Origin of the sequence: Litchfieldella anticariensis FP35 = DSM 16096, from assembly GCF_000409775.1 — a bacterium.
In the GTDB taxonomy this organism is placed as follows: domain Bacteria; phylum Pseudomonadota; class Gammaproteobacteria; order Pseudomonadales; family Halomonadaceae; genus Litchfieldella; species Litchfieldella anticariensis.
Map to the genome: position 1 here is coordinate 387,988 of NZ_KE332392.1, position 115,343 is coordinate 503,330.

Sequence of the window (115,343 nt, forward strand, 5' to 3'; positions counted from 1 at the left end):
CGTTCCAGATCCTCGACCGGACGGCTATCGCTCATGGCCCGCAGCGCGGAACGTGGCCAGTCGTGAGTCTCCAGGCTATGAGTCAGGCCCTTACAGGCCCATTCAACCTTTGGCCAAGGGGTATCGAGGTCGCCGTTGGAGATGCCATGGGTGCCTGGGGTGACCGGAACCAGATGGATCGATTCTCGACCGCGGTGCAAGTGCCACAGGCCATGTTCATCGCCGGCCAACAAGTTGAATCCGGCGTAACGAGTTGCCTGGCGCTCGGCCAGGTCGTGGAGCCAGGCATACAGGTCGTCGCATTCCAATGCTTCGCGCACCAGATGCCCCCGGCTGGGGGCATCCGGTGGCACGCTCAGCCCCGGGTCACGGACGTTGGTGACCGCAGCGACACGGCCACGACGATGTATCGCCAGCCAGGTGCCGCCAGCCTGCAGGTCGCGGCCGCCCACGATGTCCGGGGCATCCTTCCAGACTCCCAGCACGGCGCTCGGACGCGCATGGAATTCATCCCGGTTGGCTATCAGGCGCAAGCGCACCATGTGGTCAGGGTGATAGTCGAAAGCGATCAGGCACATGAGCGCTACTTTATCCCGCTATCAGCGTTCCGGGGAAGAGGGCGTCGATCAGTCAGTAGACTGGTTCGTGTCATGTGTAGCGTTTGAGACTCGCGGGACGATCGCCATGACAGACGCTTTCGTGCAACGTACACTCGTTGCCATCATCGACCGATAACAGGGACGATAATGCGAGTCGAGACCCGCGCAGAAAACCTGTGGCGAACGCTCATCTGGCCCATTCTCTGGCCACTGCTGCTGGTGCAGGCAGGGCTGGTGGTGCTCTGTGTACTGGCTTGGCTGGTGATGTGGCAGTCCGCGATGCCGGTGCAACAGGCCTGGCGTGCCCTGACGTGGCTGATGCTGGCGCTACTGTTGGGAACCAGTCTGATCGCTGCGACCTTCCTGCTGCTGTTGCGCCATCGCCTGCAGCGTTGGGAAATTTCGCTCGGAGTTCCTTACGAGCGCCTCGAGAGAGCGATGCGCCAGTTGCACAAGGAACTGCCGCCATGGCTCAAGTCGCGACGGCTGATGGCAGACAGAGCCGCCGATTCAGGCCCGGTCGAACACCTGGAGGTTTTGCTCGATGGCTTGGAGACCCTGCTGACTCGGTTCGCTGAACGTCCTCATGTGGTACAGATGATGGAACGCCTGCCGCGTCCGGCGTTCATCGCTCATCATGGTTGCCTGGCGGATGCCAATAGTGCCTTCGAGCAAGTGATTGGCCGTTCATTGAGCGAAATAAGAGGGCTCGACCTGCAGTACCTGATGCGCCGCGATGACAACGATCAAGGTGATGCCTATGTTAGGCTCCATGACAGTCAGGGCGCCTGGTGGACTTTCCGTCTGGCATGTCTGGAGGATAATCACGAGCACACCTTGGGCATCCTGGAAGACGTCAATGACCAGCGACAGCGCTTGGCGCAGTTGACCCTGTCACGGGATCAGGCGCGTGAGGAATCACGCCTCAAATCGAGTTATCTGGCCCTGCTGCAGCGAGAGTTGGAAGACGTCCTCCAGGACCTGAAGCAGCACATCGAGATCTGCCGTTTGCCGGAACAGCACGAAGACCTGCGCGAACGACTCGCCGACTTTGCCACCCTGGTGGCCAATCTTTCCGGTCCCGAATCGCCCGATCTTGGCGACCTTTCCCTGGCTGGCGATGACACGGGCGCTGCTGTCTCCAGTGTGTCCGGCCATGCCAGAATCCTGATCGTCGACGATGGCCCGGTGAATACCATGCTGGCTCGACGGGTTCTCGAGGCCAGGGGGTTAGGAGTGGATACCGCCGAGAGTGGCGAACAAGCCCTGGAGCTGGCCGAACGAGAGCATTACGACCTGGTATTCATGGATATTTTCATGCCTGATCTCGACGGTGTCGAAGCCAGCCGCCGCTGGCGACGGCGTGAGACCGAGCAGGCCGTAGCCTCGCCCAGCGTGTTGGTAGCATTGACGGCCAACGCCAGCGATGCGGATCGCGAGCGCTTCTTTGCAGCGGGAATGGATGACTTCCTATCCAAGCCCTACCGTCCTCAGGCGCTGATCGATATGGTGGAGCGCTGGTTGCCGGATGCCTTGAGGGAAACGCCGCGGTGACCGAGGCGATGGTCCCGATCATGATAGGTTATCTGGCGCTGGGGGTTCTCGCGGGGACTTTGGCGGGAGTGTTCGGTGTCGGCGGCGGGCTGATCATCGTTCCCGCCTTGGTCTTTGCCTTTGGCATGCAGGGGGTGGATTCATCGGTCGCCATGCATCTCGCCATCGGCACTTCGCTGGCGACCATCGTGGTTACCGGTGCCTCCTCGACCTGGGGGCACATGAAGAAAGGCAGCGTGAAGTATGGCTGGTTTCTGGCCCTGTTGCCGGGGTTGATGCTGGGAGCGATCGTCGGTGTCTTCGTTGCCGGCAATTTGACCAGCGGCTTGTTGGGTACGCTGTTCGGCCTATTCGTGACCTTGGTGGCGGGCAAGATGGCATTGGGACGAGGACCCAAGCCGGGGACCGTCGCTCCCGGTCGTTTGGCCATGGGAGTGGCCGGAGGGGTCATCGGTGCCGTCTCGGCCCTGTTCGGCATAGGCGGCGGTACTCTGACGATTCCCTGGTTGTCGCGTGCTGGTGCACGCATGACCGAAGCGGTGGGCACATCGGCTGCCTGTGGATTACCCATCGCCATCTTCGGCGCCCTCACCTTCATGGCCGTGGGCTGGGGGAACCCTGCGCTTCCGTCCTGGTCCACCGGTTTCGTATCATGGCCGGCATTAGTGGGGATCGTACTGACCAGTGTGCCTTTCGCTCGGCTGGGAGTACGGCTGGCACATGTATTGCCAGCTCATATACTGCGCCTGGCCTTCGCCACCCTGTTGGCGGGGGTGGGGTTGAGATTTTTGTTGTGACCTCTTCGGGGAGCTGTAAGTTTGAAGCTGTAAGCTGTAAGAAAACCCCCTTTTGGTCACTGATGATGTGGCTATCATGACGGCTTACGGCTTACGGCTTACGGCTTACGGCTTACGGCTTACGGCTTACGGCTTACGGCTTGGTGTTTGAATTCATCGAGGATCCTGCATGCTGACCTATCCCAATATTGATCCCGTGGCCATCCAGCTTGGTCCGCTTGCCGTGCACTGGTATGGCCTGATGTATGTGGTCGGCTTTGTGGGAGCCTGGTGGTTGGGGCGCGTTCGCGCTGCACGTATCGGTCTGACCAAGGAAGACGTCGGCGATCTGTTGTTCTACGGGGCGCTCGGAGTCGTGGTCGGTGGGCGTCTGGGCTACGTGTTGTTCTACGGTTTGGATAGGCTGTTGGCCAACCCGCTATGGCTGTTCCAGGTGTGGGATGGTGGCATGAGCTTCCACGGTGGGCTCATCGGGGTGCTACTCGCTGCCTGGCTCTTCGCACGCAAGCATAAGCTGGCCTTTTTCCAGCTTACCGATTTCGTTGCGCCGTTGGTGCCGATTGGTCTGGGAGCGGGGCGCATCGGCAATTTCATCAACCATGAGTTGCCTGGCCGGGTTTCCGACCTGCCTTGGGCGATGCCGTTTCCCGGTATGGGCCCCGAGCCGCGTCATCCATCGTCGCTTTACGAGGCGCTGCTCGAAGGAGCGCTACTGTTCATGATTCTGTGGGTCGTATCGGCGACGCCGCGTGCACGTGGTATGATTTCCGGACTCTTCCTGGTGCTATACGGCGTGTTCCGCTTCGGTGTTGAATTCGTGCGGCTGCCGGATGCCCATATCGGCTTCATCGCGTTCGGTTGGGTTACCATGGGGATGCTGCTCACCTTGCCGATGATCGCTGGCGGTGTGGCACTGATCCTCTGGTCGCGCCGCCAGTCGGTGGATTTTCCACCTGCCACGAAAGCCGCCAAGTGACTGGCTTTCAAGTCCCGAATCGTCAAGGCCCGAACTTTCAAGACATGGATATGCAACCGGCTCAACAATCACTCACACCTGAATCAGCGCCACTCGAGCAACCCTATCTGGATCTGATGCGGCATGTGCTCGAGCATGGCGTGGTCAAGCATGATCGTACCGGTGTCGGCACACGTAGTGTCTTTGGCCACCAGATGCGTTTCGACCTGGCGCGTGGTTTTCCGCTGCTGACCACCAAGAAACTTCACCTGCGCTCGATCGTCCACGAACTGCTGTGGTTCCTGGCTGGCGATACCAATATCGCCTATCTCAAGGAACATGGAGTGAGTATCTGGGACGAGTGGGCCGATGAGAACGGCGAGTTGGGCCCGGTCTATGGCTACCAGTGGCGTAGCTGGCCGAAGCCCGGCGGCGGTCACGTCGACCAGATTGCCAACGTCGTCGAGCAGATCAAGCGCAACCCGGATTCTCGCCGACTGATCGTCTCGGCCTGGAACCCGGCGTTGGTCGACGAAATGGCGCTGCCGCCATGCCACGCGCTGTTCCAGTTCTACGTCGCCGAGGGGCGGCTCTCTTGCCAGCTCTATCAGCGTAGTGCCGATATCTTCCTGGGGGTGCCGTTCAATATTGCCAGCTATGCGTTGCTCACCCAAATGGTGGCACAGGTCTGCGGCCTGGCGCCGGGCGAATTCGTGCATACCCTGGGTGATGCGCATCTCTACTCGAACCACCTCGAGCAGGCGGCATTGCAGCTTTCGCGTACCCCTCGGCCTGCGCCACGCCTGGTACTCACCCCTGAGGTTCGTGACCTGTTCGGCTTCCGCTTCGAGGACATTCGCATCGAGGGCTATGACCCGCATCCGCATATCAAGGCTGAGGTGGCGGTATGAGCGATATCCAGCAACTCCCCCAGGAGGGTGACGGTGTCGAGACGGTGGTGCCGGTAGCGATGATTGCCGCTGTGGCACGCAACCGGGTGATTGGCGTCGACAACAAGTTGCCCTGGTATCTGCCCGAGGATCTCAAGTTCTTCAAGGCCATGACTCAGGGCAAGCCCCTGGTGATGGGGCGCAAGACTTTCGACTCCATCGGTCGTGCGCTGCCGGGGCGGCTCAATATCGTCATCACCCGAGATCCTACTTTTGAACGCCCGGGAGTACGGGTCTGTCGCAGTCTGACCGAGGCGCTTGATCTGGCCGACCAGCAGGCGCTGATCGATGGGGTAGATGAGATCATGGTCATGGGTGGCGCCCAGATCTATGCCCTGGCCTTGCGTTGGGCCTCGCGGCTATATCTCACCGAGGTCGATGTCGAGGTCGAGGGCGATGTCCGCTTCCCTGAGCTGGACACGACCCAATGGCGGGAGGTGCAACGCGTACATGGCCAGCCTCAGGAAGGGCAGCCTGCTTATGCTTTCGTCGAATACATGCGCCGCTGAGGAAGCCTTCTACTTGGGGGCACTTGGCTTTGAATGTTTGTCAGGGAACGAAAGCTGACACAGACTTGTGAATCAAGTAGGGCTCGACATGGTGTCAGCCCTTTCGAACCGCATGCTTCAGGGAGGGCACGTCCTTGATCCCTCAACTCATCGATGCGCTGGAACGCCAAGCCGACAAGGGGCTATTGGAGCTTCTCGATGCTCGGGCGAAGATCAAGGTGCTGGAAGCACAGAATCGCGATCTTCAGGCGAGGAATCAAGAGCTTAGTGAACAGCTCGATGCCCACAAGGCTGAGGCCCGTCACGCGCACGTGACCGCTGGCCGTAGCCAAGGGTTGGCGGCGCTGATGGCACGCCGACCGCGGCACCATGTATTGCCGAACGAGCCGACCGACGACGCATCCCTCGATGGTGCTGAAAACGACCCGGCCTCGACACCTCATGGGTCGGCCCCCAAGTCTCAATCCTGGTCGCGAGACCAATGTCAGTCTCAAGGCCAAGCTCAGTCCCAAGACAAGGCCGCACCGCTTCCAGCGAACGAACCTGCCCCTCGCAGCGACCCACCTGCAAGGTCCGAGCCCCAGGCGCAACTCGATGGCCAGGCGGACGTGAGGCAAGGCCCTCAGAGCCGCCTGCCGATCGATGAGGCACCATCTCCCCAGGCGCTGCTCGATGAGTGGTATCAGCGCTATACCGAGACCTTCTTCAAGGGCCATACCCGGCCGCTCAAGGTTGGCATTCACGAGGACTTGGTGGCTCGTGAGCCGTGGCCTGAGAAGTTGGTGCGCCGGGCGCTAGCCTGTTACGTGCACCTACCGCGTTATCTCAAGGCGGTGCGTGCCGGTGCCGAACGGGTGGGGCTCGATGGTGAAAGCGCCGGAGTGGTCAGTGAGGGTGAAGCCAAGTACGCGCGCAAGCAGCTCGACGAACTACAGGCCCAGAACCGTACTCGCCAGGCCAAGCGCCGCGAACGCCAGCGCCAGCAGGAGAAGGAAGAGCGGTTGGAGCGCAAGATCAGCGAGCTCCTTGCCAAGCACGAGCACTAAGGCGCTGCGCGACGTGAAGAGGGAAGACCGGTGCTCCGCACCTTGAAGTGGGAAGGTTGAAGAAGGAAGAGCGGCGCTGCGCGCCTGTAGCGGGCTTCGAGCCACGAGCATTGGGCGATTTCTTGCCGATGGCGGAGCATTCAGCCCGCCGCCCGCCGTTCGTAATCTTACCTACCATGGTCGAGATCTCGACCATGGCTCGAGCGCTATCCCCTTGTCTGTAAAAACCGTCATATCCTTATTGAGCGGATTCGCAAAGCGTTGATTAGATTCCCTCTTGCAAGCTGGCGCGGGTGTCGCCAAGATAGGCGGGGCTTGCTGCCGTCATCTTGTTGTCATACAAGGTAGGCAGTCTGGGGGCGCGTTGCAGGGTGGTGGCGCGACTCCGGAGCAGGGGAAAAGTTCCATGGTTTTGGTGCATCAAGATTAAAAACAGTGTTTTTTCTTCTTGCGCTATGGAAAAACCCGGTATAAGGTTTCCCTGCGAGCATTGGATTATAACAAGGCTTCGCTCAGGTAGCGGTTTCGGATTCCAGCGTCTTATAGGTCGCAAACTTCCGAAGCGCGCCGGGAAAGCCGACTGCATATGCAGTAACGATCGAAACAGTAAGCTAGTAAAGGAACATATCGCGATGAAAAAGACACTGTTAGCGACTGCTATCGCCGGTGCCCTGGGCGCCTCCGCCGCTGCTCAGGCAGCTACCGTCTACAACCAGGACGGCACCAAGCTGGACCTGTATGGCAACATCCAGCTGGCTTATGCCAACACTAATGATGCCGATGGCGAGGACCGGGACGAACTGGCCGATAACGGTTCCACCTTCGGTCTCTCCGGTGAGCACGTCATCACCAATGACCTGATCGGTTACTTCAAGGCCGAGTGGGAGCACGACGCCGATGAAGAAAAAACGGCTGGCGGCCTCAACACTGGCGACCAGGCTTACCTGGGTCTGAAAGGCGGTTTCGGTGACGCTCGTCTGGGTTCCTGGGATCCGCTGATCGACGACTGGATTGCGGATCCGGTTTCCAACAACGAATACTTCGACGTTTCCGACTCCAGCCAGAATATCCTGGGTGTCGCCAACCGCGAAGGTAACAAGCTGCAGTATGCTTCTCCTTCTCTCGGTGGCTTCCAGTTCGCCGTCGGTACCCAGTTCGAGGGTGACGCGGAGAGCGAGAACTTCTCTGGTTCCAGCAACGCCTCTGCCTTCGCCGGTCTGAAGTACGCCATCGGTGGTTTCTCCATCGCCGCAGTTTACGACAACCTGGACAACAATGACGGCACTTATGGGCCGGGTGTTGTGACAGAAGATCATCTGGGTGGCGATTATGAGGCTGGTGATCAGTACGGTATCACCGGTCAATACACCTGGAATACCCTGCGCGTCGCCCTCAAGCTGGAGCGTTTCGAGTCCGACGACCAGAGCATTATCGAAGATGCCAACTACTACGGTCTGGGCGCACGCTACGGCTATGGCATGGGTGACATCTACGGTGCCTACCAGTACGTCGACATCGGTGGTGACGACTTCCTCGACACCGCTGACGACTGCTTCGGCAGCGGCGACTGCCCGAACGATGCTGGCGAGAGCTACAACGAATTCGTGCTCGGTGCCACTTACAACATCTCCGATGCCATGTACACCTTCATCGAAGGTGCCTGGTACGATCGTGAAGATGACGAAGGTGATGGCGTAGCCGTCGGTGCCGTCTACCTCTTCTAAGCCTTTCGAGTTCGGGGTTTGACCCTGTATTCGAAGCCTTATATAACGAAAGCCGATCCTCCGGGGTCGGCTTTTTTCATTCGCCGATGTGAGGTCTTATGAAATCGTCTATTGTGACTGGCTCTCTGCTGGTATTTGGCCTTGCGCTGGCCGATGTCGGCGTCGCTGACAGTGTGATGGAGGAGCGCTTTCGCGAGGAGGGACGCCAGCTCGATCTGACCGGCTTCCTGCAGCCGGAGAACGATGCCCGTAGTCGTAGTTTCCTCTATGGTGCCCCCCATGAGCATGATTTTACAGTGACAGAAGCAGGCACCTATCTATTCGAGAGTCGCGTGCCTGGTGGGAATTCCGAGGACTATCGGGTGGCGGCGGAACTACTGGATGACCAGGGGCAGGTGATCGCCCGTGGCGAAGCCCTGGGGCAAAATGGTGGCCTGGCGATGCGCCAGCAACTGCAGCCAGGTGACTATGTGCTGCGTGTAGAAGGGCGTCAGTTTGGTACCCGTAGCAAGCCTGGCACCAGCTTCTATATTACGGTGTCGGGGCTGGATGCTCAGGGACGTCGTTTGGAGGATAGCATCAGCGAAGGTCAAGGGCTGGTCTTTACCGGCAGTGACCGTGAAGGTCGCCGCAGCGTCTTCGTGCGTGATCGCGACACTGTGGCGACCATAGCGGCCCCAGCGGCCGAGGTGTCGAGCGACAATCAAGGCGACACAGCATCGGATGTTGCGCCGTCAACTGCCGATTCTCAGATGTCAGCCAGTGAAGCACCAACCGGGCAGGCCGCTGACAGGGCGGCACCCGAGAGTTTCGAGACCATCGTCACCGATGTGAAGATCCGCGCGCGTGGTGAAGTCCTGACCTTCGATGTGGTGGAAGCCGGTACCATCGCCATCACCACGGCCACCTATCCGACGGGGTATGAGGACACCTATCGGATCGAGCTAGAAGTGCTGGACGAGAGCGGAAGCGTGGTCGCCGAAGACGCCGGTGAAGGCTTCAATGGCAATGTCGATCTGCGTACCCAGCTTTCGCCCGGACGCTACCGTATCCGAGTCAATGGTCAGCAGTTCGGTTCGGCAATGAGCGGCGTCAATAACTATGAACTCAAGGTGGTTCAGACGGACCGTCAATGAGTGTCATGTCACTGGCTGCTTAGAAGTCGAGCCAGGTAAAGGAGGGGCCGCGTTAGCGGCCCCTCTTCTATTAGGCAGCCAAAAAATCAGCTGCATGTTTCGACGAACCAGAGACTCAGGTGCTCGCATCTTCTTCTTCGAGCATCATGTGAATCAACTCTTGCAGTTCTTGCACCTGCGTTTCGAGTGCTTCGACACGGGATTGGCTGGCAGCGGTTTCTTCCGCCTTCTGGTTGATTTGTTCCATATGCTTTTCGATCGCTTCGGAATCCATGGCAAAAGCTGAGCTTGCCATTAGAAGTGATGCAAGAACGGATGTGGTAAGTAGCGTGATCTTCATGGGACACCTCGACTCATCAGTCAATCAGTTATGCTTTCCATTACGACACCCGTTGTATCGTCTGCCGTCACTCAGAATGGTGGTGGCATGTTGATCGGAAGGTGTCGTTGTTTTGTAGAATCGGCATGGCATAACTTACAGTCTTGGCGCTAGGCGCCTGGAAGAAGGAAGAGTCGCTTCGCGACTGAAGATGGAAGAGCGGCGCTGCACGCCTGGAAGGTTGAAGAATGAAGAACGGCGCTGCGCGCCTGGAAGGCTGAAGATGGAAGAATGCTGCTTCGCAGCTTGAAGAAAGAAGATAAGAGGCTGTAAACCACATTGTGTAACTGCCCACGAATGAGTAGCCTTTTCAAAAGGATACCATCGTGGGTAAACAATTGGACCAAGAAAAACTCAACGCCCTGGCCGCGGAACTGGCCAAAGACATCAAGTCCGAAAAAGACCTCGGAGCCCTTACACAGCAACTGGTCAAGCTCACCGTCGAGACGGCCCTCAATGCCGAACTGGACGAGCACCTTGGCTACGAAAAGCATGCCCCGGAAGGCCGGGGGACGGGCAACAGCCGCAACGGCTATTCTTCCAAGCGCCTGAAAGGGCAGCACGGAGACGTGTCGATCCAGGCGCCTCGGGATCGGGACGGCTCTTTCGAGCCCCAGTTCGTGCGTAAGGGCCAGTCCCGGCTGACTCAGATGGACGATCAGATCCTGGCCCTGTACGCCAAGGGCTTGAGCACTCGGGACATTGTGGATGCTTTCAAGGAGATGTACGACGCCGACATCTCCGCCACGCTCGTGTCCAAGGTTACCGAACGCGTGATCGAGCAGGTCCACGAGTGGCAGAACCGCCCGCTGGATCCGATCTATCCCATTGTCTATCTGGACTGCATTGTCCTGAAAATCCGCGAGAACAAGCAGGTGATCAACAAGTCACTATATCTGGCATTGGGCATTAACATGGAGGGCCAGAAGGAACTGCTGGGGCTGTGGCTTGCCGAGACCGAAGGCGCGAAGTTCTGGCTGTCGGTACTGACCGAACTGAAGAACCGTGGCCTGGAGGATATCCTGATCGCCTGTGTGGATGGTCTCAAAGGCTTCCCAGACGCCATCCAGGCCGAATACCCCCAGACCAAGGTCCAGCTGTGCATCGTGCACATGGTCCGCAATTGCGTCGGGTATGTGTCCTGGAAGGACTACAAGGCGGTCACGAAGGATCTGAAGCAGATCTATCAGTCAGCCACCGAGCACGAGGCCGGACAGGCGCTGGAGGTCTTCGCCGAACGCTGGGATGGCCAGTACCCGCAGATTGCCAAATCCTGGTACAACCACTGGGATAATCTGATTACCTTGTTTGGCTACCCGCCAGCCATTCGAAAGGTGATCTACACCACCAATGCTATTGAGTCGCTCAACAGCGTCATCCGCAAAGCGACCAAGCGCCGGAAGCTGTTTCCTAATGATGAGTCGGCTCTGAAGGTGGCGTTCCTGGCCATCCAGCAGGCCTCGAAGAAATGGACCATGCCGATCCGAGATTGGAAGCCGGCGCTGAACCGCTTTATTATCGAATTCGGTGACCGCCTGGACGGTCACCTGTAATGGGGTGGGCAGTTACACAGATTTATTTACAGGCTCGAAGATAAAAGCCAGACACTGCCTTCCCACTTCCCACTTCCCACTTCCCACTTCCCACTTCCCGCCTTTATCGTTGAAACCTCATCTACCACTTTTCTGGCCGCCTGCTATTCTCAACACTAGGCAAGTTGAACGGTCATTCAATTGTCATCTCCCGGTCATTCCCAAGCGCTACTGTCGCGTCGGATGTCGATCAGGAAATGAATGGTCGGCACAACAACAATCCGATGACGCTGAATAAATCGATGTGCGGTTCAAGCGCTTGCTAAATGGGTAGTGAGCACCGCGTAACGCAGTGAAGTTATTGCGAAGGCATTTATTCAGCATTTCCTCACCTAGGCAGGGAGAGAACTCAAATGTCGATCACGCGTCGCCGTTTTCTTCAGGGCACACTGGCCGCTGGAGCGGCTGCTTCAGTGCCGTTCTATATCAACAAGGCACTGGCTCAGGAGCAGACCCTGCGCATTTATGCTTGGGCCGGGTACTTCTCCGACGAGATGCTTGCCGATTTCACCGACAAGACTGGCATTCGTGCCACCTTTACCCCCTACGGTACCAACGACGAGTTGATGAACTCCCTGCGTGCCACCGATGGCAGCGGTTTCGACGTCATCATGCCGACCGTCGACCGCGTGCCGGGCTATCTGGATTTCGACCTGGTGCAGCCGCTGGATGAGTCACGCATCAACTGGAACGGCGCGCTGGAAAGTTCCATTGCCGGCTCTGAAGTGGGTGGCGTGGTCGATGGCAAGCGCTACTTCGCGCCCAGCGACTGGGGTACCGAGGCGATTACCTACAACCGCCGCTTTACCAACCTTGACCGTTCGACGCTGAGCTATGCCGACTTGTGGAACCCGGATCATGGCCAAGGGGTGACGGTGCGTGGCCATTCGGCCTTGGTCGGTATCGGGCTGTGGCTCGAACGCGAAGGGCGCTTGCCACATCCACTGCTGGATTCCTACAAGAATGAAGAGGCCATGCGCGCCAACTTCGATGTGATCCTCGAAGAAGCGATCAAGCACAAGAACATGCTGGTGCAGTTCTGGGATACCGAGAACGAGGCCCAGGCCGCTTTCCGCACCAATGGCGCCATCATCGGCCAGACATGGGACAGCACCGCTTTCCGCCTGCAACAGGAAGGTGAGGACATCGCCTATGCGGCGCCGCGCGAAGGGGCGCTGGCGTGGATGGAAGGTTTCGTGATTCCCAAGAATGCCCAGAACCCGGATGCCGTCTACGAACTGATCAATTGGTACTACACACCGGAAGCCGGCGCCATGTTCGTCGCTGCCACCGGCTACAACTCCACCGCCAAGGGCGCCGAGGCGCTGTTGCCGGAAGCGTCTCGCAAGTTCTTCCAGGAATCCTACACCGAGGACGATCTGGCTAACCTGTGGTGGTGGCCGATCCAGGAGCCATGGTACGTGGCATTGCGCAACGAATATCAGGATCGGTATTTGTCGGCGTGAAAGCTGGAAGCTTGAAGAACGGCGCTGCGCGCCTGGAAGACGTCGCTCCGCGACTTGAAGAGGGAAGAAGAAAGACAACAGGCTGGGGTTGGCACGAACGAGGTGGGAGCGAAGCTTTGCTTCGCGATGACAGTGGCTTTGTTCCCCATGCCGGCCTGGCGGCCGGATCGCGCAGAAAATCTGCGCTCCCACAAGGTTGAACCAGGTGTTGGTGGGAGCGCAATTCATTGCGCGATTGAATAAGAGGTTTCGATGGACAGTAACGTCAAACTGGATGAGGTGGTGATGCGCTTCGGCGACTTCACCGCCATCGAGCGTACGTCGCTCGAGATTGCGTCGGGGGAGTTCTTCAGCTTCCTGGGTCCTTCGGGGTGTGGTAAGACCACGATCCTCAACATGATCAGCGGTTTCCTCAGGCCCAGTGAAGGACAGGTATGGATCGGCGGCGAGCCGATGGCGGGGGTGCCGGTAAATCGCCGGCCGACGGCGATGATCTTCCAGAACCTGGCACTGTTCCCGTTGATGACAGTGTTCGAGAATATCGAGTTCGGTCTCGAGGTGCGCGGGGTCGACAAGCGCAAGCGCCGGGAGGTGTCCGAGCGCTTGCTTGCCTTGGTGGCATTGGAAGGCAGCGGGTCGAAACTCGTTACCGAGCTTTCCGGCGGTCAGAAGCAGCGTATTGCCATTGCTCGGGCCTTGGCAGTGGAGCCTCGGGTGCTGCTGCTCGACGAACCGCTGTCGGCGCTGGACTTGAAATTGCGCCAGCATATGCGCGCTGAACTCAAGGCGATTCAGCGCAAGACCGGCATCACCTTCATCTACATCACCCATGATCAGGGCGAGGCGTTGACTATGTCCGATCGGGTGGCGGTGATGTCGGCGGGGCGCATCCAACAGGTGGCCGATCCGATGACACTGTATCGCTCGCCACGCACCGGTTTCGTGGCGTCGTTCGTTGGTGAGAACAATCGTCTCGAGGTCAAGGTGATCGACCGTGAGGGAGAGCGGGTGCGCTTGGATGGCGGCGCATTGGGTTCCTTGATGGGGCGGGCCGGTGATGATGTGGTACTCGCCAATGGCCAGGCGGCAGCGTTGTACATTCGCCCTGAGCATCTGCGGCCACTGGGTGACGGTGATAGTGGCCCGCGTCTGGAAACGACCATTGAAGCGGTACATTTCGAGGGCGCTTGGCTGATGCTGGAAACGCGCCTCGAGGCCAGTGGCGAGAAACTACGTGTTCAGCTTGGCAGTGAACTGGCCAAACGTGCAGCGCAGGCCTTGGAACCAGGCCGGCAGATCGACTTTGGTTTCGACCCGGAAGAGGCTGTCGTACTGCCCGACGACGGTAGTCCCATGGTCGATGAGGCGACCGGTGAGGTGCTCGAGGTTGCTCCTGGTGGTAATGCCAAGGTGGGAGGGGAGCATGTTCCGTCAGCTTAGCGAGCGCTTCGGGCGTCCGGTAGCGATGGCCATCCTGACGCTACTGGGGATGTGGCTGATGGTGATGGTCACACTACCGCAACTGCAGATGATCGATTATTCCTTCCGTCCCAACCTGTTGCCGGCCCAGTTGGGTGGGCCAGAAGATGTCTGGACGCTGTCGAACTACGTCACGCTGTTCAATAACGAGATTCACCGCGCGATCTTTTTCAAGACGCTATGGTCGAGTGTGTTGGTCACGCTGCTGACATTGGTGGTCAGTTATCCGCTGGCGTATTACCTGGCCAAGGTGGCCACGCCGCGCCAGGCAGCGCTGTGCATTCTGCTGTTGATCATCCCATTCTGGATCAACGAGATCCTGCGTACTTATTCGTGGTTCATCATCCTGGCTTTCCGCGGTCCCTTGAACGAGATCCTGCTGGCGCTGGGGCTCATCGATCGGCCGATCCGCTTCTTGAGCGGTGACGGCGGAGTAATGGTAGGCATGGTCTATGCCTATATCCTGTTCATGGTGTTTCCGTTGTACAACGCCATCGAAAGCCTCGATGACAATCAGATACGCGCAGCGCGCGACCTCGGTGCCGGCAATGTCCGCACCCACTGGCGTATCGTGATTCCGCATGCCAAACCGGGCATCGCCACAGGTTGCATCATGACCTTCATGCTGGCGGCGGGTAGCTATGCGGTGCCGGCGCTGCTGGGGTCGCCGGGCAGCCGCTGGTTCACCCAGATCATCTACAACTGGTTCTTCGAAGGTGGCAACTGGAACCAGGGCGCGGCCTATGCCTTCCTATTGCTGGTGCTGTGCATCGGTTTCATGTCGCTGGTGATGAAGTTCTTCAAGGTTGGACTTGGCGATATCGCTAAGTAACGGGGGCCTAATGAATTCGCAACGCTTGCTGGCCTTCGGCCTGCGCTTCTATATCGCAGTATTTTTCCTGTATCTGTTCCTGCCGCTGCTCGTGATGGCGGCGGCGACCTTCAACGATAGCCGATTCCCTACCATTACCCCGTGGGACGGCACCACGCTGCGCTGGTTTGGTGAGCTCGCGGCTGATAGCGGAATGTGGCAGGCGTTGTCCAACAGTCTGTTGGTGGCGGTTGGGGTGCTGTGCCTGGCAGTGCCTATCGGTATCGCCACTGCGCTGTTTCTGAATACCGTCTCGAGCCGTGCCAAGCCGTTCATCTATGCGTTGATCCTCTCGCCGTTGTTGACCCCGGGCGTGATCATCGGCATCTCGACGCTGATCTTCTGGCGTCAGTTTGGGGTCAGCGGTGGGATATTCTTGACCGTGCTGGGGCAGGCAACCTTCATCTCGGCCTACGTAATGCTGATGGTGATGGCACGGCTGCAGCGCTTCGATCGCACGATGGAGCGCGCTGCGCTAGACCTCGGAGCCAGTCAATGGCAGATGTTTCGACGCATTCTGCTGCCATACCTCAAACCGGCAATTCTCTCGGCAGCGGTAATCGCATTTCTGCAGTCCTTCGAGAACTACAACACCACCCTGTTCGTGGTCGGCTACGATACCACCCTGACGGTGTATATCGCCTCCAAGGTGCGTACCGGCCTGACGCCAGCCGTCAACGCGTTGGGTTTGATCCTGATTCTGGTTACAGTGGTGCTGGCCATTGCCTATGAAGTGAAACGCCGGCGCGAGCAGGCCGCTGTGGCGCAGTCAGGCCAGGCCATGGTGCTTGCAGAGTCGCAAGAAAAAGCTTAGATGGGCTGGGGTTGCTCTGCCAACCACGACGCTAGTTCATCACTGTCCATGGGGCCGGCAAGAAGGTTGCCTTGGGCACGGGTGATGCCCTCGATGAGCAAGGCGTCTTTCGTCGCTTGGTTCTCCACCCCGACCACGACACATTCCACTCCCAGGCTGGATAGCAGACGGTGGATACCGCCAAGCAGTATCCGGCTGCGTTCTTGCTTGGCGATGCTTGCCACTAGCGCGCCATTGAGTTTCGCCTGGCGGATGGGTAAACGCGAGAGATAGGCAAAATTGACGTGGCCATCGCCCAACTCGTCGATGGTCAGTTTAATGCCCATGCGTTGCAGGCGTCGCAGTAGATGTTGCGTCTCTTCGGGCTCGCTGGCGAAACTGTCGCTAGCAATTTCCAATGTCAGCCAGGAAACGTCTTCGATGTGTCGACGCAAGAAGCGATCCAACGGTTGATGGTCGAAGGCATCCTCGAGTAGGTGTTGATCGACGATATTGACCGCGATAGGCAATTTGGCAAGTGGTGAACCGTTTTCTTGCCACCATTGATGTTGGCGAATGACTCGGCCGATCACCCACCGGTCAAGGCGTACTGCCAGGCCCAGGCTTTTTGCCAAGGGCAGGAATTGGCGTGGCAATAGCGGCCCTGGTCCCGGTGTGTACCAACGCACCAGGGCTTCCAATCCCACTGTTTGCCCCGTCTCCAGGTCGATTTGCGGTTGATAGAGCAATTGGAAGTGCTGGTCGGGAGCCGCCAGGGCTTCACGTAGAGTCAGTTCCCTTTCCAGTTGAGCCTGCATGTCACGGCTCAACTCCTTGTCGACGAAGGCGTAGCGACCATGGCCAGCATGTTTGGCCGCATACATGGCGGTATCGGCAAGGCGCAGCAGGTCCTCGCTATCTTCACTGTCTTGAGGGTATAGGGCGATACCGATGCTAGCCGAGACAGGCAGGTGCTGCCCGGCGATCCAGAACGGTGGCTCCAGCGCTTCGAGCAGTCGGAGTGCCACGTTTTGTGCCGAGAGTTCGCTGACGTCGTGCTCGAGCAGAACGATGAATTCATCGCCGCCAAATCGGGCTAGGGTATCGTCATTGCGTAGCACCTGTGTCAGACGCCTGGCCGTCTGCTTGAGTAATAGGTCTCCGGCGGTATGGCCGAGTGAGTCGTTGATGCGTTTGAAGCAATCCAAGTCGATGAACAGCAGCGCCAGGCTGTGGTCGTGGCGTTCAGCATGATGTATGGCGTGGTCGAGACGATCGTTGAGCAGTAGCCGGTTGGCCAACCCCGTCAGGGGGTCGTAGTACGCCTTGAGGCGGAGCTGCGATTCGGTGGCCTTGATAACGGAGATGTCGATGAAGGCGCGAACGTAATGGCTTACTCCTCCCAAGTCGTCATAGACAGCATCGATAGCCAGCAACTCCGGGTAATATTCGCCATTCTTGCGGCGACACATGACTTCACCTTGCCAATGGTGCTCATGGGCGAGCTGTTGGAGTTGCTCATGGTAGTCGGCGTTCTGTTCCCGGCTATGGAAGACTTCGATGTCCCAGCCAATGACTTCCTCCCGGTCGTAGCCCGTGATCACGCTGAACGTTGGGTTGGCGATCAGAATGCGGTGCTGGGGATCGGTAATGATGAGGCCCACCGGGCCATGGTCGAAGGCTAGCTCGGCGAAATCACGCCGTGAGAAAGCTGCCGTGGCGAGCCGCAACTCGTGCCCCAGCAGATCGCGGGAAGCCGAACTCTCGCCAGCGCCGAGAGAGGAGCCGGGATCATCGTGCATAATCTGATTACCACGAGTTATTATAAGCAATTCCTCTAACTATCGATGGGGCAAGGGCCGCCGTCAAACTTTGCTTGGAGGGATGACAAAGAAGCGGCACCCACCGATTGGGTGTCGCAAAAGCAAGGGAAGCGCTGAATGATTGCCTGCGCGACTTCGGCGTCCCCAGTGGATCGCTGCGTTACATGTTCAAACGGTTGCCTTGATCAGTCGTGTCATTTTGGCGGGGTCCGGCTGGATACCGGTATTGTGGTACATCTCGTAGATGGCCAGAATCAGGTCGGCCTTCTTGGTGGGTGGCTCGATCTTCAGTCCGAGTCGTTCCTGAACTCCTTCCACCGCTTCAATGACCGAGCGCAATAGTTTTTCGTCCTGCTTTCCATTACTAGGCTGATAGAGTTCCTCGAGCAGTATCGGGCCTTCCCCTGTCAGTAACCAGTGCCCATTCACGTTCACCGTCTTGGCAATGGCGGCCAATGCCATCCATTTGGGTTCGGAACGGCCGCTGAGATAGTTCTCCAGTGTACGCCGGGGAATCCCCGTAGATTTGGCTAAGGAATTGCCACTACCTGCCAGATTAGTACATGTTCTAATCCGGTCTCGCAGTGTTTCATGACTCAGCATACGCTGAGTGGTAGGTGCCCCGGTATTTTCTTTCATATGTCGATTTTTTTAATATTTTGATTTGAGTATGCTTTTCACGTGCTATGACATCGTCGATGCCAGTATGGCAGAAGAAGATGCTCATAGTGGCTTGAAATACTTAACCAATTTGGGCTATGTTTGGCCTCGTTCGTTGTATTTTCATGTTTTCTTCGATAGCTGGTTGATGCGTAAGACGAGGTGTTTTTCGTTAGATGTCTTGTCATTCGCTGAGCATTCAAGGATAGCATTGCCTCGACGCAGGACAATGCGTGATCCCGTCTAGGGAAGAGAACAGTTAACGAACGGAAATAACAAGTAAAAAATTGCTTGGCCGAAGTGGCATCGATTCTCTCGTGTGACCTCGCCCGCCAATGCGAAACCAGGGAAAACTGACACGAACGCCATGGGCAGGACTCTTCGCAATATACGATTTCATATCCTGCATTTTCGCACCCTGCATTCCCGGCTATGGCTAGGTATCGGCATGGGGTGGCTAGTATTGGCTATTGTGATCCTGCTGTTTTCCTTGCAAATCGGTAGCCATTTGGCCAAGGACTCCAATACCACCCACCTGGAATACGAAGCCGCCCTCATTGCTGACCGGATCGAGGATGACCTGACGTCTGGAATCCGCACGCTGCAGCACCTCTCTCACGACATGTATGACGGACATAGTGCGGAGGAAGTGGCAGAAGGCTTACGTGGGGGAGGGCATCTCGATCATGTGTTCGGCATATTCGAATCGCTGCTGATCGTCTCTCCTGAAGGGCGGGTCGTGTTAGGTCTGCCGCAGACGAATGGCTGGGAGGGTCGGGACGTAGGGGATCACGCGTACTTTTCCTTCATCCGGCAAGCACATGGACCCCATGTCAGCGAGCCCTTCGTCGACTCGGCAACGGGCAAGCCGGTGGTGATCGCCGGCGTGCCATTGCATGATGAGTCCGGCCGTTTTGCCGGCATGGTGGCGGGAGTGCTCAGCGTGACCGACAGCGAGTTGTTCACCGGCCTGTCGCGTATCCGCATCGGCGAAGGTGGTTTCGTCTCACTGATGACGGCCTCGGGACGTATTCTTTCCCATCCGAATGCCAACCTGGTCATGCAATCGGTGCCGGAACGGAGTTCTCACCCCGTGTTGAGTCAGGCCTTGGCGGGGTGGGAGGGGGTTACCGAAGGATATCAGCTTGGTGGCGGTTGGGAGAAATATCTGGTCGATGGAGACTGGGCTCTGCAGGCGTATCGGCAGGTTGGTTCGAGCGGTTGGGTGGTGGGCGTCTATCTGCCCTTCGATCAGGTACAACAGCCGATCGTGTCCTTTCTTCATCAGCTCTTGTGGGTGGGGCTGACCACTGCGCTAGTGATATTGCCGCTTCTCTGGTGGTTGTTGCGAGAGTTGTTGAGGCCTTTACGGCTCTTGGAACGTCAGATCGCCCGTGTCGGGCGGGGTGAGGTGTCGCAAGTGCAATTGCACACCAATATGCGTGAACTGCAGCAGGTTGCCGAGGCCTTCAATGACCTCGAGGCTCGCCGTGGTAAGGCCATGGCATTCCTGCACGATCGTCAGGCGTTTCTCGATGCGGTCCTGGGTGCCTCGCCGGCGGCCATGTTCGTTAGCAATAGGGCAGGGCGGGTCACTTATATCAATCCTGCCGTAAGTGAGCTTACCGGCTATGACTTGCCGACATACCGGGATAGCGACTGGCGCTCGCATGTCCATGAGAAGGATCGCCAGGACGCCATCGACCTCTGGTTCGATGCCATGGCAACGGGGCGCGACTTTCAGCGTCAACTGCGCTATCACCGGGCGGATGGTGAATTGCTCTGGTTAGAGGTGCACACCAGCCAGGTGGTATCCAACGGCCAGCCGATCGGCTTTGTCGGAATCGTCAAGGACATTACCCAGCGCCGAGAACGTGAGGCCCTGCAGCGCTGGGAGGCAGAGCACGATCCCTTGACGGGGTTGCTCAATCGCCGTGGCTTCGAGCGGCGTCTGGAAGAGGCCATGGTCGAGTGGCAAAAGACGGGGGCGCCGTCGGCCTTGATCCTGTTCGATCTGGACCATTTCAAGCCGATCAATGACGAAGGTGGTCATGCGCTAGGCGACGAGATGTTGCGACGGATCGCACAGGTCGTGGCCTGGGAGGTGCGCCGTAGTGACCATGTGGCCCGTCAAGGCGGCGACGAGTTCGCCGTGTTGATGCCGAGCTGTACCCTGTCGCAGGCCAAGAGGATCGCCGACAAACTGCGCGAGGCGGTGCGGGAGATTTGCGTCACACATGCGGGCAAGGAATACCGGGTCACGCTGAGTCTCGGCATTGCCGGCTTCAATGACGGTGAGCGTGCCATAGAAGGCATCATGGAGCGTGCTGACGCGGCCTGCTATCGGGCCAAGACAAGGGGTCGGGATAGCGCTATCTTGGGGGCGGGAGGCGAGCCGATAGATTGATGTGTTGCATTTTATAACAAAGTGATGAGGTGTCAGACCAGAGCCGTGATAGCCTAATACCAACGCCTTATCGCTATGGTTCTACGCAGTATGGGATGGCTTCGTTCTCTGCACTCACGATTGTTGCTGGGTATTGGGTTGGGTTGGCTCGTACTGATTGCAGCCGTGCTGATCTATGCTTCCCAAGCAGGCAGTAATCTGGTCAGACAAGCCAATATCGCCCACCTTGAATATGAAGCGACTTTGATCGCACAAGATATCGAGCGAGCCATCAATGAGCGCATCGGTGCCCTGACACGTCTAGCTGCTCGGGTAGACCCCGATGCCGGGCAAGTCATTACCCAATTACGTGAAAATGAAAGCCTGTTGGAAGCCTTCGACTTGCTTGTGGTCGTCTCCGCCGAGGGTGAGGTGCTGGCAGATTGGCCTCGTTTGCAGGGGCGACGCGGGCTAGACGTGAGCGATCGCGAATACTTTCGCTTCCTGAAGCATGTGCGCCGCCCCTATGTCAGCGAGCCCTTCATCGGTGAAGCCAGTGATGTACCACTGGTAATGATTGGAGTGCCGATACTCGATGATGACGGTGCTTTCATCGGTATGGTTGGTGGAGTGATCAGTGTCAGAAATAGCGGTTTCTTTGCAAATTTGCGACGCATTCGAATTGGCGATAGTGGCTTTGCCGCATTGATGACCGCCTCGGGGCGTATCATCGCTCACCCGAAGGAAACCATGCTGATGCAACCGGTGCCTGGTGCCCAGCAGAACCCGGCGCTCGATCTTGCACTGTCTGGCTGGCAGGGGGCGACCGAAGGTTTGTTGCTTTCGGGTGAGCCGGCATTACAGGCCTACCAGCAGGTGTGGACGGCTGGTTGGATAGTCGGGGTATTCCTTCCCACCCGCCAAATACAAGGGCCGATCGATATCTTCGTGCGTGAGCTATGGTGGGTCGGGTTGCTCACGGTGGCATTGATGTTGCCGTTGTTGTGGTCGCTGTTGAAGGCATTGATGCGCCCGCTGCACCGCCTCGAGCGCCAGATTGGACGTATTGGGCGGGGCGAGGCTTCCAGGGTACATCTCTATACACGGATGCGCGAACTGCAGAAGGTAGCCGGCGCCTTCAATGACCTGGAGGTCAAGCGGGAGAAAGCGGCATCGCTGCTACAGGATCGTCAAGCCTTTCTCGATGCTGTACTTGCCTCTTCGCCGGTGGGGATGTTCGTGTGCAATCTGCGCGGCGAGATCGAGTACCTGAACCCGGCATTGGAGCAACTCACGGGATATTCGCTGGAGGCGTATCGTAACGGCTTCATCCTTGAGCATCTGCATCAGGATGATATGAATGACATTCGCGATCTGTGGTTCGACATGCTGAACACCGGTCGCGATTTCCAGCGCCAGTTCCGTTATTTCACCGCTGGCGGCGATACCTTGTGGCTCGAGGTCCAAATCAGGCAGGTTCTCGACCGTGGCGCACCTCTGGGGTATGTGGGAACCGTCAAGGATATCACCGAACGGCGCGAGCAAGAGGCCCTGCAACGTTGGGAAGGCGAACATGATCCTTTGACAGGGCTTCTCAATCGCCGAGGGTTCGAGCGTCGTTTGGAAGACGCCATGGCCGAGTGGCGAAAGGCAGGGACGCCATCGGCGCTCATTCTACTTGACCTGGATAATTTCAAACCCATCAACGACGAAGGTGGTCATGCCTTGGGCGACGAGATGCTACGCCGCCTTGCGCAGGTCATGGCCTGGGAAGTGCGCCGCAATGATCATGTGGCACGCCAGGGAGGCGATGAGTTCGCTGTGCTGATGCCCAGTTGTACCCTGGCACATGCCCAGGGGGTCGCCGAGTCCTTACAGAAGGTGGTGCGAGAAGTTGGTGTCATGCATGACGGTAAGGAGTATCGGGTAACGCTGAGCATCGGTATCGCCGGTTTCGACGACGACGACCGTTCCATCGATGATATCGTCAAGCGCGCTGATGCAGCCTGCTACCAGGCCAAAGCGCAGGGGAGGAACAAGATCGTCATGGCAAATGTCGCTAGTTAGGCGAGTGATGGCATGACTGTGCGTCGTGCTAGTTGACTCTCTACGGTAGGGACCAAGCATCAAACGATGCGGGAGTTTGCTATGACGGATACACAGGATCTGTTTCCGACGCGCTTGGAGCGCAAACTGGGGATGTTCGAGCGTATCGACCCGGTAGTGTACAGTGAGGGCAGTCAGCGCAACGATGGACCCTTGAGCAAGGAAGAGGTCGATGAGTTCGACAGAAAGGGGTTCATCTCTTTTGAAGGCTTTTTCGACAAGCAGGAAATGGACGCCTTCATTCAGGAGTTGAGAGAATATGAGGACGATGCAGATCTGAAGTTGTCTGAGGGGACCATCCTCGAGCCAGGAAGGGAGGAAATACGTTCGATTTTCGGTATCCATGAGGTTTCCGAGCGTTTCAGCCGCCTGACCCGAGATCCACGAGTCCTGGCGATGGTCCAGCAATTGCTGGGCAGCGATGTCTATATCCACCAGTCACGTATCAACTACAAGCCTGGCTTCAAGGGCAAAGGCTTCGACTGGCATTCCGACTTCGAGACTTGGCATAGCGAGGATGGCATGCCGCGCATGCGTTCGCTGAGCTGTTCTATCGTGCTTACCGAGAATGGCGAGTTCAATGGTCCGTTAATGCTGGTTCCCGGTTCACACCACTATTTCGTGCCTTGCGTGGGGCGCACACCGGTGGACAACTACAAGGAGTCGCTGAAGAGCCAGTATGTCGGTGTTCCCGATGAAGGCAGTTTGCGCGAACTAATGCTGAAAGGAGATATCGAAGCGCCCAAGGGTCCGGCTGGATCCTTGATAATGTTCGAGTGCAACACTCTGCATGGCTCGAATATCAACATGTCCTGCTGGCCGCGAAGCAATCTGTTCTTCGTTTACAACAGTGTCGAGAACACGCTTCACGATCCGTACTGTGGAAACAAGCCGCGCCCCGAATTCCTGGCCAACCGCAGTGATTGGCGGCCACTGGAGGCTATCGAGGGCAGATAGAGAAGTAGTGATGGCGCCCCCATCAGGATTCGAACCTGAGACCTTCCCCTTAGGAGGGGGACGCTCTATCCAGCTGAGCTATAGGGGCGCTGCGACAAGCGGCCGTTATTATAAGCGTCTGAACGCGCAAGATAAACCCGCAACGTTTTCTGGCGGTCAGTGAAGGCGGCTTAACAGATAGCGGGTTGGCGTGGGATGCGAGTCGTCGAGATAGCGGGTGATCAGCTCGCTTTCTTCCATGGGACGCCCGATATGGTAGCCCTGGCCCAGGTCGCATCCCATTTCCTTGAGTGCTTCGAGCTGGGCCTGGCTCTCGATGCCTTCTGCCAACACTTGGCGTTGCATGGCATGGCCCATGCGGATGATGCCGCTAATGAATTGCTGGCGGTCGGGGCGGCTGTCTACGTGACGAGTAGCGATGCGGTCGATCTTGAGGGTAGTGAGCGGTAGCTGGCTAGCATAGGTGATCGAAGACATACCCGAGCCGAAATCGTCCAATGCGACTTGGGCCCCCAGGCCTCGTGCTTCCTGGAGCAGGCTGCATGCCAGGTCCAAATCATGGAAGTGCGTCGATTCCAACACTTCGGCGATTAGGTAGGGATCGGTCAGGTCGTAGCGGGCACGGGTGGTTGCCAGGGCTTCGAGGAAGGCACCCGTCTCGATATGATCCTGGGACAGGTTGACGGCAACTAGTGTCCGGTAACCGGCCTGGCGAAAGCGGTGGGCCATGCGTCCAGCCTGGTCGATCAACCATTGCCCATAGGGCAGGCTCAGCGACGACTGAGTGATGACGTTCATGAAGTGTTGGGGACCCAGGATACCCTGCTTGGGATGCCGCCAGCGGGCAAGTGCCTCGAATCCAACGATCTCATTGTGGTGAAACGAGAGGATCGGCTGGTAGAAAAGCTCGATCTGGCCGCTTTCGAAAGCCGACTTGATGATCGAGAACACGTCTTCGCTGTCCGATGCTGGGCCAAGGGGGTCGGCCAAGGCAATGCGGTTCTTGCCGGACTGCTTTGCCTCGTACATGGCCGTATCGGCAGCATCGAGTAAGTGAGCGCAAGCGACACTGTGATCGTTGGTGAAGGCGATACCGATTGAAACCGAGACTTTGACCCACTGGCCGTTGTCGAGTTCGAACGGCTGGATGATGTCGTCGAGTACCTTTTGTGCGACCTTACCGGCCTTCTCGATAGTCCCCAGGCCATTCAAGGCAATCACGAACTCATCACCGCCAAAGCGGGCGGTAAGGTCGTTGGCGCGCATCAGGCGTTTCAAGCGACGACTGATCTCGATTAGCAGTTCGTCGCCACTGGCATGGCCGAAGTTATCGTTGACCGGCTTGAAGTCGTCCAAATCGAGAAACAATACGGCCAGGCCTGTCTGGGTAAATTGTAGGCTTTCGATCTGGCGTTCCAGCAAACTATTGAAATGTTCGCGATTGAATAACCCGGTCAGTGGATCGTAGCTGGCCATACGTTCCAGGCGGGCCTGATTGAGGCGTCGTTGTGTGATGTCACGGAACACGCCGATGTAGTTGACGATTTGGCCGGCTTCATCACGGATCGCCGAGATGGTGGTGTTCTCGATCAACTGACTACCGTCCTTGCGTCGATTCCAGATGTCACCACTCCAGAAGCCGCGCTCCTCCACAGCGGCGAACATGCTTTGATAGAAACCGGTATCGTGCTTGCCCGATGACAGCAGGTTGGGTTTCTTGCCGACCACTTCATGGCGGCTGTAGCCGGTAAGTTCGGTGAAGGCTGGGTTGGTATCGATGATGAGCTTGTCGGCATCGGTGACCAGTATCCCGTCATGCGTGTTACGGAATACCGCCTGGGCTAGTTCCATGCGCTGGCGGGCATGCTCACGCTCGCTGACATCGCGCTGAATACCGATCAGGTAGCGATGCCCGCTCTGCAACAGAGGCGAGATGCTTACCTCATTCCAGAACTTGGTGCCGTCTTTACGGCGGTTTTCCAAGGTTAGTGTGATGGGATAACCCTGTTCGATGGCATCGCGTAATGCGGCAATGGCTTCACGGTCGGTATTCTGGGTCTGCAGTAGACGGCATGATTGACCGAGTACTTCGTGACGGGCGTAGCCGGTAAGAATCTCGAAGCCACGATTGACGAATACCAGTGGACAGCCGGCGACCTCACCGTCGGCGATGGAGATGGATAGGCTGGGAATTTCCAGCAACCTGGCGAGCGTGGTCGGCAAGGCAGCAAGTCGGCCCAAAGTGCAGCACCTGGTTGATTGTCGTTTAGTGAGATTCTAATTCCTTTATGTGATGTGTGTCATTGTTTCGGCATTGTTGTTGTATGTATTAATTCTTAGAAATATTTAATCAAGCAAGCGTTGATGCTCGATTGGGACGATCGGCGCCACGCGGGAGCGACTTGACTGCGCGCATTCCCGCTATCGATTCGTCAGTGAGCTCATGGCGTTTGATGCGTAGAATGAGGGCTGTGACATGAGCCACCATGTGGAGCCTCGATGGCCGCCAGTTCTCGCACCACAAACCAGCCGGCACCGCTATCCGGATATGGCGACCGCCATTTCGATGGTCTTGCCGACAAGTTCGCCGCCAGCCTCTACGGTGCCTCGCGTGGTGAGATCCGTCTCGCCGTTCTCGACCACTTATTGCCGCGTATGCTTCGATTACAGGAGCAGCCGGTGCTGGATGTAGGGGCTGGTCTGGGACATATGAGCCTCTGGTTTGCCGAACGCGGCCATTCCGTGACCTTGGCCGAGCCTTCCACCGACATGCTGGAGGAAGCTCGTCGACAATTGGCTGACCGTCATGCCAGCTTTCTACAGCTTCCGCTTCAGCAGCTTGGCTATGAAGCTCCTGGCCCGTGGCCGCTGATCGTCTGTCATGCGGTGCTCGAGTGGCTGGGAGATCCGCGTGCCGCCTTGGGCATGCTGGCTGAGTTGCTCTCACCCGGTGGCCAACTGTCGTTGATGGTCTTCAATCACGACGCCCTGCGTTTTTCCAACGTGATCAAGGGCAACCTCGACAAGGCTTTGGCCGACCGTCTGGCAGGCACCGGCAAGCGCCAGCGCTTGACGCCGATTTCGCCACTGACGCATGCCGAAATCGAAACTTGGGCGAAGGAGAGTGGCTTGAGTATCGAGGCAGTGGCAGGCGTGCGAGTATTTCACGATTACCTGCGTGAACGTCATCCAAGTGCTGAGACCCTGACAAAACTAATCGAACTGGAGCGCCGTTATTGCATGGCCGAACCCTACTGGCGGCTGGGGCGCTATCTGCTTTATACCCTGACCAAGCCCGATACTTTGACGACGTCTCTAGCATCGAGCGAAAGCTGACAGCGCTCGACCATACCTACGAATTTTTCCCTTGGAACCGCTTCCCGGAGAGTCTTGCATGAGTGCTGAAACCTCTGTCTGCCAGTTGTTGGAACGCCAGGAGATGGATTATCGCGGCTGGCTATGGGTGGCACCGCCGCGTGACGCCTGGCTGGAGCACGGGCAGGGCAGGGTGTTGAGTGCCGATAATGGAGTGCTCAGCGTTTGGCACGAGGGAGGTCGACCGACGTTCGAAGCGCTAGCCAATGACTTCGGAGAGCCGTCCGGAGCGGTACTGTTCTGGCCCAAGACCCATGCATTGGGCGAATGGTGGCTGCTGACGTTATGTCGTCACCTGCCGGAAGGTACGCCACTGCAGGTGGTGGGTGAGAACAATGGTGGGGTCAAGCGCGTGCTCAAAGTGCTTGCCGCGCTGGGTTTGGGGTGTCGCAAGCGCGACAGTGCGCGGCGCTGTACCCTGTTCGAGACCCGCTTGGGCAAGGTTGTCATCGATCCCGAGGTGGCCTGGAGCCGCTTCGAGGTCGAGGGGCTGCAACTGGCCAGTCATCCCGGCGTGTTTGGCCACGGTAAACTCGATGAAGGCACACAACTGTTGCTGCAACAGTTGCCTGCAGTATTGCCGAAGAGGGAAGGCGCGTTTTCGGTACTGGATATGGGCTGCGGCGATGGCATCCTGGCTGCCTGGCTGGCTCGACGCGGGGCCCGTGTTACGGCAGTGGACGTCAATGCTTTCGCTGTCGAGGCCACGCGCCGCACGCTGGCAGCCAATGACCTGCAAGGCGAGGTGCAGGCCAGTGATGTCTACTCGGCGCTGGAAGGGCGGCGCTTCGATGCCATCGTCAGCAACCCGCCTTTCCACCAGGAGCGTAGCATCGACTACGGGCCGGCAGCACAGTTGATTGGTGAGGCCCCGCACCATCTCACACCCGGTGGCCAGTTGATCCTGGTAGCCAACGCTTTCCTGCCTTATCCGGATCTGCTCGACGCTGCGTTTGGTGGTTTCGAGATCCTTGCCGATGATCGGCGCTTCAGGGTCTATCGGGCGGGACTCAGGCCGTAGCTCATCAGGTGCTTGGCTCACGATATTCGATATCGGTGATGATATACGTCGTTTCGCCTCCGGGGGCGGTGACGGTGGCCTCGTCGTCGAGGGCCTTGCCGAGCAGGGCCTTGGCCAGTGGTGCATCGACACTGATCCAGCGCTTGTCGGTATTGGTTTCGTCGTGGCCGACAATGCGAATACGCAGCTCTTCACCTTCTTCATCTTCGAGCGTGACGAAAGCACCGAAGTAAATGCGGCCGGTGTCCGCCGGCAGCCGGTCGACCACCTGCAATTCGTCGAGCCGTTTGCCTAGATAGCGGATACGCGCGATGACACGGTTGAGTTCTTTCTTGTTATAAGTGTAATCGGCGTTCTCGCTGCGATCGCCGAGTGCCGCGGCCTCGCCTACCTTGGTCGAAAGTTCGGGGCGCTTCACTCGCGACAAATGGTCGTGAATGCCCTTGAGGCGGGCGTAGCCCTCGGGGGTGATCAGGTTGCTCTTGGGTTCCTGGCGCGGATCCTTGGCAGGATCGCGCCAGCGGGTCATATTGCGGCCTTTCATGGGGTCGTTCGCGCTGTCATTCGTTGATCACTACCTTAACGCAACCGTGGGATGCATACACGATAGCATGCGCGTCGCGTTGCAATTGGCGAATTATGGCAAGTGTTCCGCCTCACTGCTCAAGACTAGTAAATCATTCAAACGTTCGTTACATTTAATTGGCGATACCCTATCGCTGCAACGACACGCCCGTATGCAATAACAAAACGAAGGAGCTCGCCAATGATCCGCCGCCGGTTGTCGATCGCCATACTTGGAGTGGGGCTGTCGCTCGCTTCTTTGGGCATGGTCCAGGCCTATGAAAACGAGGTTTTCGCTCTCAAGAACCGGTGGGAACATATCACCACCCAGGTACCGGAACGTGAACGTGCCGATGACTTCTCGGCATTGGCCGAGGATGCAAGAACGTTGGCCGAGGAGTATCCGCAAGCCGCTCGAGTGCTGGTCTGGGAAGGTATCATCCTGGCATCCCAGGCGCGAGCACAGGGAGGGATTGGAGCGTTAGGGCTGGCCAAGGAAGCGCGTGCAGTGCTGGAGCGTGCCATCGACATCGACCCTCAGGGGAATAACGGTTCGGCCTATGTGACCTTGGGGGCATTGTATGATCGGGCGCCGGGGTGGCCACTGGGCTTCGGCGATAGTGAGACCGCGCAAGAGATGTTCTCACGAGCGTTGGAGATCCGACCCGAAGGCATTGACGTGAATTACTACTATGCCACCTTCCTCGAAGACGAAGGACGTCAGGGCGAGGCCAGGGAACATGCTCGCCGGGCGGTGGAAGGGCAGGCCCGCGAGGATCGGCAGGCCTCCGACGAAGCGCTGCGAGAGCAGGCGCGTTCGCTGCTGGCCGAGCTGGAGTAGATTCGAGACGCCACGTTGTCATTTGCGTTACGCTTGGCGTCCATGACAACCGTTGACTCCTCTCATTCCACGCTGCCCGCCGTTCTGGTCGGCCCCCTACTGCGCCGGGTCTCTCCTGAGCGGATCGTAATGTGGCTGGTCGGCTCTCGCCCATTGTCGTTGTACTTGACGCTGATACCGGAGGATGGCTCTGCGTCGCATGAACGCAGGCTCGATGACGCTTCATGTCGTTGCCTGACAGTGGGGCGTCATGCCCATGTGCACCTCATCGATGTCCGTCTCGAATCTCCCTTGCCCCAGGATGTGAGAATCGACTACGACCTGGCGCTAGTGGACGAGGCAGGCCGGGCCGTGAGTATTGCCGAGTGGGGAACGCACCTGAGCTATGATGGCGCCGCCTTGCCGGGGTTCGTGATCGCTTCACGCATCAGTAGCTTGCTGCATGGTTCCTGCCGCAAACCTCATCATCCCGGCGCCGATGGCTTGGCCCGAGCCGACACGTGGCTTGGCGAGCGATGGGCCGCATCACGCGAGCGTCCCGCTTGGCTGCTGATGACTGGCGATCAAGTCTATGCCGATGATGTGGCTGGCCCCATGTTGGCAGCCATCCATGCCTTGATTCGGCGCCTGGGGTTATTCGACGAAATACTGGAAGGGGCAACGGTAAACGATAGTCAGGCATTGTATGAGGCGCCGGAGAGTTACTACAGGCGCGAGTGGTTATTGCCCGACGTCGAGTCCAGCGAGGCACTGCGTGATCGTTTCTTCGGTGGGGTAAGAAAACCGGTCTTCACCTCGGCCAATGCCCACAATCACCTGATCACCTTTGCCGAAGTGATGGCCATGTACCTGTTGGTGTGGTCGCCTGTGCCTTGGCGGTTGATCGAGATCGAACGTCCCTCTCTCACAGCCGAGCAGGCAGCTCTTTACGAGCAGGAGCGCGTCATCATCGATGACTTCATCGGTAGCTTGTCTGGCGTGGCCAGGGTAATGGCAAACCTGCCGACTTTGATGATTTTCGACGATCACGACATCACCGACGATTGGAACCTGACCGCTGGCTGGGAACAGACGGCCTATGGACATCCATTCTCGCGGCGCATCATTGGCAATGCGCTGTTGGCCTACACGCTATGTCAAGGATGGGGCAACGATCCCGACCGCCTGGCTGACCCCATCGAAGCGTTGGTCCGTTTGTTGGCAAGGGCAGGTGAAGATCTCCGTTTGCCGGCTAGTGACCAGGATGCCCTGATTCAGCACCTGTTGCGCTTCGAGGGTTGGGAGTTCGTGGTGCCTACCACACCCCGACTGGTGGTACTGGACACGCGTACGCGTCGCTGGCGAAGTGAACGTCGCCGTAACCATCCTTCAGGGTTGATGGATTGGGAGGCGTTGTCGGAGTTGCAGCAGGTATTGCTGGACGCGCCCTCGGTCATCATCGTGTCGCCAGCACCAATGTTCGGCGTCAAGCTGATCGAAGGGGTGCAGAAGCTGTTCACTTTGGCTGGCAAGCCACTACTGGTGGACGCTGAAAACTGGATGGCCCACCGTGGCGCCGCCAGTGTCATGCTCAATATCTTCCGTCATTCGCGGACGCCGGGGAACTATGTGATCCTCTCGGGCGATGTGCATTACTCCTTCGTCTACGATATTCATATTCGCCACCGTCGCGAGGGGCCCAGGTTATGGCAGATCACCAGCAGTGGCCTGAAAAATGCGTTTCCCGATACGCTGCTGGACTGGTTCGATCGCCTCAATCGTTGGCTTTATACCCCCCTCTCGCCGTTGAACTGGTTCACCAAGCGACGTGCCATGCACATACGGCCGCGAACGCCAGATTGCGCCAAGGCTGGCGAGCGGTTGTGGAACGGTGCCGGTATCGGCCTGGTGCGGCTCGATGATGAAGGGTGTCCCAGTGAGATCGTGCAGCTCGATGCCAATGGTGACGATATCCAGTTCCTGGTTGATCGGCTCTCCACCGGCAGTGAGGGGGCAGACGAGGTTGGCATCCGCTAGCCAGGTCGTGATAATGGCATCTTTGACATGATCCGGAGGCACCATGGATGAACCGTCGCTACCGCCTGTGCCTTTCTCGGCCGCGGATGTCGAGCGTATCGAAGACGAATGTCTGTATCAGGGGTTCTTCAGGCTCGAGCGCCGGCGTTTGCGTCATCGGTTGTTCGAAGGCGGCTGGAGCCACGAGGTAGTACGCGAGGTCCATCTGCGCCATGATGCTGTGGGAGTGCTGCTCTATGATCCGGAGCGCGACAAGGTGGTGCTGGTAGAGCAGATCCGTGCCGGAGCCCTCGACGATCCCGAGAGTCCCTGGAAAATCGAGATCGTCGCCGGCCTGATCGAAGCCGGTGAGGATCCCGTTTCCGTGGCGCACCGCGAGGCGCATGAGGAAGCCGGCTGCGAGATAGTGGAGCTCATCGAGTTGCACACCTATTATCCGAGTCCCGGCGCTTGCAATGAACGGGTCACGCTGTATTGCGGTCTGGTCGACAGTCGTGGATTGGGCGGCGTGCATGGTCTGGACGAAGAGCATGAGGATATCCGGGTTCATGTGCTAGGGTTTCTCAAAGCTTGGGAACTTCTGGAGTCCGGTAAACTCGACAACGCCATGTGCCTGATCGCCTTCCATTGGTTGGCGCGCGAACGGGCCTCACTGCGAGCAAGGAGGTAACTCTGTGGCCAAGACCGCTTACGTCACCGACCTCAAGAGCCTGCAAGGCGAGTGTAGTGCCAACTACCTGCGCCTGACGCGGCTGCTCGGGGATCTCGAGGCCGGCGAAGTGCGCGAAGTGGCCCTCAAGGGGCGTGAGATGCGCTTTGGCTCGCTGTGGCTCGAAGTGCTCGAGCGTGCGCCTTACACCACCATCGTCCGTGTATCGCAGTCCGGTGTGCTGGACGCTATCATCGAGCCGCTGCGCATGCGCGTGCACCTGTACCACGATGTGCGCATGGCGGAGGTCACCGATTTCCAGCGGCAACGTCATTTCGATGGTCGCTACCGCTACCCCAATGCGCGGATGCACCAACCTGATGAAAAGCTGCAGTTGAATCGCTTCTTGGGCGAATGGTTGGAGTATGGCCTGGCGCATGGGCATTCCTTGGATATTCCTGCTCTCCGCTAAAGAAACACCGCATAAATGTCTGCGCAGGCAAATCGCTGCGTTGCGCGGTGCTGGTGCGCCAGCCCGGTCGGAATCCTCACCTATACCCCATAGGCTCCGGTTGACTCGAAACCTGCGGTTTCTCGCCCCTCCGGGGCCATCCTTCGGATGTTTGTCGCTGCGCTCGGTTCTGTGCTCCGTGTGCCTTGCGCTTTACACTGCTCGTCGATTTCTTCGTCGTTTCTCCAAGGGATTTTTATTGTGATGCGACTGATTCAGATAACGGACTGCCATCTGCATGCCGATCCCGAGGCGCGCTCGCGAGTTGGCTTTCCCTTGCGTCAGCTACAGGCAGTGATCGAACATGCGCGTCGCCAGCGCCCGGACATATTGCTGGTGACTGGTGACGTCAGCGAGGATGAAACGCCGCTTTCCTACCGTCATGCGGTGGAGGCTTTCTCTTCCCTGGAGTGCCCATGGTTCTGGTTGCCGGGCAACCACGACCTCCCGCAGTGCATGGCCGAGCAGCGCGAGATCCTCGATGACATCGATCTTGGCGATTGGCGTTTGCTGGTGCTCGATACTCAAGTCAGCGGTCAGCCGCATGGCGAACTTGGGCAAGCCCAGTTGCAGACACTTGCCGAGCGTCTGGAAGAGGATGACAAACCGACATTGCTGGCCATGCACCACCCTCCCGTGGAGGTGGGCTCGGTCTGGATGGATGCCATTGGGCTTCAGGATCGTGAGGCGTTATGGCAGACACTTGCCGCTTATGGCCAAGTACGTGCCATCCTGTTTGGTCATATTCATCAGGCCTTCGCCAGCCGCCATTCGCTGCAGGAAGGGGAGGTTGCCGTCTACGGCTGTCCATCGACGACTGACCAGTTCTTGGCGGGCTCACCCGAATTCGCGATCGACGAAGCTTCGCGTCCAGGCTATCGGGTCATCGACCTGAAGGGCAAGACGTTGACCACGTGGGTGGAGCGCGTCAACTTATGACCTTGATATTCCTTATAAGGCTAAAAAGATAGTTCTTAATTCTTTGACGTTATCATAACCGTCTCAGTACCCTAACCTCCATGATGTTGCCGAGGTGTGCCCGAGCGTGCACCCGCAAGATATCGTGTTCACCGTGCTGCCGCGCATTGCGGCATGCCCAAGATCATGAGAGGTTGCCAAGCCGCGATGCTTTCTCCCGAGCGACAGACTCACCTCAAGCAGTTGGAAGCGGAGTCGATTCATATCATCCGCGAAGTCGCTGCCGAGTTCCGTAATCCCGTCATGCTGTACTCCATCGGCAAGGATTCCTCGGTGATGCTGCACCTGGCGCGCAAGGCCTTCTATCCCGGCACGCCGCCGTTCCCGTTGATGCACGTCAACACCACCTGGAAGTTCCGCGAGATGATCGAGTTCCGCAACCGCATGGCGGCGGAGGTGGGCATGGAACTGATCGAGCACATCAATCAGGAAGGCGTGGCGGCGGGCATCAACCCCTTCGACCACGGCAGCGCCAAGTACACCGACATCATGAAGACCCAGGCGCTCAAGCAGGCGCTGGACCAGCACGGCTTCGATGCCGCCTTCGGCGGGGCGCGGCGCGACGAGGAAGCCTCACGGGCCAAGGAGCGGGTCTACTCGTTCCGTGACAAGTATCACCGCTGGGACCCCAAGAACCAGCGCCCGGAGCTGTGGAACGTCTACAACGCCAAGGTCAACAAGGGCGAGTCGATCCGCGTGTTCCCGCTCTCCAACTGGACCGAGCTGGATATCTGGCAGTACATCTACCTCGAGTCGATCCCCATCGTGCCGCTGTACTACGCCGCGCCGCGCCCGGTGGTCGAGCGCGACGGCATGCAGATCATGGTCGACGACGAGCGCCTGCCGCTGGAACCGGGCGAGGTGCCGGAGGAGAAGTGGGTGCGCTTCCGCACGCTGGGCTGCTACCCGCTGACCGGGGCGGTGGAATCCAAGGCTGCCACGCTGCCCGAGATCATCCAGGAGATGCTGCTCACACGGACCAGCGAACGCTCCGGCCGCGCCATCGACCATGACCAGGCTGGGTCGATGGAGAAGAAAAAGCGCGAAGGGTACTTCTGAGCTACGAGCTACGAGCTACGAGCTATGAGCTATGAGCTATGAGCTGGATATTGAGACTCGTAGCCTCCGAGAAGCACTCGCCATTAACGATACCCGCCAAACATGAAGAGAGCACGGCCTGCTCGTAGCCCGCCGCTCGGAGCTCGCAGCGCTCGTGTTCTTCACCAGGATGGAGAAAACCTGTGTCACACCAATCAGCCCTTATCTCGGAAAACATCGAAGCCTACCTCCAGGAACACGAGAACAAGGACCTGCTGCGCTTCATCACCTGTGGCAGTGTCGACGACGGCAAGTCGACGCTGATCGGGCGGTTGCTGCACGATTCGAAGATGATCTACGAGGATCAGCTCGCCGCCATCACCCAGGCCTCGAAGACCAGCGGCACCACCGGCGATGCCGTGGACCTGGCCTTGCTGGTCGATGGGCTGCAGTCGGAGCGTGAGCAGGGCATCACCATCGATGTTGCCTACCGCTTCTTCTCCACCGACAAGCGCAAGTTCATCATCGCCGACACCCCGGGGCACGAGCAGTACACGCGTAACATGGCCACCGGGGCCTCGACGGCGAGCCTGGCGGTGATCCTGATCGACGCGCGCTACGGGGTACAGACCCAGACCCGGCGGCACAGCTTCATCGCCGACCTGCTGGGTATCCAGCACCTGGTGATCGCGGTCAACAAGATGGACCTGGTCGACTTCTCGCACGACCGTTTCGACGAGATCGTCGCCGACTACCGGGCCTTTGCCGAGAACCTCAATGCCCGCGATATCCGCTTCGTGCCGATGTCGGCGCTGGAAGGCGATAACGTGGTCAACCCGAGCGAGCGTACCCCTTGGTATGAGGGCCCGGCGTTGCTCGAACTGCTGGAAACGGTGGAGATCGCTCACGACAGCAACCTTCGCGACTTGCGTTTGCCGGTGCAGTACGTCAACCGGCCCAATCTGGACTTCCGCGGCTACTGCGGCACGCTGGCCGCCGGTATCCTGCGCCCGGGCCAGGCGGTCAAGGCCTTGCCGTCGGGCAAGCGTTCGACGGTCGAACGCATCGTCACCTACGACGGTGACCTGGAAGCCGCCTATCCGGGGCAGGCGATCACCGTGACATTGCACGATGAGATCGACATCTCGCGTGGCGACTGGCTGGTCGCGGCCAATGCCGAGGTGCCGCTATCCAATGCCTTCACGGCCGATATCGTGTGGATGCACGACACGGCCCTGGAACCCGGCAAGCTCTATGACTTCAAGCTGGCGACCCGCGACCTGTCCGGCGAGATCCGTGCCATCGACTACCAGATCGATGTCAACACCCTGGAGCGGCATCCCACGGATTCGCTGGCGCTGAATGCCATCGCCCATTGCGAGGTCGAGCTGACCGCCGAGATCCCGCTAGACGATTACCGCAAAAGCCCGGGGACCGGCAGTTTCATCGTCGTCGACCGCCTGACCAACGTGACGGTGGGGGCGGGGATGATCCGCGGTGCGACCCAGGCCTCAGACGGCAAGCGTGAGCAGGTCGACTGGCAAGCCTTCGAGGTCGAGCTGAACGCCCTGATTCGCAAGCATTTCCCGCACTGGGAAGCCAAGGATGTACGCGACCTGCTGAAGCGTTAAGGTTTGTCTGAAAACTGCCTGCGCTCGCCCATACGGCGTTAAAAATCAGCTCGTGCGCGAGTCCGATCAAAATGCTCATTTACAACCACGTAGACTCCGCTTTTTCGCTGATTTTTGCCTTGTCTGGCCATCGCTCGACGACTTTTCAGACGAAACCTAAGGTTTAGCTGCCATTGCCACATCCGCAGCCCCGGGATCGTGAGATCCCGGGGCTGCTGTCTTGAACCTTGGGAGCTACTCTGAGTCGGAGTTGCCAGGGACGAGGTTCATCTCATCATGATTATCATCGCTGTCATTGTGCTGCTGTTGCTGTTCATCCTGCCGAATGTCTGGGCCAAGTGGGTGCTTCAACGATACTCCCGCCCACGTGATGACTATCCAGGCTCCGGCGGTGAGCTGGCCAGGCATCTGGTCGAGCGCTTGGGTCTGGAAGGCGTGACAGTGGAGGTTACCGAGCACGGTGACCACTACGATCCCACTTCGCGCAAGGTGCGCCTTTCCGCAGAGAATTTCGAGGGACGCTCGCTGACGGCGGTGACCGTGGCTGCCCATGAGGTGGGACATGCGATCCAGCATCATCATGGCTATCAGCCACTGCTGATGCGCACCCGCCTGGTGGGGATCGCGCAGAGTGCAGAGAAGTTGGGTGCCGGCTTGATGATGGCCGCACCGTTGCTGTTCCTGCTCGCCCGTACACCAGGTGGCACGGTATTGATGGTGATGGCTGCTGTCCTCAGTTTCGGTACCGCGGCGCTAGTGCATCTGATCACCCTGCCGGTCGAGTTCGATGCCAGCTATCAGCGCGCCTTGCCACTGCTTAAGGGGTATCTCCCACCTTACGACATGCCGGCCGCTCGCCACTTGCTCACCGCCTGTGCCTTCACCTATGTGGCCGCATCGCTGGCCAGCATCCTCAGTCTGGGCAGATGGCTGGTGATTCTGCGGCGCTGACATGGGGCGCCTACGGCGCCAATCGCGCAGAAGATCTGTGCTCCCACGAGGATTGGGCGGTCTTGCCTAAGTGTTGGGAACGAAGCCGGCCTGGCGGCCGGATCGCGCAGAGAATCTGCGCTCCCACCAGAGGGCGACTTACCGGGAGGGGGGGCAGCTTGTTGCGCGATAGGGGGTGGTCTTGACGGTCAGGGCTTGTTGGCCACCAGCACCGCGCGTCGCGGCGCGGGGTATCCCTCCAGGGTGCGGCTGCGGTCCTCGGGGTCGAGGAAGTCGGCCAGTGACTGGAAGGTCATCCATTGTGTCGCGCGTTGCTCGTCCAGGCTAGTGACCGCTTCATCCACTACCCGTACGTTATCGAAGCCGCAGCGTGTCAACCATTGGCTCAGTGCGCTAGACGAGGGCAGGAAATAGACATTGGGCATCGCCGCGTAGCGTTCCCCAGGCAGCAGTACGGTGGTTTCATCGCCATCCACTACCAGTGTCTCCAGCACCAGTTCACCACCCGGGCGCAGGGCGTCCTTGAGTTGTTGGATATGCTCCAGCGGCGATGGGCGATGGTAGAGCACGCCCATTGAGAATACCGTATCGAAGGCCTCGAGCTTGGCGGGCACGTCTTCGATGCCCACCGGCAGGAAGTGTGTGCATCCGCCATCGGCATCGCCCACGAAGTGACGCACCGCATGAAATTGATAGTAGAAGCGTGGTGAGGGGTCGATGACCAGCACGAAGGCAGCACCGGCACCGGCCATTCGCCAGGCGTGGTAGCCGCTGCCGCCACCCACGTCGAGGACCCGACGGCCCGGGAGCGGAGAGAGGTGCGGAGCGACTCGCTGCCATTTCCAGTCCGAACGCCACTCGGTGTCAATATGAATTCCACCCAGTGAATAGGGGCCTTTGCGCCATGGAGCGAGCTTGCGCAGCAGGTTCTCGCTCTGGCGACGCTGGGCATCGCTCAACGGTAGCTCCACCGTGACAGTATCGTGATCGAGCCACACTTGTCTCTCGGTAGGTAGTGCCGGCAGCTTGGCAACTGCTTTCTCCCAGGCCGGCAGGTCACCGTAACGCTTGCGGTCGAGGCCCCGTGCCAGTTGCTCGGGCAGCCTGGACAGCCAGGTATCGAGGCCCTGATCGACGAAGGCGTGGTAGAGGTCGCGATGAGAAGACTTCATTCTTACCTAGGCATGTGCTGAAAACGTAACGAGCGCAGGCAGGTCGGTTACCGCCGAAGCGCAGGGACCGCAGTGTACATGAGAGTACATGAGGATGCCGAGCATCGCCGGTGGCCGAGATGCCAAGCGCAGTAGTTTTCAGCCTGCCTAGAATGTTGACCAGCCGGTGGCTTCCAGCCACCGATACCGCCAGTAACGCCAACGCGATGGGTCGGCATGGACATCGAACGATAGGCTGAATTGCTCGCCGTCATGGTTATGCCAGTGGCGCTCGAAGGTGGCCTGGAAATCCAGAATGATGGGATGATCCTGGGCGGCATCGAGCTGTACATCGGCTTCCAAGTTAAGATCGTTGAGACTGCGGCGGGTGAAATTGGCTGAGCCGAGTAGCAATTCGGCCGGACGAGAACCACCGCTTCTCAGTAGTACCTTGCTATGCGCCTGTTCGCCGCGGGTATCGTACCAACGAATGGGGACTCCTGCCTGGTGTAGTTCATAAGCTGCCTGGCGATTGGGAATGCCGGGGCTCTTGTGGCCGAAGTGTGTCTCGTTGGGATCGAGCAGCAGGCGGATCGCGACGCCCCGCCGCTGAGCGCTCATTAGAGCCCGAATCACGTCGCGATGGGACAGAAACAGCACCGCGATATCCAGTCGCTCGCCGCCACGCGCGTGGCGGATGATATCCAACAGAGCACGGCGAATGGCACCTTCGGTCAAGACCCTGAACCGTGGCAGGCATGAGGGCTCATTGGTAGTGGGCAAAGGTGTGGGATAGGAGCCGAGAGAGGATAACCCCGACCATTCTGCCAAGGCCAATTCCGAGGCAAGCAGGTCGAGGGCGGCTGGGCCGGCAAAGCGTATGGCGGCGTCGAGGTAATCGCTACTGCCGTCGTCGACATTGGAGGAACTGACCATGGCGATCCAGTCGTCGCCATGATCCACCACCAATGTCTTGCGGTGGTTGGCGTTGAAGTTGAGCGTTGCCAGATAGCTGCGCAAAGACACCTTGCCCGGCCCCAGTGGGTTGGGCAACCAGCCGTGACGGGACGTGTTGCCCAGCCAATAGAAAACCAATCTCCACAGGGCGGACCAGGACGGGTTGGGATCACGGCTCCTCGTCAGATCAGTGATCACGACCCGGATGCCGGCTTGTCGCATAGCATCGAAATGTGGCGTTGCGCGACCACCATAGACGCTATTGATGGGGTCGGTGATCAGTATGATTTCGAGATCGGGCACTTCGGCCTTGCGACGTAGTAGTGCATCGCGCAGTTGCTGGGCCAGCGGGCGGTAGCAGTCGTGATTTTCCCCGGGAACATTGAATTGGAAGATATCGAGTACCACCAGGCGCTGGGCCTGGGCGATCAGGCGGAAGATCTCGTCGAAAATTGCCTGGCGGCAGTGCCATTCACCTTGAATGTCGCGATAGCTTTCATCGATCAGTAGACGCAGGTCGTGAGCTTCCCGCCAGGGAGATGTCATGCCCAGACCGGGGGGCAAGGGTTTGTGGCTATGCCACCAGCCGGTGGCCAGCAAAACGGCCAACAGCACAACGATCACACTGATGGTCAGTGCCACTCAGTATCTCCATCGCCATTTAAGACAAGCCTAGTTCTTGAAGGCGATCAACGAGGCAAAGTTCAAATACTGAAACCACGTCTGGCTGCGTGGAAAGCCGGCGCGGGCGAGGCGCGCATGATGGGCCTCGAGGGTATCGGGGATTAGCACGTTTTCCAGCGCGGTGCGTTTCTGGCTGATTTCCAGTTCGCTGTAGCCGTTGGCGCGCTTGAAGTCATGATAGCGTTCCACCAGCCAGGCATTTTCTTCTTCGTCGGCAGCGACGATCTTCTCGGACAACACCAGCACGCCACCAGGTTCGAGTGCTTCATAGAGTTTTTCGATCACGGCATCACGATCTGATGGAGCCAGGAACTGCAGCGTGAAATTGAGCACGATCATGCCTGATGCTCGATAGTTGAAATGGCGGATATCGCCTTCTACCACCTCGATGGCATGATGGGGGCACTCTTGGGCGAAGGTGGTACGGGCACGCTCGACCATGGCGGGCGACAAGTCCACGCCGGTAAGCGTGAAAGCCTCCGGCGACAGGCGGCCAGCCAAGGCTAGGCCCACTGCGCCGAGTGAACAACCCAGATCGTAGACATGCGCGCCATGGCGCAGATGGCGTGCTGCGATCACGCCCAGCATGCCGAGTATCTGGCCATAGCCGGGAACCGAGCGGCGAATCATGTCGGGAAAGCAGGCCACGACCTGCTCATCGAAGGAGAAACTCGCTACGCGGTCCAAGGGTGTCGAAAAGATCGCGTCACGGTAAGATGCGTCATTCATGGCATTTGATATGGAATCGGGCCGAAATGGCGTCATTTTACGCCTCGTGCCGCTTGACTGCACGAGGTACCTGTTCAGGGAGAGAGTGACCATGAGCATGAGTGCCACTATCGACCAGCGTCCCGCCTGGCGCGCATTGCAATCCCATGCCGAGGAAATGCGCAATGTTCATCTGCGCGAACTGTTCGCCGAACAGCCGGGACGTTTTGCCCACTTTCAACGGCAGGCAGCGGGCCTTGCGCTGGATCTGTCGAAGCAGCGCTGGAGGCCGAAGACGTTCGAGCTGTTGCTGGATCTGGCACGCGAGGCCGAAGTGCCGAGGGCTATAGAAGACCTGCTCTCGGGGGAACGGGTAAATCGCAGCGAAGACCGGCCGGCCCTGCATACTGCCCTACGCTTACCGGCGGATGCCAGCCTCGTCGTCGATGGCGAGGATCTGGTGCCAGGGGTGCACCGCTCACTTGCGCGCATGACAACGATGGTCGAGAAGTTTCACGCCGGCCAGTGGCGGGGTACCACCGGCCAGCCCATTCGCGATGTCGTCAATCTCGGTGTTGGTGGGTCAGACCTCGGGCCACTAATGGTCACCCATGCACTGGCCGACTACCGGCCGGCCGGTGCATACGAGATCAATGTGCACTTTGCCTCGACCATGGACGGCTCACAGCTTGCCGATTACCTGTCACGGTTCAATCCTGAAACGACACTTTTCGTACTGTCGTCGAAGTCCTTCACCACTATCGACACGCTGTCCAATGCGCAGACGGCACGTGACTGGTTATTGTCACGGCTGGGCGATGCCGAGCGTGAGCTCGCCGTCGAGGTCGATCGCGACCTGGTGATGCGTCAGCACTTCATCGGTGTTTCCGCAAGTCCCAAGAAAATGGCAGAGTGGGGCATCGCCGAAGCCAATCAGCTGGAATTCTGGGACTGGGTCGGTGGTCGCTATTCGTTATGGGGGGCCATTGGTCTACCCATTGCCTTGGTGATTGGCATGGAGGGGTTCCGGGAACTGTTGGCCGGCGCCCATGACATGGATCGCCATTTTCGTGAAGCGCCGCTCGAGGACAATCTGCCAGTGCTGTTGGCATTGGCTGGTATCTGGAATGTCAACTTTCTGGACATTCGGGCACATTCGATTCTGCCCTACGATGGTCGCCTGGAGTATTTCTCGAGCTACCTCGAGCAGTTGGAAATGGAATCCAATGGCAAGTCGGTGACTCATGACGGTCAGGACGCCTCGTATTCCACCTGTCCCGTGCTATGGGGCCAACTCGGCCCCAACGCCCAGCATGCTTTCTATCAGTTGTTGCATCAGGGAACCCAGGCGGTGGAGTGTGATTTCATCGCCCCTCTCAGGCGTTACGACGATGTGACCGACGCCGCAACCCGGACACACCTGATGAATCAGCATCGCCTGACATTGGCTAACTGTTTCGCCCAATCGCGTGTGTTGATGCTGGGTGATGACGCCATCGATGAGCCAGGTGAACGCCCCAGCCATAAACGGTATCGAGGCAATCAGCCCTCGACGACCCTGCTGCTCGATCGCTTGACACCTCGGACGCTGGGCGCTTTGATCGCGCTCTACGAACACAAGGTATTCGTTCAGGCCACCATTTGGGATATCAACCCCTTCGATCAGTGGGGCGTGGAACTGGGCAAGCAGATTGCCGGCGAAACAGAGCGTATCCTCGCTTCGCATCAGGGGATCGAAACCATGGACGATTCCACCCGAGGGTTGATCGAGGCACTGTGGCGTACCGAAGAAGCCAAGGGTTCTTGATGCTGGCTATTCATACAGGGGGTGCGTTATGCTGAGTGCCAGCCGGCCCGCTGAGCGGGCCGTGGCCAGTGGCGTACTTTACCTGCATGGTTTCAACAGCGGAAGCCGCTCGCCCAAGGCGCGTTTGATGCAATTGGCTTGCCAGCAGTCGGACAGTGGAACGCTGCCTTGCGAGACCCCCCAGTTGCCGCACCGCCCATCGGCAGCCTATCGGCTGGCCGAGGAGCGGCTCGCGATGTTGGGCTCCAGGCCCTTGGTAGTCGGCAGTTCCATGGGAGGGTTCCTGGCGACTTGCCTTGCCGAGCGGCACGACCTGGAAGCAGTGCTCATCAACCCGGCGGTGCGTCCGGCACGCCTAGTCGAAAGCTGGCTGGGTCAAGGGTTCGTGAACGAGTACACCGGGGAGCGATTTACCGTGAAGGCTGCGCATCGCAACGAACTCGCAGACTTGACTCCCGAGCGTGTGACGCCCGAGCGCTATCTACTGTTGCTTGGGACCCGCGACGAGACGCTGGACTGCCGTGATGCCTTCGCGGCCTACCAAGGATGTCGTACCATCCTGCAGCCCGGTGGCGACCACGGTTTCAGTGCCTTGGCTGACTATTTGCCAGCGATTCTGGCTCACGGGGGGTGGCGATTGGCCCCTGGACGAATAACCGCTATCAATCTGGACGACGCATGACGCAATATAGTGCCAGCTCCATTGAGGTTCTTTCCGGACTCGAACCGGTGCGCAAGCGCCCCGGTATGTACACCGACACCAGCCGACCCAACCATCTAGCCCAGGAAGTCATCGACAATAGCGTCGACGAGGCACTGGGAGAATACGCCAGTGAGATAGTCGTGCGCCTGCTCGACGATGGCGGCATCGAGGTAACGGACGATGGCCGCGGGATGCCGATCGACGTGCACCCCGAGCATGGGGTAACCGGTATCGAGCTGATCCTGACCAAGCTGCATGCTGGTGGCAAATTCTCGCAGTCCAGCTACCACTTCTCCGGCGGTCTGCATGGGGTAGGGGTCTCGGTGGTCAATGCCTTGTCGAAACGCCTGGAAGTCGAAGTTTGCCGCGACGGCAACCGCTATGCCATGGCCTTCGAGAATGGTGACAAGGTCTCGGAGTTGGCAGTGATCGGGTCCTGCACCAAGCGTGCTACCGGGACAGTGGTCAGATTCTGGCCGGATGTCAGTTACTTCGATAGCCCCAGGCTGTCGATGCCACGGCTGAAACATCTGCTACGGGCCAAGGCCGTGTTGTGTCCCGGTCTCAAGGTCGCCTTGATCGAAGCCGATGGGGCGGAAAGTGTCTGGCAATATGAAGATGGCCTACGCGATTATCTGGCGCAGGCCACCGACGGTTTCGAGGTGTTGCCGGCGTCTCCCTTCGTGGGGCACTTCGCCGATGAGGAGCAAGGCGTGGACTGGGCTATCCAGTGGCTGCCGGAAGGTGGCGAGCCGCTGATGGAGAGTTATGTCAACCTGATCCCCACGCCGCTTGGTGGCACCCATGTCAATGGCCTTCGTTCTGGCTTGCTCGAAGCGCTGCGCGAATTCTGCGATTACCGCAGTCTGCTGCCGCGTGGCGTCAAGCTGACCGCCGATGATCTCTGGGAACGGGTCTCGTATGTCTTGTCGGTGAAAATGCTCGATCCGCAGTTCGCTGGTCAGACCAAGGAGCGTCTATCGTCGCGCACCGTGGCTGGTTTCGTCTCCGGCGTGGTGAAGGACGCTTTTTCGCTGTGGCTCAATCACCACGTCGACCAAGGCGAGGCGCTTGCCGAGATGGTGATCAGCGCCGCCCAACGACGCCAGAAAAGCTCGAAAAAGGTAGCGCGTAAGAAGGTGACGTCGGGGCCGGCACTGCCCGGAAAGTTGGCGGACTGCTCCGGCCAGGATCCAGTGGCGGGTGAGCTGTTTCTGGTCGAGGGGGACTCGGCGGGTGGTAGCGCCAAGCAGGCCCGCGATCGCGAAACTCAAGCGATCCTGCCGCTGCGGGGCAAGATCCTCAACACCTGGGAAGTCGAATCACATGACATATACGGCTCCCAGGAAGTTCACGACATCGCCGTGGCCATCGGGATCGATCCGGGCAGTGACGATCTTTCCAAGCTGCGATATCACAAGGTCTGCATCCTCGCTGATGCCGACTCCGATGGTCTGCATATCGCCACTTTGTTGTGCGCCTTGTTCGTGCGCCACTTTCCGGCACTGGTCGATGCTGGCCATGTATTCGTTGCCATGCCACCGCTGTATCGCATCGACCTCGGGAAGGAGGTTTTTTACGCTCTCGACGAGAGTGAGAAGGCGGCGATTCTCAAGCGTCTGGAAGGCAAGCGCGGCACCCCCAACGTACAACGCTTCAAGGGCTTGGGCGAGATGAGCCCGCTGCAACTGCGTGAGACCACCATGGCTTCCGATACACGGCGCCTGGTGCAACTCACCCGCGAGGAAGGTGACGGTACCGGCGAGATGCTGGACATGTTGCTGGCCAAGAAGCGTGCCGCCGACCGCAAGAGTTGGTTGGAGGATTACGGTAACTTGGCCGATATCGAAGTCTGACCCGGCTTCGCCGGGAGCTTTAAGCCGTAAGCTGTAAGAAAAGCAAACCTTTCATGGGGTTACTTTCAGCTTATAGCTTAAAGCTTACAGCTCATCACAGAGGTTGAAGGGGGCGCAGCCCTCGACGATTCCACAAGTGTGAACAAGGCTACCGTGCTATGACCATGGATATCCAAGTGGCGGAGGGCGATGTCGAACGCCTCTCGCTGCGCGAATACACCGAAAAGGCGTACCTCGACTATTCGATGTACGTGATTCTCGACCGGGCGTTGCCGCATATTGGCGACGGCATGAAACCGGTGCAGCGGCGCATCGTCTATGCGATGCGTGAGCTGTCGCTGACTGCCAACGCCAAGTACAAGAAGTCGGCGCGCACCGTTGGCGATGTGCTCGGCAAGTTCCACCCGCACGGTGACAGTGCCTGCTATGAAGCCATGGTGCTGATGGCCCAGTCCTTCAGCTACCGCTACCCATTAGTGGATGGCCAGGGCAACTGGGGGAGTCCCGACGATCCCAAGTCGTTCGCGGCGATGCGCTACACCGAAGCGCGATTGTCGAAGTTTTCGGAGATACTGCTGACCGAGCTTGGTCAGGGCACTGTGGATTGGACGCCCAACTTCGACGGCACCATGAATGAACCCGTGGTGTTGCCGGCGCGTTTGCCGCATGTACTACTCAATGGCGGTACCGGCATCGCGGTGGGCATGGCTACCGACATCCCGCCGCACAACGTCAACGAAGTGGTCGAAGCCACTTGCCACCTGTTGCGTCACCCTCAGGCGACGACGACAGAGCTGGTCAAGTACCTGCCAGCACCGGACTTTCCCACCGCAGCCGAGATCATTACGCCACCTGAGGAACTGCTCAAGGTCTACGAGAGTGGGCGTGGTTCGGTCAAGCTGCGTGCCCGCTACATCCAGGAAGACGGTAACGTGGTGATCACCGCGTTGCCCTATCAGGTCAGTGGGGCCAAGGTGCTGGAACAGATTGCCGCCCAGATGCAGTCGAAGAAACTGCCGATGGTTGCCGATCTGCGTGACGAGTCGACCCATGAGGATCCGACGCGGCTGGTGATCGAGCCTCGCTCCAACCGGGTCGATGTCGAGGCACTGATGGCTCACCTGTTCGCTACCACCGACCTCGAGAAGAATATCCGCGTCAACATGAACGTGATCGGTCTCGATGGTCGGCCACGTGTGATGCCCTTGCCGGCCATGCTTGGTGAGTGGCTGCGTTTCCGGCGTACCACGGTGCGTCGGCGCCTCGAGTACCGTCTGGGCAAGGTCGAGGATCGCCTACACATTCTTGAGGGCCTGTTGATCGCCTACCTCAACATCGATGAGGTGATCCGCATCATCCGCGAGGAGGACGAGCCCAAGGCGGCATTGATGAATACCTTCGGTCTCAGCGATCGTCAGGCCGAGGCGATCCTCGAACTACGGCTGCGTCACTTGGCCAAGCTCGAGGAAATGAAGATCCGTGGCGAACAAAGTGACCTCGAGGCCGAGCGTAAGCGCCTCAAGGAGCTACTGGGTAACGACGCAGCGCTGACCGACCTGATCGAGCAGGAGATCCGCGAGGCTGGCAAGGAACATGGGGATGCGCGCCGTTCGCCGCTGGTCGAACGCGAGGGCGCTCGGGCGTTGTCCGAGGTCGAACTGCTGGGCGCTGACCCCATTACCGTGGTGCTCTCTGAGAAGGGCTGGATTCGCAGTGCCAAGGGGCATGAGATCGATCCCACCGGCCTCTCCTACAAGTCTGGAGACCGTTTCCATCTTGCGGCACGCGGCAAGACCAACCAGCCATTGGTGTTGCTCGATGAGGGTGGGCGCGCCTACACGCTGACCGCGCATAACCTACCTAGTGCCCGTAGCCAGGGCGAACCGGTATCTGGGCGGGTCAATACCGCAGCGGGGATGCATATGATGGGGTTGATGCTTGCCCCTCCCGATACTCGCTATCTATTGGCATCCGATGGCGGTTATGGCTTTATCGCGGTGCTTGACGATCTGATCGGCAAGAACAAGTCGGGGAAGGCAGTGCTATCGTTGCCCAAGGGCTGCAATGTCTTGCCGCCGCAACGCATTCCTAGCGGAGAGGGGGGCAGTGTGGTGGCGGTTTCCAATGAAGGCCGCATGTTGGTCTTCGATCTGACGCAGTTGCCCGAGATGGCCAAAGGCAAGGGCAACAAGATGATCGACATCCCCGGTGCACGAGCGGCCCGGCGTGAGGAATTCGTGCGTGATCTGGTGGTATTGCCCGTGGGCGCATCGCTGGTAGTACACGCCGGCAAGCGCAAGTTGACCCTCAAGCCCAGTGATCTGGATTATTATCGTGGTGAGCGAGGACGGCGTGGTAGCAAGTTGCCGCGTGGTTTTCAGAAGGTCGATAAACTAGAGGTAGACTCCTGAGCTTCGGGCTTCGGGCTTCGGGCTTCGGGCTTCGGGCTTCGGGCTTCGGCGAGCGGCTCGTGGCTCGTTGCCCGCCGCTCGCGGCCACTCATGAAATGAGGTTGCAATGACAAGACGAGTGTTGATCCGCGCCACCGGCGCTGCGCATCCTGGACAACTGGCGGGCCTGGGGCGGGCATTGGCCAGGAGCGGGGCCCGACTTCTCGACATCAACCAGAGTGTGACGTTTGGAATCCTGTCGTTGGAAGCGTTAGTGGGGCTTGATCATGACGTCGATCTTGAGACGGCGCTGAGTGCGGCTGGAGATACCTTGGGGCTCGATGTCCAGGCGATTCAGGTCAGCGCCGAGGACTACCAGCGCTGGAGCATCGAGGCCGGCCATCCACGCCTGATCCTGACACTGTTGGCACCGCACCTACCGGCTGGCATTCTCGCCGAGGTCGGTTGCCTGACCGCTGAGCATGGTTTGACGGTGGAGCTGATTCATCGTTTGTCCGGGCGTGAGCCTCTCGATGGCGGAGTTCCTCCTTACGGCGCTTGTGTCGAATGCTGGCTGCGCGGTGAAGAGGTAGACCTGGAAGCGCTGCGCGAGAAAGCCTTGGCATTGGGAGCCATGCATGGTGTGGATATCGCCATTCAGGAAGACTCGATCTGGCGCCGGCACCGGCGTTTGGTGTGCTTCGACATGGATTCGACCCTGATCCAGGCCGAGGTTATCGACGAGTTGGCACGCCGTCATGGGGTATACGATGACGTGGCAGCGGTCACCGAGCGTGCCATGCGGGGCGAGCTGGACTTTCAGCAGAGCTTTCGCGAGCGCATGGCCAAGCTCAAGGGGCTTGACGAAGCAGTGCTGGCCGAGATCGCTGAATCGTTACCATTGATGGACGGTGTCGAACGCTTGATGGTCCACCTCAAGCGCCTGGGCTATCGCACCGCCATTCTGTCCGGTGGCTTTACTTATTTTGCGCGTCATTTGCAGCAGAAACTGGGCTTCGATGAAATTCATGCCAACGAACTGGTCATCGAGAACGGCAAGGTGACTGGCGAGGTGCGTGAACCGATCCTGGATGCCGAGCGTAAGGCAACGTTGTTGCGCGAGATCGCTGAACGTGAAGGGTTGTGTCTCGAGCAGACCATTGCCGTGGGCGATGGTGCCAATGACCTGAAGATGCTGGCCAATGCCGGCTTAGGGATTGCCTTTCGCGCCAAGCCATTGGTAAGGCAGCAGGCTAGCCATTCGATCTCCACCTTGGGATTGGATGCCGTGCTGTATCTGATCGGTTACCGACAAGCCGACCTCGATGGCATCGCGACTCGGGAATAGAATCAAAAAATGCCATGGCTTGGCGTCGACATTCAAGGTAGTGTCAGAACATCATCGATAATGATAACGAGGACGCCATGGCTTATTCCCCTGAATTGCTCGAAGAGCTCAAGATACTTTGCCTGTTCAACCTGGCGACTACCCAGGAAGGCATCAAGGTACATTCCAACGCCGAACCGGAGGCGGTCGCCGCTACCCAGAGATTGCATGACAAAGGGCTGATCACCTTGTCCGATGGCGGTTACCTGACATCGCTGGGGCATGATGCCGCCCGGTATGCCCAGGATTTGTTGACGATACTCGAAACCACGAACGTCACGTCTTGAGTCGTGCGAGTAGTGTGCTAAAGTCCTGCGTCGATCTGTCGATAACAAATAGAAACAATTATTGACGTTACTGGGGTAGGGGCACGATGGCGCAGGAAAACGAAACCCATAGCCGGGTCGAACACCCGGGAGAATTACAGGCATTGCTTGAGGCGCTGACCCAGCCGGGGGGCGCCTCGTTGTTGTTCGATGCACCTGGCAGTGAACCCATTCCCGCTGTGGTGATGGAGGTCAAGCAGGGTGAGCCACTGCGAGTGGACATCACCGCGGTCGCTGAAATTGCTGAAGCGATCAAGCATGACAAGGCAGTACGCCTGATCGGCCAAGCCAATGGCGCCATGCTGCGCACCCCGCCGTTGGAACTCCTCGCCTGGGTGGGGAGTGAGGGACGAACGCAGTTCCTATGTGCCTTTCCCGATCATGTCGAGGTCATACATCGGCGACAGGTCTTTCGTGCCGAGTTGAGGCCTGGTATGGACGTGCGCGTAAGCCTGCTAACCGGCCGTGCCGACGCACCGATCAATGGTGCGCTCAGGAACCTTTCGCTGGGAGGCTGCCTACTCGAGCTACCACTGGCTGCAGCCATGACACTGCAGCCTGATCAGCCCGTGCAGTCGCTGGAATTGCGATTTCCCAATGAACAGCGGCTCGAGGTGCCGGCCACGTTGCGCCACGTACAGAGTGACAGCGAACAGCAACTGGTCAGAGTCGGTTGCGAGTTCAATGCCATCGATCTCCAGACCGAGCGGCGGCTGTGGTTCTATGTACGTGAAATCGAACGCGAAAGCGCGCGCTATGGCATGGAAGGTGATCGATCGTTGTCGCCTTCGCTGCTGTTCGAGCCCAAGGAGGTAGCCGCGAGTGTGCCGAGCCGTCCGCATGGAGCCGACTATGCAACGCCCATGGCGCGGCGTCTGGCCCGTGTGGCAGCCTATCTCGATAGTCAACTTCTGGAACTGCAGGAAGGTGGCAAGGTCGTGTCCCGAGACCTGTCTCGTTGTAGCGACCAGGTGTTGGGACTGCTCGAGGAGGATCGTGAGGCGGTACTCTTCGCTACCGTGTGCATGGTCGATGATCACCCCTTGGTACAGCATGGCATGGCGGTTGCCGTGCGATTGGCTGATTTGGCAGCCCACCAGGGGCATCCGCGTGATATGCGTAAGGCCATCATAGCCAGTGCGTTGGTACATGATCTTGGCAAGGCATTACTGCCGACCGACCTGCGACGCGCCTTTCACCTTACAGAGGAACAGAAGCGTCAGTTGGCAGAACACGTTGCCCTGCTCGAGGAGCGTCTGATCGACTGCCGCTGGCTCTCGGAGAGTGTGCGCACTTCGGTAGTGGGGGCGGTAAACGAGCGTCTCGATGGCAGCGGCTACCCGCAAGGGCTCAAGGAGGCACAGATCGAGACTCTGGCGCGTATGGCAGCGGTGGTCGATGTGGTCGATGCCATGGCACGGCCACGCCCTGATCGGCCGGCCAAGACCATCAGTCATATCTATCGCCATTTGCTTGGTCACGGTGAGCAATTCGATATCACTTGGGTGCAGCGTTACGTGAGTCATTTCGGATTGGTGCCGATCGGTTCCTTGGCGCGTTACGCCAATGGACAACTGGCCTGGATTCAACGCCTGGACCGGCAAGGTAAGCCGCGTCAGGTGCAGTTGACGACTACTGCCTCGTTGCTGGGTAACAACCTGGGAGACGTGCTGCGCGATGGCGAGATGGCTCGGCTGGGCAAGCTCGAGGCGCTGGTAGTACCGATGGCGAGATAAGAATGTCGCTTGAGTACCGACGGCTTGCGTAACGGGCTGGATAGCGGATAATTCCGCGCCATACCGTTACGGCTGAGCGTCAACGAGAACCACTCTTCATGATTACGTCCTTCACCATCTGGCAGGGCCGTTTCGAGCGGCTGCGCGCGAACAAGCTGTTCGAGACCTGCGTCATCGCGATCATCATCCTCTCGGCACTGCTGATAGGCGCCAAGACCTACGAGGAAACCAGTCACTTCGAACAGGTGCTGCTGGTTTTCGATATGGCGGTCACCGCCTTCTTCCTGGTCGAGATCCTAATCCGCATGGCCGCCGAGCGCCGTCTGCGCGATTTCTTCAGACAAGGCTGGAACATCTTCGACTTTCTAATCGTCATGGCCAGTCTGGTGCCGCTGGGTGATTCGGAAATGGTATTGTTGGCGCGGCTGTTACGTATTTTTCGCGTGCTGCGCCTGGTGTCGATGATTCCTGAACTGCGGATGCTGGTGACGGCACTCTTCAAGTCGATCCCGCGCATGGGCTACGTGGCCCTGCTGATGTTCATCATCTTTTACATCTACGGCGCCATCGGCAGTTTCCTGTTCCACGATGTCGACGAGAAACTATGGGGCAACATTGCGCTGTCGATGCTGACACTGTTCCAGGTGGCGACCTTCGAAAGTTGGGCTACCGCCGTGCTCTATCCGACCATGGAGCACTATCCCTATAGCTGGATCTACTTCTTGACGTTCATCTTCCTGAATGCCTTCGTTTTCTTGAACATGATGATCGGCATAGTGCTTGATGTGATGCAGAAGGAGAGCGTGCAAATCGAGTTGGAGAGTGGGGAAGGAGAAGCTGCCGAGCTTCACGGCCTGCGCCATGATGTCAGGGCCTTGCGTGAACAGCTTTCCCGCATGGAGGCCCTGCTGGAACGCGGCAAATAACCGTCGGGAACCTTTTGGTACTATCCTGGCCACAATATTCGCGGCTGCTTGTATGGTATGACACAGGATAGCGACCCAGGAGGGGAACATGCCCAATACCTCGCGCTCACATGCTCCACGGCGCTTCATGCCGCCATACATACTGGAGCGTATCGCCAGCAAGGGAAGCGACAGGCTGCGCGATTGCGCGCAACACACCTTGGTCGACGATCGACACTTCCGTGCGCGTCCTGGCGGGGCAAGCTTGCCGCCGGTGAGCCCTCAACCTGGCCAGTCGGTGCGTTACATCTATTCCGCTGAGCGGCAGCGGCGTCTGCCTGGCGTGTTGGTGCGTAGTGAAGGAGAGGGAGATAGCGGTGACCTGGCCGTCGACGAAGCCTATCGCTGGCTAGGCGCAACCTATCGGTTTTTTTGGGAAGTGCTCGAACGACACTCCATCGACGACCGGGGTATGGCGTTGCTCGGTACCGTGCATTATGGGCAGGATTACGAGAATGCTTTCTGGGACGGTACCCAGATGGTCTTCGGCGATGGTGACGGGGAACTGTTCAACCGCTTTACCATTGCCTTGGAGATAGTGGCTCATGAAATGGCTCATGGCGTGATCGAGCGCGAGGCCAGACTGGAGTACTTCTCCCAGGCGGGAGCACTCAACGAATCTCTGGCCGATGTCTTCGGCAGTCTGGTCAAGCAGTATGAACGTGGTGAAACTGCCGAACAGGCCGATTGGCTGATCGGTGAGGGGCTCTTCACCGATCAAGTGACGGGGCGTGCCTTACGCTCGATGGCCGAACCGGGTAGTGCCTATGACGATCCCATACTCGGTCGCGATCCCCAGCCGCGCCATATGGACAACTACGTCCTGACCGAAGAGGACAATGGTGGCGTGCATATCAATTCGGGGATTCCTAACCGTGCTTTCTATCTAGCGGCAATGGCGTTGGGCGGCCATGCATGGGAACATCTCGGGAGGGTCTGGTATGATACCTTGCTAGACCAGCGCCTGGGACAGCAAAGCGATTTCGCGACCTTCGCCGGATTGACGCTCGATAATACTCTGCGACGTTTCGGAGCCTCGAGTCCAGAGAGCCACGCAGTGAGAGACGCCTGGCGCGACGTGGGTATTCAGCCATGAATGAACCGCCGGCCCTGACTTCCTCCAGTGTGCTGCTCATTTCCCGTGAAGGGGGATTGGCGCACTTTCCCGGGCTGGCGAAACCACGACGCATCGTGTGTGCCGACTGCAGCGACCTCCAGCGTCAAGCATTACAACGTCTATTGCAGGAAGCGGTGCGTCGTTGCGCTGCAGAGAAATCGTCGGCGGGGGCCGATCGGCACGTTTTTCGATTACAGATCGGTGAAGAGGGCAAGGCGCCGTGCTGGACGCTAGAGATCATCGAAGAGCAGGCACCTCATGACCTGATCATGCTGTGGAAGCGAGGTGAAATAGGCTTTTCGCGATGATGTTTTCTTTCATTGGCTTGACAGAAGCTCGCCAGCCTGATTTTCTAAAGGCTATGGATATGACATTTCAACACCTGAGCCTAGACCTACGACTACTAACTGGCCACTGATCGAGCCAGGCGGTGTGCTGCGCATCGCATTTTCCAGTCAAGGTAAGCTGAGGTGCAAAATGTCAAAAACCATATCGATCCATCCGGGTTATCCCGCCAGCGCTAGCTGCCGCTGTCCTATTTCTGTCGACGCCCCGACATGCTTCGTGCTGTCGGGGCGTCGTCGTATTCAACCTTTGCCACGCGTCCAGCCCAAGGAGTCCACGTCATGATGCTCAGCGACCCGTCCGTCAAATACCGCCCTTTCGTCGCCGTCGATCTGCCGGATAGGCGGTGGCCCGATGCGCGTATCACCCGGCCGCCGCTGTGGTGCAGCGTGGATATGCGTGATGGCAACCAGGCCTTGATTGATCCCATGGACATGGAGCGCAAGCGGCGTTTCTTTGAAATGCTCGTCGAAATTGGCTTCAAGGAAATCGAGGTAGGCTTCCCCTCGGCTTCGCAGATCGACTTCGACTACGTACGCGAACTGATCGACAACGACCTGGTGCCTGACGACGTAACCATCCAGGTGCTGACCCAGGCCCGTCCCCATCTGATCGAACGAACCTTTGAGGCGCTCAAGGGTGCCAAGCGGGCCATCGTACACGTCTACAATGCCACCGATCCGCTGTTCCGCCGGGTGGTGTTCAACGTCGACAAACCAGAATGTATCAAGATCGCCTGCGATGCTACAGCGCAGATCAAGCAGTTGATGGCCGACAATCCGGAAACGGACTGGACCTTCCAATATTCACCAGAGCTGTTCACTTCCACCGAAATGGACTTCGCGGTGGAGATCGTCGAGGCAGTGATGGATACCTACGGCCCCACCGTAGATAAGCCGATGATCGTTAACCTGCCGGCTACGGTGGAAGTGGCGACCCCCAACAACTATGCCGATCAGATCGAGTGGTTCTGCCGCCACGTCAAGAATCGCGACAGCTTGATCGTTAGTGTGCATCCGCATAACGACCGTGGCACCGGGGTGGCGGCGGCGGAACTCGCCGTGATGGCGGGAGCTGATCGTGTCGAGGGCACATTGTTCGGTAATGGCGAGCGCACCGGTAACGTGGATATCGTGACGCTGGCCATGAATCTCTACACCCAGGGTGTGCATCCAGGACTCGATTTCTCCAATATCACACCGATCATGCGTGAGGTGGAGTACTGCAATCAGTTGCCGGTCCACCCGCGTCATCCCTATGTCGGCGACCTGGTGTTCACTGCCTTCTCCGGTTCTCACCAGGATGCGATCAAGAAAGGGATGGCCGAGCGTCGTCAAAATCCGGACGACATGTGGGCAGTGCCTTATCTGCCCATCGATCCCTTGGACGTAGGACGCAGCTACGAGGCAGTGATCCGCGTCAACAGCCAGTCCGGCAAGGGAGGAGTGTCCTATCTACTGGAGAGCGAGCACGGCATCGAGCTGCCACGGCGGTTGTCCATCGAGTTCAGCCAAGTGGTGCAAGAGGTCGCTGAGCGCACCGGCAAGGAGATTACCTCACAAATGATCTTCCAGGCATTCGCCGATGAGTATCTCGAGGCGACGTCACCCTATGCCTTGATCAACCATCGTCTGTCATCCGAGCCTGACAGCCCGCGTATTCATCTTGAGGCGGTCATCGAGGACGCAGGTCAACGCAAGACCATCGCCGGTGAGGGTAACGGGCCACTGGCATCCTTCATCAAAGCGCTGGCTGCCAATGGCATCGAGGCGGAGATCATCGACTACCATGAGCATGCCCGCGGTCAGGGAGCTGACGCTGAGGCTATCGCCTATGTGGAGGTGAGGGTTGGCAACAAGGCAGTGTTCGGGGTCGGTCTCGACCAGAGCATCACCAGTGCCTCGATGAAAGCGGTGATGAGCGCCTTGAACCGCCACCAAGCAGCCAATCAGCCGGCAGCGCCGAATGTCACGGCCGATACGTTAGCCTGAAGTCATTAGCTATAAGCTATAAGCTATAATCTATAAGTAAAACCCCATTGGTTGCAGCCAATGGGGTTTTACCGTTTTTCGGCTTACGGCTTACGGCTATAACGGCGTCTTACTGGCTTCGCCGGGTATCTCGCGCACCAGGGTCGGCATCAGGAAGCCGGGGAGTCGCGTACGCAGTTCCTCTACCAGGGATCTTGCTTCCTGATCGGGTACGTCGAAATGTGCGGCGCCGGCCACCGGGTCGAGCACATGCAGGTAATAAGGCAGTACGCCGGCTTCGAATAGCTGCTCCGACAGCTCGGCCAAGGTCTCGATACTGTCGTTCACTTCGCGTAGCAGCACGCTCTGATTGAGCAGCGTGACACCGATGTCCTTGAGACGTCGACAAGCCGCCATCACAGCATCATCGATTTCATTGGCATGATTGATATGCAACACCATCACTTTCTGTAGCCGCGTGGCGGAGAGCCAGTCGAGCAGTTCGGTGTCGATGCGATCGGGAATTACCACCGGTAACCGAGTGTGGATGCGCAGTCGCTTGATGTGGGGTATTGCCTCCAGTCGTTCGGTGAGCCAGCCGAGCTGGCGGTCGCTGGCTGCCAGCGGGTCGCCGCCGGAGAGAATCACTTCGTTGATGGAAGTATCGTCGTGAATATAGGCCAGGGTGTCGGACCACTGCGCCCGTGAAGGACTGTTCTCGTGATAGGGGAAATGGCGACGGAAGCAATAGCGGCAGTTGACGGCGCAGGTTGGACTGGCGATCAGCAATACCCGGCCATGATATTTGTGGATCAAGCCGCGGCGTGGTGTGTGCCCGCTTTCCTCCAGGGGGTCTTGCACGAAGCCCTGTATGGTGTTGCCCTCTGCCATCAGTGGCAGTACCTGGCGCAGCAGAGGATCGTGAGGGTCGCCACGGCGAATACGGCTCAAGTAGGCTTCGGGCACGCGGACTTCGAACAAGGTGTGGCCCATTTCGGCGCCAGGCAGCCAGCCTGGGTCGAGCTCCAGGCGGCGACAGAGTTCGCGTGGGTCGCGGATTGCTCCGGCCAGTTGTGCCTGCCAGCGCGTTTGTGGCTCATTCGATACGCTGATGAGAGCGGTATCGGCATGGCGGGGCGAGTCCGTCTGCACATTGGCGAGGCTTCGGGTTATCATGCGTGGCACCAATCCAATGAAGCGAAGGCCATGGGGCCTTCGTTGATGTATTCACGTGCGCGGCGTCATCATGACCTACCGCGCCCGGAAATCAGTGAGGAATCATGGCGAGCTATTCTACCAATGAATTCAAGGGCGGTCTGAAGGTCATGCTCGATGGTGACCCCTGCGCCATCGTGGAGAACGAATTCGTCAAGCCCGGCAAGGGCCAGGCCTTCAACCGCGTCAAGTTGCGCAACTTGCTGACCGGCCGTGTCTGGGAGCGTACCTTCAAATCGGGTGAGTCATTGGAAAGTGCCGATGTCCTCGACCTGGAAATGGAGTATCTCTATAACGACGGCGAGATGTGGCACTTCATGAAGACCGATGGCTCCTTCGAGCAGTACGCCGTGGACAAGAAGGCGCTGGGCGATACCGAGAAGTGGCTGAAGGAGCAAGTACCTTATACCGTGACATTGTGGAATGACAATGCCATCAGCGTCACGCCGCCCAACTTCATCGAACTCGAAGTGGTTGAGACCGACCCAGGATTGAAGGGCGATACCGCCCAAGGCGGTTCCAAGCCGGCGACCCTGTCGTCGGGTGCGGTGGTGCGGGTGCCGCTGTTCATCAATCAGGGCGAAGTGCTCAAGGTTGATACTCGTACTGGCGAGTATGTCTCCCGCGCCTGACAGTTCATTGTCAGAGCTATTGCGCTCGGTGATACGGCGTTAAAAACAGGCTCGCCATGCTCATTTACTATCGTAAACTCCGCTGGCTCGTCTGTTTTTGCCTTGTCTCACCATCGCTCATCACGCTCTGAACAACGGCTGTTCTTTTCAGATGGCCACGCTCGTTGGAGCGTGGCCAAGTCGTTTGAGAAGGGGAGGTTTCCATGGTGGACGATTGGCAGCCGTCGGCGACTATCGAGACGCTTCGCGAGCGGGCGCGTCTGCTCAATGAGGTGCGCCGTTTCTTTGCTGAGCGTGGCGTGTTGGAGGTGGAGACGCCGGTGTTGGGGCATGGCGGGAGCACCGATATTCATCTCGATTCGTTGTCGCTGACGGCGACAACTCCCGAGGGACGTGAGTCACTGTGGTTGCAGACGTCCCCGGAATTTCACATGAAGCGTCTGCTGGCGGCCGGCAGTGGGCCGATCTTCCAGCTTGCTCGGAGCTTTCGCGACGGGGAAGTGGGGCGCCGCCATAATCTTGAGTTCACCATGCTCGAGTGGTATCGGCCAGGATTCTCGCTGCTTGACCTGATTGACGAGACCGAGGCGTTGATTCGTCTGCTGCTGCCTACACTGGGGCCACGGCGGCAGCGCCGTTATCGTGAGCTGTTCCGTGAACGCCTGGCGATCGATCCCTTTACTGAGCCATTGCCAAAACTACGCCGCCTGGCAGGCGAGTATGGTGGCTTGGATATGGGCGACTCCTTGCGCGACGATTGCTTGGATCTGCTGATGAGCGTGGCGATCGAACCGTTGCTGGGAACTGACGGGCTTGACGTGGTGGTCGATTATCCTGCCAGTCAAGCGGCTTTGGCACGCAAGCACCGCGACACAGAGGACGGTGCCTGGGTGGCGTCACGCTTCGAGGTTTATGTGCAGACCCTGGAGCTTGCCAATGGCTATGACGAGTTGACCGATAGTGAGGAACAGGCAGTACGCTTTGCCGAGGATAATGCCAGGCGGCGCGGGTTAGGCAAGCCCGAGGTGGGTATCGACAGGCGGTTATTGGCCGCGCTCACTGCTGGTATGCCGGAGGGTTGCGGCGTGGCCCTGGGTATTGATCGCCTGATTCAACTGGCGCTGGGCAAAACCAGCGTGGCCGACGTGATGGCCTTCGCTACCCAGCGCTGCTAGCGGTGTCGTCGCCTTGGTAACGGATACGCTGTGTGGCAGGAAACTCGCCCAGGCGTTCTCCCATGCTGACCATGGAGTCCATGCTGATGTCGTCGAAATCGACTTCACGACTGAAGCACAATACCACGGTGGAACCAAGCTTGAAGCGCCCCATTTCAGCTCCCTTTTCCAAAGTAACGGTGGTATCGAAACGAATACGCTGTATTTCGCCGGACAGAGGGGTTATCTGGCCGGCCCATACCGTCTCGATGGCGGCAACGATCATGGCGCCTACCAGCACCATGGCCATGGGGCCATGTTCAGTGTCGAAGATGCACACCAAACGTTCGTTGCGGGCAAACAGTGCCGGTACATGGTTGGCCGTGGCTTGATTGACCGAGAAAATGCGCCCTGGAATATAGACCATCTCCTTGAGCGTGCCGGTCAGTGGCATGTGCACTCGGTGATAATCACGCGGGGAAAGATAGATAGTGGCGAAGCTGCCTTGTCGAAAGGGAGCGGCCCGATACATATCGCCGCCGAGCAGGCTGGTGATCGAGTAGGCCTGGCCTTTGGCCTGGATCAAGGTGCCGTGGTAGGTGCGTCCATATTGCGAGAGCGTGCCATCGGCGGGTGATACCAAACCGTCGCCGATGGGCCGGGCATCCGCTTTCAGCTTGCGGGTGAAGAAGTCGTTGAAACAGGTATAGGCTGTGGGGTCTGGTTCCTGGGCCTGTTGCATGTCGACATTGAAATGGCGAATGAAAGCTTTGATAAGCAAGTTCTTCAGCCAAGGAATACGGCACTCGGCGAACTGTCCCACCAAGCGCGAAATCAAGTGATGGGGGAGAGGGTACTGAATTAAGGCAAAGAGCTTGTCGAGGGTCACGGTAACCATCCATTCGATCGTGAGCACAGCACGATAACGACAAAGCTCATATCAGGCAATCCTGTTCACGGGCTACGCGCGGCCTATTGAATACCAATGATACCCTGTTACCGCTCAGCCGCCCTGTCGACCGGTTCGCGCAGAAAATCCGCGCTCCCACAAGGGCTTGAGTTGGCGATGTTGCCATGGTGGGAGCGCAATTCATTGCGCGATTGGCGCCGCCAGGTACTCCGGCAGCCCAGCAAAGCTCGTGGTGCCGCATATCAGTGTTCGATCGGGGTGTCATCACGATTGCCCCATTCTTTCCACGAACCGGCGTAAGCTCGCATCTTCTCGAAGCCCAGTGCTTTCCCTACCAGCCAGGTAAGACCACTGCGATGATGGCTCTGGCAGTGAGTGACCACTTCCATATCCGGTGTGAGACCCAATGCCTCGAGCTCGGTGATCAGTTCAGCGTAATCGCGAATGCGCAGACTGCGTGAGCGGTCCATGACGTCGATCCAATCCATGTTCACTGCGCCAGGGATATGCCCTAGATGCTTGTTCTGGCCTTTCTGGCCGTTGTACTCCTCCTGGGAGCGAGCATCCCAGATCGCGAAGCCTTTCTCACCCAGGCGTTCCAGAAGCTCCTCGATTTCGATACGGGTGTCGGGATTCAGAAACTCGGCTTCGTAGTCGCTGGGGCGTGGTGCATGCTCGGTAGTGGTTATCTCCAGCCCGGCCTCGCGCCAGGCATGGATACCGCCATTGAGGTATGAGTAGCGCTGGTGGCCGATTAGTTCCAGGGTCCACAATAATCGGCCGGCCCAACCACCACCTTCGTCATCATAGGCCACGACATGAGTATCTCGGGACAAACCAAGCGACGAGAACAGCGTCGATAAGGCAGCTTCGTCGGGTACATCGTTGGGAACCTCGCCGCTCCCATGCAGCAGACGGCGGTGATCGAGGTAAATGGCCCCCGGCACGTGTCCCTCGGTGTAGCTTTCGGCCTTGAGAGGTACGTCGATGATCAGCAACTGCGGGTCGTCGAGATGTTGGGCCAGTTGTTCGGGCTCGACGATCAAGGGTAGCAGGTTGTCTTCAGAGCTCATGACACACTCCTTCGGCGGGTGAGGATGTTTTGATGATGGCATAGCTGGCGGCAAGGCGGCGAGCAAGCGGCTCAACGTAAATCGTCGTCCAGGCTGTCGAGGATCTGGCGGTAGCTGGCGAAGCGTTCCGGGTGGATAGCGCCGCGTTCCACGGCGGCCAACAGAGCACAACCAGGCTCTGAACGATGACGGCAATCACGAAACCGACAGTGACCGAGGAACTCGCGGAACTCGATGAAACCTTCGGTAACTTGCCGCTCATCGAGATGAACGAGCCCGAACTCACGAATGCCCGGCGAGTCGATCAATTCGCCTCCGGCGGGAAGCTGGTAGAGCCGGGCGGTGGTGGTGGTATGGGTACCCTTGCGCGAGTCGCTGGAAAGTTCTCCGATCCGCAAAGCCTCGTCGGGGAGCAGGCGATCGATGAGTGAGGACTTGCCAACCCCACTTTGCCCAACGAATACCGAGGTACGACCAGTGAGTTGCCGATGCAACGCTTCGAGTCCATCGGCGTGCTGGGTGGAGGTGGTGACAACCGGATAGCCAAGCATCTCATAACGCTGCAGTAGCTCGTGCAGTTTCCCTCCGTCCTCGGGCAACAAATCGATCTTGTTCAGCACTAGTACGGGTGGAATGCCGGTAGCTTCGGCGGCGACCAGATAACGGTCGATAAGGTTGGCATATGCCACCGGCTCCACAGCGAAGACGATCAGTATTTGGTCGATGTTGGCGGCTACCGGCTTGAGCTGACCGCGAGCATCGGGACGCTCGAGCACATTGTCACGCTCGCCTCGCGCCACTACCACGCCACTACCATCGCTTCCTTCGCGCCAGACAACATGGTCGCCAGTCACCAGAGCATCGAGATTGGCCCTTAGATGGCAGCGGTACGTCCGGTCCTCGGTAGTGGAGCCGACTTCGAGGGTACGGCCAAAGTGAGCAATCACTCTCCCCAGGCGCTCGGGGCCATATGCACCGGCCTCGAGCTTGTCTTGATCCCTGGCATCGTGACGGGCGGCGCGAGCGGCTCGTTCAGCCTGGATCTTCTCGATGCGCCAGCGTTGTTGGCGGGATAACTTGCGTTTGCTCATGCGGCCCCAAGGGTCTGTACAATAGGAGGCATTGTAACCACCCTGAACTGGGCTGTCGCGATATCACCGGTATCGATCAGCCTGGATCTTACTTCGCTACTAGGAGTCTTTCTCATGTCGGATACTCGTGCCACCACTCCACGCCAGGATTTGCTGGTGTGGATCGACTTGGAGATGACAGGTCTGGATCCCGCTCGCGAGCGCATCATCGAGGTGGCCACGCTAATCACCGACAACGAGTTGAACCTGATTGCCGAGGGCCCGGTGATTGCCGTGCACCAGCCTGATGGCCTGCTCGCTGCCATGGATGATTGGAACCGTAAGACGCATGGCGAGTCGGGACTCGTCGAACGGGTCAAACAGAGCAAGATCGATACGGCGACGGCTGAGCGTCAGACTCTCGAGTTCCTCAAGACCTATGTGGTGCCGGGCTCCTCCCCTATGTGTGGCAACAGTGTGCACCAGGATCGACGCTTCCTCGAGCGGGAGATGCCGGAATTGCTGGCCTTCTTCCATTACCGCAACCTCGATGTCTCGACACTCAAGGAGTTGGCCAAGCGCTGGAATCCTTCCGCCATGAAAGGCTTCGAGAAACGCAATGTACATCTGGCCTTGGACGACATCCGTGAATCGCTGGCTGAATTGGCCCATTACCGCCGGACGTTTCTGCGGCTGGAAGGCGATGACTCAGACGAGGAAGAATAACCCCTGCGGGGAGCTGTAAGCCTTAAGCGATAAGCTGTAAGAAAAACCTATTTGCCAGCGCCTTGTGGGAGATTTTGGCTTACGGCTTACGGCTTACGGCTATTAGCCGTTCCCGCTTCTCCCGCTGTCGCTCCAGCGCCCAGTGCACGTGCTCGCGGACCAGGTCGGAAGGGTAGGCCAGCCGCGCTCGCAGAGCCGCTTCGACGGTTTCGCTCCAAGGGGCATTGCCGAGCCCCACCGCCAGGTTGCGTAACCAGCGTTCGTAGCCGATACGGCGAATGGCACTGCCTTCGGTCTTGGTCAGGAACTCTTCCTCGCTCCAGGCAAACAGGGTGACCAGCTCGGCGCGATCGAGATCGTGGCGTGGTGCGAAGTCGCGCTCATGGCTTGCTCGCGTGAAACGCGTGAAGGGACACACCAATTGGCAGTCGTCGCAGCCGTAGACACGGTTGCCGATCGCCTCGCGGTACGCTTCGGGTATGGAGCCGTGCAGTTCGATGGTCAGGTAGGAAATGCAGCGCCGTGAGTCGACCACCTTGTCATCGACGATGGCACCGGTAGGGCAGGCCGTTCGGCATGCCGAACAACTGCCGCAGTGTTCACTGTCGAAGGGTTCGTCCACCGGTAGCGGCAGGTCGGTGTAGAGTTCGCCGAGGAAGAACAGCGAGCCGGCCTGAGGGTTGAGCAGCATTGAGTTCTTGCCGAACCAGCCAAGCCCGGCTTTCTGGGCCAGGGCACGTTCCATTACCGGTGCCGAGTCGACGAAAGCCCGGTAGCCGAACGGGCCAACTTCGTCCTCGATATATTGAGCGAGGCGTGCCAGGCGTTTGCGGATCAACTTGTGGTAGTCACGACCCAGGGCATAGCGTGAGACATAGGCCTTGTCAGGCTGTCCCAGCACTTTGGTGGTTTCCACTTCGGGAGGCAGATAGTCCATGCGTACACTGATCACGCGCAGGGTTCCGGGGATCAGTTCGTTCGGGCGGGTGCGCTTGTAGCCATGCTTGGCCATGAAGTCCATCTCACCGTGGTGGCCAGCCGCCAGCCAGCGCTCGAGATAACGCTCGTGCGTCTCGAGATCGGTATCGGTGATGCCGACTTGCTGGAATCCCAACTCGCGCCCCCAGGTCTTGATGGAGTCGGCGAGTGCACTCAAGTCAGTGGCATCGAGTGCGGTAGTAAGTGACGACATGCAAGGAAAAGCGAAAACTCGCGCGAAAAAACGTGGAAATACAGCGCAAGGCGCTTGGCGGTTGGAAAGAACACCCTACACTAGAAGGCATATCGTCGTCATATGCGAAGAAGCCGATGTTAGCGTCGAAAGGACACCCCTTATATCTGGCCGAACAGGTACGCGAACTCGATCGGCGTACCATCGCTTCGGGGGTCGAGAGCTTCGGTTTGATGCAGAGTGCTGCCATGGCGGCCTATGATGCCTTGCGAGCACGTTGGCCCCAAGCGCGACGCTTGAGTGTGGTTTGTGGCGGTGGAAACAACGCCGGGGATGGCTATGTGATTGCCGCCTTGGCGGTGTGCGATGGCATCGACGTACAACTCGTTGCAGTGCGCGACCCGACAACACTGACGGGGGATGCTGGCCGTGCCCTGGAGATGGCGAAGAAGGCGGGGCTTCGTGTGCAAGCCTGGACTTCCGACCTCGAACTCGATGGGGAGGTGGTCGTCGATGCTTTGCTGGGAACCGGCTTGAACGGCGAGGTGCGTGAGCCTTTTCGGGGAGCCATCATGGCTATCAATGCCAGCGGCAAACCGGTGCTTGCCGTGGATATCCCTTCAGGGTTGTCGGCAGACAGTGGCGCGGTACTGGGATGTGCCATCGAAGCCACGCTGACGGTCACCTTCATCGGGGACAAGCTGGGCTTGCATACCGGGGCGGCGGCGGCGCATGTCGGAGAGCATCGTCTGGAAGCCTTGGGCGTCGATGTGAGCCAGTATGACGACTTGCTGCCCGTGGCGCGTTTGCTCCATACCGAACTGCTCGATGCTTGGTTACCGCCCCGGCGGCGTGATAGCCACAAGGGCGATCATGGGCACGTGCTGGTACTTGGCGGTGCTCCAGGATTTGGTGGGGCAGCGCTGATGGCCAGCGAGTGCGCAGCCCGCCTTGGTGCTGGCAGAGTCAGCTTGGTTACGGCACCGGAGCATGTCACTGCCAGCCTGGTCCGTTGCCCGGAAGTGATGGTACATGGCATTCGTTCATCCACCGAGATCGCCGCGTTACTGCAAGCGGCCGACGTTCTGATAGTGGGGCCAGGGCTGGGGCAGGGGGCCTGGGGGCAGGGCATGCTGCAGTCGGCTTTGGATGCTGGCAAGCCGCTGGTGCTGGACGCCGATGCGCTCAATTTGTTGGTAACGCATTGGCCCCAGCTCGATCGTGACGACTGGATTTTGACCCCTCATCCGGGAGAGGCGGCGCGCCTGCTAGGCACGACAACGGCTCAGGTGCAGGCCGACCGCCCATGGGCAGTGCGAGAGCTGCAGCGTCGCCGCGGAGGAAGCGTCATCCTCAAGGGAGCTGGCTCCTTGGTGGCTGGACCGGAAAACATGAAGGTCTGTCCCTATGGTAATCCGGGTATGGCCAGCGGCGGCATGGGTGATGCACTTTCCGGCATGCTGGGGGCGTTGGTGGCACAGCGCCTGCCGTTGGAGGTGGCGGCATGCCTGGGTGTGGTGCTGCATGCCAGTGCCGCTGACACGGCGGCGAAAGCTGATGGCGAGCGTGGTCTGTTGGCCAGCGATCTGGCATGCTATGCGCGACGTTTGGCCAACCCTCGGAACCAGAATGCAGGCGAGACTCGATAACGAACAGGTCCAGGTCGCTTTTGGAGAAGCGCTTGGCAAGGCACTCCAAGGGCATGGTCGGGTTCATCTCGAAGGTGAGCTCGGGGCCGGCAAGACGACGTTGACTCGGGGAGTGCTGCGAGCCTACGGCTATCATGGTGCCGTCAAGAGCCCGACATATACACTGGTGGAGCCTTATCACCTGGACACGGTACGGGTCCATCACTTCGACCTTTATCGTCTTGCGGACCCGGAAGAACTGGAGTTCATGGGCGCGCGCGATCTGCTCGACAGCGAGTGTCTATGCCTGATCGAATGGCCGAACCGTGGGTTTGGTTGGCTGGGAACGCCTGACTTGCATGTCCATCTCACGGTCAGCGGTACGGGGCGTTTGGTAGAGGTGCAAGCGAGCAGCGATCATGGTACCCAGGTACTGGCGCGATTGGCAAAAGGCTGGCAGCCAGCGGGCGATACTACCGACAAGGAAAACCTGACATAACGATGAATTGTACGTTCGAAACTGCGATATCTGCCTGGATCCGTTCCTCGCGACTGCCGCGCTTTCCCGGGCGGGGCGTGTTGTCATCGCTGTGGATGATGGTGCTGGTGTCCCTGGCGACGTTCGCCAAGGCGAGTGAGGTCGACAATATGCGCCTGTGGGCAGCGCCGGATCACGCACGTCTGGTATTCGACCTTTCGGCACCGGCGCAGGCCGATGTCTTTACCTTGGATAATCCCGATCGTTTGGTGATCGACCTCGAGGACAGTCGTTTGCAGGCGAATCCCGATCACCTGAATCTCGAGGGCAGTGCTATCAGTGCGGTACGTACCGGTGTGCGGAATGGTACAGGATTACGTGTAGTACTGGATCTCAAGCGACATGTGGAGCCGCGCTACTTCACTTTGGCACCCAACGACCAGTATGGTCATCGGTTGGTGGTGGATCTCGAGTATCCCGGTGAGAGCGCCGTGGAGGACCCCATCGACCCCATCGAGGCGATGATTCGCGAGCAGGAGATCGTCGCTGCCCGCGCTCAGGCTGCAGGACAGGCCAGTGAAGAGGAAACGAATGCCGCGGCTCGGGCACTCCAACAGGCGCAACCCCACCCCAAGCGTGACATCATTGTTGCCATTGACGCGGGCCATGGGGGCGAAGACCCTGGCGCGATAGGCCCGAGTGGCACCCGTGAGAAGGATGTGGTCCTGGATATCAGTCGGCAACTGCAGCGGTTGGTCAACGATACCGAAGGTTTCCGAGCCGTCATGATTCGCGATGGCGACTACTACGTAGGATTGCGTCAGCGTACGCGGATTGCTCGTGAGCAGAAGGCCGACTTCTTCGTTTCCATCCATGCCGACGCCTTCAACAGTCCTCGGCCGCAGGGCAGTTCGGTCTATGCCTTGTCACAGAGTGGTGCCACCTCGGAGGCTGCCCAGTGGTTGGCGAACAGCGAGAATCGGGCCGACCTGATCGGTGGCGTGGACGGTAGCCTTTCCTTGCGAGACAAGGATGAAGTGCTTCGAGGTGTGCTGATGGATCTGACCATGACCGCTACGCTCAATGACTCATTGGCCATCGGTGGGCAGGTTCTTGACCAGCTCGGGCGAGCCAATCGGCTTCATAAATCGCGGGTCGAACAGGCTGGCTTCGTGGTTCTGAAATCGCCGGATATTCCCTCTTTGCTGATAGAGACCGGCTTCATTTCCAACCCGGACGAAGAACGGCGACTGAACGACCCCGTACACCAGCGCCAACTGGCACAAGCCGTCCACAGCGGGATAATGGTGCATTTCGAACGCAATCCACCGCCAGCCAGCTTGTTGGCCTGGGAACGCGATCAAGAACGCGGCAGCAGCCGTGATGAATATCGCATCCAGCCCGGTGATACACTCTCTGAGATCGCCTCTCGCCACCAGGTGACGTTGAGCCAGTTGAAACAAGCCAACGAGATCAACGGAGACGTGATTCGCGTTGGGCAGGTATTACGGATTCCTCGGTCATGACACAAGCCCGGCGTATTCATATTCTCAATCCACGATTGGCGAACCAGATTGCTGCCGGTGAAGTGGTCGAGCGACCGGCTTCGGTTGTCAAGGAGCTGGCAGAGAATGCCATCGATGCCGGTAGCCAGCGTATCGAGGTCGATCTCGAAAATGGTGGCGCCCGCCTGATACGGGTACGTGACGACGGCTCCGGAATTGCCGAGGACGACCTGCCGTTGGCTCTGTCGCGCCATGCCACCAGCAAGATCGAGTCACTGGAAGACCTGGAGGGGGTCGCCAGTTTGGGGTTTCGCGGAGAAGCCCTGGCCTCGATCAGTTCGGTATCGCGCTTGGAACTGATGTCCAATATCGCAGAGGATCCGCGTAGTGGCTGGCGCGTAGTGGCGGAAGGGCGACAGATGGAACCGCGGGTCAGTCCTGCACCACATCCTCGCGGGACCTCGGTCAGTGTCCGTGACTTGTTCTTCAATACCCCGGCACGGCGCAAGTTCCTGCGTACCGAAAAGACCGAGTTCGGCCATGTGGAGGAAGCTTTCCGCCGCCTGGCATTGTCACGTTATGACATAGGCTGGACGCTGCGGCATAACCAGAAGACATTGCACCAGCTACGCGGTGCCGATGACACTGCCGGTCGTGAGCGGCGCATTGCTGCGCTGTTGGGCAGCAAGTTTCTCGACAATGCCTTGCACCTTGACCTCGAGGCCAGTGGCTTACGGCTATGGGGATGGGTCGGGTTGCCGACACACTCTCGCGCTCAGGCCGATCAGCAGTATTTCTTCGTCAACGGGCGAGTGGTGCGTGATCGCTTGGTCGCTCATGCGATTCGCCAAGCCTATCGCGATGTGCTTTTCCACGGCCGTCACCCGGTTTTCGTGCTGTATCTGGAGGTAGACCCGGCGGTCGTCGACGTCAATGTGCATCCCACCAAGCACGAAGTGCGTTTCCGAGATGGTCGGCTGGTGCATGACTTTCTGTTCTCCAGTCTGCATCGAGCGCTGGGAGAGGTGCGTCCCAATGCCGTATCACCGGATGCCGCGCCAGAGCCAGCTTCGGAAGCGCCTCACGCGACGCCGGAGGCAGGTACCCAGCCTCGCTGGCAACAGCAGCCCATGGCGCTGCGGCCTTCGGTCGAGGAGGGCGAACGACATCCGGGGGCTGATCGTGTCAGGCAGTTCATGGCCGGTTACCATGCTCTGCATCCCGACCACGAAGAAACCCTGTTGACGCCGCAGCCGGCGGCTCCCGGCGGGGGAGCTGCTGGGACAGCACTCAACGAACGGTCTCGGCGCCAGCTCGAAACCCCGGTCCCGGCATCCGTGGCACTACCTGAAGACGATGCAACCCAAGCGCCACCGCTGGGATACGCCATTGCCCAATTGCACGGCGTTTATATCCTCGCACAGACCACTCGTGGCCTGGTGGTAGTCGACATGCATGCCGCTCACGAAAGGATCACCTATGAGCGTATGAAACACCAGGTTCATAGTGGTGCGCTGGAGGCACAGCCATTGCTGGTGCCGGTGTCGCTGGCAGCCAGCCACTCGGAAGTCGCCACTGCTGAAGCCGAGCGCGAGGCTTTCTCTCGCTTAGGGGTGGAACTCGATGTGGCCGGACCGGAAACCCTACTGGTGCGACAAGTGCCTGCATTATTGGCCGATGCCGACGTCGAGCCCCTGATTCGCGATATGCTCGGCGACTTGGAGCGTTATGGGCGTTCCAACCGATTGGAAGCACGGATCAACGAATTGCTCGCAACCATGGCCTGCCATGGCAGTGTGCGTGCCAACCGGCGTCTGTCCAGCGCCGAGATGAATGCCTTGCTGCGTGACATGGAGCGCACCGAGCGCAGCGGTCAGTGCAATCACGGCCGTCCGACCTGGACTGAAATGTCCATGCAAGAGCTCGACAAGCTGTTTCTGCGTGGTCAGTGAGAGCGACATGATCGGTGAGTGAGGATGTCGATGGCTGACGCGCGACCACTGGCGATTCTGTTGATGGGCCCCACGGCCGCCGGCAAGACCGATCTGGCGATCGCGTTGCATGAACGTCTGGGGTGCGAATTGATCAGTGTCGACTCGGCGCTGATTTATCGTGGCATGGATATCGGCACCGCCAAACCCCACCCCGAGGAGCTTGCTCGTGCTCCTCATCGCCTGATCGACATTCGCGATCCTGCAGAGATCTATTCAGCGGCGGACTTCCGTCAGGACGCACTGCATGAGATGCGACAAATCACCGCAGCGGGACGGGTTCCTCTCTTGGTTGGGGGTACCATGATGTATTACAAGCGTCTGGTCGATGGGGTGGCCAATCTCCCGGCAGCTGACGCTTCGGTACGTGCGGAACTCGAGTTTCAGGTTCGGCGACATGGGCTTGGTGCGCTGCATGATGAACTGACCCAGGTAGATCCCGCTTCGGCAGCGCGGATTCACCCCAACGATCCACAACGCCTGCTGCGGGCTCTTGAGGTCTATCGGGTCAGTGGGCGACCCATGAGTGAGCTATGGCAAGCGCAGCGCCCTGAAACCTTTCCATGGCGTACACTGTCGATAGGGGTGGCACCCGCCGAGCGGGAGTGGTTGCATGAGCGTATCGCCGAACGCTTCGAACGCATGCTCGAAAACGGCTTCATTGATGAGGTAGTCTCGTTGCGAGAACGCGGTGATTTGCATCTGGGGTTGCCATCGATGAAGTGTGTGGGTTATCGCCAGGCATGGGAATATCTCGAAGGCCGTTACGACGCTACCATGTTGCGTTACAAGGGAATCGCGGCGACACGCCAACTGGCCAAGCGCCAACTAACGTGGCTGCGCGGTTGGCCGAATTTGACGTGGGTCGATGCCCAGCGTAGCGATGCTCTCGATGAAATCCTGAAAATCGTGCGCCAATGTGGCACTTAGCGTAAGATACTCACTCCGCTTGGCGGGACAGTCGAGCCGTTGACAAACCATGTGCCACTCGATTGGCAGAAAAAACATCAAGCTAAGAGACAGTTAGGGAGAGCAAAATGTCCAAAGGGCAGTCCCTTCAAGACCCGTATCTGAACATCTTGCGCAAGGAGCGCATTCCTGTATCCATTTTCCTGGTCAACGGCATCAAGTTGCAGGGGCAGATCGAATCCTTCGATCAATTCGTCATCCTGCTGCGCAATACCGTGAGTCAGATGGTATACAAGCACGCTATCTCGACAGTGGTGCCGTCGCGTAACGTGCGTTTGCCGGCCCAGGACCCTGCGGCAGTGCAGGAAAGTTGATCGCGAGGTAGTGATTGTTTTTTGAACGACCCGACGCCGGTGAAACGGCGGTACTCGTCCATGTCGATTTTCAGGACGAACAGGAACGAGAAGATCCGGGAGAATTCCTGGAATTGGTACGTTCCGCCGGTGCCGAGCCGGCCACCCTGTTGCAGGGTAGCCGGCAACGGCCCGATTCTCGCACCTTCATCGGTAGTGGCAAGCTAGAAGAGCTGCAAGAGCTGTTGGCTATCCATCATGCCGAACTGGTGATCTTCAACCATGCCCTGAGTCCGTCGCAGGAGCGAAACCTCGAACGTGCACTCAAGTGCCGGGTGTTGGATCGCACCGGCTTGATTCTGGACATCTTTGCCCAACGGGCACGTACTCATGAGGGGAAGCTGCAGGTCGAGTTGGCGCAACTCGAGTATATGTCCACACGTCTGGTACGCGGATGGACCCACCTCGAGCGGCAGAAAGGGGGGATCGGCTTGCGCGGTCCTGGGGAGACTCAGCTCGAAACCGACCGCCGCTTGCTACGTGCACGTATCAAGTCAATCCACAAACGACTCGACAAGGTGCGCCGTCAGCGGAGCCAGAATCGCCGTGCGCGAGCTAGAGCGGAAATTCCCAGTGTTTCGCTGGTTGGCTATACCAACGCCGGCAAGTCCACACTGTTCAATGCCTTGACCAAGTCCGAGGTGTATGCGGCCGATCAGCTCTTTGCGACGCTGGATCCCACGCTGCGGCGCTTGGACATCGACGACGTCGGGCCGGTAGTGCTGGCAGATACCGTCGGCTTCATCCGCCATCTACCGCACAAGTTGGTGGAAGCCTTCCAGGCTACGTTGCAGGAAGCCTCCGAAGCCAGTTTACTGGTCCACGTGATCGATGCTGCCGATTCCGACCGCGATCTCAACGTGGCGCAGGTGCAAGCGGTACTCGAGGAGATTGGCGCCGAGGACGTGCCTACCCTGCGGGTCATGAACAAGATCGACCTGCTGGATAGCGCACCACGCATCGAGCGCGACGGCGATGGCCGTCCTGAAGTGGTGTGGGTTTCCGCACAGCGCGGGTTGGGGCTTGAACTGTTGTCCCAGGCATTGTCGGAATGCCTGGCGGAAGACGTGGTCGATACGCAGGTATCGCTTGCCCCCTCTCAAGGGCGCCTGCGGGCCAGTCTGCACGAGTTGGGTGCTGTACGCGAGGAAACCTTCGACGAACGCGGCAGGACGCTGCTGGATATCCGCCTACCCCGGCGGGACTTCCTGCAACTCATGGCGCGCTTGGGTGAAAATGCCAACGATTATCTGCCACCTGAATATCAGGAGCGGCCGGTGTGGGAGTGAGCCCAAGGAATTAAGTGGCCACAACGTTGGTAGAAGAATCATTGCAACCGATGTCATGGCGCCCGATGACGTGTAGCCTACGTCATCGACGCCAAGGTTTACTGCATAGTGGAGACGACGTATGGCTTGGAATGAGCCTGGTGGTGGCAATCAGCACGACCCCTGGAGTGGAGGTGGCCGACGCGGCGGAAGCGGCGGTAGTGGGGGTGGTGGTAACCAAGGAGGCCCCCCCGACCTTGACGAAGCGCTGAAGAAATTTCAGGACAAGCTGAACCGCATGCTCGGCGGTGGCCGTGGCAAGCGCGGTGGCGGCGGTGGCAAAGGAGGTGGTGGCCGTCGCAATACCTTCGCTTTGCCTGGGCTGCTGATCATTGTGGTACTGGCAATCTGGGCGGCTTCCGGTTTCTACCTGGTTGATCAGTCGGAGCGAGGTGTAGTGCTGCGATTTGGTAAATTCCAGCAGATCGTCACGCCAGGGTTACACTGGAATCCGCCGCTGATCGATGATGTGCGCATGGTCAATGTGACCCAAGTGCGCTCGTTGACGCAGACTCAGTCGATGCTGACCCGCGATGAGAACATCGTCGAGGTCGAAATATCGGCTCAGTATCAGGTTGCCAACCCGCGTGACTTCGTGCTCAACGTGCGCAATCCTCAGCTTTCCATCGAGAATGCATTGGACTCGGCTCTACGCCATGTGGTCGGTGGTACCGACATGATCGAGATCCTGACCTCAGGACGTGAAATCCTGGGTAGCACCGTGTCCAGCCGTTTGCAGTCCTATCTGGACAGCTATGGCACGGGTATCCGTCTGCAGACCATCAACATCGAGTCGACGTCGGCACCGGATGCCGTCATCGATGCTTTCGACGATGTGATTCGAGCCCGTGAGGATCGTCAGCGCACCATCAACGAAGCCATGGCCTATGCCAACGCCGTTATTCCGACGGCTCAGGGGCAGGCTCAACGCTTGATCGAACAAGGGCAAGGCTATCGAGAATCGGTAGTTGCAGAGGCTCAGGGGCAGGTCAACCGTTTCAACTCCCTGCTGTCCGAGTACCGGAATTCGCCCATGATCATGCGCGAGCGCCTGTATATCGATGCCATCAGTGAGGTACTGGGTGAGACCAACAAAGTCCTGGTCGATGTCAGCGAGAACAGCCCCTTGATGTATCTGCCGTTGGATCAGTTGCGTTCCGGCTCCGGTGGCCGCGATCAGAGCGAGGGGAATGTCTCGTCTGACGAGAGTCTTGACCCTCGTGTGCTCGAACGCACGCGTAGTCAGCAACAACAAGGCAGCAGCGGTATCCGCCGGGAGGGTCGTTAATGATCAACAATCGTTCCTTGCTCATCGTCGGGGGGCTCGCCGCAGCTGCCTGGTTGGCCAGTAACAGCCTTTACATCGTCGACGAGACCGAGCGTGCCGTGAAATTACGCTTTGGTGAGGTCATCGAGGAGAACATCCAGCCGGGGTTGCATTTCAAGATTCCCGTCACCCAAACGGTTCGCAAGTTCGACACCCGAGTGTTGACCCTGGATACCGATCCTAGCCGTTATCTGACGTTGGAGCAGAAAGCGGTGATAGTCGACTCCTTCGTTCAATGGCAGGTGACCGATCCGACACGCTATTACGAGGCGACGGCAGGCGACGAGATGATGGCAGTGCGCCTGATCCAGCCGCGTGTCGACGAAAGCCTGCGTAACGAGTTCGGGCGGTTGAACTTGCAGCAGATCATTTCCGAGCGTCGTGATGAGCTGATGTCTGGTCCGACGGAAGGGCTGGATAGCCTGCTACGCGATGAACTGGGTGTCTCGATCCTCGATATCCGCGTCAAGCAGATCGATTTGCCGCAGGACGTCTCCCAGGCGGTATATGATCGCATGCGTTCCGAACGTGAGCGCGAAGCTCGCGAGTGGCGGGCTCAAGGGCAAGAAGAAGCCGAACGCATTCGCGCCAATGCCGATCGTCGTCGTCAAGTGCTGTTGGCGCAGGCGGGCGAACGTGCGGAGACCTTGCGCGGTGAAGGGGATGCCGAGGCGGCAGCCATCTATTCCGAAGCCTATCAGCAAGACACGGAGTTCTTCTCCTTCTACCGTAGTCTGAATGCCTATCGTGAGAGCTTCTCGGGTGATGGCAATATGCTGATATTGGAGCCTTCCAGTGACTTCTTCCGCTATCTGAAGAGCCCTGATGTATTGACGAGAGGGGGAACTGAGGCCCAGGCCCAATAGGAGACCGCTCGTTCCGGCCCCGGGGTTCATCCCGGGGCCAAACGTGATAAACTCCATCAACCGGGCGTGGCCCGGTTTTTTTGTGGAGGAAATATGACCATCGCTGACCGCTGGCTGCTTCCCGACGGTATGGACGAAGTGCTACCGCCCCTGGCGGCGCGCATGGAAGAACTGCGCAGGGCGCTGCTCGACCATTACCACCGCTGGGGGTATGACCAGGTCATGCCGCCGCCGGTGGAATTTCTCGATTCGCTGCTGACCGGTACCGGTACCGATCTCGATCTGCAGACATTCAAGCTGACCGATCAGTTGACCGGCCGCATGATGGGTGTTAGTGCCGATGTGACACCGCAGGTGGCACGTATGGATGCCCACTCGCTGAAGCGTCAGGGGCCGGTGCGTCTTTGCTACTGTACGAACGTATTGCGTGCCAAGGCTGACCAGTATCAGGGGGGGCGCAGCCCAGTTCAGGTGGGAGTCGAACTGTTTGGTCATGCTGGTCAGCAGGCCGACTTGGAGATCCTGCATCTGGCTCTTTCAAGCCTGATGGTCGCTGGCGCCCAGGAAGTCCACTTGGCACTGGGGCAGATTGGCATCTATCGTAGTCTGGTGCAGGCTGCCGATCTCGATCCCGACCAGGAACGGGCGATTTTCGATGCCTTGGAGTTGAAGTCTCCCAGCGAACTGGCGTTGCGAGTCGCAGAAGGCGTGCAGGATCCGGCACTCGCCGAGATGTTCCTCGCTCTGGTCGAGCTGCATGGTGGGTCTGATGTATTGACGAAGGCGCGCGAGGCCTTTGCCGAAGCCCCTTCTGCAGTGAAGGCCGCCTTGGATCAGTTGGAGGCGTTGAGCGCTGGTGTGGCGACTGCCCACCCAGAGGTCGAGCTCTATTACGATTTGGCTGAATTGCGGGGCTATCAGTATCACACTGGGATGATGTTCGCTGCCTATGTGCCGGGCTATGGACAGGCACTGGCCAAGGGGGGGCGCTACGATGATACCGGACGGGCCTTTGGGCGTGCCCGGCCGGCCACCGGCTTTTCCATGGATCTCAAGCTGCTGGCTTCGTTATCGATACAGGAGCCACCTTGCGATGGGGTTTGGGCGCCTTGTGATGAAGCGCCGGAACTGGCCGAAACGGTGACTGCATTGCGCAATGCCGGAGAACGGGTGGTACAAGCCCTGCCGGGACAACATACTGGCCCGAAAGAACACCGCTGCAATCGCCACCTCATTCATCGGGGGGGGCAGTGGCGTGTGGTACCCCTGGAGTAAATGGAAAGAGGCGGTCAAGCCTCGCGGAAATGACATGCGTGACGGAACTGTCACGAGCGACGATCAATATATGCAGCGCTGACGCAAGAGACGAGACCAATGGGCAAGAACGTAGTCGTACTGGGTACCCAGTGGGGTGATGAGGGCAAGGGCAAGGTCGTCGACCTGCTTACGGAATCGGCCGCGGCCGTGGTGCGCTTTCAGGGAGGGCACAATGCCGGCCATACCTTGGTCATCGACGGTGAAAAGACCGTCCTACACCTGATCCCCTCCGGCATCCTGCGTGCTGACAAGACCTGCGTCATCGGTAACGGCGTAGTATTGTCGCCGGAAGCCCTGATCAAGGAGATTCATGAGCTGGAAGCCAAAGGGGTGCCAGTGCGCGAACGGCTCCGTCTGTCTCCCGCTTGCCCACTGATTCTTGCCTATCATGTGCGCCTCGATCAGGCGCGTGAGAAGGCCAGGGGCGTAGCCAAGATCGGTACCACCGGTCGAGGCATTGGTCCGGCCTACGAGGACAAGGTCGCACGTCGTGGCTTGCGTCTGGGTGACCTGCTGCATCGCGAGCGATTCGCTTCCAAGCTCGGCGAGGTGCTCGATTACCACAATTTCGTGCTGACCCAGTATCATGGCGAGTCGCCAGTGGATTTCCAGCAGATACTCGACGAAGCCATGGAAATGGCCGAGGAACTGCGCCCCATGGTCTGCGATACCGTCAGTCTGGTACATGATTTGCGCAAGGCCGGCGAGAACATCCTCTTCGAGGGTGCGCAGGGCTCGCTGCTGGACATCGATCACGGTACCTATCCCTTCGTCACCAGCTCCAATACCACGGCTGGTGGCACGGCAACCGGTTCTGGTGTCGGGCCGCTGTATCTCGATTATGTCTTGGGTATCACGAAGGCCTATACCACTCGTGTCGGTTCCGGCCCATTTCCCACTGAACTGTTCGACGAGTTCGGCCGTCATCTTGCCGAGCGAGGACACGAGTTCGGCGCCACTACCGGTCGCCCACGCCGCTGTGGCTGGTTCGACGCTGTGGCCTTGCGCCATGCGGTGCAGATCAACTCGGTTTCGGGCTTGTGTTTGACCAAGCTCGACGTACTCGATGGTTTGGAAAACATCCGTGTCTGTGTCGGTTATCGCAGCAAGGATGGTGAAGTACTCGATACCCCAGTGGATTCCGAAGGATACGAAGCCATCGAGCCGGTCTATCAAGACTTGCCCGGCTGGCGCGAATCTACCCTGGGGGTCAAACGTGTCGAAGACCTGCCGGCCAATGCCCGTTCCTATATCAGTTTCCTCGAGGAACAAGTGGGAACGTCGATCGATATCATTTCTACTGGCCCGGACCGCATCGAAACCATCGTCTTGCGCAATCCGTTCGACAAGTGATTGGGTTCCTCACAAACATACGAGCCGGCTGAACGCCGGCTCGTGTGTTTCCAGTCGTCGGCCTTCCACCTCATGAGCTGGGAGGCACTGCCTCCGCTTCACTGGCGGCTTCCGCCGCACTATCGTCAGTAAGCAACTGCCGCAAGGTTTGGAGAGCGAGTTGGCTTTCGCCCTGGATGACATCATCCAACCACAACAGTGCTTGCTCGCGATTGGCACCTGGTAGGCCATTGGCCGACAGATAGGCTTCGGCGAGTGCCAGGCGAGCGCTGGGGTGCCCCTGGATGGCAGCCTGGAAGAGATATTCAGCCCCTTGTTGGCGGTCCTGCTCCAGGATCTCGCCACGCACGTACTCGCGACCAAGCGTCGCCTGGGCACTGGCATCGCCTTGATCGGCAGCTTCACGCAACAGTTGGTGGCCGCGTTCGATATCTTGGGAGATGGCCCCTTCGCCACGTAGCAGAGCCCGCCCCAAGTTGGCTCGGGACGACAAGTTGCCGGATTCAATGGCTACGTTGAACCAACGTTCGGCCTGTTCGGCGTCCTGGGGAACACCGTTCCCTTCCTGATAGGCTTGGCCGAGCATGTGAGCAGCATGTGGATTGCCAGCCTCGGCGGCGCCACGCAGATATTCGAGCCCCTGTTCCTTGTTCTGCTCGACATGCTCGCCCGTCAGATATTCCTCACCCAGTGCCAATCGTGCGCCTTCATGACCACTGGCAGCGGCTTGCTGCAGCAGAGCGATACCGCGTTCAGGGTCTGGCGCGGTCAGGTTGCCTTCGATCAGTATCTCGCCCAGGTCGGCCATTGCACCGGGATGGCCTTGGGCCGCTGCGGCTTCGAGATAGTCGACCCCTTGGGCTGGGTTGGGACCATCGAGATATAGTCGCCCAAGGCTGGCAGCGGCGCCGGGGTGTCCGGCATTGTGGGCACGCTCCAACCAGACTCTAGCCTGTTCCGAATCACGCTCAACGCCGTTTCCATCGAGGAAAGCGCGGCCAAGATCCGCCATGGCACCGGGATCGCCATCCTCGGCAGCCTCGATCAAGGCATGGATATCGCCGCGTGCCCCTTGCTCACGCTGGGTTTGCGTCAAGGCTTCATAGGCGGAGGGGTGGCCGGCCTGTTTGGCCATTTCCAGCCAGAGCACCGACTCGTGGAGATCCTGAGGAACGCCAGTACCCTCGCGGAAGGCGCGCCCTAACACCACCATGGCATAGCTGTCGCCCTGGCGAGCGGCTTCTTCGAGCAACGCTCGCCCTTGAGCGGGTCGCTGTTCGCGCAGTGGGCCTGAGAGATAGGCCTCACCTAGTGTGGTCATGGCGGTGGTATCGCCCGCATCCGCTGCGGCTTGGAGCAATTCTTCAGCTTGTGTCGGCTCGAAGTCCAGCACCTTACCTTCGAGATAGGCTGCGCCAAGCTCGCGCATGGCCGATGTTTGCCCTTGGTTAGCCGCCTCACTGAGCAGTTCGACAGCACGCACCGGGTCGGGCGCAATACCTCGGCCATTGAGATAGACGCTACCGAGCTGGGCCGTGGCATACGGGTGACCGAGCTCATGGCCACGCTGCAAATAGTCGACGGCTAGCAGAGGTTGGGTCGGGACGTGCTCACCACTGAGGTAAACCTCGCCTAGTGCCGCTAGCGCCAAGGCATCATTTCGCTGGGCGGCTTGTTCGAGCAGGGCGATGCCGCGCTGAGGAGTGGTGGGAAGAAGCGATTCGCTATCCAGATAGGCGCGCCCTAAAGTTGTCATTGCATCGGCGGAACCCTGAGAGACAGCCTGTTGCAGCCACTGTTCGGCTCGGACTGGATCGGGGCTCACATTGCCTTCGCCCAGCAGGGCCTTGCCTAGCAGGGCCATGGCGTCGACATTGCCGTTCTGGGAGGCCTGTTCCAGCATATTGAGGCCACGTTGCGGGTCATTGGAACTTAGCAGGGCTTGCCCGGCGTTGACTAATGCTGAGGTGTTGCCCCTTTCGGCGGCCCGCAGTAGCCAGTGCAACTGGCGTTCCGGTTGAGGTCCGAGTAAGCCATCCTCTGCATAGAGCTGTCCCAGATCTATCATGGCATCCACATCGCCGGCGGTGGCCTGCTGTTCTATGACCGTGGCGTACCGCTGTGCGTAGTTCTGAGAGCGCGCAGGGTCTTCCTCCAGCCAACCGCCCGGTTGGTGAGCTTTGGCGAGTTCGAGCCAAGCGCGTTTGTGTCCCTGTTGTGCAGCCTGTTGGTAGAGGCTGGCAGCCAATTTCGGGTCAGCATTGACGTTGTTACCTCCGGTCGCCAACAGGTCGGCGAGCATCAGCTTGGCATCGCGACCGACCTGCTCGTCGATTGCCTGACGAAGCAGGTGATAGGCCAGCACGTCGTTGCGTTCCACGCCGTCGCCTTCCCGAAATAGCTTGGCCAGGTTCATGGAGGCATTCCCGCGGATCGAGGAGGGTTGGCTGATGGCTTCGGCGTAAAGCTTCGCTGCTTCGCGGGTATTGCGCTCGACCCCCTGACCTTTCTCGTAGAGCTTGGCCATTTCATAGTAGGCGGGAGGATTTTGGTTGCCCCATGCCATCAGCGATTCCAGCTGTTCGATGGCTTGTGCATAGTTGCCGGCTTCGATGGCCTGCTGGGCTCTATTCACACTATCCCAATCTGTGTCGGGAGCCATGCCTTCAGCAAACCACGCCTGATACTGGGGTGGGACAGGTGCTGTGGCATGCTGGCCACCGGGTTGCCCGGATTGTCCCCCGGTAACGCAGCCGCCGAGCGAGAGTAGCAGCGCAGTGGTCATCAACCACCTTCGGCATGACCCAGAAGATAGGGTGGGGATCTCGGTTTTCGGTGTGTTCATGGGGTTGCCTTGGATCAATTGAAATGGGGTCTCTGGTGTTGGATCGAGGTCGTCACCTTTCATCAGTTCGCGGAGATACCCTTGAATGCTGCCGTTTCCTGTTTCTCCTCATCCATGACGATATGTTGTTGTGCCTCGGGATCCATGAAATACAGCGTCATGTAGCCGCCGGCACTGCGGTTGTAGACCGGACGGACCGTTTCCAGGAAGTCGGCGACTCGCGGGTCGTGGAAGCGCGACTGATAGATCTCCATCCATGAGAAATACTGTTCGTCCTTTAGAAATCCTGTGTATTGCTCGAGGGGTGCCATGTCACCGAGATTGATAGGGTTCTCGAGAATACTCATGGCGAAATCGACGGCGTCGTGAATGGTGTGTCCATTGATCTGTAAATTGAAAATGTCGTAGCCCTGGCGGGCAATGACTTGCATGTTGGTAATCAAGTACAGCAGGGCATAGTTCTGGTAGTGCGTGGCACGACGCCCACGCTTCACTTCGAGAGGGAAGGCGCCTGCCTTGGTCATGTCGTGCAGTGCTGAGTAGATGGCACTGACACCGAATTGGAACAATTCATCATCTTCCGTGAGGACGCCTACCATGCTCGCGTAGAGAGCTCGACGGTAGAAATGGTTATTGCAGCAGCTATTGTTTTCCAGACCGGGAATGGCGACATGCTTGTGTGAGAGGCGACTAAGCCAGTCTTCGATGCGTTTGCGTTCTTCCTGCATGCCCTCGATGTCGGGGCGAATCAGGGAATAGGCCATGGCCGCAGCGAAGATCATCGATTCGGTAGCGAACCAGGCTTGGGGCTGGCTGGGATCGTAAAAGAAGTTCATCAGGGCATCGTTTCTGGCCCAGTAATCAAGAAAGGTAACCAGGCATTCGGCGTAATAGATATCGTCGCTAGCGATATAGGCGCCGGCGAGTTGGGACACGGTGTCCTCGAACTGGAATAGAGGCTCCGAGGCAAGCTCCCATTCCTCTGGGCTGGGGTAGTAGCCCGGGATACGCAGTCGAGTGGTGATGGGAGGAATGGCCAGCATTTGTTTACAACTCGGCCCTTGTTTCAGTTGATCCTGTTCTTGCAACAGGAGGGAGTTGTTGGTGCCGCGCAGTAATGCCCTGCGTTCGTCGACATCGATATAGGAGGCATCCGGCGCTGTGACCGTATACTCGGAAAGGTCCAGTGCTTCCCGTTCCTCCAAGGTCATGGCAGATGTCGACGATGCACCGGCAAGCAGGCAGGCCAAGCTTGCCGATAGGCTCAGCCGCCAAATGGCCTCTAATGAGAAAGCACGTAACAAATGCATGGGAGATCGCCTTTCTACTGAAATCATGCGGTTAATCCGCTAGTCGTCATTGGGCCGGTGCATAGAACCGGAAGGCGGCGAAATCGATGGTCTGGTCCCTGGGCGTTCGCCAATCCTCTCCGTCGCCACCGAAGAAAGTGGAGAACATCAAGCCGTCGATCGCGACGTTCTCTGTCGTGCGATAGACGATGCCTTGCTGTTCGAGAATCGGCCGGCCGTCGATCCAGACGCGAGCCACGCCGTCTTCCTGATCGGGGGTATTGAGAATGATCTCCTGTTCGATGGTGACCCACTGCCCCGTCGGGAAATGCCACAGCCCCCGGCCTATTGAGGCTCCATAGTCCTCATCGGTATTGACCACGTATTCGTAGAGTTCGCCTTGGCCGCCCTCGCGCCACATGAAGCGCATCGAGAAGCCATTCTCACCATCGGCTTCGGTTCCACCACTGGGGGCTTCACCGCCATAAAGGCCGGGTAGCTTGCCGCCCTTGACGAAATCGAAACCTGGCTCGAAACGCACTTTGTATTGCAAGCAGGCGCGATCACTGGGGGGCGCCTTGGAATAGAAGCCAGCACCGCCTTCCTCGGTATCGCTGGGAGACGACGTTCCTTCCGGATACAGCACTCGCATGCCGGGTTCGCCGAGTCCTGTGGCGTCGGATGAGAGGATTTCCACGTTATCCTCGGTTCCCCAGTCGCTTTGGGTGCCGAAGCCTTGACGAACGGCATCCTGTGGCGTGTCGCTATCCAGGGCCGGAACGGGACTGGCGATCAATGGATAGCGCTCGGAACAGGGCGTTACCTGTGGAATACCCAAGTCACCATTCTCCACGTCTTCGGCTAGCGCCAAGGGGGCAGTCATGGCTGTTACGGTCGTGGCTGCCAACAAGGCAGCGGCGGTAGTGTGACGGCTAGGTGATGTCTTGGGATGTTGTCCGGGCATCATGACCTCCTTTGGTCGCTATAAAGACACTGGTGTTCAGCCCGCCTCTTGCTGCGGGTCGTCGCCCAAGGCGGCCCGATAGATGCGATCGACGAACTGGATCACAGCGCGAGTTCCTTGCCATATCCACTCCGAGGTTGCGCTCAGCATCGGCGTTTCGGCGAAGCGCACGTCGACCGGCTGGCCTACGCTTTCCGCAGGCAAGGGGGTTTCCGGCACCAGCAAGACGCTGGCGACGTTTTCCTGCTGGCGTACCCAGCGAGGGAAACCGGCACGTGGTTGTCGTTCGATATCCAGTGCCACGTTGCGCACTTGAGCGCGAATGGGCTCCGAAGCGTAGGGGAGGGCGATATAAGCCGTCTGGTCAGGTTCGATGCGGGCAATGTCGCGCATATGCACCAACGCTTCGACCAGCACGTCATCCTCCTCCGTGCGTATCAACGTCATGATGCGTTCGCTCTCGTTGATATAGGTGCCGCTGGCGCTACTCAATGCCCAGGCCACCAGGCAGTCGCAGGGGCTGGCTATTTCGTTCATCGACATGCGCGCCTTGAGTGCGCTGACACGTGAGCTTTCATAGTCGCGGGCAGTTTCGAACTGGTCGATACGCGCTCGTGCGATTTCCGGCGAGGCCGTTTCGAAATTCACTGTGTCGCCGCTGGCGGGTTGGGTCGAGTTGACCAGACTGACTTGCTCGGTTCCCCCGGTTTCCAGCGTCTGTTGCAAGTTCTTGATCAACTGGTTGTTGTAGCGGAATGATGCCTCCGCCAGGATCAGATCGGATTGCAGGTCACTGTTGTGAACCGAAGTCAGGTATTGATCGCGCTCGACGCGGTCGCCGGCTTCCAACTCATGCTCCTCCAGAATCCCAGCCCCTGGTGCGCGAATATCGATACGCGGGGCGGTGACCGCCGCGAAGCTGGGCTCGATGAGCATGAAGTTGCGATATATCGTCGCCGCCGAGACCAGCACCAGCACGCCGGCAGCGGCGAACAACGCGGCATAACGTCCCCACGGCTTGGGAGGCCGGGAAGTGGCGGGTAGTTGACGGCTCGCAGTACTGCGCTTGCGGGGCGTCTGGGGGTCCTCGCTGCCGATCAGATTCTCGATACTGGCGTGCTGGCCGCTAAGGTAGGCGCGGATCACGCGGCGCAGCAACTCGCGCTGCGGCGCTTCAATGGAGGTGATCTGGAACGCCAGTTTGAACGTGCGGCCATCTTCCGCCGGTTCACAGCGCACACAACGGGCTTCGAGCGGTACGTTGAGTTCGGCCGCTCCGGCTTCCAGCAGCAGTGAGGCTGAAACCGCGCTACCGGGCTGCAATGGCGCGTTGCTGTAGAGGGCAAAGCCCCCTAGGGAAAGGTTAGCCCCGGTCAGTATGCTTCCATCATCGATTTTGACGTGGAAGGGCGGGGAAACGCGTACATGACGGCGTTCGTCCCGGCGCTCATGGGCCAGCTTGTCATCGGTGGGCCGGGCCACCTCGGAATGCGTGTCGGTAGCCGGTGTCGTTTGCTGTTGTCGGCGCTCGCGTTCATTGCCAGTGGCACTAGCAGCGTCGGAGTCGCTTCCCAGGGGGCGCCGTCGACTTCCCAACGTGGGTTCGGTACGACTGACGCCATCGGTGTCGGAATAATGATCAGACATGAGTCAGCTTCTCCTTGAATGAGTGACTGTGGGCGGCGTCAATGGGGGAGTATTCCCCAGTCCGTCAGGACGGTCAGGGAGACCACGTCAGGCGGCAAAAGCACGCCTGTCGTGATGATCAACACGAATGCCATGACGCTGAAATAGATGCCATGGATGAAATGTCCCATCAGCCGCTGGCGGCGAGCGGCCTGGGGGTCGTCGGGTTCTCCGGTGGAAATACCTTGACGCGACCATTTTTGACGATTGAAACGAAAGCTCACATAGGATTTGAGCAGCGCACCACCGACCTGGTTGTAGTAGATCAAGGGAATCCACAGCAGACTGAAACGACCCCGCTGCCAGGCCAGGACAAGAGTGGCGATACTGCGTGTGAACAGGATCCACAGCAGATAGGCGAAAATGAACGAAGGCCGGACGAACAAGGTCACGAGCACTGCTACCGTAGGCCCAACCAAGGTGGTCCACATCGAAAGACGCTGGTCGACCAGGCTCCACCAGGTGAACATCCCCATAGGGCGTGGTCCCAGCTTGATCGCACGATCGCTGGTCCGCAGCATGTTGCCGTACCAGCGGCGCATTAGCTCGATGGTCGATTTGAAGAAACGCTTGCGATCGGGCAGTTCCTCGAAGCCGGAAACGTACACATCCGGGATGTAGCGCATCCTCCAGCCGCGTTGGAGCAGCCAGTACCAGGTCGATTTGTCGTCACCGGAAAGAAACTTGAAATTGCCGAAGCGCCAGTGCTCTACGTGGTCATTTTCAACCAACTCGATGAAGCTCGGTGTTGTCGCCAAGTCAGCGCGGAAGGCACTGTAGCGTCCGGTCAATACCAGCAGGCGGTTGGAAAGTGACATCGAGCTCATCACCAAATGGCGCTGAGCGTAACGTAGGTCGTACCACTCCTTGGTGGCGTCGTCGCCAGTCACGATGGCGTTGTTGTTGGTGGTCAGGGCCCCCAACTCGCTGTCGCTCATGAAGAACGATAAGGACTTTTCCAACGTTCCGGGTTCCAGACGTATGTCGCCATCCATCGATACCAGCAGCGAATTCCGTGTAGGCATGCAGCGTGAGACGGCACGTAGGACTTCCGCCATGGCTGAGCGCTTGCCGTCGCCGCGTTGGAACATGTAGCGGATCTCGATGTTGTCCGGCCAACCGTTATGATCCAGGACATGCTCGATCACATCGACATCGGTGCGATCCGAGATGGCGGCGAAAATCGTCGTCGGTGCGCCATAGTCCTGGGCTTCACGCACGAGGGCATCGTAGACGGCAAAGCTGATTTCGGGTTCGATGCGATAGGAGGTGCACAGCACATAGAGAGCGTCTGGGCGCTCTATCGCTCCTACTGCGTCGGCTTCGGCCCGCAGTTGGGGAAAGACCCGCCGGTTGTACCAAACCGAGCGCAGTGCCTGAACGAACCACCACGAATAGCGCCAGATTCCGATGATGCCGATGACGAAGAAGAAGCGCTGTGAATTGGGCGAAAAGATATCCTTGGGCAGCTCGGCGAGTAGCACGACCAACAGAGCTAGCCCTAGGAGTAGGGTGGTGAACTCCGTCGCCCAACTGGCGACGGAGGGTTTGGGTATCGAATGTGCCATGACAGACGACCCCTAGGCCATAACGGAAAGGTGCACGGAATCCCCACGGCCCACGGCGTAGTAGCGAAGGCCGGCCGCCTTGACGATATCGGGATCGAACAGGTTGCGACCGTCGACCAGCACAGGCGATGCCAGGGTCTCACGCAGGGCCTCGAAGTCCATGGCACGAAATGCTTTCCACTCGGTGCAAATCACCAAGGCATCGGCGCCTTCCAGTGCTTCGTTACGATGTTGACAGAGTCTCAGGTCATCCCGTTGGCCATAGATACGATGGCATTCGTCACTGGCCTCAGGGTCGTAGGCCTGAACCTTGGCACCGGCTTCCCACAATGCTTCCATCAATGTGCGACTGGGTGCTTCGCGCATGTCGTCGGTATTAGGCTTGAAGGCCAACCCCCAGATGGCGATGGTCTTGCCCTTCAGGTCATGGTCGAAGGCGTTGGATACTTTGTTGAAGAGTTGCCCTTTTTGACGATGGTTGACCGTTTCCACCGCTTCGAGCAGCGCCGACTCATGACCAAGGCTTCGTGCTGTACGCGACAGGGCCTGAACATCCTTGGGAAAGCATGAGCCCCCATAGCCACAGCCAGGGTAGATGAAGTGGTACCCGATACGTGGATCGCTGCCGATACCATGGCGCACTTGCTCTATATCAGCTCCCATACGCTCTGCCAAATGAGCGATCTCGTTGATGAAGCTGATCTTGGTGGCCAACATGGCATTGGCGGCGTACTTGGTGAGTTCGGCGCTGCGCACGTCCATGAAGATCAGTTTGTCCTGCAGGCGACTGTAAGGGGCATAGCATTCCCGCATGGCGCGCTTGACGCGCTCGGAGTCCGTGCCAACCACCACGCGAGACCCCTTGGAGAAGTCTTCGATGGCCGCGCCTTCCTTGAGGAACTCAGGGTTCGAGCAGACATCGAACGCCAGTTCCGCACCTCGTCCCGCCAGGGTTTCAGCAATTGCAGCTTGCACCTTGTCCGCCGTACCGACGGGAACGGTCGACTTGTTGATGACGATCTTGTAGTCCTTCATGTTCATGCCGATGGTGCGTGCCACGTTGAGAACATATTGCAGATCGGCACTACCATCCTCGTCGGGAGGTGTTCCTACCGCGATGAACTGAAGTAAGCCGAAGTCCACGGCCGCTGCGGCATCGGTGGTGAAGCGCAGACGACCTTCTGCGAGATTATGCTGAATCAGCGTCTCCAGGCCCGGCTCATGAATGGGTACCTGGCCGTTCTTGAGTCGCGCGATCTTGTCGCTGTCGACATCGACGCAGATGACATCATGGCCAACATCGGCGAGGCAGGCTCCAGTCACCAGGCCTACATAGCCTGAGCCAAAAATTGTGATCCGCATTATGGGGCTCCTTGCTCATTGATCGCCCGCAACATGTCGGACGCCTGGCATAGGCGACCGTCACGTCACGGCGATAGAGGTGTCCATTGGCATCCACTAACACCAAGGTCTATGCCAATACCATGCCGGCAATAGGCTTTTTTATTTGAAAACAGTGTTTTGTTGCTATGGATCAGCGATGGAGATAAAGCACTGTGGGTTGCCAGAGTCGGTTTTGTGTCGCCATGAAGAGACACTTTTGCTGATCGACCCAAGATTGTTGACAAAACAGGGAGTTACCTTGTTGCCAATTGGCAACAAATTCCTTGTCAATAAGTTATAAGTAATTGTTTTTTATGTGATTTAGGATTTCTTGGCTGTCTTGTGCGGCCCTTTGGGGATTTTCCCTGCATTTTCATCCATCTAGGAGGACAAGCGATAATCTTTTCAAATGGGAATGATTGCTGTTTTTGGTGCGAACGGTGTCGATCATGCCGGTATCCTTGCCCCACTTGCCGAGAAGAGGGTTGCCCTCTTCACATCGTCTTTATACAGGACTAAAATGGTCCCCAATTGAAATGCAAGGTAGACAATGCACATAGTGGGGGTTGTGCCGGCATGTTGAAGATGTCTCGGTTGACCGATTATGCCGCGGTGGTGATGGCCCAGATCGCCCGCCATCCCGAGCAACCACATGCCGCAACGGAGCTGGCGGAGGCCGTCCAGCTGCCGCACCCCACAGTCAGCAAGACACTCAAGATGTTGGTGCGTGCCGGTTTGCTCGAGTCACAGCGTGGTGCCCAGGGTGGTTATCGGCTCGCACGTCCGGCATCACAGATCACTGCCAGTGACATCATCACTGCCATTGAAGGGCCGGTAGCGATGACCGAGTGCAGCCATGCCGATGGTGAGTGCGAACTGGTTGCCACCTGCGGTGTGGCTGACAACTGGCAGCGTGTGTCGTTGGCGGTGCGTACTCTGCTCGACAGCGTGACGTTGGCGCATCTTGCGCAGACCACGCCGATAAAACTGCCGGTGCAATTACCCATACAGACCGTGACGCTGGCCGCTTCCAGCGACATCTGAACGACATCACCCGAGCAAGGCTCGATCGAAACCGCCCGGGAGGGGGAGATACCAATGGCAAGTCAGGAAATGGAACAGCTTGTCCGTCGCGAATACAAGCAGGGCTTCGTGACCGACATCGAAAGCGATACCATGCCGCCCGGCCTGGACGAGAACACCATCGCCTTCATCTCGCACAAGAAAGGCGAGCCGGAGTGGATGCTCGAATGGCGGTTAGATGCCTATCGCCAGTGGCTGAAGATGACGTCGCCGTCCTGGGCGCACCTCGATTATCCGCCCATTGATTATCAGGCGATCTCCTATTACAGCGCGCCCAAGAAGCCCGAGGATAGACCCCAGAGCCTTGATGAGGTCGACCCCAAGCTGCTCGAGACCTATGAGAAGTTGGGGATCCCTCTGCATGAGCGAGCGGCACTTGCTGGCGTAGCAGTAGACGCGGTATTCGACTCGGTATCGGTGACCACCACTTTCAAGGAGAAGTTGTCCGAGGCGGGGGTCATCTTCTGTTCGATCTCCGAGGCAATCCGCAACTATCCGGAGCTGGTCAAGCAATATATGGGTACTGTGGTACCCAAGGGCGATAACTATTTTGCCGCGCTCAACTCGGCGGTATTCACCGATGGTTCTTTCGTGTTCGTGCCCGAGGGCGTGACCTGTCCCATGGAGCTGTCCACTTACTTCCGCATCAATGCCGCCAACACCGGCCAGTTCGAGCGCACCTTGATCATCTGCGAGAAACAGGCCCAAGTGTCCTATCTGGAAGGCTGCACCGCTCCGATGCGCGACGAGAACCAGTTGCACGCTGCGGTGGTCGAGTTGGTGGCGCTGGAAGATGCCTATATCAAGTACTCCACGGTACAGAACTGGTATCCGGGCGACGAAGATGGCAAGGGCGGTATCTACAATTTCGTTACCAAGCGCGGCGATTGCCGTGGCGATCGCTCGCGGATCAGTTGGACCCAGGTCGAAACCGGTTCGGCGATCACCTGGAAGTACCCATCCTGCGTGTTGCGCGGTAAGGACAGTGTCGGCGAATTCTACTCCGTGGCGGTGACAAACAACCGTCAACAGGCCGATACCGGGACCAAGATGATCCATATCGGTGAGAACACCCGCTCGACCATCGTCTCCAAGGGCATTTCCGCCGGTCGTGCCAACCAGTCTTATCGTGGCTTGGTGAAGATCGGCCCGCGGGCAAAGAATGCACGCAACTTTACCCAATGCGACTCGCTGCTGATCGGTGACCAGTGCGGTGCACATACCTTTCCCTATCAAGAGATCGGCAACAGCACTGCCACCGTCGAGCATGAGGCGACGACCTCCAAGATCGGTGAAGACCAGTTGTTCTACTGCCAGAGCCGCGGTATCTCCGAGGAGGACGCTGTCAACATGATCGTCAACGGCTTCTGCAAGGACGTATTCCAGGAGTTGCCGATGGAGTTTGCCGTTGAAGCCGAAGCGCTGCTGAATGTGACACTGGAAGGCGCCGTGGGTTGAGGGAACGGCTGCGCGACGCCCGTACGGCGTCAGAGGCTGGTTCGATAAAGATCAAATTTTCAGGGGTCGCTGCGGCGGCTCGTCAGAATCAAAGGTATCAATATGCTCGAAGTCAAGGATCTGCACGTCACGGTGGAAGGCAGCGAAATCCTCAAGGGCCTTTCGCTGACGGTCAATGCCGGTGAAGTCCACGCCATCATGGGACCCAATGGAGCAGGCAAGTCGACCCTCTCGGCAGTGATTGCCGGTAAGGATGGCTACGAAGTGACCAGCGGTTCGATTACCTTCGAAGGTCGCGACGTGCTGGAGATGGAGATCGAGGAGCGCGCCCAGGCTGGGTTGCTGCTGGGTTTCCAGTACCCGGTGGAGATCCCCGGTGTGAAGAACATCTATCTTCTCAAGGCAGCACTCAATGCCCAGCGAGTGGCCCGAGGCGAGGGCGAGATTCCGGCACCGGAATTCATGAAGCTGGTCAAGGAGAAGATCAACTTCATGAAAATGGATTCCAGCTTCCTGCAACGCGCCGTCAACGAGGGTTTCTCGGGCGGCGAGAAGAAGCGCAACGAGATCCTGCAGATGCTGGTGCTGCAGCCCAAGCTGGCGATGCTGGATGAGATTGACTCCGGGCTCGATATCGATGCCATGAAGGTGGTGGCGCAAGGGGTCAATTCATTGCGCGACCCTGAGCGTGGCATCTTGATCGTGACCCACTATCAGCGCCTTCTCGACCATGTCGAGCCGGACGTCGTGCATGTGCTGGTCGATGGCCGTATCGTCAAGAGCGGTGACAAGGACCTGGCGCTGGAACTGGAGTCTCGGGGTTACGACTGGCTTGTGGAGGAATCCGCCGCATGAGCGAAGAGCAGACCTTTCTCGACGCCCTGAAAGCTCGCGAGTCGGCGCGTGACGTTGCTGAGCCGACCTGGGTCGCTGCTCGCCGGCAGGCAGCGAGTGCGCGTTTCGAGGCGGTGGGTTTCCCGACCAAGCGCAATGAGGCCTGGAAGTACACCGATGTGCGTGCCATCGCGCGTGGTGACTTCGCTCTGGCAACCGATGCGGAATTCTCCAGGGCGTCTGCCGCGGCGCTGACACTACCCCTCGAGGCACTACGACTGACGTTCGTCGACGGGATTTTTTCCGCGCCATTGTCGGATCTTTCCGAATTGCCGAAGGGTGTGATCATAGAACCACTGTCGCAAGCTCTGGAAACCAATCATGAAGCGGTTGGGGCGGTGTTAGGGCGTCTTGCCGGGGTTGATTTCTCGCCTTTCAGCGCCCTGAATACTGCCTTCGCCGAGGAGGGAGCGGTGATCCGCTTCGCCCCCGGGACAGTGGTGGAAAAGCCGATCATCATTCAGTTCCTTTCGCGGGCCCACGAACGGCCGGTGATGAGTCATCCGCGCGTACTGATCGAAGCTGGGGCTCGTAGCGAGGCCACCGTGCTCGAACACTATGTGGGAGAAGCGGAAGCGGCCAATTTCACCAATGTGGTGTCGGAAGCCCTGCTTGCGCGTGGTGCCATCCTGACTCACTACAAGTTACAGGAAGCGCCACTGGGTGATCTGCATATTGCCAGCCTACATGTCGATCAAGGACGCGATAGCCGTTTCACCTCGTTCAACCTCAACTTGGGTGGCGGGCTGGTGAGAAACGATATCGTCGCCGACCTCAACGCCGAGGGTGCCGAGGCTCAGTATTACGGGCTGTTTTTTGCTCAGGGACGCCAGCACGTCGATAACCATACTCTGGTCAATCACAATGCGCCCCACACCTTTTCGCAGGAGAACTACAAGGGCATTCTCGATGACCGTGCGCATGGGGTATTCAATGGCAAGGTCATCGTCAAGCGCGACAGTCAGAAGATCGAGGCGCATCAGAACAACGCCAATCTGTTGCTTTCCGATCGCGCCGAGATCGATACCAAGCCGGAACTCGAGATCTATGCCGACGATGTCAAGTGCTCGCATGGGGCGACTACCGGCCAGCTCGATGAGGAAGCCGTCTACGCCTTGCGCACCCGTGGCATCGATGAGCAGACGGCTCGAGGCCTGCTGACCCTGGCCTTTGCTGGCGAGGTGATGGAGGTGGTCAAGCTCGACGCCGTGGCTGAACGAGTCGAACTGGCGGTGGCAGGTAAGCTACCCGAACGTTTCAACCTGGCTGGGTTGGTCGAGGCCGCAGTGGCCCTTGGGGAGGAATGATCATGACAGCCCTCAAGGAACTGACCCTGGATGTGGTAAAGGTTCGTGCCGATTTCCCGATCCTCGAGCGGGAAGTTCATGGCAAGCCGTTGGTGTATCTGGATAATGCCGCCACTAGCCAGACACCTCGGCAGGTGATCGCCACTTTCGACGATTACTACGGACGCTACAACGCCAACATTCATCGTGGCTTGCATACCCTTGCCGACGAGGCGACGGCGGCCTACGAGAGGGTGCGCGAAACGGTACGGGTCTTCCTCAATGCCCGTGAGCGGCGTGAGATCATCTTCACTCGTGGCACCACCGAAGCCATCAACCTGGTGGCCAATGCCTGGGGACGTGCCAACCTCAAGGCCGGCGACGAGGTACTGGTGTCGTTAATGGAACACCATTCCAACATCGTCCCCTGGCAGTTGCTCGCCGAGCAATTGGGTATCGTGATCAAGGTGATCCCGGTGGATGAGCGTGGCGTGCTGGAGCTGGAAGCCTATCGTGACCTGTTCACCGAGCGCACACGTCTGGTGGCGGTCAATCATGTGTCCAATGCCTTCGGCACCATTAATCCGGTGCAGGAGCTGGCTGCCATCGCGCATGAGCATGGCGCGCTGATCCTGATCGACGGCGCGCAGGCAGCGCCTCACGAACCGATTGATGTGCAGGCTATCGATGCCGACTTCTATGCCTTCTCCGGCCACAAGGTCTATGGCCCCACAGGCGCCGGTGCTCTATATGGCAAGGCGGCGCTGCTCGAGGCGATGCCACCCTGGCAAGGGGGGGGCGAGATGATCAAGACGGTGTCCTTCGATGCCGGGACGTCATTCGCCGACATTCCTCACCGATTCGAGGCCGGTACACCGGCGGTTGCCGAAGTGATCGCACTCGGCAAGGCACTGGAGTGGGTATCCGGCATTGGGCTGGAACTGATTGGTGCTTGGGAACAGCAGTTGCTGACACATGCCACTGAAGCGCTTTCACGCATCGATGGGCTACGTATCCTCGGCACGGCACCGCACAAGGCCGGCGTGATCTCCTTTGTGGTCGACGGTGCCCATTCCCAGGACATCGGTCTGCTGATCGACCAGTTGGGTGTGGCGATCCGTACCGGCCATCACTGCGCTCAGCCTCTGTTGAACCACTTCGGCGTTGATGCCACCTGTCGGGCGTCCTTTGCTGCCTACAACACTCCAGAGGAGATCGACATCTTTGTCGATGCTCTCGAGCGGGTGATCGGCATGGTTCGTTGACGTCACGTAGCGGAGGAGAGTGAATGGCAGCCATGGAACAGATCGAAGGGCTCTACAAGGGCCAGCAACTGCCGCTACAGCGGGATGTGGAGGTCATCTCCATTCCCTTCGGCAAGCCCGTCACGCTGACAGAAGACAGCGTGGTTTCGGTGATGCAGGCCAAGGGAAGTTCGGTGAGCATCGCCTTTGAAGGGCGATTGTTCCTGGTCGAGGGAGCCAACCTCGATGCCCTGGGTCTGGAAGCCATGCCGCGTCCGTCACTGTCCGAGGACGCCAGTGAAGACGAGATCGAGCAGTTCGTGTGGGATCAGTTGCGCACCTGTTACGACCCTGAGATTCCGGTCAACATCGTCGATCTGGGACTGGTCTATGGCTGCCGTATCGAACGGTTGTTGTCAGGCGAGCGTATTGTCACCATTCGTATGACGCTTACCGCTCCTGGCTGCGGCATGGGGGAAGTCATCGCCGCCGATGCGCGTAACAAGATACTGGGCGCGCCTCAGATCTCCAGGGTGCATGTGGAAACCGTATTCGACCCGCCTTGGAGTCGTGAGATGATGAGTGAAGAGGCGCGGCTTGAATTGGGCATGTTCTAGACAGCCGCACAGCCCGGAGTGAGGAAGGCGGATGCGGCAGAGGCTGCTGAAACTACTAAGGGGGTTGTTGATGTCGCTGGGAGTGGTTGCACTTCTGGCGATATTGCTGTCTGTGGGCGCGAATCTGTGGATTCTGGGCAAGACCCAGTCGCGCATCGAGCATGACCTTCTGGCATGCGGGACTGCACCGGTGGGGATCGTTTTCGGTACCTCATATTGGAACCGAGGTGGTGGGCGTAACCCGCATTTCGAGGCTCGTATGCTTGCCGCCTCGCGGGTGATCGGGGAGCGCCGGGTCAAACATTTGCTGCTTTCCGGTGACAATCGTACGCGTTCCTATAACGAGCCGATCACGATGTGGCGCGACTTGCGTGGCCGCAAGGTGCGCGATGAGGACATGACTCTCGACTATGCTGGTTTCAGCACTTTCGATACCTTGGTGCGTTCGCGGGATGTCTTCGGGGTAGAACGGGCTGTGCTGATCACTCAGCCTTGGCACTTGCCGAGAGCCATGTTCATTGCCGATGCCCTGGGACTGGAAGTCACCGGTTGTGCGGCACCGTCCGAGCACGTGCCGGGAGTATGGCGTTTGAAGGCTCGGGAGTGGTTGGCACGCCTGGCGACAGTGGGTGACCTGTATGTTTGGAAGCGCCAACCCTATTTCCTGGGACCGAAGGAACCACTGCAGATCGCACCTTATCCGGGCGTCAGGCCGCCTCGCTACGAGACCCTGGATTTGCCCGACTGACGAAGTGAGAAGCTGGTTGGCTCAGCGGCGTCGCTTCTGCAGTTTATAGAGTTCACGAATCAGTGCCCTGCAGCCTTTCCAGCAGCGCTCGAGGACCGGCTCGATGGGTTCGGGCAGAGGGTGGGTGTAAAGTGTGGCCATGGCCTGCATCAGCACGCGCTCCTGTTCGAGCAGTTCGCCGATCAGCACTTGGCTGTCGTTGCCGACGAAGCTCTTCAGACGGCTCCACAGCCACAGATAGTCGTCGCGTTCGACATCAGCATCGCGGGGAAGCATACGGAGGTGCTTCTTGGCTAGCTCCTGCAATTCATGCATCGCCTCACTGCGAGCCTCATAGTGCGGCTTCAGTGTTTCGCGCAGCGATGGGCGCAGGCGATCAAGATTGTCCTGGAAATAGTCGAGACTGTCGGCCAGCGCTTCCAAGACGCTGTCCATCGCCACTTGGCGATTATCGAGAAACATGAGCGGTCACCTCCTCCGGTGACGCTGATTGTGCGGGGGAGAACACTGTTTTGCTACCCCCGCGGTCAAGAAATTTTCCTTTTTTGCAAGTTTGACCGCTTTTCGGGCAATCAACCCTTTGGCTTGGCGGGTGTCTTGCGTGGCAAGGCGGCATTCTTCTCGATATGTTCGATGATCAGTCCGGCGATATCCTTGCCGGTTGCACTTTCAATGCCTTGTAGCCCCGGCGAGGAATTGACTTCCATGATCACCGGACCGTGATTGGAGCGTAACAGATCGACACCAGCAACTCTAAGGCCCATGGCCTTGGCGGCACGGATTGCCGTCGAGCGCTCCTCGGGGGTGATGCGGATCACGCTGGCGCTGCCACCCCGATGCAGATTGGAGCGAAACTCGCCTTCTGCCGCTTGGCGTTTCATGGACGCGACGACCTTGTCACCGACCACCAGACAGCGGATGTCGGCGCCCTTGGCTTCCTTGATGTATTCCTGGACCATGATGTTGGCCTTCATGCCCATGAAGGCCTGAATCACGCTTTCTGCCGCTTGGTTGGTTTCGGCGAGTACTACGCCGATCCCCTGGGTACCCTCGAGCAGTTTGATGACCAAGGGGGCGCCCCGGACCATGGTGATCAAGTCGGGAATGTCATCGGGCGAATGAGCGAAGCCGGTGATCGGTAGTCCCAGTCCCTTGCGCGACAACAATTGTAACGAGCGCAGTTTGTCACGCGAACGAGTGATAGCCACCGAGTCGTTGAGTACATAGATACCCTTCATCTCGAACTGGCGCAAGACCGCGCAGCCATAGAAGGTCACTGAGGCACCGATACGAGGGATCACTGCATCGAAGGGTTCGAGCTCTTCCCCCTTGTAGTGGATCGATGGACGGTGCGAAGCGATGTTCATGTAGCAGCGCAGGGTATCCACGACACGGATACTGTGCCCGCGATGTTCCGCAGCCTCGATCAAGCGACGGGTGGAGTACAGGTTGCGGTTGCGCGAAAGCAGGGCGATATGCATGTCTCTCTTCATCCTTCGGGACGTGAAGCATCCAAGTCAGGGTTCGCCGTGCAGGAAAGCGGCGCCCGGCGCGACCAGCAGACGACGCATGGCGCGCCGGCCAAGCAGCATCGGATGACGCATGTTGCGGCGATCGGCCAGTGTGAGTTCCACTGGGAAAGCCAGTTCACCGAGTTCCATGTGAGTCCGAATCACATAGCGCCATTCGCGTTGGCCGTTGGAACTGGTCACGCGACGGCGGTCGTGCAGATGCAGCTTGAGTGGATGGGCTGGGCTGTCCGGCCCGCCGCCTCGAGTGATGAAGCTGACCCATAGATGGCCGTCTTCCTCGAAGGACTCGATATCCTCGGCATGCAGCGACGATGTGCGAGCGCCGGTATCGGCCTTGCAGCATAGCGTCAGGCTGAGTTCGGGAAGGGTGACCATTTCGCGCCGTCCGATCACGGCCTTGACCTGATAAGGCAATGCTTTCATGAGGAGATGACTCATCACTGACGGTGGAGTGGTGCGAGCCTTCGGCCTATGGCCGAATCCGCCGGAGCTTCGCGCAGACACATCAGTAGCGGCAGGCGTAGACGAGGAATCAAGGCCAGATCGCGGGCCAGGGCGGAGAAATCCGCTTGGGGGTGTTCGGCTACACGCTGCAGGAACAGGGGCAGGCGCCGGTTATCCTCGAGGTGTTCCCAGCCACGCGCAGCCATGGCGGCCAGTAGATCGGGACCACAGGCATGCGGGTCGTCGAGCAGTTCATCGAACCAGATGCCAACCTCCACATCGGGGCCTGCTCCGACGGCACGCACGCAGGCGCATAGGGTTTCCAGGTCGCCATCTAAGGCGGCTCGCTCGCCGCGTTCGTGCAACGACCTCGCCAAGCGGTCGCCGATGATAACATGCTCCAGGCAATAGCATAGTGACCGCAGCACTTCTACGGGGAGTTGTGGCAAGCGTTGAGCTAGCAGTGTTGCCTGTTCGCTGTCGTGACGTACCGCGAAGTCAGCCAGCCCCTGGAGCCCCAGGGCTGGCCACTGGTCGATGTTCTGTGCACCAGTGAGATATGCCTCGACCAGTTCCAGATGTTGGCTGGCCGGTTGGTCGAAAGCCAGGCTTGCTCGGGCGTGTAGCATGGCCTGGTAGGACAAGGTGGGAGTGAAGGTCAGTGGATTGTCCTTCATCAGATTGTCTGTGTGGGTGGTTTCCTGCTCAGGGGACTCCACACTGCGGCCCAAGGTTTCCAACAAGCGCTGTATGAAGGCGTCCCGGGGAGCGGGAATGAGCCGTCCCTGTTCATCGAGTGGTAGCGCCAGAAACCAGGTCAAGGGGTCGGAAACACTCCCTAACGTGAAAACGCACGCCAGACGTGCTTGGCCCTGCCAAGGATAGGGCCAAGGTTGCTCACCGGTCTCGAAGGCTGCCAGAGTCTCCAGGGAGCAAGGCACGACGCGCCGTCCCAGGTGGTAGAGATGTACCCTGGCGCCGCTGCGAAGGAAGAAATCGTGAAGTGTGTGAATCGCCTGCATATCGTTTTCTCGGTCTTGAACCGCGCACTGTACCCCGCAGGTAGGCGGCTTGTCAGTAGTCGACCACACCCTCGTGGTAAGTGTGGACGGTGGTTAAAAAATAAGCGGATGCCGCGAGTCGCCATCCCACCGAGGGTAGCGATGCTTTTCCAGTGGTTATCCACAGTCTCGTTCAGGACTTCTGTGAATCGTGGTCGATGTCTCGCGATAATGCGGGATATAGCTAACGGCTATTAGCTAGTGTTGGAGCCTATCTCTAGTATATGTAACCATATGGAATAAATATCATAATGCTTTATTCCTCAATCATCTTTGTGCTCAGGAGAACTACCATGTTGCGTTCCTTGTCCCTCGCGGTATTGGCCGTTGGTACCTTGGTATGGGGAGGCGTCACCCTAGCCGACGACCATCCACTCAAGGTTGGCATGTCGGGTGGCTACTTTCCATTTACCTTCGTCAGGCAGGACAAATTGCAGGGCTTCGAGGTGGACGTGATGGAAGCCGTTGCCAATAAGCTGAATATCGAGGTGGAATTCATTACCGCCAACTTCTCTGGCTTGTTCGGTATGCTGGAGTCGGGGCGTATCGATACTATCGCCAACCAGATCACCATCACCGAAGAGCGCCAGGCCAAATACTTGTTCACCGAGCCCTATGTCTATGATGGCGCCCAGGTCGTGGTTCGGCGTGGCAATGAGGAGATAGAGGGGGTCGAGGATCTGCGTGGCAAGTCAGTGGCAGTTAACCTGGGCTCCAACTTCGAACAGCTTCTGCGCGAGCTGCCTTATTCCGACGAGATCGATATTCGTACCTATGAAAGCAATATCGAGCAGGATACTGCCCTGGGGCGTGTCGATGCCTTCGTCATGGATCGGGTCAGTGCCAGCCAGGTGATTCAAGAGACGCCGTTGCCACTGGAACTGGCCGGCCAGCCGTTCTCCAGTATTCATAATGCCCTGCCGTTCCGTGACACCCCCGAAGGTAGCGAACTGCGTGATCGGGTCGATGCTGCACTGGCAGAGCTACGCGAGGACGGCACCTTGCGTGAGATCTCCGAGCGCTGGTTCGGCACCGATATCACGCGTCCGTAACGCGGAGCGTCTGACATGGACGTACTCGATATCGATTACATGCTGGGGTTGCTGCCAGTTCTGCTGCGTTACCTGCCGTTGACGTTGGAAATGGCGGCCGCTGGTATGGTGCTGGCGCTAGTACTGGCCTGCCTGCTGGCTGTGATCCGCGTGTTGGCGATACCAGGATTGAATGCCGCGACACTGCTCTTCATTTCCTTCTTTCGTGGCACGCCGCTGTTGGTTCAGTTGTTCCTGTTTTATTACGGGTTGCCGCAGTTGTTGGCTTTCCTGACCCAGATCAATGGCATCACTGCCACTATCATGGGGTTGACGCTGCACTTTTCTGCCTACATGGCAGAGTCGATTCGTGCTGCTATCGTCGGGGTCGACCGCAGCCAGACCGAGGCGGCACTATCGATTGGCATGACCAACGGCCAGTTGATGCGGCGTATTGTGCTGCCGCAGGCGACACGTGTCGCGGTACCGACCCTGATGAACTACTTCATCGATATGATCAAGGCTACCTCGTTGGCGTTTACCCTGGGCGTCACCGAGTTGATGGGGGCAACCCAGAAAGAAGCCGCTGGCAGTTTTCTCTACTTCGAGGCCTTCATCACTGTGGCGTTGATGTACTGGGGAATCGTCGAATTGCTGGCCTGGCTGCAACGGCGCTTGGAGAAAAGACTAGGCGAGGCGTACCGGAGATGATCAAAGTACAAGGGCTCGTCAAGCGATTTGGTGCTGCTACCGTGCTCGATGGCATCGACCTGGAGATACAGCAGGGGGAGATCATTGTGGTGATCGGCCCTTCGGGTACCGGCAAGTCGACCCTATTGCGTTGCCTGAACTTTCTCGAACGACCTGATGCCGGCTGGTTGCAGGTCGGTGATTTGAGCGTGGACGTTACCCAGGCGCGTAAGGCGGATATCCTGGCACTACGGCGGCGCACTGCCTTTGTGTTCCAGAACTATGCGCTGTTTGCCAACAAGACAGCGCTCGAGAACATTGCCGAAGGCCTTATTGTGGTCAATCGCTGGACCAAAGCGCGTGCCCATGCTCGAGCCAGGGAGATTCTCGAGCGCATCGGGCTGGCCGACAAAGCTGATGCTTACCCGGCCTCGTTGTCTGGAGGACAGCAGCAGCGTGTCGGTATCGGGCGTGCCATGGCCGCTCAGGCAGAGGTGATCCTGTTCGACGAACCGACCTCATCGTTGGACCCTGAGTGGGTGGAAGAAGTGTTGTCCCTGATGAAGCAACTGGCCCGGGAACGCCAAACCATGTTAGTGGTGACTCACGAGATGGGATTCGCTCGCGACGTGGCCGATAGGGTGATCTTCATGGACGGCGGTCGCATCGTCGAGCAGGGCGTACCGTCACACGTTTTCACCCAGCCGCAAGATGCCAGGACGCGTGACTTTTTGCGTAAGGTGCTGGCTAGCCAGACATCACCTGTCCCTTGAATCCGTCGCTGTCGGGGTAGTCAAGGCCGCATCGAGCCAGGATAATGACATCATGAACCGTCCATGGAGACATCATGAGCGTCCACCAGCAACTCGATGAGGCCTTGCGGCGCCTGGAAGCCACCATGAAGGCGACGGACATGTGGCAGATGTCACCCCCTCCGGCGGAGGCCTTCGATAGCGAACAACCATTTTGCGTCGATACCATGGAGTTGCCTCAGTGGCTGCGCTTCGTGTTCATTGCGCGCTTGGATGCGCTGGTCGAAGCCGAGGCGCCGTTGCCGGATACCTGCCAGGTAGCGCCCGCCGCCGAAGTCTATCTCAAGCAATCACAAGCCAAGACCACCACCCTGTTGCTGGTGGTCAAGGCCATTGAAGAGGTTGATCGCCTCATTACCGAGAACTAGTGCAACGCCACCATGCCTTATTACTTCGCCTACGGCAGCAACATGAATCCGGCACGTGTCGAGGCACGCATCGGTGCCACTGAGAGCGTCATGTCCGGGATTTTGGAAGATCATGTGCTGCGTTTCGACAAAGCGTCACGTATTCCCGGCATCGCACATGCCAATGTGGCAGTTAGCCTCGGCGATCGGGTTGAAGGGGCGTTATTCCGATTGTGCGAGCCTGCGCAGATCGAACTAATGGATCCCTTCGAAGGCTTTCCTCACGACTATCGACGCCAGCGCCGCACGATCGCCACCGAGCAAGGGGCCATCGAAGCTTGGGTGTATATTGCCGTGCCCGAGCGTATCCGTCCCGCACTCAAACCGGCACGTGAGTATCTTGCCCACCTGCTGGCGGGGGAGCCTTTTCTGTCGGCGGATTACCATGCTCGGCTGCAAGCGGTGGATGCCGTTGACGGACTGGATGATGCCGCTCTGGCGGTGCTTGGCCTGTCACGTCATGGTCCGCGCTGACTCGGGGCTTCCATAAACGAAAAAGCCCGCCTTGATGGCGGACTTGGTAACGCCGGGCAAGGACCCGGCGTCGTTTTTGCTGCGTGGCATCCACTTCAACTCACTAGAAGCGGAAAGTGACACCACCACCGATGGTCAGCGGGTCGATCTTGGCGGTGCCAATCTCTTCGCCATTCATCCGCAGTTCGGAGTCCACATCGGCGTAATTGGCGAAGCCATTGAGCATGACGTTCTCGGTGACAGCCAAATCCAGGCCAACCTGGCCCACGGCACCGTACGAACGACGGGCGTCGATATCTGCCGGCTCGCCGGAGATGTTGGTGTAATTGAGCCCAGCGCCCACATAGGGCTGTACGCGGGAGTCCAGGCCCCCCAGGGGGTAGTAGTTGACCATCAGGTTGACAGGAAGGCGGTCAACAGTACCGAGATCCGAGCCACCCAGGCTCAGGTCATGCTGGAACGCTTCCGAACTGTTGAGCTCGACGCCGAACTTGTCGTGAAACAGGTAACCCAAGCCATAGGTGAAACCATTTTCATCACCGACATCCACGTCCTGGCCCAGCGCCTCGCCGTTGTCGGATTTTGGGGTGACCTTGGCGACACCTCCACGAACGAAGAAATCTCCAGCGCCGTAGCCGTAGGCCATGGCGGCCTGAGTGGCGAAGACGCAGCTACCCGCGATGACTGCCGCAGACACCCATTTGATCTTGCTCATGTGTCACTCCTTGATACGTCAGACGTACACACAGGCCGGAAGACCGGCGTTATTGGACAAGAGCATTATAGGAAACAGTGTTTTCTAAGTCTCGTTAAAAATTGTTATGGAGCCGATAGGCATGATAACGCCAAAGTATCGGGGTGTAACGATATATACTTGGACGAAAGTCGAATAACAGGGCTGAGTATACTGTTAAATTATTGTATAACTTTATGGACATGAAAGACGCTCGCCGATAGAGGAAAAATCTTCTTAACTGCAGGTGTAGCCGAAGGAGAAGAGACGATGCGCTATGAAGGGTTACGTCGCCTGCCTTGGGCGCCTTTGCTGTCGATGGCGGTTTCTGCTTGGTTGTCGCTGTGGCTATTGTGGCAACCTGAACTGCTCAGCCATCTATCGATGCCGATACGCCTCCCGCTGATCGTCTTGGGGGCCTGGGCGCTAGGGGCGGGATTCATGCACGGGATGGGACTGGAAGCCAGGCCGGGTTGGCCGCGACGGTTGCTTGGCGAACCTGCCTGTTGGTGGCTGCTGGGGCTCTTTACTTTAGTGGTGGTGTGGCGGGCTTTTGCCTGACTGGCAACGAATGCGGGGCCGCACTCAGGCGGCCCCGCATTCTGTAGGAGTGGTTGCTTTATGAGTGCTTCAGCGCATCGAACTCGGCGGTGATTTCGCTGCTGACGTCGCTGGTGGCCAGGCTCACCACGACGATGGCAATGTAGGCGAAGATGACGCCGGGTACGATCTCGTAGAGATCGAAGATCCCACCGGAGAGTTCAGCCCAAGCCACCACGGTCACACCACCAACGATGATACCGGCCAGTGCGCCCCAGGTGTTCATGCGACGCCAGAACAGTGCCATGACCAGCGCTGGGCCAAAGGCTGCACCGAAACCGGCCCAAGCGTAGGACACTAGACCCAGTACTGTGGAGTCAGGGTTCAGCGCCAGCAAATAGGCGATAATGGCGATGGCGATGACCGCAAAACGGCCCACCCATACGAGCTCGTTCTGGGATGCATCCTTACGCAGCAGCGCCTTGTAAAAGTCGTCGGTAAGGGCAGAGGAGGAGACCAGCAACTGTGAATCAGCAGTGGACATCACGGCAGCGAGGATTGCAGCCAACAGCACGCCGGCAATGACCGGATGGAAGATGGCATTGACCATGACCATGAAAATGGTCTCGCCGTCACCCAGGTCGCGGGCCATGTAGACGCTGCCGAGCAAACCGACGGCCATGGCGCAAATCAAGCAAAGGCCCGACCAGGACACAGCGATGCGACGTGCGGTGGGGATGTCGTTTTCGCTGCGAATGGCGGCAAAGCGTGCCAGGATGTGCGGCTGGCCAAAATAGCCCAAGCCCCAAGCCATGGAGCTGATGATACCCATGGCAGTCAGTGCTTCACCGGTAGAGGCATCGGTGAACCATTTGAGCATATCCGGATTTGCGGCGAGGATCTGGGAGGTGCTACCGCCAAGCCCGCCAAGTTCGGTGAGGGCGATCACCGGCACGATCAGCAGGGCGGCTGCCATCATCAGGCCCTGGATCAAGTCGGTCCAGGATACGGCCAGGAAGCCGCCGAAGAAGGTGTAAGAAATGATCGCGAGTGTCCCGACCGTCACTGCAAGGGTGTAGTCGAGGCCGAAGACGGTCTCGAACAGCTTGCCGCCAGCTACTAGGCCGGAACTGGTATAGAACATGAAGAACATCAGGATGAAGATCGCTGATACCACGCGCAATAACTGCGTGTTGTCGCGGAAGCGATTAGCGAAGAACTCTGGCAAGGTCAGCGCATCGCCGGACTTGTAGCTATACACACGTAGTCGACGAGCGACGATCAGCCAATTCAACCACGTACCGATCAGCAGGCCGACCGCAATCCAGCCCGCGGACAGGCCGCTGACATAGGCGGCGCCGGGTAAGCCCAGCAGTAGCCAACCCGACATGTCCGAGGCACCGGCAGAAATCGCCGACGTCCAAGGCCCCAGTGAGCGGCCGCCGAGTATGTAATCGGAAAGGTTGTTGGTGCGTCGGTAGGCGATAATGCCGATACCGAGCATGACTAGTAGGTATATGGCAAAGGTAAAGCCAATGGTGAGGTTGTTCTGAACCATAGTAATCGTCCTGTAAGAGGTTGTTGTTATCGGGCGTCGAAACGTCCCTGCGCAGTTTGGGTTAAGCAAGGGGGGTTCGTACGCCCCCGTCAGGCGGGCAAGGCAGGTCGCCTTGCCCGACGGCCTGTTCGTGCGAGGTCAGTCATCACCTAGCGCGAGCAGGGAGGCATTGCCGCCGAGGGCCGCGGTATTGATAGTCAGGGTCTTTTCGGTAGCAAAACGCAATAGATAGTGCGGGCCACCAGCCTTGGGACCGGTTCCGGAGAGGCCTTGGCCGCCAAAGGGCTGCACTCCAACCACGGCGCCGATGATATTGCGATTCACATAGACGTTGCCGACCCGAATTTTCTGTGCAATGGCTTCAGCGAAGGATTCGTTACGGCTATGTACACCAAAGGTTAGACCATAGCGCCGGCTATTGATCGACTCGATGACCGCATCGATCTCCTCGGCCTTGTAGCGCACGATATGCAAGATGGGGCCGAATTGCTCGCGCTCGAGGGCATCGATACCATCGATTTCGAAGGCAACCGGAGCCACGAAGGTGCCATGTGTCGTGTGTGCCGGATCGAGTTTGGTCTCCGCTACCAGGCGTCCTTCACCCTTGAGCGTTTCGATGTGCGCAGAGAGCCCCTTGCGCGCGTCTTCGTCGATCACCGGACCGACATCCGTGCCCAGGTCGCGTGGATCACCGACATGCAGTTCGTCCATGGCGCCCTTGAGAATGTCGATCACGCGATCGGCCACGTCTTCCTGGAGATAGAGCACGCGCAAAGCTGAACAGCGTTGACCGGCGCTCTGGAAGGCCGATTGGATGACATCGGCGACGACCTGCTCGGGCAGGGCGGTGGAGTCGACGATCATGGCATTCATGCCACCAGTTTCGGCGATCAAGGTTGGCAATGCGGCACCCTCACGGGCGGCCAAGGCACGGTTGATGATCTGGGCCGTATCGGTGCCGCCAGTGAACACTACCCCAGTGATACGCGGGTCGGAGGTCAGCACGCTGCCCACAGTGGGGCCGTCGCCGGGCAGCAGCTGAACCACGTCGCGAGGCATACCGGCTTCGTACAACAATTCGATGACGCGGTGGGCGACCAGCGAGGTCTGCTCAGCGGGTTTGGCCAGCACGGTGTTGCCCGCTACCGCCGCCGCCATGACTTGCCCACAGAAGATTGCCACCGGGAAGTTCCAGGGACTGATGGCAGCGAATACCCCCTTGCCGGCCAGCATCAGCTCGTTGGACTCCCCTGTCGGGCCGGGCAGGCGCGTGGCGTCGCCGAACAGCTCCTCGGCACGCATGGCGTAGTAGCGGCAGAAGTCCACCGCCTCGCGAATCTCGTCGACGCCGTCGGTGAGCAGTTTGCCGCCCTCCCGTGAGCACAGCGTCATCAGTTCGGCCATATGGGCTTCCATCAACTCGGCCAGGCGACGGATGATCGCCGCGCGCTCGGCCACCGGGGTGGCATCCCAGCGCGGGAACGCGGTCCAGGCGGCATCCACTGCCCGACTCGCTTGTTCCTGGGTCGTCCATTGCACGTTACCAACCCGGACACGACGGTCAAAGGGGCACAACACCTCATGGGTGTTGGCAGGGGCGTCTGTTACCTCGAAGGCCAGCAATGGCTTGACATGGTGTTCCTTATCCATGAAAGCGGCCATCTCGTCCATGAGTGGCTGGTATTGGCTGCGAATGTTCAAGTTCACTCCCTGCGAGTTTCGACGATTTGGCCCATAGATATCCTTGGGCAGAGGGATCTTGGGGTTGGCGTAGGTCTGGTATTGCTTGAGCGTCTCCGCAGGGTGCACACACAACGATTCCACCGGGACCCGTGGATCGACGAGTTGGTGTACGAAGGAGGAGTTGGCGCCATTTTCCAGCAGACGACGCACCAGGTACGGCAGCAGGTCCTTGTGTGCACCCACGGGGGCATAGATACGGCAATAGGTACCTTGAGGCGCACGTTTCAGTGCGGCGTCATACAGGGCTTCCCCCATGCCATGCAGGCGCTGGAACTCGAAGGGGCGCACCGCCTGGTTGGCGATCTCGAGAATGGCGCTGATGGTGTGAGCGTTGTGGGTGGCAAACTGCGGGAAAATGCGCCCTCGGGTGTGCTCGGAAAGCAGGAAGTGCGCACACACCAAGTAGGCGACGTCGGTATTGGCCTTGCGGGTATAGACCGGATAACCATCCACGCCGAGCTGTTGGGATTCCTTGATCTCGCTGTCCCAATAAGCTCCCTTGACCAAACGAATGGGGATTTCGTCACCTTGCTGATCGGCCAGGCAGTTGAGATAGTGCAGCACGGCCAAGGCGCGCTTGGAATACGCTTGTACGACCAGGCCGAAGTGGCCCCAGCCACGGCAGACCTCGCTCTCGAATACGGCGCGGAAAACGTCCAGCGACAGCTCCAGGCGGTCGACTTCCTCGGCATCGATGGTCATGGCGACATCGAGTTCGCGGGCCATGGTGGCGAGTTGCTTGACACTGCCCACCAGTTCCTCGAGAACTTGTTGGCGACGACCGAATTCATAGCGCGGATGCAGCGCCGAGAGCTTGATCGAAATCGATGGTGCCGGTGTCTTGTCCGAAAGCGACTTGCTGGTCTTGCCGACCCGTTCTATGGCGTTTGCATAGTCATCGAAATAGCGCTTGGCATCGGCACGAGTGCGCGCGGCCTCGCCAAGCATGTCGTAGGAATAGGTATAGCCTTTGTCGAATAGTGTCTTGGAACGCTTCAACGCTTCGTCGATATCGCGCCCCAGGACGAACTGCTTGCCCATGATTTTCATGGCTTCGTACATGGCACGACGAATCACCGGCTCGCCCATGCGATTGACCAGCTTGTTGATGAAGCTGGCCGGTTTGCCATCCTTGGGCTGGTCGAGATTGATCACTCGGCCAGTCATCAGCAGACCCCAGGTCGAGGCATTGACGAACCACGACTCGCTTTGTCCCAAATGAGATTTCCAGTCGGCGGGGCCCAGCTTGTCCTCGATCAGGGCATCGGCAGTGGCTTTATCAGGGATGCGCAGCATGGCTTCGGCCAGGCACATCAACATCAACCCTTCGTGGGTGTCCAGGCTGTACTGCTGCAGCAACTCGTCGATGTTATCCACCGCGGTGTCCATGTTACGGACGTCGCGCACCAGCTCCGCCGTCTTGGCGGCAATGCGCTTGAAATCTTCTTCGTCAGCGGCAAGGAACTTCACCTGTTCTGCGACGAAGTCATTCTCATCGACGATGTAATGATCACTGATACGAGCGAACAGCGTCTCGAGATCCTGCTGCCAAGTGGCACTGTCCAACATATTGTTAGCATTGAGCATGTGACTACCCCATAGCGATGGGTGGACGGCCCCAGTCGAATTGACCGAGTCGCCCCCGTGATGACGGCCTGACTTTAGGGTGGGAGGGGTGGAGGTGTCTTGCCAATTCCCCGGCAGGATTTGTCAAAAGCGCGGAAAATTATTGAAGCGACTCAAGTTTTTAGACATTAGTCTAGTAGAATGTCGTCTCTTCGCTTAAGGGGTCGCCGGCAATAAGGCAGTGTTTTGGGTATCAGTACGCCGTAGTTGGCTGGGGGGGTGGCCATACGCACGCCGGAAGGCATGCGATAGCGCGCTTTGATTGGCGAAACCTGTGTGCGCGGCGATCTCGGAGAGAGGGAGGCGTGTCGAGGTGAGCAGATGACGTACGGCACCTAGACGTTGGCGCAGTAGATACTGATAAGGAGAGATCCCCGTCTGGGTGCGGAAGCATTCGCTGAAGTGGGCTTCGCTCAAGCAGGCCTGGCGTGCCAGGTCGGCAACTGTCAGGCGATCGGAGAGGTGACACTGGATGAAGCGGTCGAGCGCCCGAAGGTTCAGCCGTTTGGCGTTGTTGGCTGGTAGGTCGGGGTGTAGCCGAGCATGCAAACAGCCCAGGAAGGTAGCAGCCAGCAAGTCGCCTTGTCCATGTCGCTGAGAGGGCGCCTGATGATGCGGTTGGCACAATTCCTGGGTCAGGAAGTTAAGGTACAAACGCAAAGGCTCGTCGAGTGCGAAGAAGCGCGGGGCATCGAAGAGTCTTGAAAGTTCGTGATGCGGTCCGGTCAACGATGGGCCGTCGACGGGCAAATCGAGGATCAACTGCCGGTTTTCGCCAATACCCTCGTAATAGTGAACATGGTTGGCCGGCACGATGCAGCCGGAAAGCGATGCGATGGAACCGCCCAATCCCTCGATCTCGAACTCCGCGTGCCCATTGAGGCCAATCACGATCTGGTGGAAATCATGGTCGTGGTGCTTGGTGGTATTATCTAGCGGGATCAGGCGAATGGCACTGGGCATGGAGTGACCTCAGGCACGCTGGTAACACGAACGTATGGCTTCATTGTAATGGCCTGGGCGACATAAGGGCAGGGGGCATTCAATGTTCGTGGCGTTGCCTTTCTCGCAAAGCGGTATGAGCTGCCAAGTGATCACGTAGGATGGAAAGCTCCTCGCATCCGGCCGGGGATAGTAAAGGTTCCCCCCTGGCTGCTTTCCAAGGACGGCCGTGTTCGTCCATCAGGCGCTGTGCGCGGCGTCGAACGTTCTCGAGATACTCGTCGTGACGTACCGGATAACCGATGATGGTGTTCCACTCGGTCTCACCGATGTTGCCCTCCAGCGTCTTGTCGAACAGGGTGAGCAGGTCCCTAGGTTCGGTACGGTAGCGAGGTGTGCGGGAAAGCAGCAGTATGCCTACCACGCTGCAGATGACCAGCATGCAGACAGCGAAGATCAGCAGAAACAGTGCCATGACCAGAACCCTGGTGAGGAAGTGACGAAAGGCGTCTCCACTTGCCATGCCGGCATGAATGGAGCGGGTGAAGGGAATCGAACCCTCGTCTTAAGCTTGGGAAGCTTCTGCTCTACCATTGAGCTACACCCGCAATGCGGTTTCGATAGTAAATCCAATGGCTTATCGAAAGCAAGCTGTCTCTCGCATATACCGCGACAAGCCTGGTAAGCCCTTGTTTTGTCGTTTCTTGCCTAGCCAGCAAGTCGAGAGCAGCCACGGTGTCCAGTGAGGCTTCTTCTATCCCGGAGCGGTAGGCAAAAACTTTGCCGTTGGTGGAGAACTTTTGGGCTTGTTGTTGTCACAACAATGCAAGCGCAATTTCCTGAACCGATAGCAGTCGCTTCAGTTATTGCCTCTTATGCTTGCAGTTTCGATCCTTTAGCCGCCAAGTGCTTGCTTGGCGGCTTTTTCTTTGCCTGTCCGTCACACGTGGCCTGACACCGCCAAACGTGACCCCGGTAATGTCGGGGCCACGTTCTGAAAGCAGGTTGGGCGGCGTCAGTGTCCGCCACGCATCTTTAGAATCGCACTGAGCACGTCACGCCGGGTGACGATGCCTACCAAACGCTCCTGTTCCACCACGGGGTAGACCTTGGGCTTGGTGCCGAGCATTTCCTGTGCCAAGTCGGTAATGCTCTTGGTGGGAAGTACCGACAGCACCTCATGACGCATCAACTCCCTGACCAATGGGGGCTCGTCATTGAGGTAAGCACTTTCCAGCACCTTGCCCAGGACATCCTGCTCGGAGATGAAACCGATCAGGTGATCGCGATCATCGACCACCGGAGCCCCGGGAAGGCGGTGCAGCGCCAGTCCCTTGACCAGGGTGGTCACCGACGTATTGCTGCTGACACGGTAGCAGTCACGCGACATGATATCGCGAACGATGGTAGGCGCCTTGTTGGGCATGGCGATTCTCCTTCTGCCAGAGGACATGACCCCTTATGAGCCGCTGACTATGGCACCCACGTGTATGGCAATGCTTCAATCGCCGGGGCCACACTCCATGCAGCGTTCGACGATGGCAGGCCCCAGTTGCAGGTTGGCGTTGAGGTCTCGAAGCGCTGTACGCAGCCCTTCTTCGATCACAGGGTGATAGAAGGGCATATCCAGTATCTGCGCGACGCTCAACCGCTGCTGCTGGGACCAGGCCAACAGGTGCGCTAGGTGCTCGGCTCGAGGTCCGAAGATCTCGGCTCCCAGAAATAACCCTGAGCCATGCTCGGCATACAAGCGCATCTTCCCTTTATTGATGCGCATGACCCGAGAGCGGCCCTGGTCCTCGAACGAGACCTCGCCCACCGCCAAGCATCCACAGGCGCCATAGCGTCTCTCACGTTCAGCATAGCCGAGTCCCACGGTTGCCATCTGTGGATCACTGAATAGATAGCCAACGGTGTGCGCCGATGGCCGGCCCGCAGCTCTGGATAGCGGCCAGCGGTACCAGCGCCAATGATAGCGACTCGACCTTGCGCTCTTGCATTCTTGTGGATCCTTGTCTGTCATTGTGAGCGGTATCAGGAGGGTGCGGAACCCGAGGAGGACTCTCCGACTCGAACCGAATAGCTGGTAAGAGGCGAGTGTTGTACTCCCCAAACCTGAAATGAAATGGACGTCAGTATCTCCAGGCAGCGGAACGAATGGAATTTGATTGAATATAATCAGCCAATAGAAGTTATCGATGAACACAGGCAGAGAGAAGGAGGGAGAAAACTGATGGATGCGCGTGAATATCTGGCCCGCAAGGGTGTGCGGCTCGACAAGGACAAAGACAAACCCAATACCTTGGAGGAACTGGCGTGGTCGCGTGCCCGGGAGGCAGGGCAGCACCGTCCAAGAACCGGGACTCCGTACGACTGGGAGGACTGGGAGCGCTACCACGAGGAACTGGCAAGCGGCGCCGACGAGTTACAGCAGAAAATCGACCCTGAAGCCCACTTGCATCATGTCGGTGATCGTGGTGCCACGCACGGGGAGGGCAATCCTTCCGCGGTGCCGCTAAAAAAGCCTTGACCCCCTCCACCAGCCTTCATCCAACGCCTCTCCCGCTGATCGTTTTCCTCCCGCCGGTCAGTGTCCTTCAGCAGGCTGGGCGAGGCCGGCATTTGTGGGTCAATATCCTCCTGACGCTGTTCGGTTATCTGCCTGGTGTCCTGCATGCTTGGTGGCTACGCAAACAACGCTAGCCAGGCACCTCTGTGTCCCTGAGGGACACATATGATCGAAAACGAAACACTGAGCTCCATTCGAAAAGCCAACCGAACATAGGTTGGCTGTTTGTGTGCGCCTGAAATGCGCTGCTCTCCTAGTGACTGCTCTTGAAAGCTTCCTTCAGTGCTCATCTATGTCCCATGGTTCATAGACTATGGTATGAGTCGCCGAGTTGAAAAAGCAATTGAAGCCAGTCAAGGGGTGCGCTAGCCTCATTATCGAAAACGAACATTATTTCTTCTGTTTTGTTTGAAAGCGAACATTGCGTCGCCCCGGCTCAGGGTCTCGTTGGGCCAAATCGGCACCCGTTTCCACAACTACAAGACAAAGGTGTAATCATGGCACGCTTGCCTGATCTTTTTCCTCTCAGCCGGGCAACTCCCTGGCACAGTCATTCGGCCGGTTCAGCATGCCGACATCATGTGGTCATTTCCCTGGCATCGCCCCCGTCTAACCAACGATAACCACGAGATCATCATGTCTCTGATCCTTGAAAACGTCACGCACGTGGTCAACGGTGCCACTCACATCGACGATATCACCTTGGAACTTGCCCCTGGCTCTTTCAATGTGCTGCTTGGGCGTACCCTGGCCGGCAAGACGACACTGATGCGGTTGATGGCTGGCCTGGAGCGGCCGACTCGAGGACGTATCCTGATGGACGGTCACGATGTGACAGGCATATCGGTTCGCCATCGCAACGTGTCCATGGTCTATCAACAGTTCATCAATTATCCCAGCCTGACGGTCTACGAGAATATTGCCTCACCACTCAAGCTGGCGCGTGTCGACAAGCGAGAGATCGACCGGCGAGTACGCGAAACCGCCGAAATGCTGCATATCGAACACCTGCTCGAGCGTTATCCCCTCGAACTTTCCGGTGGTCAGCAGCAACGAACTGCCATGGGCCGTGCCTTGGTCAAGGATGCCGATGTCATCCTCTTCGACGAACCCTTGGTCAATCTGGATTACAAGCTGCGCGAGGAATTTCGCGAGGAGCTTCGGGCGTTGTTTGCTGCGCGCAACTGCATCGCTGTCTATGCCACTACCGAGCCGGGAGAGGCATTGGCGCTGGGTGGCAATGCTGCAGTGCTTCACGAAGGGCGGTTATTGCAATATGGCCGCACCGAAGACGTCTACCACCGACCCCGCGATATCCTCAGTGCCGAGATGTTCTCGGAGCCACCGATCAATGTGGTTCGGGGGTTGGTCTCTGGCTCGGAAATCACCTTCGACAGAAGTGTCCACTTTCCGCTCAACGATGACTTACGCACGCTGATACCAGGGGAATATCAGTTCGGTGTGCGTGCCTCCCACCTGTCGTTGACACCCCAGGCCGATGACGACCTGGAGTTGCAAGTGAAAGTCGACCTGGCGGAGATCAGCGGCTCAGAGACCTTCCTGCACGTCAGCAATGACCTCTTTCATCTAGTGGTGCACCTGGCTGGCGTCCACGAGTTCGAGGTCGATCAACGGATCACGGTCTATTTCCCCACGCATAAGGTGTATGCCTTCGACCGGCAGGGAACAGTGGTGCATATCCCTTCAAGACTCGCTGGAGTGTGACATGGCAGAAATTGCTCTCAAATCCCTGGCGCATTCCTATCTGGCAACCCCCGGCTCACCAGAGGATTACGCAATCCGTGAGATGACCCATGTCTGGCAGCAGGGGGGGGCCTATGCCCTGCTTGGGCCATCGGGATGCGGTAAGTCGACACTACTCAACATTATTTCCGGACTGCTCGAGCCGTCCAGTGGTGAAGTGCTATTCGACGGCCAGGTGGTCAACGCCTTGTCTCCCGAGCATCGCAATATCGCCCAGGTTTTCCAGTTTCCGGTGGTCTACGACACCATGACGGTGTACGACAACCTTGCCTTTCCGCTGCGCAATGTGGGGACGTCCGAGGACAAGGTCCATGAGCGGGTGTTGGAGGTTGCCGATGTGCTTGAGCTCACTCCTCAACTCAAGCGCAAGGCCAAGAATCTCAGCGCTGACGAAAAGCAGAAGGTCTCCATGGGGCGAGGGCTGGTTCGCGATGATGTCTCGGCGATCCTGTTCGACGAACCGCTTACGGTGATCGACCCCCAACTCAAGTGGAAACTACGCCGCAAACTCAAGGAAATTCACCAGCGTTTCAACATCACCATGGTCTACGTGACTCATGACCAGTTGGAGGCGTCGACCTTTGCCGACAAGATCGCGGTGATGTACGAGGGGCAGGTGGTGCAATTTGGCACGCCCCGTGAACTCTTCGAGCGACCCGCCCATACCTTTGTCGGTTACTTCATCGGCAGCCCCGGCATGAACCTCTTCGATGTCCGTGCCAGAGACGGTGAAATCGTTGCCGGAGACACCATCATCCCGCTCGGGCGGGGGATATATGATGCTGTCGCCAAGGCAAGTTCCAACAACGTCAAGTTGGGTGTTCGCCCTGAATTCGTCGAGGTGCATGTCGCTCCTGTCGAGGGTGGCATAGAGGTCACGGTGGACGACATCCAGGATCTCGGTACCTATTCGATCCTATCGCTTCACCTGGGGGATATCGCTCTCAAGGCGCGTATCGATGAAGACAGCCCGACGCCGCACAACAACGCTTTCATCCGTTTTCCCGATGACCGGATCGGCCTGTACGTCGACGAATTCCGCGTGGAGATAGACCATGAATGACAAGGTGCGCAACAACAAGGCGTGGTGGCTGATACTGCCCATGCTGCTGCTGGTCGCCTTCTCGGCCATCATTCCGCTGATGACGGTGGTCAACTATTCGGTGCAGGACGTCTTCGACGCCCAGACACGGTATTTCACCGGTACCGAATGGTTCGTACAGATGCTTAATGACCCAGCGCTACAGAGCGCCTTGGGCCGCCAGTTCGTCTTCTCGTTGACCATTCTTGCCATCGAGGTGCCGCTGGGTATTGGCATTGCGCTACTAATGCCCAAGAAGGGCTGGCAGGCGTCGGCGGTGTTGATTCTGGTGACCCTGCCACTGCTGATTCCCTGGAACGTGGTGGGCAGTATCTGGCAGATCTTCACCCGTGGCGATATCGGTCTGATGGGATGGAGCCTGCGCGAACTGGGCTATTCCTACAACATTACCCGCAGTCCACTCGATGCTTGGATTACCATCATCATCATGGACGTGTGGCATTGGACGCCGCTGATCGCCCTGCTTTGCTACAGCGGCCTGCGGGCCATTCCTGAAGCCTATTATCAGGCAGCACGCATCGATCGTGCCTCGCGTTGGGCGATTTTCCGCTATATCCAACTGCCCAAGCTGACCAATGTATTGGTCATCGGCATCCTGTTGCGTTTCATGCATTCCTTCATGATCTATGCGGAGCCCTTCGTGCTGACCGGTGGCGGTCCCGGGAGTTCGACCACTTTCCTTAGTCAGGCGCTGGCGATCATGGCGACCGCTCAATTCGACGTAGGCCCCTCGGCAGCATTCTCGTTGATCTATTTCCTGATCATCTTGCTGGTCAGTTGGGTGTTCTACACCGCCATCATGAACATGCAAAAAGACAAGAAAGAGAGAGGGGCCTGAAATGAATGATTCCACTCGTTCGATAACGCAGGCAGCCTCTGCCCAGACCACGACTCATAGCCAGGAGAGGCCTGCCATCAACGTCGCGAAACGCCCCTCACCTATCCGCTCCAGGGTACTGATGGTGGTTTATATCGTCTTCGTGCTGTTGCCGATCTATTGGTTGTTGAACATGTCTTTCCAGACCAATAGCGAGATCCTTGGTGAGCTGACCTTCTGGCCTCAGGAGTTCACGCTGGAGAACTATGCCAATATCTTCAGCGATCCCAATTGGTATATGGGTTATGTGAACTCCATCACTTATGTGCTGATGAATATGTTGATCAGCATCACGGTGGCGCTGCCGGCCGCCTATGCCTTCAGTCGCTATCAGTTCATTGGTGACAAGCATCTATTCTTCTGGTTACTGACCAATCTGATGGCACCACCCGCAGTGTTTCTGCTGCCCTATTTCCAGCTTTATTACACAGTGGGACTCTTCGATACCCATATTGCCGTGGCGCTGGCCCATTGCCTGTTCAACATTCCGTTGGCGGTGTGGATTCTCGAAGGTTTCATGAGCAGCGTGCCCAAGGAAATCGACGAAACGGCCTTCATCGACGGGTACAGTTTCCCCAAGTTCTTCGTCAAGATATTCATTCCCATGATTCGCTCTGGTATCGGTGTAACGCTGTTCTTCCTGTTCATGTTCTCGTGGGTGGAACTGTTGTTGGCTCGTACGCTGACTTCTACCAATGCCCAGCCAATTGCCTCGGTGATGACGCGAACTTCCACTGCTTCGGGTATCGACTGGGGAACACTCGCGGCCGCTGGTGTGCTGACGATCTTGCCCGGCATCGTGGTCGTCTATTTCGTTCGTAACCATATCGCCAAGGGCTTCGCCCTGGGCCGTACCTGACAGGAGGAAATGCCATGTCTTGGATGGTCTGGACGCTGCCCACGGCAATCTTTTTCGCCACCATTGCCGCCATGCTGGCCGGTATGACCGCTTGGGAAGTCGTCTCCCCCTCTGTGGAGCGCAAGGGCTTCCTACCCATTGCCACTACCCGCGGCGATCGCTTGTTCATTGGGCTGCTGTCCGCTGCCTATCTGCATTTGGTGGTGGTGGGCTTTACACCGTTGAGCATCTGGCTGGCCCTAGGAGTATCGGTGCTTTGGATGTTGGTACTGATGCGCTGGGGCTGAAGCACGATTATGGAGTTGACTCATCAAGGACGAACCACAATTCACGAAGAGGTCATCATGAAACCGACAACAATGCGACTCTCTCTATTGGCCGCCAGCATGCTTCTGGTAAGTGGCTCACTGCATGCCGACCAGCATGATACCCGAGCCACTATCGAACGCCTGGTGGATGACGTCTTTCCACGCTCGACCCTTTCACGCGAGGAGCAGATCGCCGAACTGGAGTGGTTCGCCAAAGCCGCCGAGCCTTTCCGTGGCATGCAGATCAATACCGTGGCAGAGGGATTGACCACCCACGTCTACGAGCGTGATGTACTGGCCAAGGCCTTCACCGAGCTGACCGGCATCGAGGTGACCCACAACATCATCGGCGAAGGCGATGTGGTCAACAACATGCAGACCCAGATGCAGTCGGGGCGCAACATTTACGACGCCTATGTCAACGACTCGGATGCCATCGGTACCCACATCCGCTATGGTGCCACCGTCAACCTTTCCCAGGCCATGGAGAATGAGTGGGCCGACTATACGCTGCCAACCCTGGATCTGGATGATTTCATCGGCCTGCAGTACACCACTGGCCCCGATGGCAGCATCTACCAATTGCCTGACCAGCAGTTCGCCAACCTCTACTGGTTCCGCTATGACTGGTTCCAGCGCGAGGACCTGCAGAAACAGTTCCGTGACATTTACGGCTACGAT

Annotated in this window: 103 protein-coding genes and 2 tRNA genes (2 of these 105 only partly in view); 72 read left to right on the plus strand and 33 right to left on the minus strand. The window is 58.5% G+C overall.

Going from position 1 to position 115,343, the window contains the following annotated elements; genetic code table 11:
* Positions 1-578: the 5' portion of an NRDE family protein gene (locus L861_RS17360; RefSeq protein WP_016417949.1), read on the minus strand. Its footprint begins 187 nt before the window's first position; only the first 578 of its 765 coding nucleotides appear in the window; its start codon is at positions 576-578; its stop codon lies beyond the left edge, outside the window.
* Between the two features lie 168 nt (positions 579-746).
* On the opposite strand from L861_RS17360, the gene L861_RS23705 reads away from it, so the two are divergent.
* The 8 genes from L861_RS23705 (at position 747) to L861_RS17400 (ending at position 9,270) form a co-directional block, all read left to right on the plus strand.
* On the plus strand, positions 747-2,153 hold the full coding sequence (locus L861_RS23705; RefSeq protein ID WP_016417950.1) for a response regulator: 1,407 nt from the start codon (positions 747-749) through the stop codon (positions 2,151-2,153).
* 8 nt (positions 2,154-2,161) lie between these two features.
* Entirely contained in the window at positions 2,162-2,950 is a 789-nt protein-coding gene (locus tag L861_RS17370) for a sulfite exporter TauE/SafE family protein (protein ID WP_035568767.1), read from the plus strand.
* 169 nt (positions 2,951-3,119) lie between these two features.
* The gene (lgt, locus tag L861_RS17375; protein WP_016417952.1) at positions 3,120-3,926 is read left to right on the plus strand and encodes a prolipoprotein diacylglyceryl transferase; all 807 of its coding nucleotides are present in this window, start codon (positions 3,120-3,122) and stop codon (positions 3,924-3,926) included.
* A 50-nt stretch (positions 3,927-3,976) separates the two neighbouring features.
* On the plus strand, positions 3,977-4,816 hold the full coding sequence (locus L861_RS17380) for a thymidylate synthase (protein ID WP_016417953.1): 840 nt from the start codon (positions 3,977-3,979) through the stop codon (positions 4,814-4,816).
* On the plus strand, positions 4,813-5,364 hold the full coding sequence (locus L861_RS17385) for a dihydrofolate reductase (protein WP_016417954.1): 552 nt from the start codon (positions 4,813-4,815) through the stop codon (positions 5,362-5,364). Before L861_RS17380 ends, L861_RS17385 begins: the two co-directional genes overlap by 4 nt.
* Before the next feature lie 134 nt (positions 5,365-5,498).
* Positions 5,499-6,410 carry a ProQ/FINO family protein gene (locus tag L861_RS23710; protein WP_016417955.1) on the plus strand — a complete coding sequence of 304 codons (912 nt, stop codon included), beginning with the start codon at positions 5,499-5,501 and terminating at the stop codon, positions 6,408-6,410.
* 632 nt (positions 6,411-7,042) lie between these two features.
* The gene (locus L861_RS17395; RefSeq protein ID WP_016417956.1) at positions 7,043-8,134 is read left to right on the plus strand and encodes a porin; all 1,092 of its coding nucleotides are present in this window, start codon (positions 7,043-7,045) and stop codon (positions 8,132-8,134) included.
* A 98-nt stretch (positions 8,135-8,232) separates the two neighbouring features.
* Positions 8,233-9,270: a hypothetical protein gene (locus tag L861_RS17400; RefSeq protein ID WP_016417957.1), complete on the plus strand. Its 1,038-nt coding sequence runs from the start codon at positions 8,233-8,235 to the stop codon at positions 9,268-9,270.
* Positions 9,271-9,385: 115 nt separating this feature from the next.
* On the opposite strand, the gene L861_RS17405 is transcribed toward L861_RS17400, so the two are convergent.
* On the minus strand, positions 9,386-9,610 hold the full coding sequence (locus L861_RS17405) for a hypothetical protein (RefSeq protein WP_016417958.1): 225 nt from the start codon (positions 9,608-9,610) through the stop codon (positions 9,386-9,388).
* 377 nt (positions 9,611-9,987) lie between these two features.
* On the opposite strand from L861_RS17405, the gene L861_RS17410 reads away from it, so the two are divergent.
* The 5 genes from L861_RS17410 to L861_RS17430 all read left to right on the plus strand — a co-directional run bounded on the left by L861_RS17410 (position 9,988) and on the right by L861_RS17430 (position 15,871).
* A complete protein-coding gene (locus L861_RS17410; protein WP_035568773.1) occupies positions 9,988-11,202 on the plus strand; it encodes an IS256 family transposase in 1,215 nt (404 codons plus the stop codon).
* 392 nt (positions 11,203-11,594) lie between these two features.
* Positions 11,595-12,707 carry a substrate-binding domain-containing protein gene (locus tag L861_RS17415; RefSeq protein ID WP_016417960.1) on the plus strand — a complete coding sequence of 371 codons (1,113 nt, stop codon included), beginning with the start codon at positions 11,595-11,597 and terminating at the stop codon, positions 12,705-12,707.
* Positions 12,708-12,959: 252 nt separating this feature from the next.
* Positions 12,960-14,147 (plus strand): ABC transporter ATP-binding protein, encoded by a 1,188-nt coding sequence (locus L861_RS17420; RefSeq protein WP_016417961.1) that lies wholly within the window; start codon positions 12,960-12,962, stop codon positions 14,145-14,147.
* On the plus strand, positions 14,131-15,018 hold the full coding sequence (locus L861_RS17425; protein ID WP_016417962.1) for an ABC transporter permease: 888 nt from the start codon (positions 14,131-14,133) through the stop codon (positions 15,016-15,018). Before L861_RS17420 ends, L861_RS17425 begins: the two co-directional genes overlap by 17 nt.
* Before the next feature lie 10 nt (positions 15,019-15,028).
* Positions 15,029-15,871: an ABC transporter permease gene (locus L861_RS17430; protein WP_016417963.1), complete on the plus strand. Its 843-nt coding sequence runs from the start codon at positions 15,029-15,031 to the stop codon at positions 15,869-15,871.
* On the opposite strand, the gene L861_RS17435 is transcribed toward L861_RS17430, so the two are convergent.
* Positions 15,868-17,652 carry a putative bifunctional diguanylate cyclase/phosphodiesterase gene (locus tag L861_RS17435; protein WP_016417964.1) on the minus strand — a complete coding sequence of 595 codons (1,785 nt, stop codon included), beginning with the start codon at positions 17,650-17,652 and terminating at the stop codon, positions 15,868-15,870. The genes L861_RS17430 and L861_RS17435 overlap by 4 nt on opposite strands.
* 189 nt (positions 17,653-17,841) lie before the next feature.
* Positions 17,842-18,312, minus strand: a complete 471-nt coding sequence (locus tag L861_RS24590; RefSeq protein ID WP_144063062.1) for a helix-turn-helix domain-containing protein — start codon at positions 18,310-18,312, stop codon at positions 17,842-17,844.
* Between the two features lie 388 nt (positions 18,313-18,700).
* Between L861_RS24590 and L861_RS17445 the strand changes: the two genes are divergently transcribed.
* The 3 genes from L861_RS17445 (at position 18,701) to thpD (ending at position 23,782) form a co-directional block, all read left to right on the plus strand.
* Positions 18,701-20,740: a sensor domain-containing diguanylate cyclase gene (locus L861_RS17445; RefSeq protein ID WP_016417966.1), complete on the plus strand. Its 2,040-nt coding sequence runs from the start codon at positions 18,701-18,703 to the stop codon at positions 20,738-20,740.
* A gap of 90 nt (positions 20,741-20,830) precedes the next feature.
* Positions 20,831-22,786, plus strand: coding sequence for a sensor domain-containing diguanylate cyclase (locus L861_RS17450; RefSeq protein ID WP_016417967.1), 1,956 nt, complete (start codon positions 20,831-20,833; stop codon positions 22,784-22,786).
* Between the two features lie 81 nt (positions 22,787-22,867).
* A complete protein-coding gene (gene thpD / locus L861_RS17455) occupies positions 22,868-23,782 on the plus strand; it encodes an ectoine hydroxylase (protein ID WP_016417968.1) in 915 nt (304 codons plus the stop codon).
* Between the two features lie 11 nt (positions 23,783-23,793).
* Here the strand turns inward: thpD and L861_RS17460 are convergent.
* A tRNA-Arg gene (locus L861_RS17460) sits at positions 23,794-23,870 on the minus strand.
* Positions 23,871-23,938: 68 nt separating this feature from the next.
* Complete coding sequence (locus tag L861_RS17465; protein WP_016417969.1) at positions 23,939-26,023, minus strand: putative bifunctional diguanylate cyclase/phosphodiesterase; 2,085 nt, start codon at positions 26,021-26,023, stop codon at positions 23,939-23,941.
* A 258-nt stretch (positions 26,024-26,281) separates the two neighbouring features.
* On the opposite strand from L861_RS17465, the gene L861_RS17470 reads away from it, so the two are divergent.
* Both L861_RS17470 and L861_RS17475 read left to right on the plus strand, forming a co-directional pair.
* Entirely contained in the window at positions 26,282-27,118 is an 837-nt protein-coding gene (locus tag L861_RS17470) for a methyltransferase domain-containing protein (protein ID WP_016417970.1), read from the plus strand.
* Between the two features lie 58 nt (positions 27,119-27,176).
* A complete protein-coding gene (locus L861_RS17475; RefSeq protein WP_016417971.1) occupies positions 27,177-28,178 on the plus strand; it encodes a methyltransferase in 1,002 nt (333 codons plus the stop codon).
* Between the two features lie 4 nt (positions 28,179-28,182).
* Here L861_RS17475 and greB read toward each other — a convergent pair whose 3' ends face one another.
* Positions 28,183-28,722, minus strand: a complete 540-nt coding sequence (greB, locus tag L861_RS17480) for a transcription elongation factor GreB (RefSeq protein ID WP_021029220.1) — start codon at positions 28,720-28,722, stop codon at positions 28,183-28,185.
* 222 nt (positions 28,723-28,944) lie between these two features.
* Here greB and L861_RS17485 point away from each other — a divergent pair, with 222 nt between their 5' ends.
* The 8 genes from L861_RS17485 to L861_RS17520 all read left to right on the plus strand — a co-directional run bounded on the left by L861_RS17485 (position 28,945) and on the right by L861_RS17520 (position 37,357).
* The gene (locus L861_RS17485; protein ID WP_016417973.1) at positions 28,945-29,583 is read left to right on the plus strand and encodes a tetratricopeptide repeat protein; all 639 of its coding nucleotides are present in this window, start codon (positions 28,945-28,947) and stop codon (positions 29,581-29,583) included.
* 42 nt (positions 29,584-29,625) lie between these two features.
* Positions 29,626-31,599, plus strand: a complete 1,974-nt coding sequence (locus tag L861_RS17490; protein ID WP_021029221.1) for a metallophosphoesterase family protein — start codon at positions 29,626-29,628, stop codon at positions 31,597-31,599.
* A gap of 43 nt (positions 31,600-31,642) precedes the next feature.
* The gene (locus tag L861_RS17495; protein WP_016417975.1) at positions 31,643-32,269 is read left to right on the plus strand and encodes an NUDIX domain-containing protein; all 627 of its coding nucleotides are present in this window, start codon (positions 31,643-31,645) and stop codon (positions 32,267-32,269) included.
* A gap of 4 nt (positions 32,270-32,273) precedes the next feature.
* Positions 32,274-32,720 carry a DUF1249 domain-containing protein gene (locus L861_RS17500; protein WP_016417976.1) on the plus strand — a complete coding sequence of 149 codons (447 nt, stop codon included), beginning with the start codon at positions 32,274-32,276 and terminating at the stop codon, positions 32,718-32,720.
* A gap of 243 nt (positions 32,721-32,963) precedes the next feature.
* Positions 32,964-33,698, plus strand: a complete 735-nt coding sequence (locus tag L861_RS17505; protein WP_016417977.1) for a phosphodiesterase — start codon at positions 32,964-32,966, stop codon at positions 33,696-33,698.
* A 186-nt stretch (positions 33,699-33,884) separates the two neighbouring features.
* Positions 33,885-34,796 carry a sulfate adenylyltransferase subunit CysD gene (cysD, locus tag L861_RS17510; protein ID WP_016417978.1) on the plus strand — a complete coding sequence of 304 codons (912 nt, stop codon included), beginning with the start codon at positions 33,885-33,887 and terminating at the stop codon, positions 34,794-34,796.
* A gap of 182 nt (positions 34,797-34,978) precedes the next feature.
* Positions 34,979-36,406 carry a sulfate adenylyltransferase subunit CysN gene (cysN, locus tag L861_RS17515; protein WP_016417979.1) on the plus strand — a complete coding sequence of 476 codons (1,428 nt, stop codon included), beginning with the start codon at positions 34,979-34,981 and terminating at the stop codon, positions 36,404-36,406.
* A gap of 276 nt (positions 36,407-36,682) precedes the next feature.
* A complete protein-coding gene (locus L861_RS17520) occupies positions 36,683-37,357 on the plus strand; it encodes a zinc metallopeptidase (RefSeq protein WP_016417980.1) in 675 nt (224 codons plus the stop codon).
* A 188-nt stretch (positions 37,358-37,545) separates the two neighbouring features.
* Here the strand turns inward: L861_RS17520 and cmoB are convergent, their stop codons facing one another.
* The 3 genes from cmoB to cmoA all read right to left on the minus strand — a co-directional run bounded on the left by cmoB (position 37,546) and on the right by cmoA (position 40,878).
* A complete protein-coding gene (cmoB, locus tag L861_RS17525) occupies positions 37,546-38,529 on the minus strand; it encodes a tRNA 5-methoxyuridine(34)/uridine 5-oxyacetic acid(34) synthase CmoB (RefSeq protein WP_016417981.1) in 984 nt (327 codons plus the stop codon).
* Between the two features lie 147 nt (positions 38,530-38,676).
* Positions 38,677-40,107 (minus strand): phospholipase D-like domain-containing protein, encoded by a 1,431-nt coding sequence (locus L861_RS17530; RefSeq protein ID WP_016417982.1) that lies wholly within the window; start codon positions 40,105-40,107, stop codon positions 38,677-38,679.
* Between the two features lie 30 nt (positions 40,108-40,137).
* Positions 40,138-40,878: a carboxy-S-adenosyl-L-methionine synthase CmoA gene (cmoA, locus tag L861_RS17535; protein ID WP_027947873.1), complete on the minus strand. Its 741-nt coding sequence runs from the start codon at positions 40,876-40,878 to the stop codon at positions 40,138-40,140.
* 91 nt (positions 40,879-40,969) lie between these two features.
* Between cmoA and pgi the strand changes: the two genes are divergently transcribed.
* The 11 genes from pgi (at position 40,970) to leuA (ending at position 55,480) form a co-directional block, all read left to right on the plus strand.
* Positions 40,970-42,664 carry a glucose-6-phosphate isomerase gene (gene pgi, locus L861_RS17540; RefSeq protein ID WP_016417984.1) on the plus strand — a complete coding sequence of 565 codons (1,695 nt, stop codon included), beginning with the start codon at positions 40,970-40,972 and terminating at the stop codon, positions 42,662-42,664.
* Positions 42,665-42,692: 28 nt separating this feature from the next.
* Positions 42,693-43,346 (plus strand): YqiA/YcfP family alpha/beta fold hydrolase, encoded by a 654-nt coding sequence (locus tag L861_RS17545; RefSeq protein WP_016417985.1) that lies wholly within the window; start codon positions 42,693-42,695, stop codon positions 43,344-43,346.
* Positions 43,343-45,223, plus strand: coding sequence for a DNA topoisomerase IV subunit B (parE, locus tag L861_RS17550; RefSeq protein ID WP_016417986.1), 1,881 nt, complete (start codon positions 43,343-43,345; stop codon positions 45,221-45,223). Before L861_RS17545 ends, parE begins: the two co-directional genes overlap by 4 nt.
* A gap of 158 nt (positions 45,224-45,381) precedes the next feature.
* Complete coding sequence (parC, locus tag L861_RS17555) at positions 45,382-47,634, plus strand: DNA topoisomerase IV subunit A (protein WP_016417987.1); 2,253 nt, start codon at positions 45,382-45,384, stop codon at positions 47,632-47,634.
* 106 nt (positions 47,635-47,740) lie between these two features.
* The gene (gene serB, locus L861_RS17560) at positions 47,741-48,961 is read left to right on the plus strand and encodes a phosphoserine phosphatase SerB (protein ID WP_016417988.1); all 1,221 of its coding nucleotides are present in this window, start codon (positions 47,741-47,743) and stop codon (positions 48,959-48,961) included.
* Positions 48,962-49,038: 77 nt separating this feature from the next.
* Positions 49,039-49,287 (plus strand): TIGR02647 family protein, encoded by a 249-nt coding sequence (locus L861_RS17565; protein WP_016417989.1) that lies wholly within the window; start codon positions 49,039-49,041, stop codon positions 49,285-49,287.
* Between the two features lie 86 nt (positions 49,288-49,373).
* Positions 49,374-51,062 (plus strand): HD domain-containing phosphohydrolase, encoded by a 1,689-nt coding sequence (locus L861_RS17570; protein ID WP_016417990.1) that lies wholly within the window; start codon positions 49,374-49,376, stop codon positions 51,060-51,062.
* 98 nt (positions 51,063-51,160) lie between these two features.
* Positions 51,161-51,988: an ion transporter gene (locus tag L861_RS17575; protein ID WP_016417991.1), complete on the plus strand. Its 828-nt coding sequence runs from the start codon at positions 51,161-51,163 to the stop codon at positions 51,986-51,988.
* A gap of 88 nt (positions 51,989-52,076) precedes the next feature.
* Entirely contained in the window at positions 52,077-53,123 is a 1,047-nt protein-coding gene (locus tag L861_RS17580; protein WP_016417992.1) for a M4 family metallopeptidase, read from the plus strand.
* The gene (locus tag L861_RS17585) at positions 53,120-53,452 is read left to right on the plus strand and encodes a protealysin inhibitor emfourin (protein ID WP_016417993.1); all 333 of its coding nucleotides are present in this window, start codon (positions 53,120-53,122) and stop codon (positions 53,450-53,452) included. The genes L861_RS17580 and L861_RS17585 overlap by 4 nt, the downstream gene beginning before the upstream one ends.
* Before the next feature lie 318 nt (positions 53,453-53,770).
* Positions 53,771-55,480 carry a 2-isopropylmalate synthase gene (gene leuA / locus L861_RS17590; RefSeq protein ID WP_016417994.1) on the plus strand — a complete coding sequence of 570 codons (1,710 nt, stop codon included), beginning with the start codon at positions 53,771-53,773 and terminating at the stop codon, positions 55,478-55,480.
* Between the two features lie 96 nt (positions 55,481-55,576).
* On the opposite strand, the gene epmB is transcribed toward leuA, so the two are convergent.
* The gene (epmB, locus tag L861_RS17595) at positions 55,577-56,635 is read right to left on the minus strand and encodes an EF-P beta-lysylation protein EpmB (protein WP_016417995.1); all 1,059 of its coding nucleotides are present in this window, start codon (positions 56,633-56,635) and stop codon (positions 55,577-55,579) included.
* 104 nt (positions 56,636-56,739) lie between these two features.
* Here epmB and efp point away from each other — a divergent pair, with 104 nt between their 5' ends.
* Together efp and epmA are read left to right on the plus strand one after the other, a co-directional pair.
* Entirely contained in the window at positions 56,740-57,306 is a 567-nt protein-coding gene (efp, locus tag L861_RS17600) for an elongation factor P (protein ID WP_016417996.1), read from the plus strand.
* 203 nt (positions 57,307-57,509) lie between these two features.
* On the plus strand, positions 57,510-58,481 hold the full coding sequence (gene epmA, locus L861_RS17605) for an EF-P lysine aminoacylase EpmA (RefSeq protein ID WP_016417997.1): 972 nt from the start codon (positions 57,510-57,512) through the stop codon (positions 58,479-58,481).
* On the opposite strand, the gene asd is transcribed toward epmA, so the two are convergent.
* The 3 genes from asd to rsgA all read right to left on the minus strand — a co-directional run bounded on the left by asd (position 58,465) and on the right by rsgA (position 61,534).
* Positions 58,465-59,349, minus strand: a complete 885-nt coding sequence (gene asd, locus L861_RS17610; RefSeq protein ID WP_035568784.1) for an archaetidylserine decarboxylase — start codon at positions 59,347-59,349, stop codon at positions 58,465-58,467. The genes epmA and asd overlap by 17 nt on opposite strands.
* A 263-nt stretch (positions 59,350-59,612) precedes the next feature.
* Positions 59,613-60,443: a sulfurtransferase gene (locus L861_RS17615; RefSeq protein ID WP_016417999.1), complete on the minus strand. Its 831-nt coding sequence runs from the start codon at positions 60,441-60,443 to the stop codon at positions 59,613-59,615.
* Positions 60,444-60,514: 71 nt separating this feature from the next.
* Complete coding sequence (gene rsgA / locus L861_RS17620; RefSeq protein ID WP_016418000.1) at positions 60,515-61,534, minus strand: small ribosomal subunit biogenesis GTPase RsgA; 1,020 nt, start codon at positions 61,532-61,534, stop codon at positions 60,515-60,517.
* 114 nt (positions 61,535-61,648) lie between these two features.
* On the opposite strand from rsgA, the gene orn reads away from it, so the two are divergent.
* Positions 61,649-62,239, plus strand: a complete 591-nt coding sequence (gene orn, locus L861_RS17625) for an oligoribonuclease (RefSeq protein WP_016418001.1) — start codon at positions 61,649-61,651, stop codon at positions 62,237-62,239.
* A 79-nt stretch (positions 62,240-62,318) separates the two neighbouring features.
* On the opposite strand, the gene queG is transcribed toward orn, so the two are convergent.
* Positions 62,319-63,431, minus strand: coding sequence for a tRNA epoxyqueuosine(34) reductase QueG (gene queG / locus L861_RS17630; protein WP_016418002.1), 1,113 nt, complete (start codon positions 63,429-63,431; stop codon positions 62,319-62,321).
* Positions 63,432-63,547: 116 nt separating this feature from the next.
* Here queG and L861_RS17635 point away from each other — a divergent pair, with 116 nt between their 5' ends.
* From L861_RS17635 to L861_RS17685, 11 genes are all read left to right on the plus strand, one after another.
* Positions 63,548-65,059 (plus strand): bifunctional ADP-dependent NAD(P)H-hydrate dehydratase/NAD(P)H-hydrate epimerase, encoded by a 1,512-nt coding sequence (locus L861_RS17635; RefSeq protein WP_016418003.1) that lies wholly within the window; start codon positions 63,548-63,550, stop codon positions 65,057-65,059.
* Complete coding sequence (gene tsaE / locus L861_RS17640) at positions 65,040-65,537, plus strand: tRNA (adenosine(37)-N6)-threonylcarbamoyltransferase complex ATPase subunit type 1 TsaE (protein WP_016418004.1); 498 nt, start codon at positions 65,040-65,042, stop codon at positions 65,535-65,537. Before L861_RS17635 ends, tsaE begins: the two co-directional genes overlap by 20 nt.
* 95 nt (positions 65,538-65,632) lie before the next feature.
* On the plus strand, positions 65,633-67,042 hold the full coding sequence (locus L861_RS17645) for an N-acetylmuramoyl-L-alanine amidase (RefSeq protein ID WP_035568788.1): 1,410 nt from the start codon (positions 65,633-65,635) through the stop codon (positions 67,040-67,042).
* On the plus strand, positions 67,039-68,973 hold the full coding sequence (mutL, locus tag L861_RS17650) for a DNA mismatch repair endonuclease MutL (protein WP_016418006.1): 1,935 nt from the start codon (positions 67,039-67,041) through the stop codon (positions 68,971-68,973). Before L861_RS17645 ends, mutL begins: the two co-directional genes overlap by 4 nt.
* Positions 68,974-69,003: 30 nt before the next feature.
* Positions 69,004-69,942, plus strand: a complete 939-nt coding sequence (gene miaA / locus L861_RS17655; RefSeq protein WP_016418007.1) for a tRNA (adenosine(37)-N6)-dimethylallyltransferase MiaA — start codon at positions 69,004-69,006, stop codon at positions 69,940-69,942.
* Between the two features lie 107 nt (positions 69,943-70,049).
* Positions 70,050-70,295: an RNA chaperone Hfq gene (gene hfq, locus L861_RS17660; RefSeq protein WP_016418008.1), complete on the plus strand. Its 246-nt coding sequence runs from the start codon at positions 70,050-70,052 to the stop codon at positions 70,293-70,295.
* 14 nt (positions 70,296-70,309) lie between these two features.
* A complete protein-coding gene (gene hflX, locus L861_RS17665; RefSeq protein ID WP_016418009.1) occupies positions 70,310-71,623 on the plus strand; it encodes a ribosome rescue GTPase HflX in 1,314 nt (437 codons plus the stop codon).
* Positions 71,624-71,744: 121 nt separating this feature from the next.
* The gene (hflK, locus tag L861_RS17670) at positions 71,745-72,950 is read left to right on the plus strand and encodes an FtsH protease activity modulator HflK (protein WP_016418010.1); all 1,206 of its coding nucleotides are present in this window, start codon (positions 71,745-71,747) and stop codon (positions 72,948-72,950) included.
* Positions 72,950-73,855 (plus strand): protease modulator HflC, encoded by a 906-nt coding sequence (hflC, locus tag L861_RS17675; RefSeq protein WP_016418011.1) that lies wholly within the window; start codon positions 72,950-72,952, stop codon positions 73,853-73,855. Before hflK ends, hflC begins: the two co-directional genes overlap by 1 nt.
* Before the next feature lie 93 nt (positions 73,856-73,948).
* A complete protein-coding gene (locus L861_RS17680) occupies positions 73,949-75,130 on the plus strand; it encodes an ATP phosphoribosyltransferase regulatory subunit (protein WP_016418012.1) in 1,182 nt (393 codons plus the stop codon).
* 99 nt (positions 75,131-75,229) lie between these two features.
* Positions 75,230-76,525 (plus strand): adenylosuccinate synthase, encoded by a 1,296-nt coding sequence (locus L861_RS17685; protein WP_016418013.1) that lies wholly within the window; start codon positions 75,230-75,232, stop codon positions 76,523-76,525.
* A 70-nt stretch (positions 76,526-76,595) separates the two neighbouring features.
* Here L861_RS17685 and L861_RS17690 read toward each other — a convergent pair whose 3' ends face one another.
* From L861_RS17690 to L861_RS17715, 6 genes are all read right to left on the minus strand, one after another.
* A complete protein-coding gene (locus tag L861_RS17690) occupies positions 76,596-79,310 on the minus strand; it encodes a tetratricopeptide repeat protein (protein WP_016418014.1) in 2,715 nt (904 codons plus the stop codon).
* Positions 79,311-79,432: 122 nt separating this feature from the next.
* Positions 79,433-80,680: an alginate lyase family protein gene (locus L861_RS17695; protein ID WP_016418015.1), complete on the minus strand. Its 1,248-nt coding sequence runs from the start codon at positions 80,678-80,680 to the stop codon at positions 79,433-79,435.
* 46 nt (positions 80,681-80,726) lie between these two features.
* Positions 80,727-81,626, minus strand: a complete 900-nt coding sequence (locus L861_RS17700; RefSeq protein WP_201766428.1) for a polysaccharide lyase — start codon at positions 81,624-81,626, stop codon at positions 80,727-80,729.
* A gap of 33 nt (positions 81,627-81,659) precedes the next feature.
* Positions 81,660-83,270: a PilZ domain-containing protein gene (locus L861_RS17705; protein WP_016418017.1), complete on the minus strand. Its 1,611-nt coding sequence runs from the start codon at positions 83,268-83,270 to the stop codon at positions 81,660-81,662.
* A 38-nt stretch (positions 83,271-83,308) separates the two neighbouring features.
* A complete protein-coding gene (locus L861_RS17710) occupies positions 83,309-84,877 on the minus strand; it encodes a glycosyltransferase (protein ID WP_016418018.1) in 1,569 nt (522 codons plus the stop codon).
* Between the two features lie 12 nt (positions 84,878-84,889).
* Positions 84,890-86,239 (minus strand): UDP-glucose dehydrogenase family protein, encoded by a 1,350-nt coding sequence (locus L861_RS17715; protein ID WP_016418019.1) that lies wholly within the window; start codon positions 86,237-86,239, stop codon positions 84,890-84,892.
* Positions 86,240-86,836: 597 nt separating this feature from the next.
* Here L861_RS17715 and L861_RS17720 point away from each other — a divergent pair.
* The 7 genes from L861_RS17720 to L861_RS17750 all read left to right on the plus strand — a co-directional run bounded on the left by L861_RS17720 (position 86,837) and on the right by L861_RS17750 (position 93,590).
* Complete coding sequence (locus L861_RS17720; RefSeq protein WP_016418020.1) at positions 86,837-87,304, plus strand: SUF system Fe-S cluster assembly regulator; 468 nt, start codon at positions 86,837-86,839, stop codon at positions 87,302-87,304.
* Positions 87,305-87,358: 54 nt separating this feature from the next.
* Positions 87,359-88,801: a Fe-S cluster assembly protein SufB gene (sufB, locus tag L861_RS17725; RefSeq protein ID WP_016418021.1), complete on the plus strand. Its 1,443-nt coding sequence runs from the start codon at positions 87,359-87,361 to the stop codon at positions 88,799-88,801.
* Positions 88,802-88,903: 102 nt separating this feature from the next.
* Entirely contained in the window at positions 88,904-89,656 is a 753-nt protein-coding gene (gene sufC / locus L861_RS17730) for a Fe-S cluster assembly ATPase SufC (protein ID WP_016418022.1), read from the plus strand.
* Positions 89,653-91,002: a Fe-S cluster assembly protein SufD gene (gene sufD, locus L861_RS17735; protein WP_016418023.1), complete on the plus strand. Its 1,350-nt coding sequence runs from the start codon at positions 89,653-89,655 to the stop codon at positions 91,000-91,002. Before sufC ends, sufD begins: the two co-directional genes overlap by 4 nt.
* A 2-nt stretch (positions 91,003-91,004) precedes the next feature.
* Complete coding sequence (locus tag L861_RS17740; protein ID WP_016418024.1) at positions 91,005-92,246, plus strand: cysteine desulfurase; 1,242 nt, start codon at positions 91,005-91,007, stop codon at positions 92,244-92,246.
* Between the two features lie 32 nt (positions 92,247-92,278).
* Positions 92,279-92,842, plus strand: a complete 564-nt coding sequence (gene sufT / locus L861_RS17745) for a putative Fe-S cluster assembly protein SufT (protein ID WP_027947869.1) — start codon at positions 92,279-92,281, stop codon at positions 92,840-92,842.
* Between the two features lie 31 nt (positions 92,843-92,873).
* The gene (locus L861_RS17750) at positions 92,874-93,590 is read left to right on the plus strand and encodes a SanA/YdcF family protein (RefSeq protein WP_027947868.1); all 717 of its coding nucleotides are present in this window, start codon (positions 92,874-92,876) and stop codon (positions 93,588-93,590) included.
* A gap of 21 nt (positions 93,591-93,611) precedes the next feature.
* On the opposite strand, the gene L861_RS17755 is transcribed toward L861_RS17750, so the two are convergent.
* The 4 genes from L861_RS17755 to L861_RS17770 form a co-directional block, all read right to left on the minus strand.
* Positions 93,612-94,052, minus strand: coding sequence for a hypothetical protein (locus tag L861_RS17755; RefSeq protein ID WP_016418027.1), 441 nt, complete (start codon positions 94,050-94,052; stop codon positions 93,612-93,614).
* A 110-nt stretch (positions 94,053-94,162) separates the two neighbouring features.
* Positions 94,163-95,071 (minus strand): 30S ribosomal protein S6--L-glutamate ligase, encoded by a 909-nt coding sequence (gene rimK, locus L861_RS17760; protein ID WP_016418028.1) that lies wholly within the window; start codon positions 95,069-95,071, stop codon positions 94,163-94,165.
* Positions 95,072-95,107: 36 nt separating this feature from the next.
* A complete protein-coding gene (locus tag L861_RS17765) occupies positions 95,108-95,545 on the minus strand; it encodes an ATP-dependent zinc protease family protein (RefSeq protein WP_016418029.1) in 438 nt (145 codons plus the stop codon).
* A gap of 14 nt (positions 95,546-95,559) precedes the next feature.
* Positions 95,560-96,588, minus strand: coding sequence for a DUF3549 family protein (locus L861_RS17770; protein ID WP_016418030.1), 1,029 nt, complete (start codon positions 96,586-96,588; stop codon positions 95,560-95,562).
* Between the two features lie 332 nt (positions 96,589-96,920).
* On the opposite strand from L861_RS17770, the gene L861_RS17775 reads away from it, so the two are divergent.
* From L861_RS17775 to L861_RS17795, 5 genes are all read left to right on the plus strand, one after another.
* Entirely contained in the window at positions 96,921-97,679 is a 759-nt protein-coding gene (locus L861_RS17775; RefSeq protein ID WP_016418031.1) for an amino acid ABC transporter substrate-binding protein, read from the plus strand.
* Positions 97,680-97,694: 15 nt separating this feature from the next.
* On the plus strand, positions 97,695-98,369 hold the full coding sequence (locus L861_RS17780; RefSeq protein ID WP_016418032.1) for an amino acid ABC transporter permease: 675 nt from the start codon (positions 97,695-97,697) through the stop codon (positions 98,367-98,369).
* Complete coding sequence (locus L861_RS17785; protein WP_016418033.1) at positions 98,366-99,121, plus strand: amino acid ABC transporter ATP-binding protein; 756 nt, start codon at positions 98,366-98,368, stop codon at positions 99,119-99,121. Before L861_RS17780 ends, L861_RS17785 begins: the two co-directional genes overlap by 4 nt.
* Before the next feature lie 74 nt (positions 99,122-99,195).
* On the plus strand, positions 99,196-99,528 hold the full coding sequence (locus tag L861_RS17790; protein ID WP_016418034.1) for a YqcC family protein: 333 nt from the start codon (positions 99,196-99,198) through the stop codon (positions 99,526-99,528).
* A gap of 12 nt (positions 99,529-99,540) precedes the next feature.
* Positions 99,541-100,041 carry a gamma-glutamylcyclotransferase family protein gene (locus tag L861_RS17795; protein ID WP_016418035.1) on the plus strand — a complete coding sequence of 167 codons (501 nt, stop codon included), beginning with the start codon at positions 99,541-99,543 and terminating at the stop codon, positions 100,039-100,041.
* A gap of 103 nt (positions 100,042-100,144) precedes the next feature.
* Here L861_RS17795 and L861_RS17800 read toward each other — a convergent pair whose 3' ends face one another.
* The gene (locus L861_RS17800; protein WP_016418036.1) at positions 100,145-100,756 is read right to left on the minus strand and encodes an OmpW/AlkL family protein; all 612 of its coding nucleotides are present in this window, start codon (positions 100,754-100,756) and stop codon (positions 100,145-100,147) included.
* 288 nt (positions 100,757-101,044) lie between these two features.
* On the opposite strand from L861_RS17800, the gene L861_RS17805 reads away from it, so the two are divergent.
* The gene (locus L861_RS17805) at positions 101,045-101,335 is read left to right on the plus strand and encodes a cyd operon YbgE family protein (RefSeq protein ID WP_016418037.1); all 291 of its coding nucleotides are present in this window, start codon (positions 101,045-101,047) and stop codon (positions 101,333-101,335) included.
* Positions 101,336-101,393: 58 nt separating this feature from the next.
* Here L861_RS17805 and putP read toward each other — a convergent pair whose 3' ends face one another.
* The 7 genes from putP to L861_RS17840 all read right to left on the minus strand — a co-directional run bounded on the left by putP (position 101,394) and on the right by L861_RS17840 (position 109,068).
* The gene (gene putP / locus L861_RS17810) at positions 101,394-102,872 is read right to left on the minus strand and encodes a sodium/proline symporter PutP (protein ID WP_016418038.1); all 1,479 of its coding nucleotides are present in this window, start codon (positions 102,870-102,872) and stop codon (positions 101,394-101,396) included.
* Positions 102,873-103,010: 138 nt separating this feature from the next.
* On the minus strand, positions 103,011-106,202 hold the full coding sequence (gene putA / locus L861_RS17815) for a bifunctional proline dehydrogenase/L-glutamate gamma-semialdehyde dehydrogenase PutA (protein WP_016418039.1): 3,192 nt from the start codon (positions 106,200-106,202) through the stop codon (positions 103,011-103,013).
* Between the two features lie 195 nt (positions 106,203-106,397).
* Entirely contained in the window at positions 106,398-107,204 is an 807-nt protein-coding gene (locus tag L861_RS17820) for an AraC family transcriptional regulator (RefSeq protein ID WP_016418040.1), read from the minus strand.
* A 79-nt stretch (positions 107,205-107,283) separates the two neighbouring features.
* The gene (locus L861_RS17825) at positions 107,284-107,658 is read right to left on the minus strand and encodes a hypothetical protein (protein WP_027947867.1); all 375 of its coding nucleotides are present in this window, start codon (positions 107,656-107,658) and stop codon (positions 107,284-107,286) included.
* A 59-nt stretch (positions 107,659-107,717) separates the two neighbouring features.
* A tRNA-Gly gene (locus tag L861_RS17830) sits at positions 107,718-107,791 on the minus strand.
* 407 nt (positions 107,792-108,198) lie between these two features.
* Positions 108,199-108,609, minus strand: a complete 411-nt coding sequence (locus tag L861_RS17835; RefSeq protein ID WP_016418042.1) for a CBS domain-containing protein — start codon at positions 108,607-108,609, stop codon at positions 108,199-108,201.
* Positions 108,610-108,684: 75 nt separating this feature from the next.
* Positions 108,685-109,068: an oxidoreductase dimerization domain-containing protein gene (locus tag L861_RS17840; RefSeq protein WP_016418043.1), complete on the minus strand. Its 384-nt coding sequence runs from the start codon at positions 109,066-109,068 to the stop codon at positions 108,685-108,687.
* 348 nt (positions 109,069-109,416) lie between these two features.
* Here L861_RS17840 and L861_RS17845 point away from each other — a divergent pair, with 348 nt between their 5' ends.
* The 8 genes from L861_RS17845 to L861_RS17875 all read left to right on the plus strand — a co-directional run.
* On the plus strand, positions 109,417-109,713 hold the full coding sequence (locus tag L861_RS17845) for a hypothetical protein (protein WP_016418045.1): 297 nt from the start codon (positions 109,417-109,419) through the stop codon (positions 109,711-109,713).
* A gap of 92 nt (positions 109,714-109,805) precedes the next feature.
* Positions 109,806-109,886 carry a YqaE/Pmp3 family membrane protein gene (locus tag L861_RS25090; RefSeq protein ID WP_236617176.1) on the plus strand — a complete coding sequence of 27 codons (81 nt, stop codon included), beginning with the start codon at positions 109,806-109,808 and terminating at the stop codon, positions 109,884-109,886.
* A 502-nt stretch (positions 109,887-110,388) separates the two neighbouring features.
* Positions 110,389-111,477 (plus strand): ABC transporter ATP-binding protein, encoded by a 1,089-nt coding sequence (locus L861_RS17850; protein WP_016418046.1) that lies wholly within the window; start codon positions 110,389-110,391, stop codon positions 111,475-111,477.
* 1 nt (position 111,478) lies between these two features.
* Complete coding sequence (locus L861_RS17855) at positions 111,479-112,579, plus strand: ABC transporter ATP-binding protein (protein ID WP_016418047.1); 1,101 nt, start codon at positions 111,479-111,481, stop codon at positions 112,577-112,579.
* The gene (locus tag L861_RS17860) at positions 112,572-113,456 is read left to right on the plus strand and encodes a carbohydrate ABC transporter permease (protein ID WP_016418048.1); all 885 of its coding nucleotides are present in this window, start codon (positions 112,572-112,574) and stop codon (positions 113,454-113,456) included. The genes L861_RS17855 and L861_RS17860 overlap by 8 nt, the downstream gene beginning before the upstream one ends.
* A gap of 1 nt (position 113,457) precedes the next feature.
* Positions 113,458-114,354: a carbohydrate ABC transporter permease gene (locus L861_RS17865; protein ID WP_027947866.1), complete on the plus strand. Its 897-nt coding sequence runs from the start codon at positions 113,458-113,460 to the stop codon at positions 114,352-114,354.
* A 14-nt stretch (positions 114,355-114,368) separates the two neighbouring features.
* On the plus strand, positions 114,369-114,641 hold the full coding sequence (locus L861_RS17870; RefSeq protein ID WP_016418050.1) for a DUF2160 domain-containing protein: 273 nt from the start codon (positions 114,369-114,371) through the stop codon (positions 114,639-114,641).
* Between the two features lie 57 nt (positions 114,642-114,698).
* Positions 114,699-115,343: the start of an ABC transporter substrate-binding protein gene (locus L861_RS17875; RefSeq protein WP_027947865.1), read on the plus strand. It continues 1,095 nt past the right edge of the window; the window shows 645 of its 1,740 coding nt (coding positions 1-645); its start codon is at positions 114,699-114,701; the stop codon falls past the right edge of the window.

What these genes read in the sequence shown, in the direction of transcription:
- L861_RS23705 (WP_016417950.1), top strand. Translation starts at nt 747, where the DNA reads ATGCGAGTCGAGACCCGCGCAGAAAACCTGTGGCGAACGCTCATCTGG.
- L861_RS17370 (WP_035568767.1), top strand. Translation starts at nt 2,162, where the DNA reads ATGGTCCCGATCATGATAGGTTATCTGGCGCTGGGGGTTCTCGCGGGG.
- lgt (WP_016417952.1), top strand. Translation starts at nt 3,120, where the DNA reads ATGCTGACCTATCCCAATATTGATCCCGTGGCCATCCAGCTTGGTCCG.
- L861_RS17380 (WP_016417953.1), top strand. Translation starts at nt 3,977, where the DNA reads ATGCAACCGGCTCAACAATCACTCACACCTGAATCAGCGCCACTCGAG.
- L861_RS17385 (WP_016417954.1), top strand. Translation starts at nt 4,813, where the DNA reads ATGAGCGATATCCAGCAACTCCCCCAGGAGGGTGACGGTGTCGAGACG.
- L861_RS17395 (WP_016417956.1), top strand. Translation starts at nt 7,043, where the DNA reads ATGAAAAAGACACTGTTAGCGACTGCTATCGCCGGTGCCCTGGGCGCC.
- L861_RS17400 (WP_016417957.1), top strand. Translation starts at nt 8,233, where the DNA reads ATGAAATCGTCTATTGTGACTGGCTCTCTGCTGGTATTTGGCCTTGCG.
- L861_RS17405 (WP_016417958.1), bottom strand. Translation starts at nt 9,610, where the DNA reads ATGAAGATCACGCTACTTACCACATCCGTTCTTGCATCACTTCTAATG.
- L861_RS17415 (WP_016417960.1), top strand. Translation starts at nt 11,595, where the DNA reads ATGTCGATCACGCGTCGCCGTTTTCTTCAGGGCACACTGGCCGCTGGA.
- L861_RS17420 (WP_016417961.1), top strand. Translation starts at nt 12,960, where the DNA reads ATGGACAGTAACGTCAAACTGGATGAGGTGGTGATGCGCTTCGGCGAC.
- L861_RS17425 (WP_016417962.1), top strand. Translation starts at nt 14,131, where the DNA reads ATGTTCCGTCAGCTTAGCGAGCGCTTCGGGCGTCCGGTAGCGATGGCC.
- L861_RS17430 (WP_016417963.1), top strand. Translation starts at nt 15,029, where the DNA reads ATGAATTCGCAACGCTTGCTGGCCTTCGGCCTGCGCTTCTATATCGCA.
- L861_RS17435 (WP_016417964.1), bottom strand. Translation starts at nt 17,652, where the DNA reads ATGCACGATGATCCCGGCTCCTCTCTCGGCGCTGGCGAGAGTTCGGCT.
- L861_RS24590 (WP_144063062.1), bottom strand. Translation starts at nt 18,312, where the DNA reads ATGAAAGAAAATACCGGGGCACCTACCACTCAGCGTATGCTGAGTCAT.
- L861_RS17445 (WP_016417966.1), top strand. Translation starts at nt 18,701, where the DNA reads ATGGGCAGGACTCTTCGCAATATACGATTTCATATCCTGCATTTTCGC.
- L861_RS17450 (WP_016417967.1), top strand. Translation starts at nt 20,831, where the DNA reads ATGGGATGGCTTCGTTCTCTGCACTCACGATTGTTGCTGGGTATTGGG.
- thpD (WP_016417968.1), top strand. Translation starts at nt 22,868, where the DNA reads ATGACGGATACACAGGATCTGTTTCCGACGCGCTTGGAGCGCAAACTG.
- L861_RS17470 (WP_016417970.1), top strand. Translation starts at nt 26,282, where the DNA reads ATGGCCGCCAGTTCTCGCACCACAAACCAGCCGGCACCGCTATCCGGA.
- L861_RS17475 (WP_016417971.1), top strand. Translation starts at nt 27,177, where the DNA reads ATGAGTGCTGAAACCTCTGTCTGCCAGTTGTTGGAACGCCAGGAGATG.
- greB (WP_021029220.1), bottom strand. Translation starts at nt 28,722, where the DNA reads ATGAAAGGCCGCAATATGACCCGCTGGCGCGATCCTGCCAAGGATCCG.
- L861_RS17485 (WP_016417973.1), top strand. Translation starts at nt 28,945, where the DNA reads ATGATCCGCCGCCGGTTGTCGATCGCCATACTTGGAGTGGGGCTGTCG.
- L861_RS17490 (WP_021029221.1), top strand. Translation starts at nt 29,626, where the DNA reads ATGACAACCGTTGACTCCTCTCATTCCACGCTGCCCGCCGTTCTGGTC.
- L861_RS17495 (WP_016417975.1), top strand. Translation starts at nt 31,643, where the DNA reads ATGGATGAACCGTCGCTACCGCCTGTGCCTTTCTCGGCCGCGGATGTC.
- L861_RS17505 (WP_016417977.1), top strand. Translation starts at nt 32,964, where the DNA reads ATGCGACTGATTCAGATAACGGACTGCCATCTGCATGCCGATCCCGAG.
- cysD (WP_016417978.1), top strand. Translation starts at nt 33,885, where the DNA reads ATGCTTTCTCCCGAGCGACAGACTCACCTCAAGCAGTTGGAAGCGGAG.
- L861_RS17520 (WP_016417980.1), top strand. Translation starts at nt 36,683, where the DNA reads ATGATTATCATCGCTGTCATTGTGCTGCTGTTGCTGTTCATCCTGCCG.
- cmoB (WP_016417981.1), bottom strand. Translation starts at nt 38,529, where the DNA reads ATGAAGTCTTCTCATCGCGACCTCTACCACGCCTTCGTCGATCAGGGC.
- cmoA (WP_027947873.1), bottom strand. Translation starts at nt 40,878, where the DNA reads ATGAATGACGCATCTTACCGTGACGCGATCTTTTCGACACCCTTGGAC.
- pgi (WP_016417984.1), top strand. Translation starts at nt 40,970, where the DNA reads ATGAGCATGAGTGCCACTATCGACCAGCGTCCCGCCTGGCGCGCATTG.
- L861_RS17545 (WP_016417985.1), top strand. Translation starts at nt 42,693, where the DNA reads ATGCTGAGTGCCAGCCGGCCCGCTGAGCGGGCCGTGGCCAGTGGCGTA.
- parE (WP_016417986.1), top strand. Translation starts at nt 43,343, where the DNA reads ATGACGCAATATAGTGCCAGCTCCATTGAGGTTCTTTCCGGACTCGAA.
- parC (WP_016417987.1), top strand. Translation starts at nt 45,382, where the DNA reads ATGACCATGGATATCCAAGTGGCGGAGGGCGATGTCGAACGCCTCTCG.
- serB (WP_016417988.1), top strand. Translation starts at nt 47,741, where the DNA reads ATGACAAGACGAGTGTTGATCCGCGCCACCGGCGCTGCGCATCCTGGA.
- L861_RS17565 (WP_016417989.1), top strand. Translation starts at nt 49,039, where the DNA reads ATGGCTTATTCCCCTGAATTGCTCGAAGAGCTCAAGATACTTTGCCTG.
- L861_RS17570 (WP_016417990.1), top strand. Translation starts at nt 49,374, where the DNA reads ATGGCGCAGGAAAACGAAACCCATAGCCGGGTCGAACACCCGGGAGAA.
- L861_RS17575 (WP_016417991.1), top strand. Translation starts at nt 51,161, where the DNA reads ATGATTACGTCCTTCACCATCTGGCAGGGCCGTTTCGAGCGGCTGCGC.
- L861_RS17580 (WP_016417992.1), top strand. Translation starts at nt 52,077, where the DNA reads ATGCCCAATACCTCGCGCTCACATGCTCCACGGCGCTTCATGCCGCCA.
- L861_RS17585 (WP_016417993.1), top strand. Translation starts at nt 53,120, where the DNA reads ATGAATGAACCGCCGGCCCTGACTTCCTCCAGTGTGCTGCTCATTTCC.
- leuA (WP_016417994.1), top strand. Translation starts at nt 53,771, where the DNA reads ATGATGCTCAGCGACCCGTCCGTCAAATACCGCCCTTTCGTCGCCGTC.
- epmB (WP_016417995.1), bottom strand. Translation starts at nt 56,635, where the DNA reads ATGATAACCCGAAGCCTCGCCAATGTGCAGACGGACTCGCCCCGCCAT.
- efp (WP_016417996.1), top strand. Translation starts at nt 56,740, where the DNA reads ATGGCGAGCTATTCTACCAATGAATTCAAGGGCGGTCTGAAGGTCATG.
- epmA (WP_016417997.1), top strand. Translation starts at nt 57,510, where the DNA reads ATGGTGGACGATTGGCAGCCGTCGGCGACTATCGAGACGCTTCGCGAG.
- L861_RS17615 (WP_016417999.1), bottom strand. Translation starts at nt 60,443, where the DNA reads ATGAGCTCTGAAGACAACCTGCTACCCTTGATCGTCGAGCCCGAACAA.
- rsgA (WP_016418000.1), bottom strand. Translation starts at nt 61,534, where the DNA reads ATGAGCAAACGCAAGTTATCCCGCCAACAACGCTGGCGCATCGAGAAG.
- orn (WP_016418001.1), top strand. Translation starts at nt 61,649, where the DNA reads ATGTCGGATACTCGTGCCACCACTCCACGCCAGGATTTGCTGGTGTGG.
- queG (WP_016418002.1), bottom strand. Translation starts at nt 63,431, where the DNA reads ATGTCGTCACTTACTACCGCACTCGATGCCACTGACTTGAGTGCACTC.
- L861_RS17635 (WP_016418003.1), top strand. Translation starts at nt 63,548, where the DNA reads ATGTTAGCGTCGAAAGGACACCCCTTATATCTGGCCGAACAGGTACGC.
- tsaE (WP_016418004.1), top strand. Translation starts at nt 65,040, where the DNA reads ATGCAGGCGAGACTCGATAACGAACAGGTCCAGGTCGCTTTTGGAGAA.
- L861_RS17645 (WP_035568788.1), top strand. Translation starts at nt 65,633, where the DNA reads ATGATGGTGCTGGTGTCCCTGGCGACGTTCGCCAAGGCGAGTGAGGTC.
- mutL (WP_016418006.1), top strand. Translation starts at nt 67,039, where the DNA reads ATGACACAAGCCCGGCGTATTCATATTCTCAATCCACGATTGGCGAAC.
- miaA (WP_016418007.1), top strand. Translation starts at nt 69,004, where the DNA reads ATGGCTGACGCGCGACCACTGGCGATTCTGTTGATGGGCCCCACGGCC.
- hfq (WP_016418008.1), top strand. Translation starts at nt 70,050, where the DNA reads ATGTCCAAAGGGCAGTCCCTTCAAGACCCGTATCTGAACATCTTGCGC.
- hflK (WP_016418010.1), top strand. Translation starts at nt 71,745, where the DNA reads ATGGCTTGGAATGAGCCTGGTGGTGGCAATCAGCACGACCCCTGGAGT.
- hflC (WP_016418011.1), top strand. Translation starts at nt 72,950, where the DNA reads ATGATCAACAATCGTTCCTTGCTCATCGTCGGGGGGCTCGCCGCAGCT.
- L861_RS17680 (WP_016418012.1), top strand. Translation starts at nt 73,949, where the DNA reads ATGACCATCGCTGACCGCTGGCTGCTTCCCGACGGTATGGACGAAGTG.
- L861_RS17685 (WP_016418013.1), top strand. Translation starts at nt 75,230, where the DNA reads ATGGGCAAGAACGTAGTCGTACTGGGTACCCAGTGGGGTGATGAGGGC.
- L861_RS17690 (WP_016418014.1), bottom strand. Translation starts at nt 79,310, where the DNA reads ATGACCACTGCGCTGCTACTCTCGCTCGGCGGCTGCGTTACCGGGGGA.
- L861_RS17695 (WP_016418015.1), bottom strand. Translation starts at nt 80,680, where the DNA reads ATGCATTTGTTACGTGCTTTCTCATTAGAGGCCATTTGGCGGCTGAGC.
- L861_RS17700 (WP_201766428.1), bottom strand. Translation starts at nt 81,626, where the DNA reads ATGATGCCCGGACAACATCCCAAGACATCACCTAGCCGTCACACTACC.
- L861_RS17705 (WP_016418017.1), bottom strand. Translation starts at nt 83,270, where the DNA reads ATGTCTGATCATTATTCCGACACCGATGGCGTCAGTCGTACCGAACCC.
- L861_RS17710 (WP_016418018.1), bottom strand. Translation starts at nt 84,877, where the DNA reads ATGGCACATTCGATACCCAAACCCTCCGTCGCCAGTTGGGCGACGGAG.
- L861_RS17715 (WP_016418019.1), bottom strand. Translation starts at nt 86,239, where the DNA reads ATGCGGATCACAATTTTTGGCTCAGGCTATGTAGGCCTGGTGACTGGA.
- L861_RS17720 (WP_016418020.1), top strand. Translation starts at nt 86,837, where the DNA reads ATGTTGAAGATGTCTCGGTTGACCGATTATGCCGCGGTGGTGATGGCC.
- sufB (WP_016418021.1), top strand. Translation starts at nt 87,359, where the DNA reads ATGGCAAGTCAGGAAATGGAACAGCTTGTCCGTCGCGAATACAAGCAG.
- sufC (WP_016418022.1), top strand. Translation starts at nt 88,904, where the DNA reads ATGCTCGAAGTCAAGGATCTGCACGTCACGGTGGAAGGCAGCGAAATC.
- sufD (WP_016418023.1), top strand. Translation starts at nt 89,653, where the DNA reads ATGAGCGAAGAGCAGACCTTTCTCGACGCCCTGAAAGCTCGCGAGTCG.
- L861_RS17740 (WP_016418024.1), top strand. Translation starts at nt 91,005, where the DNA reads ATGACAGCCCTCAAGGAACTGACCCTGGATGTGGTAAAGGTTCGTGCC.
- sufT (WP_027947869.1), top strand. Translation starts at nt 92,279, where the DNA reads ATGGAACAGATCGAAGGGCTCTACAAGGGCCAGCAACTGCCGCTACAG.
- L861_RS17750 (WP_027947868.1), top strand. Translation starts at nt 92,874, where the DNA reads ATGCGGCAGAGGCTGCTGAAACTACTAAGGGGGTTGTTGATGTCGCTG.
- L861_RS17755 (WP_016418027.1), bottom strand. Translation starts at nt 94,052, where the DNA reads ATGTTTCTCGATAATCGCCAAGTGGCGATGGACAGCGTCTTGGAAGCG.
- rimK (WP_016418028.1), bottom strand. Translation starts at nt 95,071, where the DNA reads ATGCATATCGCCCTGCTTTCGCGCAACCGCAACCTGTACTCCACCCGT.
- L861_RS17765 (WP_016418029.1), bottom strand. Translation starts at nt 95,545, where the DNA reads ATGAAAGCATTGCCTTATCAGGTCAAGGCCGTGATCGGACGGCGCGAA.
- L861_RS17770 (WP_016418030.1), bottom strand. Translation starts at nt 96,588, where the DNA reads ATGCAGGCGATTCACACACTTCACGATTTCTTCCTTCGCAGCGGCGCC.
- L861_RS17775 (WP_016418031.1), top strand. Translation starts at nt 96,921, where the DNA reads ATGTTGCGTTCCTTGTCCCTCGCGGTATTGGCCGTTGGTACCTTGGTA.
- L861_RS17780 (WP_016418032.1), top strand. Translation starts at nt 97,695, where the DNA reads ATGGACGTACTCGATATCGATTACATGCTGGGGTTGCTGCCAGTTCTG.
- L861_RS17785 (WP_016418033.1), top strand. Translation starts at nt 98,366, where the DNA reads ATGATCAAAGTACAAGGGCTCGTCAAGCGATTTGGTGCTGCTACCGTG.
- L861_RS17790 (WP_016418034.1), top strand. Translation starts at nt 99,196, where the DNA reads ATGAGCGTCCACCAGCAACTCGATGAGGCCTTGCGGCGCCTGGAAGCC.
- L861_RS17795 (WP_016418035.1), top strand. Translation starts at nt 99,541, where the DNA reads ATGCCTTATTACTTCGCCTACGGCAGCAACATGAATCCGGCACGTGTC.
- L861_RS17800 (WP_016418036.1), bottom strand. Translation starts at nt 100,756, where the DNA reads ATGAGCAAGATCAAATGGGTGTCTGCGGCAGTCATCGCGGGTAGCTGC.
- L861_RS17805 (WP_016418037.1), top strand. Translation starts at nt 101,045, where the DNA reads ATGCGCTATGAAGGGTTACGTCGCCTGCCTTGGGCGCCTTTGCTGTCG.
- putP (WP_016418038.1), bottom strand. Translation starts at nt 102,872, where the DNA reads ATGGTTCAGAACAACCTCACCATTGGCTTTACCTTTGCCATATACCTA.
- putA (WP_016418039.1), bottom strand. Translation starts at nt 106,202, where the DNA reads ATGCTCAATGCTAACAATATGTTGGACAGTGCCACTTGGCAGCAGGAT.
- L861_RS17820 (WP_016418040.1), bottom strand. Translation starts at nt 107,204, where the DNA reads ATGCCCAGTGCCATTCGCCTGATCCCGCTAGATAATACCACCAAGCAC.
- L861_RS17825 (WP_027947867.1), bottom strand. Translation starts at nt 107,658, where the DNA reads ATGGCACTGTTTCTGCTGATCTTCGCTGTCTGCATGCTGGTCATCTGC.
- L861_RS17835 (WP_016418042.1), bottom strand. Translation starts at nt 108,609, where the DNA reads ATGCCCAACAAGGCGCCTACCATCGTTCGCGATATCATGTCGCGTGAC.
- L861_RS17840 (WP_016418043.1), bottom strand. Translation starts at nt 109,068, where the DNA reads ATGGCAACCGTGGGACTCGGCTATGCTGAACGTGAGAGACGCTATGGC.
- L861_RS17845 (WP_016418045.1), top strand. Translation starts at nt 109,417, where the DNA reads ATGGATGCGCGTGAATATCTGGCCCGCAAGGGTGTGCGGCTCGACAAG.
- L861_RS17850 (WP_016418046.1), top strand. Translation starts at nt 110,389, where the DNA reads ATGTCTCTGATCCTTGAAAACGTCACGCACGTGGTCAACGGTGCCACT.
- L861_RS17855 (WP_016418047.1), top strand. Translation starts at nt 111,479, where the DNA reads ATGGCAGAAATTGCTCTCAAATCCCTGGCGCATTCCTATCTGGCAACC.
- L861_RS17860 (WP_016418048.1), top strand. Translation starts at nt 112,572, where the DNA reads ATGAATGACAAGGTGCGCAACAACAAGGCGTGGTGGCTGATACTGCCC.
- L861_RS17865 (WP_027947866.1), top strand. Translation starts at nt 113,458, where the DNA reads ATGAATGATTCCACTCGTTCGATAACGCAGGCAGCCTCTGCCCAGACC.
- L861_RS17870 (WP_016418050.1), top strand. Translation starts at nt 114,369, where the DNA reads ATGTCTTGGATGGTCTGGACGCTGCCCACGGCAATCTTTTTCGCCACC.